We start from the raw sequence: 115,343 nt of genomic DNA, 5'->3' as shown, positions 1-115,343 counted from the left end.
GTTGCCGCCCGGCTCTTCGACGTTTCTGGTGGCGATGTTCGTCGCCGACGGCTATGTCATCTCATACATCTCCTACGTTCAGGTAGGCCGCGATGGCATCGGCGCCAACTCGTGAGACAGTCTGGCCACGCTCGCCGGCGGCCGTGAACAGTTGTGCCGCAACCGAAAAAGGCAGTCGCAGTTCGACTCTCACACGTTCTGAGGGGTTTCGCGGAAGCCGGCGTCGACCACCGAACTCCGCCTCGGGAACCGTGTCATCGGCCATCTTCGTCTCCCGTCGAATCCCGGGCCATCCCGGTACCCACCGGCACCACTGACCATGGGAGCACAACCGCGCCAACGTTTCACGGACTCTTGACTGGTCTGCTGGCGATACGGGTTCCGTTCTTCAGCGCATTACCCGGGTAATACGGGTATCGCGTGTAGCGCGTGAATTACACGAGCCACGGGCACTGCTGACGACGCCCCTACCTGCAGGAATCTGGGTGCAACTCCATCCGCGCGGCCGACCGATCCCACACCGATGGCGTGTGCGCCTGCAGAGCGACCGCGATCCGGTGCGACGCGAGCGATCGGGTGAGGGCAGTCGAATTCACCTGTCTGGTTGGGCGTGTCATGTCTCGCTGAGACCACTATCCGGCGTACCACCGAGGAACGGGCCAGTCAGGAGCTGCTGACACATCGGCGGCCCACCGCGGGCGCGGAGTTGCCTCCTGCAGCATGTGCTGCAACGCCTGCGCATCCCCGAGGTTGCGGGTCTGCTCGTCGTCCAGCTCGGCCACAACGGGGCGCGGGGGCACCGCAATGTTCAGCGCGATGTCGTCGCCCGGGCGCTCGAATGCCGTCTTGGTCGCTGCTGCAACTATTTCCGTGTTGATACTCAAAGTGTCGACAGCGTCAAGCTTGTACGGACCCCGGTGGTGTAGCCCAGGCCGGAGCATGACCAGGAGGCAGTGCGGTCCGACGGGATACATCACCGCGGCGCTGTTCTTCGCCCCAATCGAGGCCGACCGGGGCAGGGGTGGTCCGGCGAGGAAGACCACCGGATCGTCACAAGTGACGAGCGGAGACGCGGTCCGGTAGACCGCCCATTCTCGCTCGTCCATAGGGCCAGCGAGTGCGTTACGCACATCCGCGATCATCAGATCGAGCGCCTCATGCTTCGGATGGTCCTGCCGCCGATTCATCGACTCCTCGATCTGCGCAGGAGTCCAGTGCGGGTTCGCCTTCCTCAGGAACAGACGCTTGGCAGAGTCAGGTCCCTTGACCAGCGCAAGTGCCCGCTGTCGATTGCTGACCGTCCGACTGACCTGCAATCCCAGGAACACCGACAGATCTCGCTTCAACGCAGCATCAGATACAACGCCTGCTCCCCACGCGGTGAGTGCGTCCAGATGACTGGCACATTCGGATTCGATTCGCCCCAAATGGGTTTCGATCCACTTCAGCGGCAGGTCCACCGTGCCATCGACAGCGGGGAGACTGTAGAACTCATTTTGGCATGCAATGTTTTTCGTCGCCTGAGCCGGCCGAGCCTGCCGAGAGTCGACTTCGATTGGCTGGACTCTTCCATCAATAGCCCACCGCTTGAGGTACATCTGCGGGACGTGGTGGTGCTTCTTCCCCTGCTCTGCGTGACCAATGCGGCGTGACTCCTCGACGAAATCCTCCTCGAGCCAGGGGTGCTCGAACCGCATGGTCGCGATCAGGGTCGTGATGTCGGGCAGCATGCGCCGCAGTGTAGAAACTGGGTCTGACAGCCGCCTCCGAGGAATTGCCGTCCTATCCGTCCACGCGGTCGCCGTGAGGAGGAGCCGGATGAACTCCGCTCCGACAACCGGACACTGGTGACCTGCAGTCACATCACAAATCGTCCGGTCCCGGTCACGCGTTTCCGGCGAAGTGACGCGCCGCGGACAGGACCCGGGGGCCGACATCCGAAACATCGCCTTCCCGCAGCAACAACGCCGGCGGCCGATCGTCGAGGATCGGGTTGAGCCCCTGGAACCAGGTTTGCGCGACCTGCGGTTCGTCACTCGCAGTGATCAGCCGCGCTGCACGGTAGGCGATGCGGAATCGCTCGACGTCGCTCTCGTCATCGATAGGCCGAGTTCCCTCGGCCCATTCCCGGACGATCCGGGTCGACCGAACCTTGCCGAGGTAGGCCACCAGTGTGGCGCCGAGCAGTTCGCGCAACGCCGCGACGAGCTCGGGCGTGGTCATTCGCGCCGTAACCGACGATGCAGCGAGATCGGGTCGCGGATGGGACGTCGGCATTCCGGTCCTCCCGTGGTCACGCTCGGCGAGGACCCCACTGTATCGGGGGTGCACCTCCTCCGCCCGTGGGAATTGTTCCCATGCCGACGTCGACGATCCACCGGACACCGACTGGGACGACGCTTCAGACCCGCCGCTGTGGGCAGGCACTCCTGTCCATAGGGTCTTCACCCCCCAAGCTCTGAGGCATCTCCCTGTCGAACCCCGGCCTGCGCGGGAGACCGGGGCCGGCCAAAGCGGGCACGAGTCCTGAACAGCCCTACGCCTCCATCGGATGACGTCAAGATGTCAGCCAGACCGGAGGAAGTCCCTCCGAGCATCACGAAGAACTGGGAGACCTGATGGGGCGTTCGCCCGACCATCTGACCGTGGCGCAATACGACCTGCTGAAATGGGTCGCCGACGGATGCCCCGATGGCGTGCACGACGGGACCTCACATCGTGTCTCGGCACGCAGCCTGCACAACCGAGGATTGATACAGGTGGCGGGAAAGAGCAAGACCTGGACCGCGAAGATCACCCCGCAGGGCACGCAAGTCCTTCAGGAGCAGACCACACGCGTCGAGTCCGTGCGTCAGCGTGAACGACAGGAATCGCAAGCCCGGGCCGAGCGAGAACGTGAACAGCAGCTACTCCGGGCACGCGCCATCGAGGTACTGGATGCCGTCGTCGCCGCGGGCGGACGACTCGAACTCGGGGCTGACATCAACGACCGTGACATCGAGCAGATCGAGAGATTCCTGGCCCGCGAAGGACTGCTTCCCGTAGGCCAACGACTGACCCATGAGCCCACCCGAATGGATCCAACCCTCGGCGTCACCGCCTACCTCGAGCCGGATTTCACGGCGCTGACACCTCTGCGGGTCTTCACGGTTCCCCGACAACTGCGTGACCCCCATCCAGCTGTGATCGCTTTCCAGGACAAGCGCGCGTACGTGTCCAGAAGGCAAATTCCGCGCACAGCCAGGCTCCTGCAGGCAATCGTGTCCGCGGCAACCGAGATGGGATGGAAGGCCTCCCAGGCCCGCAACGCCTACACGGGCCTCAGAGAGACAATCCCCGATCTCGCACTCAAGCTGCCCTCGTCCGAGGTGGTCGTCACCCTCCGTGAACTCGACCAACGCAGCAGGACCGGTTTCGCCTTCACCACAGGCACCGACTACTACACCCGAGTCCAGACCACGACCGCGAACAGGGACTTCCAGGCCTCCGGCAGACTGGACCTCACTCTGACCAAGCCATGGGAACAACACCCGATCCTGAACCTGTATGACACCGACGAAGCCACTCTCGAAGAGCAACTCCCCGCCTTCATCCAGCACCTCGAGGTATCCGAAGCCAAAGCTCATTGGGCACGAGAAGAGGACGCACGCCGCGCGGAGATCCGCAAGGTCCGCTGGCACGAGGTCAGAAAGGAAGCGTTTGCCGCGCTCACCCAGCAACGCAATGCCGAGAAGCTGCGCGACGAACTGGCGCGGCGTGACGCTGCCGCAGCCATGCGGGAGTATGCCAACGAGATCGATGCCGCCGCAGCTCAATCCACAGACCTCGACTCCGAAGACGCACACGACTGGGCCAACTGGATCCGCCAACACGCCGAAGCGACAGATCCGCTCAACGGGCCGCTTTGCATCGTGCAGGTATCTTCCTGCAGCCACGACGAACTTCAACCGCACATGAAGGGTTGGAGCACGTACGGACCCCATCGGCCGTAGGCAACCACGGTGATGGCTGGACATCCGGAAGGCCCCGCGTTCAACGGTTTACACCACGCAAAAGGAGTCGGTCGACGAGACAGCACCGGCCCCACGAGTTCGGCGTACCGTTGACCTTCACATCAGGTCAGGAGGCCGCCGCACGACGCACGACAACGCGAACGCCTCACTTCTCCGGGCCACCGCTCGCCGATGTCTCGCCTAAATCGACTTCAACCGCGCGACCGTCCGCGCGTTCCACGACGGCATGACGGTATCCCAGATCGACGCGCTCGTCGGCACCCATTCCGAGGCGACTACCCACCAGATCCCGCGCTGGTACTCCGAGGATCCGTCCCTCCTCAACGAATCACCCACCGAGGTGATCGACCAGCGGGCTGCCGGCTTCATCGGGGACACGGCGATGATGAACAGACTCCTGAGCTGGTCCTACTCATTCGGTCACTCGCTCATCATCGACGGCGTCGCCACCGATGCGTACACCAGCGGCGACTGGGATGAGATCGAGAGGGCCTACTACTGCCGCCGCATCTCTGACGACGAGCTCGCCAAGCTCTTCGTACAGAACGAGTCCCATCTCCGACGGTCTGCCCAGATGCGGTGAGGGCAACAGCCAAGCTCGGCGCGCAGCCGATGTCGGCGACACCGCTGGATCCTCGCAATTGCCAAAGCCGCGTCGTAACGTTACGACACCATCATCACGACAGGTAGGGACAATGCTCGGATTCGCAATCGTTGACCGACAGCACGATGCCGGCGCAACGGCCGTCTGGCTCACCTCCAAGGAGGGTGCCCGAGTCAGGAATACCAACGCCGTGGTCATCCAGCACGATGACGAGACCTACAACTCCAAGATCCAGGCACTCGTCGCCTACCGTGCCGTCGTGCTAACCGAGGGGACAGCTGCGCCTGTCGAATTCGCCCACTCGCTCAACGTCAGCGACTTCACCAAGCTGATCGACGAAACGACAGCCCACCAGGAGAGAATCCTCCAGGCCATCGCTGAACATAGGGCACGAACGCGCAACCGGAATCTCGTCATGCCAGAGTTCCCGTCGGCACCCACCCTTGGCGAGGCCAAGCACGACGAGCCCGCCCAACGGGCCCTCAGCGTCGCCAACTATGTCGGGAACGTGTGGGCAGCATGGTTGTCTACCGAGGAACAACGCGTCCGGCGTACCGGCGATCCTCGTGGCGGGGCCAACGGCGGCATCATGACGGACGAGCTGGCGAGTCCAACAATTGCTGACTTTCCCCCGGAGTTCGAAGCGCTGGTGAAGCCCGAGCAGGTTCCGTAATGCTCGACTACACCGCCCTCGACTTCGAGACCGCGAATTCGTACCGGGGCTCGCCTTGCTCGGTCGGCCTTGTCCGCGTCCGTGACGGGGTTCCGGTCGAGGAACGCCACTGGCTTATGCGTCCCCCTGCCAGTGTCGACCACTTCGACGGCTTCAACACTGCACTTCATGGCATCACGCCCGAGATGGTGGCGGATCAGCCCCGCTGGAGCGAGTTGCTACCCGCTGCCGTTGACTTTATCGGCGACGATGTGGTCGTTGCACACAACGCCGGGTTCGACATTGGTGTCATCCGATACGCCTGCGCGGTCGACAACATCGAGTGGCCCGAGCTGCGGTTCCTCTGCACAATGGTGCTCGCACGCCGCGCCCTATCGCTCCCGACCTACCGCCTGCCCTACGTGGTCGAAGCGCTCGGCGAGGCCGCCATTGAACACCACAATGCCCTGTCCGATGCCCACGGTGTCGTCCGTGTAATTCGTGGACTCGCCACCGCCAAGGGTGCGGTAAACCTCGACGAACTCGCAGGATCGGTCGGCGTAAGCATCGGCCGCATGACCTCAGGTAGGTACACCGGCAGCGTTGCAGTTTCGAAAGGCGGTGGCGCCAACCTCGTTCAACCCGACCTCAACCCGAATGCGGATCCCGACGGGTACCTCTACGGACGTGTTGTGGTGTTCACCGGGACTCTCATGTCGATGACTCGCCAAATCGCGTGGGATGAGTGTGCCCGCGTTGGCGCAGTTGCCGGCAAGTCAACAACAAAGCAGACCAACGTCCTAGTAGTCGGCGACATCAACCCCGCAGTCCTACAACCCGGCTCGAACGTAACCGGTAAAGCCCGCAAAGCGTTCGAACTTCAAGAGAAGGGTCAGGACATCGAGGTCATGACGGAGGACGACTTCCTTCGGTGCCTCGAAGGGAAGGCCATCGACAGCCCTGATGCACTCTTGTCGAACGACGATCGAGGCCGCGGTGTAACTGCCACTCCGCCCGGCCGTCTTCGAAAGGTCCCGCTCGCTGAGCGCCCAAAACCCAAACAGCAGAAGCCCCCGCGCCCTTTGCGGAGAGACCCGATCACCACCACACAGGCATGCTCAGCTGACGGCTGCACCAACACAGCGGCGTTCAAAACACGCACCAAACCGACTTGGTGCGAGCAGCACATCATCGAGCAACAACACCTTGGTGGGCTCACACCACTCGAGCCGTTTACCCGCCCCGACGATTGGCAACTGACCGAATGCCTGACATGCACGGTGCAGGCGCACTACAGATTCGTGTACACGCTCGACAAGAACAAGTACGGAGAAGCGACCTGCCGCGCTTGTTACTGGCGACAGTGGGCAGCTGAGTCCGGGCGGGCACAGGGTCCATGGGCAAGAGAGGAGCCAGTCCCATACGAGAAGGCCAAAGCACACGCAGAAGAGCACGGGTTCGAATACCTCGGTCCTCTGACTGCGCCGTCACTACCCGACGACCCACACCGCACTCGCTGCCGTAGATGCGGAAGGATCAGCGCCGAACGCCTTGGCGATATCTCATTTGGCTGCTCAACCTGCAAGCCCACTGCCTAGCTATTGGCAGCCATACCACCTCGGGACGGGGCGGCCAACGCCACGCCGTGGGACCTTCAGAGGTGCGTGACCATGCCTCAACCTTGGTATTGCGCCCTGCATTTCTGACCTGAGTGGACCACCGTAGACTCTGCCTTGATACTCCTGCGGAACATGATCGGAGACCTATGGCTCGGGCTGACTTGCTCCTCGCATTAGTGCAGTCCGGAGCGGGAGGCGACGATCTTGCTTTCCGTCGTGCTGCCGAAGCCCTCATCGCGGAGGAAGAGAACAAGAAGCACGGTGTTCTCGCGTCCCAGCTTACGGACGCGTTACGGCGTAAGCGACCTAACGCTGGCTCCAACGTCACCACGCTTAGCCGAAATGAGGAGACGCGGGGACTATTTCATGAACAAGAACCCGATCGGCGCGTCGCCGAGCTCGTATTACCTACCCAAGTTCGCGAATCAATCAATCAACTTGTCGAGGAACACCTCCGGCGAGACCTTCTTCGCAGCCACGGGGTGGAACCCCGCCACCGACTGTTACTCGTAGGGCCCCCGGGAGGGGGTAAAACGTCCCTCGCAGAGGCAATCGCGACCGAACTCGCCGTACCTCTCCTGAGAGTTCGTTACGAGGGTCTGATCGGTAGCTACCTCGGTGAGACCGCATCACGACTCGAATCGCTGTTCGATGCCGTTCGGGTTCGTCCGAGCGTGCTGTTCTTTGACGAGTTCGATGTCGTCGCGAAAGAGCGCGGAGACACCCACGAGACTGGTGAAATCAAACGAGTGGTCAGCTCACTCCTTCTCCAAGTCGACCGGCTACCGAGTCACGTCGTCGTCATCGCGGCGACCAACCACCCGGAACTTCTCGACAGAGCGGTATGGCGCCGGATGCAACTGCGGTTGACGCTGCCCCCGCCCACGAGGGCAGGCAAGATCGAGTGGCTACAGGCATGGTCGGCAAGGACCCGAATCGATTTCGGGCTCACGGCGCGGACCGTCGCCGATCGCCTAGGCCAAGTCAGTTTCGCTGAGTTGGAGGAGTTCGCGCTCGACGTCCAACGCCGGGTGATTCTCTCCGGCCCCGAACCCGAACCAGCAGCAGTGACCCAACAGCTCCTCAAGCAATGGGCAGCACGCGCGAGTTCCAGCGAGCGATGACCACGCCAAACGGGAAGGCCTCGACATCGAGGCCTGTGATCTTGGGTGCACTTGCGGCGCCGCGGAGTATTCCCGCCAGGCGGGGCGGCGGCAGACGGGCGCGCTTCACTGACCCCGACGAACGCGCACGACGAATTGATGAGCGCTTCCAGGAGGCTGTCGCAGCTCTCGGTGAACAGATCCAGCTGTCTGAATCCATCCAAGCTGCCGATCCCCAGCTCGTTCTAGTACTTGAGGCATTAGACGAACAGATCGACCTTACCTCCGTCGCTGACAAGATTGGCCTGGAGCTTCTAGTCGAAGCCGAGGGCGTGGTCGAGCCTAACGCCGAGTACGAATTAACGAGCGAAAAGCCTCAAAACCCATACATAACCTCATGCCTCCACGCAACCTGCATGAACCAGGCTGCGTTCAACCGCCTGCTTTCGCTTTGGAACCAATGGAAGGATAATCGAGCACTACCTTATGGTTATTCCAAGCTTCGGGACCTTTTCGAACACCTAAAAGACGTCCGTCCATGGGGCCCCCAGGACCGATTGAAGATGATCGACTGGGATGAATATTTCGAAGGACAAATCACCGATCAACCGCTCGCTGTGGAGATCGAGCTTTGGTACCGCAGGAGCGCCGTCGCACGGACGCAAAGTCAGCGGGACGTGACAACTCTCGTCGAGCAAGCCGGTGGTCAGGTACATACCGTGGCGGTTGTCGAGCAAATCGGCTATCACGGGCTGAAATGCACCGTTCCTACGGGCGTCGTCCGAGAACTTGCGTCCGGAAACTACGAAGCAGTCCGCATGGTCAGCTCCGCCGACGTTATGTACCTGAAGGTCACGGGTCAAGCCATTCCACCTGGCGGGGAGCCCGCCGAAGCGTCCGGGTCCCCAGATAGCCCACTGCCTGCTGGGAGTCCGGTCGCCTGCCTACTTGACGGAGTGCCCGCCCCCAACCACCCGTTGCTCCAGGACCGAGTGACCGTTCACGATCCCGACGATCTCCTTGGGACAGTCGGGGATATCGACGAGCTAAAACACGGAACCTGGATGGCATCTGCGGCCGTTTGGGGGGACCTTAATGCTGGAGAGCCCGCCCTCACACGGCCGATTATGGTTCGACCAATTCTCGCCCCATCGACCGAGACCGTGAATCGCAGCGAAGAGGTCCCCGGATCCGAACTAACTCCCGACCTGATGCGGCGTGTGTTCAGGGAACTCTTCGATGGTGAGAACGGCCAACCACCTGCCGGCGAGCAAATCGCGATCATCAATCTCTCCGTCGGCGATCCCGCATCACCGTTCGACTCCATTCTGTCGTCCTGGGCACGCATGCTTGACTGGCTCAGCTATGAATACGGCGTTCTCGTCGTAATCTCCGCTGGAAACCACTCGGGCCTACCACTTACCACGACCGACTCCCGCGAGATCGCCGGGCTAACCGGAGAGGGACGAAGAAAGGCAATCCTCGATGCACAACACCGGCAACAGAACAACCGCCGGCTCCTTGCACCAGCCGAATCCATCAATGCCTTGACCGTCGGGGCAGCGCACACTGATGCCTCCAACGCTTCCCCTGCGGGCTACGTGGTCGACCCAACGGATGGGTTACTCAGCATCAGTCCCATCTCCCCCACGGGAAGCGGGTACCGAAGGAGCGTCAAACCGGATCTGACTGCACCGGGAGGTCGTGTCGTCTTTCGCGATACACCGATTGCGTCATCCAGCCTCAGTTTCATTGGCGTTTCTCCTGTAGGACCCGGAGTCCGAGTTGCAACGCCGAAACAGTCCAAGGAAACCCATATCGTGGGAACCAGCCCCGCGGCAGCGTTGGTAACCCGGCAGGCAGTCCGACTTTACGATGTAGTAGAAGAGATCACATCGGACCAAACGGTCACACGACGACAGCGCGCGTGCGCCATCAAAGCGCTTCTCGTTCACGGAACAGAGTTGCCTGCCCAGTCCACCTACCAACCTCTAGAACCTGAAACTGCGTTCGGCAATGGCATCATCGCTCGCAACTATGCGGACGGATGCGCTACCAATGAAGCAGTCCTGGTTTTCATCGGATCAATCAGCGCCACACAGGAAGTCGAAATATCTGTTCCCCTGCCCGATGGGCTTGGCGTCGTCGGCACCAAGCGTATCGAAGCCACTTTGGCGTGGCTGAGCCCCGTGAACTGGCGTCACCGTCAATACCGCAAAGCGGCACTATCCTTTGTAAAGCCAGCTGGTGCAATCCCTAAACTTGATTCGCCGTCCGGGCTTCCTTCCCTCGCCACGACGCGCGGTGCCACAACTGTCCAACGGCAGTGCTTTGAGCTTGAGAAAGCCATCGGCTCCGGTCAAGGATCCGACTTGACTCTCCGAGTCAAGTGCTACGAACAAGCAGGTGGACTCGCAGGGGAGAAGATCGATTTCGCTGTAGCCATCTCACTATGGACTGCACCGACCCTGGGGGTTGACGTGTACAGCCAGGTAAGGGCCCAAGTCCAGGCACGCGTGCCGATTCGGCCATAGCGGCCCAACCGGCAGAACATTTGGTAAAACGCGAGTCAAGTCACCGAACTGCAATTACTTACCCAGAAGCGAGCCGAATCAGGGGCGATCTCTCACTCGGCTAGATTTCTGTTCGCACGAGGCTGTAAATCAACACTAAGAAACACTGTCCAGTGGCCACCAGGGCACCGAACCAGAAGATCTTCCAGACCCCAAGTGCCCCTTTGTAATTACACTGAAAAACTTCAGTACAGCTTGAGTCCGACGTGGTCAACGATGAGCCTACGATTCTGGTGGTCGAGCGCGAAATGAATCCGACCCACATGAGAGGGTGGCGCGTAATCACGGACCTTGACGTGCGGGGTTCGATTATAGGTTTCGCCGTCGTAGTCGAAATCCCTTATTCTTGAGTTCTTTTCGATGGTGTCATCCTGAAGAGCCACCTTGAGATCAAACTCATCCCTCATCCAGGTATCAAGATGTGGATAGGTTCGGTCGCTGCCGTCATAGAGTTTGACCGCGACGCGAGCGAGCTTGGTCAGGCTCTCGGCAATCTCCTCCGGGAAGGGATACCTGCTCCTTTTCCATGAAAGTGCCGCTCGATTGGTGAACACAATGTGACCTGAACCAGCGTCTTCAAGGTGAAGGAAGAGGTTCTCTGCACTTGAGGCATCACCTGTATGAAGTCCAGGAAGGGTTGCCCAAGGGTCCTTTTCGGCGGCCACGACGTCATTCGGGACGATGCTTGCATGTAACGCAACTTTGAGTTGTTCAATCTCGGCCTTGAGGACGGGAACCATCTCGGCTGCGGATTGGAAGCCCTCCGCACGCTCCTCCTCGTCGGTCGCGAGTTGCTGCCATTCGTTGGCGCTCGCGCGTGCAGAAGCGAGCTCGTCTTGCAGCGCTTCGATCTGAGCACTGGAGTCACCTTCGGCCAGCGCGTAAACGGTCCGTGCTCGCGCGTCCCGATCTTGTAGAGCAACCTCTGCCCGACGTGCTTCCCGATAGGCACGATCTAATCCACGCGCTAGAACCGACGTCGGCGCAAGCAGACGCATCAGGTGTGCCCGCAGCATGTCTGAGTTCTCGGAGTTCACAACAAGCTCGTCGAAGGGAACGGTCGACGCTGATGGATCACTCCATACCAATCGTGCGCCGGCAAACGGAGGCGCGTACCCAGGCAGTTCAGCATTAAGAACCCGCGAGGCTCGGTAGTCGAGGGTTACCACACGAACGAGGCCAACCAACTTGGCCGCGGCTTGCCGAGCTCCTGCTAGTGCGGAAAGGGTCCGCGTATGGACGAGAAGGATTGGAAGACGGGAAGGTTTTCGTATGGCCTCAGCCAGTGTGCTTACCTCGGCATCAGTTCGGACCTGCAAGTAGCGGCCGTCCTGAACTTGGCCGCTGATTGCCAACACAATCCGGCTCTCGTCAAGAAGCGAACGAATGACGCCTGGCTGCCGAAGATCCACAGGCGGCGTTGGTGAAAGCCAGGTAGGAGAACTCTCCCGTGCCATCGACACGCGAACCGTTGTCACAGTGTCCACCCGCCCTAGTGTTAGGCGGGTAACGAACACGGAACCCGATTCCTGGTTCTCGTCCCGGATCTCAACTCGGATCGCCGTCGCATCTTCCGTACCAATGACATCCCAGATTGCTGTGCGCGGCGTCCCGGACTTGTTGGGCTTCAGGTCGAGACAACCGCTTGCTTCCAGCAAAGGCTGATGGACGTCATGGCCTGCGGCGAAGGCAAGCCATGACGCGACGCTACCCAACGCCGTCGAGTACAGATCGACTGCGGAATCCCGCGGTCGGACCGCGAATTCTACAACGTATAGAACCTGCATCGTTCCCCCTTGCCCTGCGTCCGATGCTGAGCACCGTACTGCCTCACAGACGTCGCCTCGATCGGAGTGGACCTTCTGTGGGCGACACTGCCAAACACCTGGCCTAAAGGCACCGTTTGTCGGCGCAGAATTGCCGTCTCAACCTCGACACACTCGATGAGGTTGAAGGACCCTCATTCCGCGACCGCGATTCGGGGAACCGTCTCGGGCCTGTCTCGGTCGAACCCCACGCGCCTTAACGAAGAAGAACCTGCTGTTCAGCCCAACAAAAAAGAACGAGGTCACGACCTCTCTCGAGTTCGTGACCTCGTTCGTCGCAGTTCGTGGAACTGCTCTCTGTGGGCGAAGGGGGACTTGAACCCCCACGTCCCGAAGGACACTGGCACCTGAAGCCAGCGCGTCTGCCATTCCGCCACTCGCCCGAGCGACGCTGGAAACACTAGCACGGGTACCCAGGAAACGACGATTCGCCCCCCTGACCTGCGATGATGATCACCCCCGGGGCCTATGTTCGCCGTCGCAGATATCATGCAGGTGCGGTCGAGACTGACCGCGACACGCGGAGAGGGTCGAGAGGAGGCGGCGTGGGTATCGTCCAGCGCTTCGAAAGAAGACTTCAGGGCGCCGTCGGCGACGGGCTGGCCCGGGTGTTCGGCGGAGGTGTCGTTCCCCAGGAGGTCGAGTCCGCACTACAGCGCGAGGCCGTCGACGGTCTGCAGCGACTGGACGGCGGGCACACGTTGGCCCCCAACTCCTACGTGATCACGATCAACGAGTCCGATCACGAAGAACTTTCATCCGACAGGGACTTGACAGTCAAGGCGTTCTCCCGACACCTTGAGGACTTCATCCGTGATCAGGGGTGGCAGACCTACGGCCCGATCTCCGTTCGGTTCGAGGCGTCGCCCACACTCCACACCGGTCAGTTCCGGACCAGCGGTGCAGTGGATCCGGATGTGGGTGCAACACCGCCCCCGCAACCGAATCGGCAAGTACCCTTACCGCCCGCGAACGCACGACCCTCCGCACCCATGAACTCAGGAGCTGGCCAGATGACCCAGAACTCAGGTTTCGATCCCTCGCGCGAACCCGCCGACGAGGGTCGGTACCCGCAGGACCGCCCGGTCAGCGCCCAGAACGGCAACGCCTACCCGAGCTACTCGGCGGCCGGCGGCGGCTACGACCAGCCCCGCAACGGCTACGCGCAGGGCGGTGCCCGTCAGAACGGCTCCGAGTACCCGGCCAACCCGTACCCGCAGACGGACTACGCCAACCCCTACCCGCCGAGCAGCGACTACGCCGCGCAGTCGGACTACCCGGCCAACCCGTACCCGCCGAACCCGGACTACCCGGCGTACGGCCAGCAGCAGACGGACTACGCCCAGGCCGACTACGCGCAGGCGGACTATGCCAATCCGTACCCGCCGAACCCGGACTACCCCGCGTACGGCCAGCAGCAGCCCGACTACGCCCAGGCCGACTACGCGCAGGCGGACTACGCCAACCCCTACCCGCCCAGCACCGAATACCCGGCGTACGGCCAGCAGCAGGGCTACGGCCAGCAGCAGCCGCAGTACGGCGGCCAGGCCTACGGTGCCGAGTACCCGAGCTACGACCAGAACCGCACCTTCACCGCCACCCTGCAGCTCGAGGACGGCAGCGGACGCAACTTCCAGCTGCGCGAGGGCCGCAACGTGATCGGCCGCGGCCAGGAGGCCCAGTTCCGGCTGCCGGACACCGGCGTGTCCCGCAGGCACATCGAGATCCGCTGGGACGGCCAGGTCGCGATGCTGTCCGATCTCGGCTCCACCAACGGCACCACCGTCAACGGCGCCCCCGTGCAGGACTGGCAGCTCGCCGACGGCGACGTCATCCGCGCCGGCCACTCCGAGATCCTGGTACGCATCGTCTAGTTACCAGAGAGTTACCCAAACCGACAGGCCAGCCACTAACCGACGGAAGTCCGACGGAGTTCCGTATTGTGGTGTGGGCGTTCCCCGGTGCGAGCGACGATCGCCGCATCGCAATACGACGCTGTCGGCACGATGCCGCGAACGAGGAGGAGGTGGACCGCTGTGCAGGGACTCATCCTGCAGTTGACCAGGGCCGGTTTCCTGCTGCTCCTGTGGCTGTTCGTGTGGGCGGTGCTCCGCACCCTGCGCAGTGACGTCTACGCCGCCGCCGGCGTCCGGGTTCCGCCCCGATACAACCGCAGCTCCTCGGTGCTGCCCTCGTTCGGCAAACCGAAGGTCGCCAAGAACCTCATCGTGACGCAGGGAGCGCTCGCCGGCACCCGGATCACCCTGGGCACCCAGCCGGTCCTCATCGGCCGCGCCGACGACTCCACCCTGGTCCTCACCGATGACTACGCCTCGACCCGGCACGCACGCCTGTCGCCCCGCGGAACAGATTGGTACGTGGAGGATCTCGGCTCAACGAACGGCACCTACCTCGACCGGGCGCGCGTCACCACCGCCGTTCGGGTGCCGTTGGGCACCCCGGTCCGGGTCGGTAAGACCGTGATCGAGCTCCGCCCGTGACCCTCGTCCTGCGCTACGCAGCGCGCAGCGACCGCGGCCTCGTGCGGTCCAACAACGAGGATTCCGTCTACGCCGGTGCGCGGCTGCTCGCGCTCGCCGACGGGATGGGCGGCCACGCCGCCGGTGAAGTCGCGTCGCAGTTGATGATTGCCGCCCTGGCGCACCTCGACGACGACGAGCCCGGCGACGACCTGCTCGGCAAGCTCGAAGCCGCGACCCGGCACGGCAACGCCGCCATCGCCGAACAGGTCGAGGACGAGCCGGAACTCGACGGCATGGGCACCACCCTGACCGCGATCCTGTTCGCGGGCAGCAAGCTCGGCCTGGTGCACATCGGCGACTCCCGCGCCTACCTGCTCCGCGACGACGTGCTCACACAGATCACCCGGGACGACACCTTCGTGCAGTCCCTCGTCGACGAGGGCCGGATCACCGCCGAACAGGCGCACACCCATCCGCAGCGGTCGCTGATCATGCGGGCGTTGACCGGCAACGAGATCGAACCGACGCTGACCGTGCGCGAGGCCCGCGCCGGGGACCGCTACCTGCTGTGCTCCGACGGACTGTCCGACGTCGTCAGCGACGAGACCATCGCCGACGTCCTGCGCGGCGGCACCCCGGCCGAATCCGCGGACCGGCTCATCGAACTTGCCCTGCGCAGCGGCGGACCCGACAACGTGACCGTCGTCGTCGCCGACGTCATCGACCTCGACTACGGCCCGAGCCGGCCCATCGTCGGCGGTGCCGCCTCCGACGAGGAGGAGGACACCCCGCCGCCGGACACCGCCGCGGGCCGGGCCGCCGCGATGCGTCCGCCACGGGCCACGCCCCGCCGGGTGGCCGTCGCCGAACCCGAACCGAAGAAACGTCACCGGCTGCGCTGGATCCTGCTGGCCCTCGGCCTCGTCGTGGTCCTCGCAGTGGGGGTGGTCGTCGGCCGGATGCTGATCCGGCACAACTACTACGTCGGCGCCGACGACGGCCGCGTCGCCGTGCTGCGGGGTGTGCCCGGCTCGGTGCTCGGCTACTCACTGCAGGACGTCAACCTCCTCGGCTGCGTCACCGACACGGGCGACCTGACGCTGGTCGCGCCCGAGATCACGCCCACCTCGTGCACGATCCTCACCGTCGACGACCTGCAGCCGTCCGCGCGGGAGCAGGTCCGGGCCGGGTTGCCGTCCGGGTCGCTCGACGACGCGAAGGACCAGATGCACCGGCTCACCGACGGCGACCTGCTGCCGGTGTGCACACCCGAGCCCACCACCACCGCGCAGCCGACGCCGACCCCCGCCCCGGCCCCCACACCGGTCCCGGAACCCGGGGCCCCGCCGGCCGCGCCCCCGGCACCGGCACCGGCTCCCACGGCCGAACCGACCCCGCCTGCCGCGACCACCGAGACGACGCTGCCCCAGGTTCCGGGACAGAATTGCAGGACCGGTAGCTGATGTCCGTGTCCTCGGCACCCTCGGGCGCCTCCTTCCCGAGTCCTCCGGGAGGGTTCGCCCCCGCCCCCCAGCAGTCCAACCGCCGCGGCGCGGAACTGCTGCTGATCTGTGCCGCCATCGCCATCACCACGCTCTCGCTGGTGCTGGTGGAGGCGAGCCAGGAACAGGCCATCACCTGGGACCTGGCGAAGTACGCGCTCGCGTACGCGGCGCTGTTCCTGATCGCGCACGCGGCCGTGCGCCGGTTCGCGCCGCACGCCGACCCGCTGCTGCTGCCGATCGTCGCGCTGCTCAACGGTCTCGGCCTGGTGCTCATTCACCGCCTCGACCTGGCGGACGCCTCGACCGCCGCCTACTTCGGCCGGGAGCCACCCTCCCCCGACGCCACCCAGCAGGTGCTGTGGACGGCGCTGGCCATCGCCGGGTTCATCGCCGTACTGGTGCTCCTGCGCGACTACCGACTGCTCGCGCGGTACAGCTACACCCTCGGCCTGGCCGGTCTGGTGCTGCTGGCGATCCCCGCGCTGCTGCCGTCGTCGATGTCCGAGGTGAACGGCGCGAAGATCTGGATCAAGCTGCCGTTCTTCAGCATTCAGCCCGGCGAGTTCGCGAAGATCCTGCTGATCATCTTCTTCGCGTCGGTGCTGGTGTCCAAGCGCGAACTGTTCACCACCGCGGGCAAGCACGTGTTCGGCCTGGACCTGCCGCGCGCCCGCGACCTCGGCCCGATCCTGGTCGCGTGGGTCGTCTCGATCGGCGTGCTGGTGCTCGAGAAGGACCTGGGCACCTCGCTGCTGCTGTTCAGCACGGTGCTGGTGATGCTGTACGTCGCCACCGAACGGGCCGGCTGGCTCGTCATCGGCGGCGGCCTGCTTGCACTCGGGTTCGTGCTCGCCTACCAGATGTTCGGGCACGTGCGGGTCCGGGTGAACACCTGGCTCGACCCGCTCGCCGACTACAACAACACCGGCTACCAGATCTCCCAGTCGCTGTTCGGCCTCGCGACCGGTGGGCTCGCCGGCACCGGACTGGGCAGCGGCCGCCCGTCGCAGGTCCCGTTCGCGAAGACCGACTTCATCGTCGCCACCATCGGTGAGGAACTCGGTCTGATCGGGCTCGCCGCTGTGCTGATGCTGTTCCTGATCTTCGTCATCCGCGGTCTGCGCACCGCGCTGGCGGTCCGGGACAGCTTCGGCAAACTGCTCGCCGCGGGCCTGTCCTTCACGATCGCGATCCAGCTGTTCGTGGTCGTCGGCGGCGTCACCAAACTCATCCCGCTGACCGGCCTGACCACCCCGTTCATGTCGTACGGCGGCTCCTCGCTGCTGGCGAACTACCTGCTGCTGGCGTTGCTGATGAAGATCTCCGACGCCGCCCGCACCCCACCCGAGCCGAAGAAGAAGGGACCCGCACCCATCGCGGACGCACCGACGGAAATGTTGAGGCGCACATGAACACTCCGCTGCGCCGCGTCGCGATGGCCGTGATGGTGATGGTCGTCGCCCTGCTCGCCAACGCCACCTACGTCCAGGTCATCAAGGCCGACGACCTGCGCACCGACCCGCGGAACTCGCGGGTGCTGCTCGACGAGTACTCCCGCCAGCGCGGGCAGATCTCCGCCGGGGGTCAGGTGCTGGCCGCGTCGGTCCCCACCGACGATCGATACAAGTACCTGCGCACCTACCCGCCGAACCCGACGGCCCCGTCGAGCCCGTTCGCGAACGCCCCCGTCACCGGCTTCTACTCGATGCTCTACGGCAACACCGGCCTCGAGCGCTCCGAGGACGCGGTGCTCAACGGCTCCGACAACCGGCTGTTCGGACGCCGCTTCTTCGACCTCGTCTCCGGGCGGGATCCGCGCGGCGGCAACGTCGTGTCCACCATCGACCCCGTCGTCCAGCAGGTCGCGTACGACCAGCTGACCGCGAAGGGCTACACGGGATCCGTCGTCGCGATCCGCCCGAGCACCGGCGAGATCCTCTCGATGGTCAGCACCCCCAGCTACGACCCGAACCTGCTGGCCAGCCACGACGGCAAGGTCAGCACCCAGGCGTGGGAGGAGCTCAACGCCGACCCCGACAAGCCGCTGCTCAACCGCGCGATCTCGCAGACCTACCCGCCCGGCTCGACGTTCAAGGTGGTGGTCACCGCGGCCGCGCTGACGAACGGCGCGAACCCGGACGAGCAGCTGACCGCCGCCCCGACCATCACCCTGCCGGGGACGACGACCACCCTGGAGAACTACAACGGCACCACCTGCGGGTCCGGCCCGACCGCGTCGCTGCGGGAGGCGTTCGCCCGCTCCTGCAACACCGCGTTCGTCGAACTCGGCATCCGGAACGGCGCCGACGCCCTCAAGGAACGGGCCACCGCGTTCGGGATCAGCCCGGACTCGCCCGGCATCCCGCTCCCCGTCGCGGACGGCACCATCGGCACCATCCCGGACGACGCCGCGCTCGGCCAGTCCAGCATCGGCCAGCGGGACGTGGCGCTGACGCCGCTGGAGAACGCCGTCATCGCCGCAACCGTCGCGAACGGCGGGGTCCGGATGCAGCCGCACCTGGTCGCGCAGCTGCAGAGCCCCGACCTGTCGAACCTGGCCACCACCGCCCCCGAATCCAAGGGGCAGGCGGTGTCCCCGCAGGTCGCGGCCACCCTCACCGACCTGATGATCGGCTCGGAGAACAACACCGGCGGCGGGAACAAGATCCCGGGCGTGCAGATCGCGTCCAAGACGGGCACCGCCGAACACGGCAGCGACCCGCGGAACACCCCGCCCCACGCCTGGTACATCGCGTTCGCGCCGGCCCAGAACCCGCAGGTCGCGATCGCCGTGATCGTCGAGGACGGCGGCGACCGGGGTGCGGCCGCGACCGGTGGCTCCGTGGCCGCCCCGATCGGCCGCGCCGTCATCGGTGCCGCCCTGCAGCGGGAGGGGGAACGATGAGCCTGCAGAACGGCGGTGTCATCGCCAACCGCTACCGGCTGCTGCGCCTGATCGCCACCGGCGGCATGGGTCAGGTGTGGGAGGCCACCGACAACCGGCTGCACCGCCGCGTCGCCGTCAAGGTCCTCAAGTCGGAGTTCTCCTCCGACCCGGAGTTCCTGGAACGGTTCCGCATCGAGGCCCGCACCACCGCCCAGCTGAACCATCCGGGGATCGCCGGCATCTACGACTACGGCGAGACCCGCGACACCGCCGGCGCCGCAACCGCCTACCTGGTGATGGAACTGGTCAACGGGGAACCGCTCAACGCGGTGCTCGCCCGGGTCGGACGGCTGTCGCTGCCGCACGCCCTCGACATGCTCGAACAGACCGGTCGGGCGTTGCAGGCCGCACACGCCACCGGAGTGGTGCACCGCGACGTCAAGCCCGGCAACATCCTGATCACCCCGACCGGGCAGGTGAAGATCACCGACTTCGGCATCGCGAAGGCGGTCGAGGCGTCACCGGTCACCCGCACCGGCATGGTGATGGGCACCGCCCAGTACATCGCCCCCGAGCAGGCCCTCGGCCAGGACGCGTCGCCGGCCAGCGACGTCTACTCGCTCGGCGTCGTCGGCTACGAGGCGCTGTCCGGGCATCGCCCGTTCAGTGGCGACGGCGCGCTGACCGTGGCGATGAAACACGTGCAGGAGATCCCGGCCCCGCTGCCGGCGGACCTGCCGCCGAATGTGCGTGAACTGATCGAGATCACGATGGCGAAGGACCCGGCGGCGCGCTACCACAGCGGCGGCGAGTTCGCGGACGCCGTCGCGGTCGTCCGGTCCGGTGGCCGACCACCGATGCCGGGGTCCGGTGCGCCGACAGTGGCGGTGGCGCCGCCCACCGCGGCCACCCAGGTGCTGGCCCCGTCGACGGGTGCCTATGCTGGGCCCGATCCGGCGGCGGAACCGCCGCCGTCCGGGCTGACCAGCGGACAGAAGGCCCTTGCGTGGGCCGGCGGCGCGTTGGTACTGCTGGCCCTGCTCATCGGTGGAGGAATGTTGCTGTTCGGTGGAGGCGGTGAACCGTCGAGTCCGGCGACACCGACGACCACCCGCATCCCGGTGACCACCACTCACGCCCCGACCACGACCCGACCGCCGACCACGGAATGGACCGCCGAGCCGACCACGGAACGCACGACGGAACGGACCACGGAACGCACGACGGAACGGCCCACGACGACAACCGAGCCGCCGACCACCACGACGGAACGGACCACCACGACGACCACCGAGCCGCCGACCACCACCACGACCACGACCACCACGACGACCGAGACGACGACCTCGGCTTCCCAAGGACAGCCATGACGACACCGCGCAAACTCTCCTCCCGCTACGAGCTGGGTGAGATTCTCGGCTTCGGTGGCATGTCCGAGGTCCACCTCGCCCGCGACCTGCGGCTCAGCCGGGACGTTGCCATCAAGGTCCTGCGTGCCGACCTGGCCCGCGACCCCACGTTCTACCTGCGCTTCCGCCGGGAGGCGCAGAACGCGGCGGCGCTGAACCATCCGGCGATCGTCGCCGTCTACGACACCGGCGAGGCCGAGACCGACGGCGGCCCGCTGCCGTACATCGTGATGGAGTACGTCGACGGAGTCACCCTGCGCGACATCGTCCGCAGCGAGGGCCCGATGGCGCCGCGCCGCGCGATGGAGGTCATCGCCGACGTGTGCGCGGCGCTGGACTTCAGCCACCGCAACGGCATCGTGCACCGCGACATCAAGCCCGCGAACATCATGATCAACCGCTCCGGCGCGGTGAAGGTCATGGACTTCGGCATCGCCCGCGCGATCTCGGACAGTTCCAGCCCGATGACGCAGACCGCGGCCGTGATCGGCACCGCGCAGTACCTCTCGCCCGAGCAGGCGCGCGGTGAACAGGTCGACGCCCGCTCCGACGTGTACTCGCTCGGCTGCGTGCTGTTCGAGGTGCTGACCGGCGAGCCTCCGTTCAAGGGCGACTCCCCGGTCGCGGTCGCCTACCAGCACGTCCGCGAGGATCCGGCGCTCCCGTCGTCGGTGAACCCCGACATCCCGCGCGAGCTGGACTCGGTGATCCTCAAGGCGATGAGCAAGAACCCGGCGAACCGTTACCAGAGCGCCGCCGAGATGCGCGGCGACCTGGTGCGAGTGCTCGGCGGGCAGCGTCCGTCCGCACCCATGGTGATGAACGACGAGGACCGCACCACCATCCTCGGCGCCGTCGACAACAACTCCGGCCGGTACGCGGCCACCGCGCCCGCCAACCCGGCGCCGGCGGCCACCGCCGCTGCCGCGGCGGCGCAGCCCCAGCAGGGGTCCCGCAAGGCCCTGAAGATGACGCTCGCGGCGATCGCGGCCCTCGCCGTGATCGGCATCGTCGGCGCGTTCCTGTGGTCGCTCGGCCCCGGGTCGAAGGCCGCGCAGGTCACCGTCCCCGACGTGACCAACCAGTCGTCGCAGGCCGCACAGACCGAACTGCAGAACCTCGGCTTCCGGGTGCAGACACAGCCGAAGCCGAGCGACGTCGTAGCCAACGGCAACGTCATCGCCACCATTCCCGTCGCCGGCTCCCGGGCCGACGAGGGCACCGTCGTGACCCTCGACGTCTCGTCCGGGCCGCAGCAGGTGGAGGTGCCGAAGCTGACCGGCATGACGCAGTCGCAGGCCGCGCAGGCGCTGAACGCGATCGGGTTGTCGCTCGACCCGACCGTGGACCGGGCGCCGTCCTCGACCGACCAGCTCGACAAGGTCACCGCGCAGGAGCCGACCTCCGGCACGAAGGTCGATCTCAACGGCACCGTCCAGGTGACCCTCGGCAGCGGACCCGAACAGGTCCGGGTGCCGAACGTCGTCGGGCAGACCCTCGAGGTGGCCCAGCCGAACATCGAGGGCGCCGGCTTCAAGGTCCAGGTCGAGAACATCGACTCCGGCCGCCCCAAGGGCCAGGTGGTGTCCACCGAACCGACCGGCGGCGACACCGCCTCCCGCGGCAGCACGGTCACGATCAAGGTGTCGAACGGCAACATGATCCAGATGCCGGACCTGAGCAACCTGACCGTCTCACAGGTCCTCGACTCGCTGCGCAAGGCCGGCTGGACCGGCTCGTCGAGCCAGCTGGTGCAGCGTCCGGAGCCCACCCTGGAAACGGATCAGGTCGGCAAGGTGGTCTCGCAGACCCAGCCTCCGGGTTCCGAGGTGTCGAAGACCGCGTCGATCACCGTCGGCATCGGTCAGCTCGGCATCCCGAGCGGCGGCCGCTGACCCCACCCCGGTTTTCCGAACGGCCCACCGGTTCAGTTGACCTGAACCGGTGGGCCGTTCGGGAGTTTTGGGAGCGCAGGCGGGTTCCCTAATGTCACATTGGCTCGCCTGAAGTGACTCGATGTGACCTTACGGAACCCCGGGCGCAGGTCAGGAGTGGGTGAGGGCGTCGCCGAGGGCGCGAGCCATCTCGGCTTCGAGGGTCTCGATCAGCGCCTCGGCAGGCCGCTCACCACACACCTCGAGCCAGTTCGCGAGCATCCGGTGCCCGCCCTGCGTGAGCACCGACTCCGGATGGAACTGGACGCCGTGAATCGGCAGGTCCCGATGCCGCAGCGCCATCACGATGCCGGTGTCGGTGTGAGCCGTCGGGATCAGTTCCTCGGGCATCGTCTCGGGCAGCACGGTCAGCGAGTGGTACCGGGTCGCGGTGAACGGGCTCGGCAGCCCGGCGAGCACGCCGGTGCCGTCGTGCGTGACCTGGCTGGTCTTGCCGTGCAGCAGCTCCGGTGCCCGGTCGACGGTGGCGCCGAACGCGGCCCCGATCGACTGGTGGCCCAGGCACACACCCAGCAGCGGCGTGCCCGTCTCCGCGCAGGCCGCAACCAGGTCCATGCTGGCGCCGGCCCGCTGCGGGGTGCCGGGACCGGGGCTCAGGAGGATGCCGTCGAACTCCGCCGCGACGGCCGCGCGGTCGTCGAGGCGCGGGTCGTCGTTGCGCCACACGGTCGCCGTCGTGCCCAGCTGACCCAGGTACTGGACCAGGTTGAAGACGAAGCTGTCGTAGTTGTCGACGACGAGGATGCGCATGGCGTCAGGATAAGGGGACGCCGGGTCACCGGGCGAACTTGGTGCGCATCTGCCCGTCGTAGGCGGGGACGGTCAGCGAATCCGAAGTGGTCTGGCTGAACCCGAGCCCGTACCGGACCGCGTACTGCTTGAACAGCCGCACGCCCGGTTCGGCGTCCAGGGCTGCGGTGAGCCGGGCGGGGTCGCCCAGCGCGGTCATCACATACGGCGGGCTGTAGGTACGACCGTGCAGCAGCAGCGTGTTGCCGATGCAACGGGGTGCCGTGGTGGCGACGACCCGCTGGTCCTGCATGCCGACGGCGGTCGCGCCGCCCGCCCACAGCGCGTTGAGCACCGACTGCACGTCCTGCTGGTGCACGACCAGATCGTCGGGCCGGGCTCCGGCGGGATAGTTGCCGTCGGAGTCGCGGGGGGCGTCGGTGAGGGTGACGGTGACGCCGGCACCTGTGGCCTCGGACAACCCCGCCGCGCCCTCGAGGCTGCGCACCCGGTCCAGGACCTGCGCGACCCCGGTGTCGGAGCCGGCGGCGCTGGCCTGCAGCGCGTCGACCTGCGCGACGAGTCCGTCCCGGTCGGCGGTGACCCGGTCGAGGTCGCCCTGCGCGGCCCGCACCAGGTCGGACAGTCGGGTGGTGTCTCCGCGCCGCAACTCGTCGCCCGCGGAAACCTCGCGGGCGGTGGCGAACAGCAACCCCGCGACCAGGCAGACGATCGGCACGCCCACCAGCCAGAGCCGCGACCGGCGGACGCCTTCGGTCATCTCTGTGCCTTCCCCGCGCAGTCGGAGTGTCATCGGTGATCTGGTCCGCCGCCGGCGGAGTGGTCGAGGTCCGCCCCGGGCGGTTCGGTGCTGGGCTAGCGTGTATCCCGCTACCGTAGGCTCGAATCTACCTGGGAGGTGTCGGAGACGACGCCGACCGCGGTCGCACACCGTTCATCCACAGGGCCGGCTGCCCTGGTCACAATCACCCGAGGACGTCATGCCGAAGTCGAAGGTCCGGAAGAAGACGGACTACACCGTTGGCCCTGCGAACCGCACGCCCGTGAAGGTCAAGGCCGGACCGTCGAGCACCTTGTACGTGTCGGTGATGCTCGGCCTGATGCTGATCGGTCTGGCGTGGCTGATCGTGTACTACCTGGCCGGGGACCAGATCGAGTTCATCAACAACCTGGGTGCATACAACTTCCTGATCGGGTTCGGATTCATGGTCGCTGGCCTGATCATGACGATGCGGTGGCGATGACCTGCAGTTTCACCCGTCCACTCCCCGCCAATTACACACATGTCATTCATCCCCATTGTGGATAACCGCTGTGGATAACTTCGGGAGTACGAGTGCACAACCCACCTCGGGGCCGAGAATGACGCCCCCACGGTCCTGGTCCACCCCGACGGCGGCGCTGGCCGCCACGGGGATCGGCGGGGTGGCGATGGCGGCGGCCGCCCTCGCGCTGCCCGCGGATCCCGCCGGACGGTTCCTGATCGGCCTGGCCGCGCTCGGCCTGCTCGTGGTGACCGCGTTGGGCCTGCGGCAGCGGCCGCGGCTCGCGATCCAGGAGGGCAACCGCGGCCTGACCATGCAGCGCCTGCGCGGGCGCCTCGACGTCGACCGCTCCGAGCTGAGCCGGGTCCGCATCGTCCGCTACCCGCGTCTCGGCCGCCGCGTCCCGATGCTCGAGATCGACGTGCGACCGCCCGGGTCCGATGACGACCGGCTGATCATCTTCGGTCGCTGGGATCTCGGCGCCGATCCGACCGTCGTCTTCGAGGAGCTGAACTCCCGCGGCCTGGTCCCGCCGGACCGTCGCACCACTCCCTGACGACGGGGAACCCCGCCGGTCCGACCGGAGGCCGGGGCCCTCCACCGCGGCCGCCGCGGCGTCAGAGACCCAGTTCGCTCCGCAGTTGCACGATCCGCATCGCGACGACACCGACGGTGACGACGACGACCGCGGCGAACCCGACCCAGCCGAGGGTGCGGGCCTGCTTGCGCTGCTGCGGATCACCGGCCAGGCCGGGTGCGTACATGAACACCGCGGTGGCCGCGGCGCCCGCGACCAGTCCGCCGAGATGTCCCCACAGCGAGATGCCGGGGATCGTGACACTGATGATGACGTTCAGCGCGATGACCGCGAGGACGGGTCCGGGACTGCGGCGCATCCGCAACAGGATCACCGCCTGCGCGCCCATCAGGCCGAACACCGCGCCCGATGCGCCCGCGGTGACCGCGTCGATCTGGAATGCCATCACCGCGGCCGAACCGCCGAGGATGGACACCAGATACACCGCCAGGTACCGGGCCCGACCCAGAACCAGTTCGGTGTCCCGGCCGATCACCCACAGGGCGAACATGTTGACGGCCAGGTGCAGCAACCCGAAGTGCAGGAAACCGCTGCCCAGGACGCGGACCAGGTCCCCGTTGGCGACGGCAGGCGGCCACAGCGCCCAGTCGTTGAACAGCACCGACCCGCGGTGGTTGTCGCTGATGTTCCCGGACTGCGCGACGGTGACCGCGAAGGCGAGGGCGTTGAGCGCGATCAGGACGTACGTGACGATCGGTGTCGGCAGCCCGGCACGGACCGGGGCACCGGCGGCGGTGCGGACGGTCGCGGTCTGGCGGTTCGCCGCGGCGACGCAGTCGACGCAGTGCTGACCGACCGAGGCCATGTGCAGGCATTCGGGGCAGGCGGGGCGTCCGCAGCGCGTGCAGGACAGTCCCGTGGGACGGTCCGGGTGCCGCACGCACCGCGGTTGGGGCGGGATGCCCTCGCCGGGCCCACCGCCCCAACCGGGGTTCGTCATCTGGTTCCTCGGTCGATCAGGAGATGGTGATGCTGTTGATCACGACCGGCTCGACGGGGCGGTCGGAACGGTCGACCGGGGTCGCCGAGATGGCGTCGACGACCTTCTTCGACTCCTCGTCGACGACCTCACCGAAGATGGTGTGGCGACGGTTCAGGTGCGGGGTCTGGCCGGTGGTGATGAAGAACTGCGAGCCGTTCGTGCCCGGGCCGGCGTTCGCCATCGCCAGCAGGTAGGCGCGGTCGAACTGCAGCTCGGGGTGGAACTCGTCGGCGAACTTGTAGCCCGGGCCGCCGCGGCCGGTGCCGGTCGGGTCGCCGCCCTGGATCATGAAGCCGTCGATGACGCGGTGGAAGATCGCCCCGTCGTAGAACGGGCCGGACTTCTCACCCTTGGCGTTCTCGGTGGTGTAGTCGGCGGATCCGTCGGCGAGGCCGACGAAGTTGGCGACCGTCTTCGGCGCGTGGTTGCCGAACAGGGCGATCTTGATGTCGCCACGGTTGGTGTGCAGCGTTGCGGTTGCGGTCTGATTCGGTGTGCTCACCCCTCCATGGTGCCATTCACACGCACCTCTGGTGCCATTCACACGCACCTCTGGTGCCATTCACACGCACCTCTGGTGCCACTCACACAGCACGGACATGTGGGACAGTGGAGCAATGACTCGCGCTACCAAGCAGTCCCCCGCCCCGGCACCGGTCGAGCTCGAAGACGAATTCGACACCCACGCACCGGTTCTGACGACGTCCGGAACCGATTCCACCGACCCCGGCATGGCGCTGCGGCTGGCGAAGGCCTCCGCGCTCGGCGTGCTGAAGGGTGCCGGCGGTCTGGTCAAGGGCGGTGGCACGGTGAGCGCCTACCTTCTCGGCCTCGGGTACTCGATGGCGAAGTCGGCGTTGTCCCGGCCCAGGCATGCCGCCGCGGCCCCGCTGACCGACGAGAACGTCGTCGCTGCTGCGGTCGCCCCCGACCACCGCGGCGGCCGGTTCCGTCGGATCGCGGTGGTCGGCGCGCTCGGCGTCGCCGTCGCCGCGGGTGTCGCGGTGTGGCGACTGCGACGCGCGGAGCCGGCACCGGTCGCGGACCAGCCGCCGAGCCTGCGCGACCTCGAGGCCGTCGAGCAGTAGCGGTTTCACGTGGAACGGGCCCGGCACCTTCACAAGGTGCCGGGCCCGTTCGCTGTGGCGTGGAGGACCGGTCAGCAGTTGCCGGCCGTGGGCACGCCGTTGAACCTGTCGAGCATGAACTGGGAGCCCTCGGGCAGGCCGAGGACGATCGGCGCGGCATGGTTGACGCCGAGACCCGTCCCGAGCGCGGGCAGCGGGTTCTCGGAGAACTGGATGGTCGCCCCGCGGGCACACCAGTCGCGGGCGAGCTGGGCGGCCTGTCCGTACGGCACAACGTCGTCGTGGACGCCGGACTGCACCAGGACCGGGGCGGACGGTGTCAGCCTGCCGATCCTCTGCCGGTCGAGCAGGTCCTTCGCGACCGGCATCCGATCCAGCACCACCGACAGCGACTCGCCGGTGCGGGTGTAGTCGCTGGTCCGCTGGAATCCGAACGCCGCCGCGGATTCGGCGATGCACTGGTCGGCGACGCGCGTGAGCATGTCCCGGCCACGGTCGTTGACCTCGGCCTCCAGCGAGTCCCGCAACTCCGGGTACGCCTGCACGAGGCTGTTGATCGCGTAGCCGATGGCCCCGGTCAGGGAGGATCCGTCGATCTCCCGCAGCGTGGCGACGAGGTCTGCCGGCGGCGCACCCGCATAGGTGCCCCTGACGTCGAGTTCGGGCGCGTATTGCGGGGCGAGCTCGGCGGCCGCGGCAGCCGCGCCGCCGCCCTGGGAGTAACCCCAGAAGCCGACCGGGCCGTCCGGGGTGATGGCGGTGTCCGGCAGCGCCTGCGCGGCACGGACGGCGTCGAGGACGGCGTGCGCTTCGGCGGCGCGGTTGACGTAGGTGTGCACGCCATCGGTCCCGAGGCCCTCGTAGTCGGTGACGACGACGGCGATGCCGCGCAGGAGGAGGTTGTTGACGGCGAGGATCTCGTACTCGACCATCGGGGCCAGGTGCTCGTCGACGTTGATCGGCTGCCCGAAGAGCTTCGACGGCGCGCACTGGTCGCCCTGACCATGGGTGCCGACCGCCAGGCTGACGAGCGGCCGCTCCCCCGCCCCGGTCCACGGGGTCTGCGGATCGAAGTAGGTGCCGGTGACGGCGATCGGCGCGCCGTTGGCATCGGCCGTGCGGTACATGATCCGGGTCGCGTCGGCCGGGAAGCCACCTGTGGTGTTCGGGACGCGCAGTGCGAGAGCGGCCGGCTCGGTCCGGACCAGGTCGCCCGGGGCGGCGGGCAGCGCGGACGGTGTGCCGTAGAAGTCCGCCGGTGCGGCTGCGGCGTTCGTGGCCGTTGCCGTCACCGCTCCGACCATCAGCGCCGCCGCGAGAACGACGCGCACTCCCCTGCTGTTCACCACTCCCAGACCCCCAATTTATGTTACTTGCAGTAACAGATTGATCGGGACGGTAACACAGCGCAAGCAGCTTGGTAAGAGGCCGAACCGCGACCTCCCGGATCACGAGCCGATGTCAGCCCGAACAACAGCGTGACCAGGACGTGAACCGACGGTGACCGAAGATCATCGCTACACAGACTTGTTCACATTTCCACAGGACAACCTGGGTAAATCGGTCATTCGCCGGGGCATCCCCATCCCGGACCGCCTGCGGAGGAAACAGAACACCCCGCACCGACGAGGTGCGGGGTGTTCGTCGAAGCTGTGAAATTTGTGGAGCCTAGGAGATTCGAACTCCTGACATCTGCCTTGCAAAGGCAGCGCTCTACCAACTGAGCTAAGGCCCCGTCCCGCGTCAGCGGTTGGTTACCTCGTGCCAGACGTCCTCGCTGCGCTGCTGCGAGCGCAGCTTGGTGAGGCCGAAGATCACTGCCGCAGCTGTCGCGATGACCAGCAGAATCTTCATGCTCGAACCCTTCGTCGGCACGGGGAGTGGGCCTAGGAGGACTTGAACCTCCGACCTCTTCCTTATCAGGGAAGCGCTCTAACCGCCTGAGCTATAGGCCCGTGACCGGCCCGATTGATCGTGTCTCTCGAACCGAGGCATGACACTACCCCACCGACCCGCAGCCACCAAAATCGGGCCGGTGGGGACGCAAAAGACCAGGTCAGTCACGGTTCGCGAGCGACCAATCGGTCACGGTTCGCGAGGAGCGACCAGTCAGTCACGGTCTGCCAGAGTCACCTCGACACCGCCGACGAGGTCGGTGCAGAGGTTGTAGATGAACGCGCCGACGGTCGCGAGCGCTGTGAACAGCACGATGTTGATGCCGCCGATCAGCGCCGAGTAGCCGAACACCTGGCCGGCCGTCACCAATCCGGAGTCGGAGGACTCGGACACGATGTCGGTGAACGCGTTGTTCAGCCGGTCCCACACGCCCATGCCGTCGAGCACGATGTAGAGGAACCCGACCGCGAACATCCACACGAAGAACATCGCCACCGACAGCACCAACGCCACCTTGAGCGTGGACCACGGGTCGACCTTGCGGATCTGCACGGAGGCCCGCAGCGGATCCCCGACCGGGGTGGTCGCGGCGACCATCACGGACGGCTTCTTGCCCGGCGCCTTCTCCGCTGCGACCGGCGTCGGATGCTTGACCTCCGACAGGTCCGGCAGATCCTTCGCGAGATCCTCGCGGTCGATGTGCCGGGTCGGGCCGTCGATCACCGCGGCCTTCGCCTGCGCGGCCTGCTTCTGTGCCGCCCGCGCCGGATCGGCGGCCGAACGCTGCCCGTTCGGACGTGCGGCAGCCTGCTGAGCTGCGGACTGCGCAGCGGCGGGCTTGCCGGCAGCAGCGGGCTTACCGGCCACCGGCTGGGCAGCGGTCGGATTACCGGCCACCGGCTGGGTCGGATTACCGGCCGCAGGCTGGGCAGCGGTCGGGCCGGCGGGCTTTCCCGCCGCCGGCTGGGCACCCGCCTGGGTGCCGCGCTGCCACGGCGGGGTCTGGGCACCGGGGCGCGCCGCCCCGGCCGCGGGTCGGCCCGCAGCCGGCTGCTGCGGGGCCTTCCCGGCCTGCTCCGGGCGCTGCGGCACCTGACCGGTCGGTGCGGGCGGGACGGCCCGACCGTTGGTCTGCGTCTCCGGCCCGGACTTGGCCTGGGCCGCGGCCTGTGCACCCGACGCGGGCTGGGCCGACGGTCCACCCGGGGCGCCCGCCGCGGGTGCCCCGGTCTTGGCCGCGGGCGCCTTCGTGGTGGGCGCGTCGGCACCCGCCGCCCGCGGTGCGGCCGGCGCCGAAGTCGGCTGCCCCGCGGGAACGTCCTTCGCCGCGGGCTGCGCAGGTTGCGACGTCACCGGGGCGGCCTTCGCCTCGGGCGCCTTCGGATCCCCGGATCCGGGAACCGCAGGCCCGGACGGTGTTCCCTTCCCGGACGCGGCGGCGGGCGCCACCGGTTCGGGACCCGGCCGACCCGACGCGGAACCGTTCGCGGCCGGGGCCGCGGACGCCGCCCCGTTCGCGGCCCCGGTGGGCCCGGTCTTCGCGGCGGGAGGCTGCTGCCCCTGCGCGGCGGGACCCGCCGGGTTCGGCCGGTCACTGCCGGGCTGGTGGGGAGTGCTCACTTACGACTCCTTCGCTGCATCGGTCGCGGCGGCGTCGGACTCCTCCGGTTCGTCGGCGTTGCGCGCGATCGCGAGCAAGTTGTCGCCGTCCCCGAGGTTCATCAACCGCACGCCCTTGGTCTGACGGCCGGCCTTGCGCACCTGCTTGGCCGCCGTACGGATCACGCCCCCACCGGAGGTGATGGCGTACAGCTCGTCGTCGTCTTCGACGATGAGCGCTCCGACCAGGGTGCCACGCTTGGGGTCGTACTGGATCGTGAGTACGCCCTTGCCGCCGCGACCCTGGACCGGGTAGTCGTCCATCGGGGTGCGCTTGGAGTAACCGCCGGACGTCGCGACCAGCAGGTACGTGCCCTCCTTGACGACGTTCAGCGACAGCAGCGCGTCGTCCCCGTTGAACCGCATGCCCTGCACACCGGACGTGGCACGACCCATCGGGCGCAGCGCCTCGTCCGTCGCGGAGAACCGGATCGACTGTCCCTGCTCGGAAACGAGCAGCAGGTCGTCGTCCGCGGAGCACAGCACCGCACCGACCAGCTCGTCCTCACCGCGCAGGTTGATCGCGACGATGCCGCCGGACCGGTTCGAGTCGAAGTCCGACAGCTTGGACTTCTTGACCAGGCCGTTGCGGGTCGCGAGCACCAGGTACGGGGCATCCTCGTACGACTTGATGTGGATGATGCCCTGGATCCGCTCGTCCGGCTGGAACGCCAGCAGGTTCGCGACGTGCTGGCCGCGGGCGGTGCGGGAGGTCTCCGGCAGCTCGTACGCCTTGGCGCGGTAGACCCGGCCCTTGGTGGTGAAGAACAGCAGCCAGTCGTGGGTCGAGCAGACGAAGAAGTTCTTGACGATGTCGTCCTGCTTGAGCTCCGCGCCCTTGACGCCCTTTCCACCACGCTTCTGCGAGCGGTACAGGTCGGTCTTGGTGCGCTTGGCGTACCCGGTCTCGGTGATCGTGACGACCACGTCCTCGCGGGCGATCAGGTCCTCGTCGGAGACGTCGCCGTCGGCGGCGATGATGCGGGTGCGGCGGTCGTCGCCGTACTTGTCGACGATCTCCTTGAGCTCGTCGCGGACGATCGCGCGCTGACGCTCCGGCTTGGCGAGGATGTCCTGGTAGTCGGCGATCTCACGCTCGATCTCGGCGAGCTCGTCGACGATCTTCTGTCGTTCGAGGGCGGCGAGGCGGCGCAGCTGCATCGCCAGGATGGCGTCGGCCTGGATCTCGTCGACGTCGAGCAGGTTCATCAGGCCCGCGCGGGCGATGTCGACGGTCTGCGACGCCCGGATCAGGGCGATGACCTCGTCGAGCGCGTCCAGCGCCTTGACCAGACCGCGCAGGATGTGGGCCCGCTCCTCGGCCTTGCGCAGCAGGTACCGGGTGCGGCGGATGATGACTTCGAGCTGGTGGGCCGTGTACAGCCGGATCATCTGGTCGAGGCGCAGCGTGCGCGGCACCCCGTCGACGATCGAGAGCATGTTGCAGCCGAACGTGGTCTGCAGCTGGGTGTGCTTGTAGAGGTTGTTGAGCACCACCTTCGCGACCGCGTCCCGCTTGACGGTGACCACGATGCGCAGGCCGGCCCGGTCCGAGGACTCGTCGTGGATGTCGGAGATACCGGCGATCTTCGCGTCCTTGACCTGCTCGGCGATCGCGTTGACGAAGTTGTCCGTGTTGACCTGGTACGGCAGTTCGGTGATGACGATCGTGGCCTGGCCCTTGGCGTTCTCCTCGATCTCCACGACGCCGCGCATGCGGACCGAGCCCCGGCCCGTGCGGTACGCGTCCTGGATGCCCTGGCCGCCGACGATCAGGCCCGCGGTCGGGAAGTCCGGCCCCTTCACCCGCTCCATCACGGCTTCGAGGGTGGTTTCCTCGTCCGCGTCCGGGTTGTCGAGCGCCCAGTAGATCGCCTCGGCGACCTCACGCAGGTTGTGCGGCGGGATGTTCGTGGCCATACCGACGGCGATGCCGTTGGAGCCGTTGATCAGCAGGTTCGGGATGCGGCTCGGCAGAACCGTCGGTTCCTGCGTCTTACCGTCGTAGTTGGGGGCGAAGTCGACCGTCTCGTGGTCGATCTCGCGCAGCATCTCCATCGCGAGCGGCGTCAGACGGCACTCGGTGTAGCGCATGGCTGCGGCGCCGTCGTTGCCTCGGGATCCGAAGTTGCCCTGGCCGTCGACCAGCGGATAACGCAGCGACCACGGCTGCGCCATACGCACGAGGGTGTCGTAGATGGAGGAGTCGCCGTGCGGGTGGTAGTTACCCATGGTGTCGGCGACAGGTCGCGCGGACTTCACGTAACCGCGGTCCGGCCGGTAGCCGTTGTCGTACATCGCGTAGAGCACGCGCCGATGCACGGGCTTGAGACCGTCACGCACGTCCGGAAGGGCGCGGCCCACGATCACGCTCATCGCGTAGTCGATATAGCTGGACTGCATCTCCTGCTGGATGTCCACCGGCTCGACGCGATCGTGCCCCGGTTCGTCCGGCGGCATCGTGGTGTCAGTCATCGGCTCCTCTTCTTCTCAGCTTCTGTGGTGCCGGGTGCGACGGCCGCGGGCAGAGCCCGCGAACCCGGGGCGACGGTCGACATCGAAAGCGCATGCTCCCTTCCGTCCCGCGTCGCACAACTACACAAGTCTATAGGTGCTGGTCAGCCGGAAGCGGCAGCCGTGGCTGGTTGTCGCCGAACACCCCGTCACGGGGAGACCGGTCAGGGCTGCCGCTGGTCCGCGTCCTGCTGGATCCACAGGCGGGCCTGCGCCTCCAGTTCCGCGGTCGCCCGGTCGGAGGCCATCAGCAGCGCGACGGTCGGAACCGTCAGGATCAGCATCCCGACCACGAACGCAGGGAACAGGATCCCGAACACCTCGACCCCGGGCGGGGTCGGCGAAATGCCGTCGAGCCGGACCCGCAGCGCCGCCATCATCGCCCCGTGCATCACCACCGGGGCCACCGCGACCGCGATCGACCCACCGGCGAGGACCACCCGTGGCACGTCCGCGGCCGCCATCCACAGCACGCCGATCGACGCGATGACGGCGACCACTCCCGCGACGGAGATCAGGGCGGCATCCATGTAGGTCCGACCCTGCACCTCGATGGCCTTCATCGCGACGTAGTAGCCGGCCGTCAGACCGAGTCCCATGACCACCGCACCCGACATCACCTTGACGATGCGGGTGTCGCTGTCGGACTCGACTTCATCCGCGGAGCGCGGGCTGCTGATCAGCAATCCGGCCACCGTGGCGAGCAGGCACAGGACCAGCGATCCCACGACCCGGACCGGGTCGTAGCGCACCGCGCTGCCGTCGACCGCGAATCCGGCCGTCGTCACGACGTTCGCGAGCCAGAACGACACTCCCCCGATCGACAGCGCGGCGACCAGCATCCAGAGCCGACGCCGGTTGGCGGCGTAGGCGGCGCGCCGCGCGCATGCGATCCCCACGTACGTGCCGACGGCCGCGGTCCCGACGGCGAGGAAAACGACCCAGAGTCCCATCGACAGGTGGTGCACAGCTTGGTCCGACATGCTTGCGGCTCGCCGCCTTTCGGTGTGGTCGGGCCCATCGGTGTGGGATGTCGCGCAGTCAGGCGACAGGCTGACCGAGCCGCCGCAGCGCGTACTCGGTGACGGCGACCAGCGCGCCCTTCGCGGATTCCCGGTTGCGGGCGTCGATGGACATGATCGGCACCTCGGCGGAGACCGCCAACGCCTGCCGGATCTCCTCGTGCGGGTACCTCGGCGAGTCGTCGAATTCGTTGATCGCCACCAGGAACGGCAGGCTGCGGGCCTCGAAGAAGTCGACGGCCGCGAACGACTCGTCGAGTCGTCGGGTGTCGATCAGGACGACCGCGCCGATCGCTCCCCGGATCAGGTCGTCCCACATGAACCAGAAACGGTTCTGACCGGGCGTCCCGAACAGGTACAGCACCAGATCCTCGGCCAGGCTGATCCGGCCGAAGTCCATGGCCACCGTGGTGGTGGCCTTGTTCGGGGTGGCGCTGAGGTTGTCGACGCCGTCCGAGGCGTTGGTGACCAGCGCTTCCGTTCTCAGTGGCACGATCTCGGAGACCGACCCGACCAGGGTTGTCTTGCCGACACCGAAACCACCGGCAACGACGATCTTGGTCGAGGTCACCCGGCTGGGCCGAGGATCAGAGCTTGCGAAGTCCACCGAGGACCCTTTCGATCAGTTCACGACGATCGTTGTCGCTCGAATCGTCCTGAAGGGTTGCCTGGATCCGGACGTGGCCGGCCTCGACGAGATCGGCCACCAGCACCCGGGCCACGCCGATCGGAACGCCCACGCGGGCGGCGATCTCGGCCACCGACGGCGATTGGACACACAGTGCCACGATCGCCGCATCGACGTCGCCGAGTTCGAGAGTCCGGTTCTCGGGGTCCGGCAACGACTGGATCAACGCTTCGATGGCCAGCTCCACCTTGGGCTTCGTGCGTCCCGAGGTGAGCGAGTAGGGCCGGACCAGGCTCGGTCCGGACCCACCGTGGGCGTTCATGTACGGCTCGTCCATCGTGTCTCCCGGCTCAGGTGCCGATCGACGAACGCGGCACCGCCTGGACGGACGCGCCGACCCGGTCGACGAGCAGTGCCATCTCGTAGCCGACTTGGCCGATGTCGCAGTTGGTGGAGGTCAGTGCCGCGAGGTGCGAACCGTCGCCGACGCTCATCAGCAGCAGGTAGCCGTGCTGCATCTCGACGACGGATTGCAGCACTCCGCCACCGTCGAACAGGTTCGAGACACCGGCGGACAGGCTGGCCAGCCCGGACGTGACGGCGGCGAGCTGCTCGGCCCGGTCGGTCGGCAGGTGTGCGCTGCCGGCCATCAGGAGACCGTCCGCGGAGACGAGGACCGCATGCGAGACGCCCGGCACGTCGCGGGCGAAGTTCGACACGAGCCAGTCCAGCGGATGGCCGTCGGACACCAGGTCGCTGCTCATCAGTCTCCTCCGTTGCTGTTGCGTTCGACGGTGCCGGCGGCACGGCCCGCGCGAATTCCCATTTGATGACGGCTGAGGTTCTCACGGACGGCCTCCGGGTCTCGCACCCGACTCCGCGCCGCCGCCGACTCCGCGCTGCCCGGCACGAGACGCCGTCCCGGGGTCCGCTGCGGCAGACCCGACTCGGTCCGGCCGTCGATCGGGGCTTCGGCGGCACGACCCGCCGCCTGCCAGCCCTCGTCGGACGCGGAATTCCAGGACCGTCCCTGGCTGCGCTCTTCGGTCGGGTCCGTCAGCCAGTCGGACACCATGCCCGAGAAGATGGGCGTTCCGGTGGCCGTGACATCTTGCGTCGCACCGGGATTCGGCCGGTTCTGGAAGAACGACGCGGTCTTGACCGGGTTGCTCCGGTAGCGGTGCCGGGTACCCGGCGCGGACTCGTCCGACGGGAACTCCGGGCTCGGGGCCACGGGGGGCGCCACGACCGGCGGTGCCTGGACCGCGGGGGCGGCCGTCTCCGGACGCGGCGCGCCGCTGGCGCCGGGTGTGCGTTGCGGGAGTCCTGCGGTCGCACCCGGCACCCGCTGCGGCAGGCCGCCGGCCGGAGCGCTCACGGGGTTCGCCGGAGGCACGGGCGACTCGACCGGCCGTGCCGACGCGGCGGGAGCGGGGGCCGGAGCCGGTGCGGAACGGGTCGGCACGGCCGGCGTCGGCCCCGTGACGAGCTGCGGCATCGCGCCCGACTGGACGACGGTCACCTGCGGCAGAGCGCTGGTCTCGATTCGCTGCTGCGGACCGGTCAACTCCATCTCCACCGGCGACATCAGCAGCGTCGCCGGGATGTGCACGCTCGCGGTGATGCCCTGTTCGCGGCCCTCTCGCATCGAGTGCCGCAGCCGGACGGTCAGGCCGTGCCGTGCCGCGAGCCGACTGACCACGAACAGGCCCATGTGACGCGCCGTCTCGGGTCCGATCTGGCCGCCGGAGGCGAGGCGTTCGTTGATCACCGCGAGATCCGCGGCCGGGATGCCGATGCCCTGGTCGGTGACCTCGAGCAGGACCCCGCCGTCCGCCGCCCGGGCGAAGGCGATCCGCACCTTGGTGTCCGGCGGAGACGCTCGCAGCGAGTTGTCGAGCAGCTCGGCGAGCAGGTGCATGATGTCGGTCGCGACGCCACCACCGAGGGCACCGTGCGGGGTCGGCCCGACCTGGACGCGCTGGTACTCCTCGACCTCGGACATCGCGGCACGCACCACGTCGCCGAGCTGAACGGGCGCCGACTGGGTGCGCCGGGTCTGGGTGCCGGAGAGGATGAGCAGGTTGTCGCCGTTTCGGCGCATGCGTGCGGCCAGGTGGTCGAGCCGGAACAGGCTCTCCAGACGCTTCGGGTCCTTCTCCTCGAACTCGAGGGTCTCGATCAGACCGAGCTGCTGGTCGACGAGGGACTTCGAGCGGCGAGCCAGGGTCTCGAACATGTCGCCGATCTGAAGTCGCAAGCTGGCCTGCTCACCGGCGAGTTTGAGGGCCTGGGCGTGGATGTCGTCGACGGCGCGGGCCAGCTGCCCGATCTCTTCGGTGGTCTGGACGGGGACCGGTTCGAAGTGCTTGACCGCCTCCGCGTCACCGGTCATGACCCGGTCGATCGCCTCGGGCAGGTCCTTGCGGGCCACCTGCAATGCACCGAAGCGGAGCCGGCGGACCGGGCCGACCAGTGACCGGGAGACGAGCAGGGCCAGCACCAATGCCGCGAGCAGCGTGGCGAGAACGATGGCCGCGTCACGCAGGGCGGCCGAGCGGGTCTCGTCGGCTCGCGTGTTGACGGTGGTGGAGATGGCGTCGGCGGCCTCGTTCACCAGCGAGCTGTAGATCGCCACGCTCTTGACCAGCGAGTCACGCAGTTCGAGCTGCGGCATGGTTCCACCGAGGGACGAGTCGATCAGCTGCAGTCGCGTGTGCACACCGTTCCGCAGGTCGTCGAGCTTGTCCTCCGCGCCGGGGAAGGAGCGGCCCAGCGAGTCGATCATCGCGATCTCGGCACCGGAGGCGGTGATCAGGTCGGTGAGCGACCCGTTGGAATTCTTGATCAGCACCAGTGCCGCGGTGACCTGGTCGGCGAGACGACGCTGCGCGGACCAGGCGTCCACCAGGTGGGTGTGCGCCGTGATGACCTCGCGGTCGTCGATCGGCGCGACGATGGAGTCGATGACGCTGGTGAGATCCTGGCGGATGACCGTCGTGCGGGCCGGCAGATCGGCGGGCATCGGCGCACCGGACTTCATGCCGGCCAGGATCTCTTCGATGGCACGGATGTTGGCCTGGAGCTGATCGGTGACCGCAGCAGGCATCTCGGGGTTGGCCGCGTCCGCCTTGGCCCTCTCGAGCGACTTCTCCGCGTCCGCGATGTCCTCGGGCTGGAGCGTGCTGGAGTTGTAGGCGGCAGAGAGAAGGCCGAAATCGGTGCCGAGCCGGACGATGTTCGGGACGGCCGCGACCTGGTCCGCCGCCGAGCTGTAGTTCACGGCGCGGCTCAGCTCGTCCTGGACCCGCAGGCCACCGAGCACCATGGCGACGGTGAGGGGGATCGCGAGCACTGCGGTGACCTTCCACCGCAGTCCCCAACCCTCGAGGTTCCAGAGCCTGCGTGCAGGCGGTGCTTGTTCGTTCATCTCTCCAACGGCTCACTTTCCACCCAGGTCCGGTACCGGTCCGCCGACCTGCACCGTCCTCCCCTACCACCGAGTGCTCTCACGGGCGCCGAATCAGACTGCTGGGCGATACCGGAGTGTAGATGCTGGGAACCGGTCGCAGAAGTGCGAATGTACCCATTTGGTTATCGTGTCGTTATCAAATCGGGCGCGGCCTCAATCACATGATGCCTCGTGAGCATCATCCGTCACTCCCGATTCACGTTTACCCCCACGGGGGCCATTTGCCACCAACAAGGCCGCACATCGGTGTGACATGTATCACCTCGATGTGCGGCCTCGTTAGTAACGCTCAGACGTCCAGGAAACGGACATCCTTCGCGTTACGGGTGATGAAGCTGCGCCGGGCCTCGACGTCCTCGCCCATCAGGACGCTGAACAGTTCGTCGGCCGCAGCGGCGTCGTCGAGGGTGACCTGCCGCAGGACGCGTACCGACGGGTCCATCGTGGTCTCCCAGAGTTCCTTGGCGTTCATCTCGCCCAGACCCTTGTAGCGCTGGATACCGTCGTCCTTGTTGATCTTCTTGCCCGCCGCGAGACCGGCCTCGAGCAGCCCGTCCCGTTCGCGATCCGAGTAGGCGAACTCCGGCTCGGTCCGCTGCCACTTGAGCTTGTACAGCGGCGGCATCGCCAGGTAGACGTGGCCGTGCTCGATCAGCGGACGCATGAAGCGGAAGAGCAGCGTCATCAGCAGGGTCGAGATGTGCTGGCCGTCGACGTCGGCGTCGGCCATCAGCACGATCTTGTGATACCGCAGCTTGCTGATGTCGAACTCGTCGTGGATGCCGGTACCGAACGCGGTGATGATCGACTGGACCTCGGCGTTCTTGAGGACGCGGTCGATGCGGGCCTTCTCGACGTTGATGATCTTGCCGCGCAGCGGCAGGATCGCCTGGTACATCGAGTCGCGGCCGGACTTGGCCGAGCCGCCGGCCGAGTCGCCCTCGACGATGTAGATCTCGCACTTGCTCGGGTCGTTGGAGCGGCAGTCGGCCAGCTTGCCGGGCAGGCCGCCGATGTCGGTGGCGCTCTTCCGGCGAACCAGTTCGCGTGCCTTGCGGGCGGCGGTGCGCGCCTGCGCCGAGGACACCGCCTTGTTCACGATCGTCTTCGCATCGGCCGGGTTCGACTCGAACCAGTGCGCGAGGTGCTCGTTGCACGCCTTCTGCACGAACGACTTGACCTCGGTGTTGCCGAGCTTGGTCTTGGTCTGGCCCTCGAACTGCGGCTCGCCGACCTTGACCGAGATGATCGCGGCCAGTCCCTCGCGGATGTCGTCACCGCTGAGCTCGGGATCCTTGTCCTTGACCAGCTTCTTGTCCTTGGCGTACTTCTTCACCACCGACGTCAGGGCCGCACGGAAGCCCTCCTCGTGCGTTCCGCCCTCGTGGGTGTTGATGGTGTTCGCGAAGGTGTGCACCGACTCGGAGTAACCGGAGTTCCACTGCATCGCGATCTCGAGCTCGTGCCCGGTGCCCTTGGCGGTGAACCCGACAACGGAGTTGTGGATGGGCTGCTTCGCGCGGTTGATGAACCGGACGTAGTCCTCGAGGCCACCCGGGTAGTGGTAGACGCGGGACTTGACCTTGTGAACGGGGGCCGCCGATTCGGCCTCGCTCTCCGTCGCGGTCTTCGGCGCGTCCGCAGTCGTGCTGACGACGTCGTCGGTGATCTCCTCCTCCGCGACGCGCTCGTCGGTGAGGGTGATGGTCAGGCCCTTGTTGAGGAACGCCATCTCCTGCAGGCGACGCGCAACCGTCTCGAAGTTGTAGTTCGTGGTTTCGAAGATCTCCGGGTCCGCCCAGAACCGGACGGTGGTGCCGGTCCGTTTCGTCGGCTCCCCCTGGATCAGCTCGCCCGGCACCGCCTTGGTGTAGGTCTGGAACCAGTGGTGTCCGTCGGTGTCGATCTCGACCTCGAGCTTCGTCGACAGCGCGTTCACGACGGAGATGCCGACGCCGTGCAGACCACCGGACACCGCATAGGCGTCGGAGTCGAACTTGCCGCCTGCGTGCAGCTGGGTGAGCACGACCTCAACGGTCGGGGCGCCCGAGGCGTGCATGCCGACCGGGATGCCACGGCCGTCGTCGACCACCTCGATGCCGCCGTCCGCGAGCATCGTGACCTCGACCTTGGTGGCATGACCGGCCATCGCCTCGTCGACCGAGTTGTCGACGACCTCCCAGATCAGGTGGTGCAGACCGCGCTCCCCCGTGGAGCCGATGTACATGCCGGGACGTTTACGGACCGCCTCGAGACCCTCGAGGACGGTGATCGAGGAAGCGCCGTACTCCTTGTTACCAGTGCTCTTGTCTGACTTCTGGGCAGCCACGGGAGGTGTGCTCTCCTTCTCGTTCACACGACGGTCCCCCGCACGACGGTCGATCGCGCGAACGGTTTCGCCGGCATGGCGATCGCGGCCGGCGACGCGGCCGCGAGGTACCGAACCATCCTACTGGTTGACCCGGACAGCAGGGCACCTGCGACACCCCTGAGCTGCCCGTAGACGCAGTTTCGGCGACTCGGCCACCCCGGGAAGACCGTCAGGCGGTGACCGCGGAGCCGTTCGTTTGCGGACGTGCGATCACGTCCTCCACGAAGCTCGCGGTCAGCCGCGCGATGTCCGGCGCGTGTGAGAGCGGAGCCCAGTGCCCGGCCGGGATCTCGACGCGCCGCAGGTCAGAGGCCCAGCGGGCGGTTTCCTCGAAGGCGAACGGCAGCACCGCCTTGTCCCTGGTGTTCACGATCAACTGCACCGGCACGTCCGTGCTGCGCTCACGAGGCCGCAGGAGCCGGTGCCGGGTGTTCGCGCGATAACGTTTGAGTCCGTTCGCGGCGTCCCGGCCGATCGTCACCGCCGGCCGCGCGAGTGTCGGCTCCATCCTGTCGAACAGGGACAGGAACAGCGGCCAGCGCGGAGCCAGCAGGCGGCCCGTGACCAGTTCCGGCACCACGGGTACGTGGAAGAGCAGCGCGTAGAACGATGCCGCCGCCTGCGCCAGCACCTGCCCGACACCCCGGGGGGTGGGATTGCGCAGGTTCCGCCGCATCCAGTGGCCGAGGTGGTCGAAGCACCATCCCGAGGTCGAGGTCAGCGACGCGATCCGCTCCCCCGCCCCGAGCGCGCACACCGCCTCCCACGACTCGAGCGACCCCCAGTCGTGCGCGAGCACGTGCACGGGCTCGCCGCGGCCGACCGCATCGATGACCGCGAACAGGTCGCTCGCGAGGCACTCGAGGTCGTAGTCGGCGACGGACCCCGGCGAGGTGGACCGACCGGCGCCGCGGGTGTCGTAGGTGACGACCCGGAACCGGTCCGTGAGCAGTCCGGCTACGTGATCCCACAGCAGGTGGGTGTCCGGCCAACCGTGTACGAGCACCAGTGTCGGGCCGTCGGGGTTCCCCTGCTCGAACACCGCGAGTTCGATGTCGCCGTTGCGGACCGTGGTCGCGACGGGGAGTGACGAGGGAATGTCGTTGGTGCCGTTTCTCATTCGTCGTTCCTTCGGGTTGTGGGTCTCAGAGATCGAGCACGAGGCGATCCCCGGCGGACCGGGACACGCAGATCAGCATCTCGTCGCGCTGCTGTTCGGGGGTGAGCCGCGATTCCCGGTGTTCGGGCGCGCCGGAGATGACCCGCACCCGGCAGGTTCCACAGAACCCCTGCTGACAGGAATAGCCGACCCCGGGCTGCCTCCGCCGCACCACCTCGAGCACCGACTCGTCGGCGGGCACCGTGAGAACCTCCCCACTGCGGGCCAGTTCGATCTCGAACGGAGCTCCGTCGAGAACCGTTGGAGCTCCAAATCTTTCGAGGTGCAGCGCGGCGGCAGGGGTGGACGCGAACGAGGTGCGCACGAGGTCGAGCATGGGAGCCGGGCCGCAGCAGTAGACCGCGCCGCCCGACACCGCCCGCCCGAGCAGGTCGGCCGCGGTCGGCAGTCCGTGTTCGTCGTCGGTTCGGACGAAAACCCTTTCCTGTTCCCATTTTTCGATCTCGTCGAGGAACGGCATCGTCGCCCGCGACCGGCCGGAGTACACGAGTTGCCAGTCCATCCCCAGGATGCGCGCCCGGCGGACCATCGCGATGACGGGGGTGATCCCGATACCGCCCGCAACGAACAACGCGCTGCCGTGCCCGACGAACGGGAAGCCGTTGCGGGGGCCGCGCACGGTGACGGTGGATTCCGGTTCGAGGGCGTGCATCTCCAACGAGCCGCCCCCGCCGTCCGGCACGGCCCGCACCGCGACCGTGTAGTGCGCGCGGTCGGCCGGGTCGCCGCACAGCGAGTACTGCCTGCGCCGACCCGACGGCAGGTGGAAGTCCAGGTGACATCCCGGCTGCCAGGCGGGCAGGTCGGTGCCGTCGACGGCGCCGAACGTGAGGGCGACGACGTTCCGGTCCCGGGCCACGATCCGCCGGTCCGTGACCACAAGGGTCATCGCGGAGTCGGGGCCCGGCCCGGCGTGCGTGGGGTCGTAGTCGCGGCGGCCGACCACCCCGACGTAGCGCTCGACGACCGCCTCGAGCGCACCCATCACCCGGTCGGGGCGGCCGCGACCGCGCAGATCCCGGGGAATCGTGGGCCTGGGTCGGTGAATCATCTTCGGCAACATCACTTCTCGTGCTCCGGACTCTTCAGCGGACAGCAGTCCGCGCGGCGGGCGAGGACGCGAGGTAGGCGACGGCCTGCGCGGTGGACCCCTCGTGGGACGGGTGGTATTCGCGCCGGAAGTACCGACTCATCCGCTTGACCAGGTCGGTCGCGGTCGGCAGCACCCCCCTCTTGCCGGCGGACCGGAAGTCCGACCAGTGCGGCCGCCGCCGGTGCGGCGCCCAGTTCGCGAGGTCGGGATCGTTGGCCATCAGGAACCGGGTACCGCGGATCCACAGGTAAACCAGCGCCGGCGTGGCCACCAGCTGCGTGCGCAGCCGCCGGGACTCACGTGTGTCGAAGTAGCGCATCACGTCGTACGCGACGGACCGGTGCTCGACCTCCTCCGCACCGTGCCACCGGAGCAGGTCGAGCATCGTCGGGTGCACACCGGCGCCGTCGAGGGCTCTCGCATTGAGAACCCAGTCCCCCAGGAACGCGGTGACGTGCTCGATCGCCGCGATCAGCGCGAGCCGCTCGACGAGGTAGTTCTCCCGGCGCCCGGCGGTGAGCGGCCGGGGGCCGAGGAGCGTGGTGAAGACCCAGTTCATCTGGTCCGTGTAGGCGGTGGTGTCCAACCCCTTCGCCCGCAGATGCTCGAGAACGCCGGAGTGGGCGTTCGAGTGCATCGCCTCCTGGCCGATGAAACCGGCGACGTCGTCGCGCAGCTTCTCGTCCTCGATCAGCGGGAGCGCTTCCTTGAACGTCTCGACGAACCAGTCCTCGCCGGCGGGCAGCAGGATGTGCATCACGTTGAACACGTGGGTGGTGAACGGATCCCCGTCGACCCAGTGCATCGGCAGATCCGACCAGTCGAACCGGACGTTGCGCGCGTGCAGCAGGAGATGATCGGGTTCGACGGCTTCGGCGGTCATGGTCGTTCCCCTTCCGGCGACGTGCGGCGTCGCCAGTGACACAGTTCACGAATTCAGGTAACTGTAACACTGGGTAATAGACAATCCCACCCCTCGAGGGGCCCGGATTCGGCTATCCGTAGGTGTCCCGCGGGCCGCGACCGCGAATGTGCCGCTCGCCCTTCCGCCAGCTGGGGGCCGTCGGCCCGGTTATCCGCAGGCTGGTGACCACACCGTCCCCGACCGCGGCCGCGATCTTCGCGAGGATCTGGGTCTGCATCAACCGCAGCTGCGTCGCCCACGCGGTGGATTCGGCGGCGACGCTGAGCACACCGTCCCGCAACGCCACGGGTTCCGCGTGTGCGGAGATGTCCTCCCCGACCACCTGCGGCCACCGTCCGAGCACCGTGCCCTCGGACACCCTCGGCGACCAGCCCCGGCTCTTCGCGACGGAACTGGCGAGGGCGCCGAACGGTTGCGGATCGCGGGCATCGGGACGCGCACCGGACCAGCCACGTCGGCCCGTCGTCCGAGCCCGGGGTTTCGGCGACGACCGGCCCTGGCCGACGGACTTCCCGCTGGCCTTCGCCGCGGCCCGGGCCTCCTCCAGCGCGCGCCGGGCCAGGTCGATGCCGCGCAGTTCCGGCTCTCCTCCACCGGCGCTCTCGCCCGCCGGTTTCGACTCAGCACTCATCGGCACTCCCTTCTCCTCTCGATCATCCCAGGCAGCCCGCCCGCGAGGGCTCCCCGACATCCGAGTGAACGGAAGCCGTCACTCGACGAGATCGACCGAACGCTTCCGTTCACTCCGCCGGCGGCAGTCAGCGGAGGGTCGAGGTGCGGCCGTCGGGCCGCTCGACGGCTTCGACCGCGAACCGGGTGGCGTCCAGTTCCTCCGGCACGTCCTCGGCAACGGCGGCCGTGATCAACACCTGCTCGGCGTCGGCCGCCACCTCGGCAAGAGCCCGCCGCCGCTTGCGGTCGAGTTCCGCGAAGACGTCGTCGAGCATCAGCACCGGGTCGGTACCGTCGGATCGCAGCAGGGAGAACGCCGCCAGCCGCAGCGACAGCGCGAACGACCACGACTCGCCGTGGCTGGCGAACCCCTTCGCCGGCTGGTCCCCCAGCCGGAGGTCGAGGTCGTCGCGGTGCGGCCCGACGAGGCAGACGCCGCGGTCGATCTCCCTGGGCCGCGCCTGGGCCAGTTCGTTCAGAAAGCATGCCTCGAGCAGTTCGACGTCGTCTCGGGTCCACTGCCGCTGCGGATCGGTCAGCTCCGGCGGCATCGACGCACCCAGACTCGACCGGTAGCCGATCGCCGCCGGCCGCGATTCCGGCGCGATGCGGGCATAGGACGCGGCCACGTGCGGGCCCAGTTCGGCGACCAGACGCATCCGGGCCGCCAACAACTCTGCGCCGTGCGCAGCGAGGTGGCCGTCCCAAACATCAAGGGTGGCAAGGGCACTCGTGCCATCACTCGCCCGGGTGCCACGCCGCAACGCCCCGCCGGCGGTCTTGAGCAACGCCGACCGCTGCCGCAGCACCTTGTCGTAATCCGCACGGACCGCGGCCATCCGGGGAATTCGGCTGCTGAGCAGTTCGTCGAGGAACCGGCGCCGCTCTCCCGGGTCGCCCCGGACCAGCGACAGGTCCTCCGGCGCGAACAGGACGCCGCGAAGCACTCCGAGGATCTCGCGAGGCCGGCGCAACGGTGAGCCGTTCATCCGAGCCCGATTGGCCTTGCCGTCGTTGATCTCGAGGTCGATCGCGAGCTCACGACCGTCGTTGACGACCACGGCCCCGATCTGCGCGGACGACGCCCCGGCCCGGATCAGGGGCGCATCCGTGGACACCCGGTGCGAGGACAACGTCGCCAGGTAGCCGAGTGACTCGAGCAGGTTGGTCTTGCCGTGACCGTTCGGGCCGAGGAACAGCGTGATCCCCGGCCCCGGCTCCAGGGTGACCGCATCCCACGATCGGAAGTCGCGGAGCGTGAACTTACGGACGAACACCCTATGGCTGCCCGGATTCCGAAATCCGTTGCACGGCATGGCCTCCGAACTGATTTCGCAGTGCGGAGACGGCCTTCATCGCCGGGGAGTCGGCCTGCCGCGACGCGAACCGTGCGAACAGCGCGGCCGAGATCACCGGGGCGGGCACGGCGTGCCGGATCGCCTCCTCCACGGTCCAGCGGCCCTCTCCGGAGTCCTGGGTGTATCCGGAGATCTCCGCGAACTCGGGATCCTCCGCGAGCGCCTTGACCAGCAGGTCCAGCAGCCACGACCGGACGACGGTGCCCTTCGTCCAGGCCCGCAGCACCCCGGGAACGTCGGTGACGAGGCCCTCCGCGTCGAGGAGTTCGTAGCCCTCGGCATAGGCGTGCATCAACCCGTACTCGATGCCGTTGTGGACCATCTTCGCGTAGTGCCCGGCTCCGACCGGTCCGGCGTGCACGAAGCCGTCGGCCCGCTCGCCCTCGGGCCGCAGTGCGTCGAAGATCGGCATCGCGCGAGCCACATCGGACTCCGCGCCGCCGACCATCAGCCCGTACCCGTTCTCGAGGCCCCACACCCCTCCGGAGACGCCGCAGTCGAGGAAGCCGATTCCGTTGCGCGCCAACAATTCCGCGTGTGGACCGTCCTCGGTGAACCGTGAATTTCCGCCGTCGACGACCAGGTCGCCGCCTTCGAGGATCTCGGTGAGCTCGGTCACGGTTTCGTGGGTGATCTGCCCGGACGGCACCATTACCCACACCACCCGAGGTGCCTCGAGGGCGGCCGCCAGCTCCGACAGCGAGGGAACGTCCGACACTTCGGGCCGCGGGTCGTACCCGACCACGTCGTGCCCGGCCCGACGCAACCGTTCGCGCATGTTGAAGCCCATTTTCCCGAGGCCGACCAGTCCCAGTTGCATCGGGCGGTTCCCTTCGGTCGAGGACGGAGAATGCGGTGACGGTTGCCGTTCGGCGATCAGCCCGGGAGCCGGACCGGCATCAGCAGGTAGGTGTAGTCACTGTCGGGCGCGGCGAACGTCCCGCTCTCCCCCGGCTGCGGCTCCTCTTCCGCGGCCGGACGCAGCACGGCCGGACGGCTCGGGGTGGTGAACCCGAAGGTGACCCGGTCGCTGTGCAGCGAGGTCAGACCCTCCGTCAGGTAGGTCGGGTTGAAGGCGATGGTCAGCGCCTCGCCCTGGAACTGGGCCTCGAGGGCCTCCTCGGCACGGCCGGCATCCTCCCCACCGGCGGCGAGCAGCAGTCCGTCCTCGGAGAACTGCATCCGGACCTGGGCGCCCCGTTCGGCGACGAGTGCGACGCGCTTGATCGCGTCCACCAGCGGCGCAACCTCGACGGTCGCCACCGCGGTGTGCTCGGGCGGCAGCAGCTGCCGGAACTTCGGGAACTCGGCGTCGAGCAGACGGGTGGTGGTGCGACGCCCCTCACCGACGATGCCGAGCAGGCCCTCCGAGCCCACCGACGAGCCCGCGCCGAAGGCGAGTTCGACCGGCGAATTCGATCCGCCACCAAGGGTTTTCGCTGCCTCGGACAACGTCTTCGCCGGGATCAGGACGGCGGCACTGGTGTCGGGGTTGGCGGGCATCCACTCGATCTGTCGGACCGCGAGCCGGAACCTGTCGGTCGCCGCGAGCACCACATTGGTGCCCTCGATCTCGACCCGGATTCCGGTGAGCATCGGCAGGGTGTCGTCCTTGCCTGCCGCGACCGCGACCTGACCGATCGCCTCGGAGAACACATCGACGGGCAGCGAGCCGGTCTGCTGCGGAAGTTCGGGAAGCTGGGGATAGTCCTCGACCGGCATGGTGGGCAGGGAGAACTTCGCGCTGCCGCAGGTGATCAGCACGCGGGCGCCGTCGACGACCAGGTCGACGGGCTTGGCCGGCAGGGACCGGGTGATGTCGGCGAGGAGTTTGCCGGAGACGAGGGCCTGCCCGGGCTCGGAGACCTCGGCGGAGATCCGGACCTGAGCGGAGACCTCGTAGTCGAACCCGGAGATCGTCAGACCCTGCTCGTCGGCGGAGATGAGCACACCACCGAGAACGGGTACCGGAGGCCTCGACGGGAGACTGCGGGCCACCCATGCGACGGAATCTGCAAAGTCTTCCCGGGCGACCCGAAATTTCATGCTCCCGAGCTCCATCGCTGGGCTGATCCTCTCCGTAGGCACATCGCGTCGCCGCTGCGTTGGTGCGAACAGCGGACAGAAGCCCACCGTAAGCCCTCCGGCGAGAAGTTGAAAGCCGGAGGCGGTTCATGTCCGAGCGTGGCGCGAGTGCCCACGGATGGACTGTGAATGGCTTCTCTCCACACAACCTGTTTTCAGAAGAAGATCTTCGAAGAGAATCAAGCAGTAGTAGTAGGTCCTGTGAATTCTGTGCACAAGGGCCTGTCCGCGCAGGTCTCCGCGCATACCGGCGTGGGGAATCCGTGTGGACGGGCCGGGGATCAATTGTGGGTGGCTGTGGATGTCCACGGAGTTGTGCATGTTCATCCACCGTCTGTCCACAATTGATCCCCCGTTGTACCCCCTGTTGTTCACATCCCTGTGGGGTGGAGGCGCCGATTGCTCCCCAATATCGTTCACATCCCTGTGGAGACCTGGGGATGATGCGCCGGACACGGCGATGTGCTGGGAATACGGAAACGGCGGACCGTCATGAGGACGACGGTCCGCCGGAAACAGCAGTGGGAACGGGTCAGCGGGCGCGCTGCTTGATGCGCGCGGTGAGTTCCTGCACCTGGTCGTAGACCTTGCGCTGTTCCGTCATCTGCTTGCGGATCTTCTTGTCCGCATACATGACGGTGGTGTGGTCGCGGCCGAACGTGTTGCCGATCTTCGGCAGCGAGAGGTCGGTCAGCTCGCGGCACAGGTACATCGCGATCTGCCGGGCCTGGGCCAGCGGACGCGTCTTTCCGGGCCCGCACAGATCCTCGATGGCCATCCCGAAGTAGTCCGAGGTGGCCGCGATGATGGTGGAAGCGTCGATCTCGAGTGGGGTCGCGTCGGGCATCAGGTCCCGCAGCACCACCTCGGCCAGGCTGAGGTCCAGCGCCTGTCGGTTCAGCGAGGCGAACGCTGTCACCCTGATCAGCGCGCCCTCGAGCTCGCGGATGTTGCGGTCGAGTCGGCTCGCGATCAACTCCAGGACGTCGTGGGGGACGTCCAGCCGGTCCATCCGCGCCTTCTTGCTGAGAATCGCGATCCGGGTCTCGAGTTCCGGCGGCTGGACATCGGTGATCAGCCCCCACTCGAACCGCGTCCGCAGCCGCTCCTCGAGCGTCGCGAGCTGCTTGGGCGGCCGGTCCGAGGTGATGACGATCTGCTTGTTCGCGTTGTGGAGTGCCTCGAAGGTGTAGAAGAACTCCTCCTGGATGCCTTCCTTGCCCTCGATGAACTGGATGTCGTCGACGAGGAGCACATCCGTCTCGCGGTATCGGCGTTTGAACGCGACCTTCCGGTCGTCGCGGAGGCTGTTGATGAAGTCGTTCGTGAACTCCTCCGTGGAGACGTATCGGACCCGGATACCGGGGAACAGTCGCCTGGAGTAGTGGCCTGCGGCGTGGAGCAGGTGGGTCTTGCCGAGCCCGGAGGAGCCCCACACGAACAGCGGGTTGTACGCGCGGGCGGGTGCCTCGGCGCACGCGACCGCCGCCGCGTGCGCGAACCGGTTGGACGCACCGATGACGAAGGTGTCGAACGTGTACTTGGCGTTCAGGCTGTTCCCGTCCGCGACGGTCCTCGGCGTCACGGCTGGTTTGGTGAAGTACGACGGCCACGACTCGTTGACGCTGGCGATGGCCTCACCGTCCTCGTCCACCTCGTCGTGCTCACCGGGGTCGGGCTCGAAGAGGTCGGCGTCGCCGATGCCGGGTCGGCGGCGGCGGAATGCCTCGACACTGACGGTGCCGGCATTCGCTGCGTCCGATTCGCTCTGCCGCAGGGGCGTCGGCTCCGGTGCCGCGGGCACCGCAGGGAGTGCGGGAGCCAGGGGTACTGCCGGGGCGGGCTCCGCTTCGGTGGGGGCCGCCACCCGGACCCCGAGGCCCTCGACGCCCTCGCCGACGTGGCGGTTCAGCGCTCCCAGGATGGGTTCGCGCAGGTCACGCTCGATCGCTTCCTGAACGAAGGACGATGGAACCGACAGCAGGGCGAACCCCTGAGCGAGGGTGAGCGGACGAACCAGCGCGAGCATGGCTTTCTGCGCCTTGGTGAGCGGGTGACCGGATTCGTCAGCCGTCAGCTCGGCGAGGACCTCCACCCACACTCGTGCCAGTGTGTTCGCTTCCTCGTTCAACTTCGGCCCTCCCGAATCCGTGCCTGGGGAGTCGCGTCCGCCCGATTCGGTCGGCGTTCGCGGGCTGTTGGCCCCTGGGGATAACTTCCCCGCACAAGGGTACGAATATGCCACCTGATCTGTATTTCCACACAATTATCCACAAGTGTGGATAACCCTTTTCTGCGCTGCCGAACGACCCCGGCGGGGTGCCGGCGCCGCCGCGTGCCGCTCTCACCTGGGCAGATGTCGATGGGCTCAGGCGCTGACACTCGGGACCGGGGTGCCGAGGACCACACTACGCACCACCCCTGTGCACAGGGGTGGTCGCTTCGCAAGCACCCCGGGGAGCGTGGCGTGTCGGTCCACGTCGCCGGTTTGACCTGACCGCTGGGGCTGCGTAGTCTCGTACAGTCACCCGAATTCGAGGTGGCGGTTTCGTGCTGACCACGTGGTGTCCTCTGCGGACGCGAGATTGGCCGGTGCACCGCTGTCGTCGGGGGACCACCGGATTTCAGTTACAGACGGTGCCGACCGGCGCCGCCGATTTACAAGGAGTGTCGACCGTGGCCAAGGGCAAGCGGACGTTCCAGCCGAACAATCGCCGCCGCGCGCGCGTTCACGGCTTCCGTCTCCGGATGCGGACCCGTGCGGGCCGCTCCATCATCTCTGCGCGTCGCCAAAAGGGCCGCGCTTCCCTCTCCGCCTGACCCGTTTGAGCGCGGGAGCTCGGGGTGCTGCCTGAGCCGCACCGGTTACGTCGTCGGGCGGACTTCGCGTCCACCGTTCGTCGTGGCCGACGTGCGGCCCGTCAGGACGTGGTTGTTCACGTTCTGACGGAAGTCCGGGCAGATTCGCTGGTCAGCGACCCGGGTCCGCGTTTCGGTTTGGTTGTGAGCAAGGCTGTCGGGCCGGCGGTGATTCGACATCGAGTCGCACGCCGGCTTCGTCATATCTGCGCCGGCCTGGTCGACGAGGTGTCCGAGGGCACGTACGTGGTGATCCGCGCGCTCCCCGGCGCCGCGACGGCCTCGTCGACCGACCTCGACCGGCAGCTCCGGTCGGGGTTGCGCAAGTTGAACCTCATCGGTGGGTAAGTCGCATGACAAGCAACCGCTCGGCGATCACGGGTTGGCTCGGAGCCATCCGGCGGGCCCCGGCGCAGGTGTTGATCTTCTGCATCGAGCTGTATCGGACCTACGTCTCCCCGACCCGGATGCCGACCTGCCGATTCACCCCCACCTGCAGCGAATACGCGGTCGATGCCCTGCGTGAACGCGGAGCCGTGGTGGGATCGGTCCTGACCGTGGTGCGGCTGCTCAAGTGCGGACCGTGGCATCCCGGCGGCTGGGACCCGGTGCCGCTGCGCGGATCCGACCGTCGCGGCGAGCGTGCCGACGCGGCCCTGGACACTGGCAAGAACTCCCACGATCTGGTGAACGTGGGCGAACAGAGGAGTACCTAGAGCCGTGCTCGACTTCATCTACTACCCGGTGTCCTGGATCCTGTGGGTCTGGCACAAGGTCTTTGGCTCCTTCCTTGGCGCGGACAACGGCTTCGCCTGGGCGCTGTCGGTGATGTTCCTCGTGTTCACCCTGCGCGCCATCCTGTACGTGCCGTTCGTCAAGCAGGTGCGCACCACCCGGCAGATGCAGGAGCTGCAGCCGCAGATCAAGGCGCTGCAGAAGAAGTACGCGAACGATCGCCAGCGCATGGCACTGGAGATGCAGAAGCTCCAGAAGGAGCACGGGTTCAACCCGCTGATGGGCTGCCTGCCGGTCCTGCTGCAGGCACCGGTGTTCATCGGTCTGTTCCACGTCCTGCGGTCCTTCAACCGCACCGGCACCGGTTTCGGCCAGCTCGGGATGTCGGTGGAGGAGAACGCGAACACCGCGAACTATGCGTTCTCGGCCGCCGACGTTCAGTCGTTCCTCGACGCGCGTCTTTTCGGTGCGCCGATCGCCGCAGCGATGACCACTCCGACGGCGCAGCTCGAGGCATACGGTGTGCCGATCCCGACGGTGTGGACCATCGCCGCCGTCGCGATCCCGCTGATGATCATCGCGTCGGTCGCCACGCACTTCAACTCCCGTGCGTCGGTGGCCCGCCAGAGTGAGGCCGCTGCCGCGAACCCGCAGGCCGCGATCATGAACAAGCTGTCGCTGTGGGTGTTCCCGCTCGGCGTGCTCGTCGGTGGCCCGTTCCTGATGATCGCGATCCTGCTCTACTGGGTCTCGAACAACATCTGGACCTACGCGCAGCAGCACCTGGTGTTCCGCCGCATCGACGCGGAAGAAGAAGAGAAGAAGGCCAAGGCCCTCGAGCGTCGCGCGGAGAACGCGCCGAAGCCGGGTGCGAAGCCGGCGGCGAAGAAGCGCAAGGGCGCCTCCGCCGCGCAGCAGGCCGCCGCGATCGAACCCGCCGCCGACGCGGAATCATCCGACACCTCGAGTTCGTCGAAGGATTCGCCGACGGCTTCCGGACCGGGATCGAAGCCCAAACCGGGCGCGAAACCGTCGGGCAACCGCGGCAAGAACACCAAACGCAAGCGCTGAGCCGGCGCTCCGACTGCTGAGCGCGGCAGCGCTCCCCCTTCACAGAGAAGAGAACGACGATGGCGAATGATCCGGAAACCGGACGGGACGGAGACGACGAGGTCGTGGCGGACGTGACTGTGGATGCGCCCGTGGACGAGATCGACGAGGAGGACGCGCTCGTCGAGGAGGGCGAGATCGCCGGCGACTACCTCGAACAGCTGCTGGACGTGCTCGACTTCGACGGCGACATCGACCTCGACGTCGAGGGTGACCGGGCCGTGGTCAGCATCGACGGTGGCGACGACCTGACGAAGCTGGTCGGCCGCAGGGGCGAGGTGCTCGATGCCCTGCAGGAGCTCACCCGGCTCGCGGTGCAGCAGGCGACCGGCGAGCGCAGCCGCTTGATGCTGGATGTCGCGGGCTGGCGTGCCGGCCGACGCACGGAGCTCACCGAGATCGGACTGGCCGCTGCGAAGCGGGTGCTCGAGTCCGGCGAGCCCGAGTCCCTCTCCCCCATGACGCCGTTCGAGCGCAAGATCGTGCACGACGCGGTCGCTTCCGTCGACGGTGTGTCGAGCGAGAGCGAGGGTGCCGAGCCCTCGCGTCGTGTGGTGGTCCTGAAGGACTGAGACCGTAGATCCTCGCGAAGGGGCTCCCGACCATCAGGTCGGGAGCCCCTCGTCGTATCACGGGCGCATGTTTCACGTGAATCACCGTGAAACTGGTGGTGTTCCCGAGGGCGTCGAGACAGGTCCCTGGTTCCGGGCCGTCGACGAGCGTGCACCTGCCGTCGCGCGCTCAACGGCGGACGCCGCGAAACGCGCTCTCGGCGAGTTCGTCGCCTGCCGGCCAGTTCATCCCCAGGCCGGCCGGAACCTGTGGAATTCGGTGTCGTCGATGTGGATATTGCGCCTTGACCCCGAAGGATGGCGTCGCCGAGGTTTCCCCAGGGTTGTGGATAACATGTTTGCTGAGCTCACCGACCGAGACGTCACCGCCATGAACACGGCAGGCGCGGCGAGCTGATCCACATCGACTTCAAAGGACTCGGCGGCATCCCGGACGGCGGTGGGCGCACAGGGTTCGGAGCGCCGGCCGCAGGGCATGCTCCGGCGTGGGTTGTGCCCAGCCCTCGCTCGTCTACTCCGAGTGCGCTTCACCGACGGAGAGATCCTCACCGACAGACGCAGGGAGACGGCGGCCCGGTTGTGGACCCGTGCCCACGCGCTCTTCACCGCCCACCGGATCACCGGTGCACGACCGACGAGTGATTCAACCGAACCCTCGCCGTTGAATGGGCGTTGGGCGACTCCCACCGGTTCGAAGCGGCCCGCTCGGCGGCGTACCGGAATCGGCTGCACAACTACGACCGACACCGACCCCACATCGGGATCGCGGGACGGTCGCCGATCTCGACCTCGGCGGCGTTCGCAACGTCCCCGGGAAGTGCGAGCCAGGGCACGTCGCTCCCACTCCCCCGCCTCGGCGCCCTGGCGCTCAATCGCTGACGCGTTTGTCGCCGCGCCGGTGCCACGGCCGGTATCGGCTCTGTCTTCGCGCAGGAGCGGAGTCCGTGGAGCGACTCCGACGTCTGGTCGGACGGCGAGTGTTCCGCCGAGTGCATCCAAGAGGGATCGGGAGACCACCCGAGGCGCCATCGGGGTGTCCCGGCCCCGGAGTGCACGGAGATTCTGACGTGATCGACTGGAGCGCAACAGCTTTCGAGTATGTGACTGCGGCCGAGGCGTGGTGACGGGGAGATGGGATCACGAAACGGGGTGGATGCGGCGATTGGATGACCGCGCAGACCGGACCGTTTCGTCACTGTGACACTGGTGGGGCCACCCGGTCGCGGTCGAAGGGAATCGAGGCGCCGCTCGAGTTGGATCGAGCGACGCTCCATGGTTCAGGCTCCCGGTGTCGGCCGGCCCGCAGCGGGGTGACGAGCACTTGCCGTGGCTGCCTCGGTTGTTGCCTGTCCTGCCGGTGGGGAGCACGGAGCCGCGTATCGGCTTCGCCCTCCGATCCGCCAGGACCGCGGGGAGTTCTGGAGTGGTGTGCGTTGCCGGTGGGGCCGACGATGACCACGCCGTGCGCGGAGGCAGCCGGACGGCAGAATGCGAGCCGCGGCGGTCTCGTGCATTGCGGTTGTTCTTCGTGAGTCCCTGTTGCCGGAGCGAGGGCCCGGTCGCCTACTGGAAGCCCAGACGAGTGGATCGGTTCGGGTTCGGCGGTCGCGCCTCCGGCGGGTGCCGCCGAGTTCTCGGGTTCGAACGATCCTCTCCGCGTCTCCGCGTCTCCGCGTCTCCGCGTCTCCGGCGAGAGGCGCACGGCGCGGCGTTGTCGACTGACCTCTTGCCGCCTCGGGGGCATGGGGCGAGGGTTCCTCGGTGTCCTCGGTGTCCTCGGTGTCCTCGGTGTCCTCGGACCGTGGAGACATGGTCGGGTTTTGAATGTTTCACGTGAATCGGTGCCGGAGGCCACCTGGGTCTTGCTGCTCGGTGGGAAGCGGTCTGACACGGCAGCTGCGGGATCCGGGACTCTTGTTGCGGCGTCACGCGGGACTGCGAGGGCCGGGCCCCGCGAACCCGGTGCGGCATTCGGAATCAGCAGGTTTCCGCACCTTTGGGGGCACGTTTCTCGGTCGCCGTTTCGACGCCCCGGTGTCCAACCGCCGCCCAGCTGCGTTGTCGTCGGCGCCGATACAACAGCGGTATCGGCTTCGCGCAGGAGCTGGCCGGGGCATCGAGACGACCTGCTCGGCGGCAACGTGCTTCGGGGCCCGTGGACGTTCCGAGGAGTTCGACGACGGCTACTGGATGACCTCCCGGCGGTGGGATGCCGCCGCCCGGGGGTACGTACTCGACGGACTCAGACACGTGAACGAGGCCGAGATGAACGAACCCGCGGTGCGACTCCCAGGTCTTGCCGGACGACGAGTGTTTCGCCAGGTACATCCGAGAGGGATGGGGAAGGCGCCGCACCGAGGCAGGGCGCTTCGCGCCGAGCTTCGCGATGTCGGCTGGAGGCCATGCGGCCGGCCGGAGGCCACCGTGTCCGTCGTGTCCGCAGGGCGATGTGGTGTGGGTACTTGCCGCTCGGTGGGAAGTGGTCCCACTCGGCAGGTGCCGCAACCGGGACTCGGGTGCGATGTCACGCGGGCCGGCGAGGATCGTGCCGCGCGACCCCGGTGCGGCATTCGGCGGATCGGCAGGATTTCGCACCGCTTGGGGCGTTGCTCCCAACCCGGGCGTTGCAGGGCTGATCGATGGACCCGGGCTCCAGTCGGTGCCGGTGACGCCGTGAGCGTGCTCGACCGTCGGTCCGGTGTTTCACGTGAACCAGGCGCCTCGCCGGCGGCGTGGTCGCGGCGAGGTTCGGCGAGGCGACCGCGCGGTCGACGGCGGGACTGCTGCCGTCGGCGATCGAGGGCGCCTTCGTGCAGAGCCGCGCGCTCAAGTCGACCCGCTTCGACGACTACTGCACGGGTTCTTCGCGGTGCGTCGGCCTCCGCGGACCCTCGGAATCCTCGGCGCCGCCCGGGGTCGGAGTTCGGCCTCGCCACCGGCACCGCTGTCCGCGCCCCTCCCCTCCCCCATCGGGTGATGGCCATGTTTCACGTGAATCGGTCCAAGCGCCGGACCGAAGGTAGGGCACTTCGTGCCAAGCCGCGCGATGTCGGCTGGAGGCCGAGCCGCCAGCGCGCGGAGCATCGGGTCTGCCAAACCTCCGATCCTGGCGTCCGCGCGCTCGGGTTCACGTGAAACATCGGTTGCACGTCATCGCGGCGGATCGACAGGGGGTAGGTAACGCGCCTGCCCGCAGAGTCGGTGTGCACGCGAACCGGGCCGGTTGGTCGAAGGGGCTTGTGTTGTCGGCACCGCGTCTGGGCAGCGTCGTGCGTCCGCGCGACGAATGGCACACGCTCGATCCCCGATGTGCTCTTCTGGACCATCAACAGCGTGCGTGTCGCTGCTCGCGTGAGTTCCGGACTCGGGAGCCGGGAGGCCACCCTGCAACGGCGTCGGATGCCTCGCCGCCGCCCTGCCTCCGGTGCGGGCAACCCGGCCGTGCGGCGCGACGACTCGGGCCGCGAACTCACCCTGACGTAGTCCTACCGATATCCGCTCGATCCGAACGTGGGACAGTTGTCTCGGCACTCGGTGTGTGCCCCTGTCGGGTCGAGGCGCGGACGTTCCCGCGCATGCGGCGCGGGCGTCCGGTCGTTGCCGGTAGCCATCCATGTCATCCCGTGTCGCTGCGGGTGTGGCCCGGCCGGCGCCCGATCCGGCCGCGGATCGCTCGAGCCCGAGGCGATCGCGGTCGCCCTTCCTGAGGCGGAGCGAACGTGGCTGCCGTCGCAGTCGTTCCGGGAGCCCACGCCTCAGGTGGGTCGACCGTCCGGGCGCAGCGGGGCCGGACGGATTGGCGGGCACCTTCGTCGGCTACGCCGGGCGCCTCCCGATCCGGTTTCCGGTTCGCGGTCATCGCAGGGGGTTCTCCCGACTCCGTCGTCGCCACTGTTTCACGTGAATCGGCCGGGGTGTCGTGGCGTCCGCATGAGGAGGCGTTCGCCGCGTTCGTTCGAGGGTGCACCCCTCCCCTCCCCCACCGGTTCCGAGTCTCATGCGAATCGGCCCGGCGGCGGACGGCAGGACCGGATGCCTCACGGTCCGCCGGCAAGGTCCGGTCACGTGAATCTCCGGCGGATCCGGGTGCGATGGTCCTTGTCGTACCCGACCGCTCGGGCGGTCGGGTACGCGTGATCCGACGGCCGCGGAGGGGGTGACCGTGGTGGGGACGGTGCCGCCGGGCGCCCGGGCCCGATCGACATCGCTCGGTGCGCACCGTCCAGTCACTTCGTCGTCGTGGGCCCGGGGATTGTCGAGCGGGTGGGACGCGGGGAACGTGGCGGTCTCGGCTCCGTGGATCCGTCCGGGGAACGACGAACCCGTCACCGCCGACCTTGCCCACCGGACGATATGCCCGGGCGCCCATCCCCCACGAATCTGGAAATGGCGGGGATCCGAACGGTTCGGTGCCGGGGCGGACCGCGCGGAAGGGCACCCGGCGTGGGGGCGTTCGCACCGGTCCGGATGTCTCCGCCGTAGGCGGGACCGGAGGACCGGGCGCAGGTGGTGAGTCGGCGCCGTCGGCGACCGGGTCGGGGTACCGAGGTGGTTCCGTCGACGAGGGCGCGGGCGGTGCCGGCCGCGGGACCGTCCCGCCACCGGAACCCGATCGGGCGGGCGATCTCGATCGGCGCGGGCCCCGCCGGTCGACGCAGGGACCGCGGCTGTGAACTTCTCATGTCGGACACCGCGATACGGCCTGTTGGTTTGTGGAATACCGAACTCTCGCGGGAAGATGTTTCACGTGGAACCCACCGAACCCGTCGCCATCCCAGAAGCTGCCCACCGTGTTTTCGGGGACCGCATCGAGATCGCCGAGAAGTACCACGATTCCCTCGCGACGGATGGTGTGGAGCGCGGCCTGATCGGCCCGCGGGAGGTTCCCCGACTCTGGGAGCGTCACCTGCTCAACTGTGCGGTGCTCGGTGAACTGATCGGCGAGGGCGAGTCCGTGGTCGACGTCGGCAGCGGCGCGGGCCTGCCGGGAATCCCCCTTGCGATCGCCCGACCGGACCTGCGGATCACCCTCGTCGAACCCCTGCTGCGTCGCTCGGTCTACCTGGCGGAGTTCATCGAGTCGGTGGGGCTGGACGTGCGGGTGGTGCGTGGTCGCGCCGAACAGGCCGGGGTGGTGCAGGAGGTCGGTGGCGCAGACGTCGTCACCTCACGGGCCGTCGCACCCCTGGAGAAGCTGGCTCGGTGGTCGATGCCGCTGGTCCACGAACACGGTCGGATGCTGGCGATGAAGGGGTCCAGCGCCGCCGAGGAGATCGAACGCGATCGTGCTTCCCTCACCCGCCTGGGGGCTGGCAAGCTGGAGATCGTCGAGTGCGGTGTCGGGATTCTCCCGACACCGACGATTGTGGTTCGGGCGGAACGCATTCCGAAGCGGTCGCATCGCCGATGATGGTCGGCGTCGGGTCGTGCCGGTGATCGAGTCACTTCAGTGAAGGAGCAATACATGTCGGGTGGACCCGAATCCACTGTTTCACATGAAACGGACCACAATTCCTCGCGATCCACCGGCATCACGTCCCCGAACGGGCAGGGTGCGCACGCCCCCGGCCCCTACGACGGCATCTCCCTGGAGGAGACGCCGATCGGGGCGGCGGCCCAGCGTGCCAGTCAGGTTCTGCACCCGGGCAGCGTGACCATCCCGAAGCCGGACCACCGCCGGATGCTCACCGTGGCGAACCAGAAGGGTGGGGTGGGCAAGACCACCACAGCCGTCAACCTGGCGTCCGCGTTGGCGGTGCAGGGCCTGACGGTGCTCGTGGTCGATCTGGACCCGCAGGGCAACGCCAGCACCGCGCTCGGAGTCCCCCACCACTCCGGGGTGCCCTCTACCTATGAGCTGCTCATCGGCCAGACCACGGCGAAGGAAGCGGTCCAGCAGAGCCCGCACAGCGAGCGCCTGTTCTGCATCCCCGCCACCATCGACCTCGCCGGCGCCGAGATCGAGCTGGTCTCGATGGTGGCCCGCGAGAACCGGCTCAAGAACGCGCTGTCCGAGGCCTTCCTCTCCGAGCTCGACGTGGACTACGTCCTCATCGACTGCCCGCCGTCGCTCGGGCTGCTCACCGTCAACGCGCTGGTCGCCGTGAACGAGGTGCTCATCCCGATCCAGTGCGAGTACTACGCACTGGAGGGCGTCGGGCAGCTGCTGCGCAACATCGACATGGTCAAGTCGCACCTGAACCCCGAATTGCACGTCTCGACGGTGCTGCTGACCATGTACGACGGCCGCACCAAGCTGGCCGATCAGGTCGCCGAGGAGGTCCGGACCCACTTCGGGGACGCGGTCCTGCGGGCCGTGATTCCCCGGAGCGTCAAGGTTTCCGAGGCCCCCGGGTACGGGATGACCGTCCTCGACTACGATCCCGGATCACGCGGCGCCATGAGTTATCTCGACGCCGGCCGCGAGCTCGCCGCCCGTACCGCAACGACCAACGCGCAGGAGAACTAGTGGCACAGAGAAGCAAGGGCGGTCTCGGTCGCGGGCTTGCCGCGCTCATCCCGACCGGCCCCGACGCCGGACCCCGCCTCGGGTCCGCGGCCGCCGACGTCATCATCGGCAACGTCACGGCCCCGGTGCCGCCGAAGACGGAGGAACCCGCCCCGGAGCCGGTCCCCTCCCCCACCGCCGCGCCCACCCCGGCCAGCGCACCCGCGCCCGCTCGCAAGGCCGCCAGGACCAAGGCCTCCCCGAAGGCGGCGAAGGTGGAAACGGCCGCCGACGAGGACGTCGATCTGGCTCCGGTCGGCGCGAGCTACCGGGAGATCCCGGCGGCGCAGATCCAGCCGAACCCGATGCAGCCGCGGTCGGTGTTCGACGAGGAGGCCCTCGCCGAACTGGTGCACTCGATCCGCGAGTTCGGGCTCATGCAGCCGATCGTCGTGCGCACGACCGGCCCCGACAGCTATCAGCTGGTGATGGGCGAACGCCGGTGGCGGGCCAGCCAGGCCGCCGGCCTCGAGAAGATCCCCGCCATCGTGCGAGAGACCGGTGACGGCGACATGCTTCGCGACGCCCTGCTCGAGAACATTCATCGGGTGCAGCTCAACCCCCTCGAAGAGGCGGCGGCCTACCAGCAGCTGCTCGAGGAGTTCAACGTCACCCACGAGGAGTTGGCGTCGCGGATCGGTCGGTCGCGGCCGGTCGTGACGAACATGATCCGCCTTCTCAAGCTTCCGATTCCGGTGCAGCGCAGGGTCGCTGCCGGGGTTCTCTCCGCCGGGCACGCCCGGGCGCTGCTCTCCCTCGAGGCCGGTGCCGATGCGCAGGAACTGCTCGCCGCCCGGATCGTCGCGGAGGGCATGTCCGTCCGCGCCACGGAGGAGGCGGTCACCCTCGCGAACCGGGACGGCGGCGAACTCCCCGCTCCCCCGGTCAAGCGCAAGCCGATCCAGATGCCTGGTCTGCAGGATGTCGCGGATCGGTTGTCCGGGGCGTTCGACACCCGGGTCACCGTCAGCCTCGGCAAGCGGAAGGGCAAGATCGTCGTCGAGTTCGGGTCGGTGGACGATCTGCAGCGGATCGTCGAGATGATGGAGACGAACGGGGCGAACTAGTCCCGGTCCGTCGGGGTCGAACCACCCGCGGCCGTTACGTCACCGTGACGTTTTGGTGGGCGCGGGCCCCGGTTCGACCCCGACGTGGAACGAAAACTCTTGATGTGCAAGGTGATTGGTAGCCGGTGCGGCCGTGGAGGGTCGGCACCGACCCGATCGCCTATTCTTGACGGTGAGAAGCCGGTAATTCGGGGATCGTGGTCCCCGCGTGCGAGGTCGTGGAGGCGAGAGACAGGGTGTCGATGCGCATCAGTCCGCTCACCCTCGACGGCTTCGACCAACTCCCCCGGCATTCCCGCCGCTGCGTCTTCTGGGAGATGGACCCCGACGCGTTGCGGGACTCTCGGATCTACGCGGACCCCGAGTTCGAGAAGGAAGCGTGGCTGTCGATGGTCATGCTCGAGTGGGGTTCGTGCGGGCAGGTCGCGACCCTCGAAGGGAAGCCGGCCGGCTGCGCGCTCTACTCGCCACCCGGCAACGTGCCCCGGTCCAAGCTGTTCCCCACCTCGCCGGTGAGCCCGGACGCGGTCCTCCTGACCACGATGCGGCTCGAACCGGCGGCGGAGCTGGACGGAGTGGGGCCGAGCCTCATTCAGGCCGTTGTGAGCGATCTGGTGCGCCGTGGCGTGCGTGCGCTGGAGGCGTTCGGCATCGTGCGCGGACCTGACGACGAGCGCACGCCCGGCAGTACGCACGAGTGCGGTCCCACCGAGTGCATGATCGACGCCGGCTTCCTCGAGGACATGGGCTTCGAAGTTGTTGCGGCGCACCACCGCTACCCGCGCCTGCGACTGGAGCTCGACCGCGACCACGGCTGGAAGGCCGACGTCGAATCGGCGCTCGAGCGGCTCCTGATGGCGGCGGCGGTGACCGCGGCCGACAGCGGCCAGCGGGCGGCCGTGGGCGTGCTGTGACCGGCGCGCCGTAACCCCTCGGGGCGAAGGCCGCCCGCTCAGGCCCGGTCGGCCTTCGCGAGCTCTTCGGCGAGCAGTTCCTTGAACGTGTACGTGCCGGTCGGCTGGTCGTCCTGCCCGAGCAGGTACAGACGCTTGACGGCGACCAGGATCGCCTCGGCGATGATGTCCCGGTTGCGCGGGTTGATGAGGGTCTTCACGTCGGAATCGTTTGTGAGATAACCGATGTCAATCTGGACCGTTGGCATCGTGGTGAGCCGCAACAGATCCCACGAACGACCATGAGTGCGGCAGTCCTGAAGTGGTGCGCGAGCGACGATTTCACGCTGGATGAAGCTGGCAAGCACCTGTCCGATCCGGGAGGACGCGCCGTGCGAGTTGCCGAAGTGGAAGCTGGCGACACCGTTCGCGTGCGGGCTCGGGCTGGTGGCGCAGCGCAGCGAGATCATCAGGTCCGCGTCGAACGAGTTGGACGTCTCGGCCCGTTCCGCCGTCGACGGGTTGCTGTTGGCCGGATGCGAGAGGAAGGTCTCCATGCCGGTCGCGGCCATCCGGCCCTCGAGCCGACTGGCGATGTCCCAGAGGATCTGGGCCTCGGTGATCGGACCGTGCGGCGTCGGCAGCACGAGACCGCTGGTGTCGCCGCCGAGATCGGGGTCGATGACGATCCGCTTGCCGCTCAGCTGCGGGCCCGACCGCCGGACCGACTCCTCCTCGGTGATCGCGTGCGGGGAGCCCCCGGTGACGCGGGTGCCGAGCAGGTCAAGGGACCGCAGCGTCTGCGGACCGCAGATCCCGTCGGACGCGATGCCGATCTCCCGCTGGAACGACGACAGGCCCTCGTGTGTCTTCGGCCCGAAGTAGCCGTCGACCCGGCTCGAGTAGAAGCCCAGGTCCTGCAATCGGGTCTGCAGCGCGGCGACGTCGTCACCGTACTGCGGCGCCGAGAGCTGGTAGGCGAGGGTGCGGGCGCCGAGCCGGTAGGACGCCTCTCGCAGCGCTCGATACGTCGCGGCTCCGACCACTCCGTCGACCAGCAGCCCACGCTGCTGCTGGAAGGCGCGCACCGCGCTGTCGAGGTGATGGTCGAACACCGCGTCCGGGGCCACCCACTGGGAACCGTTCACCGCCTCCCGGGGGGAGGTGGAGACGCCACCGCGGAGGTAACCCAGGGCGGAGAGAGTGCCTCGAACCTCGGCAACGGCGGGACCGTGGTCGCCGTGACAGAGTCGATGCATGCGTATGAAACCTTTCTCGTCCTGACGGCAACACCCAGGGGTGATTCTCGCAGAAACCCCCGGGGAATCGGCAATCCCGGGGGCCGTGGCGACCGTTACAGAACTTCGGAAAGGTCCTTGAGCAGTGCTGCCTTGCCCTTGGCGCCGACGATCTGCTTCACCGGCTTGCCGCCCTGGAACAGGATCATCGTCGGGATGGACATCACCTGGAAGTCCCGGGCCGCGGACGGGTTGGCGTCGATGTCGAGCTTGGCGATGGTCAGCTTGTCGGCATGCTCACCGGCGATCTCCTCGAGCACCGGCGCGACCATCTTGCACGGACCGCACCAGGTGGCCCAGAAGTCGACGAGCACGGGCTTCTCGGAGTCGAGCACGTCCTGCTTGAACGAGTCGTCGGTGATGGTGATGGTGTTCGCCATGGGTGTCTCCTCGGGGACGGGGTGGATCGAATGGGTGCGGGGACGGGGTCAGGCGTCGACGGACACCGTGTTGCCGGCCGCCTCGACGGTGTTGGCGGTGATGTCGCCGCGCTCGGCGAGCCAGCGCTCGGCGTCGATCGCCGCGGACGCACCGGTGCCTGCGGCAGTGATCGCCTGGCGGTAGGTGTGGTCGACGAGGTCACCCGCGGCGAACACGCCCTCCACCGAGGTGTACGTGGTCGGCGCCTGCACGCGCACGTAGCCCTCGTCGTCGATGTCGACCTGGCCCTTGACCAGCTCGCTGCGCGGATCGTGACCGATCGCGACGAACATGCCGGTGACCGGCAGCGTCGACTTCTCACCGGTGACGGTGTCGCGGATCACCAGACCGGTGACACTGTTCTCGCCCACCACCTCGACCGGCTCGGCGTTGGTGACGATGCGGATCTTCTCGTTCGCCTTCGCGCGCTCGAGCATGATCCGGGACGCGCGGAACTCCTCGCGACGGTGCACCAGCGTGACCGAACGCGCGAAGCGGGTCAGGAACGTGGCCTCCTCCATCGCCGAGTCGCCGCCGCCGATGACGGCGATGTCCTGGTCCTTGAAGAAGAAGCCGTCACAGGTGGCGCAGGCGGACACTCCGCGGCCGAGCAGGGTCTCCTCGCCGGGGATGCCGAGGTAGCGGGCTGCGGCGCCCATCGCGAGGATCACGGCGTGCGCGTAGTACGTCTCACCGTTCGCGACGACCTTCTTCACGGGGCCGGTCACGTCCAGCTCGTCGACGTCCTCGGTGCGGATGTCCGCGCCGAAGCGCTTGGCCTGCTCGCGCATCTCGTCCATCAGGTCCGGGCCCATGATGCCCTCGCGGAAGCCGGGGAAGTTCTCCACCTCGGTGGTGGTCATCAGGGCCCCGCCGAACTGGGTGCCCTCGAACAGGAGCGGCTGCAGTTCCGCACGCGAGGCGTAGACCGCGGCGGTGTATCCGGCGGGTCCGGAACCGACGATGATCAGGTCACGAACCGAGGTCGGAGTAGTCATGCGGGCCTTCCGGGAGATGGGGATGTTGACTGGCTCAACACCAGACTAGGGGGTGATGTTCCCCGGCAGGCCCCGTGCAGCGAGGAACGTCACGTACGGCTCGATCAGCTCGATGGCCCGGGATCGCGCCGCCGCCACGTCCGCGCCGGCCTCGATCTGCCGGGACGCGGCGTGCACGACGGCGCTCACCAGGTCGGCCGTCTCGGCCGGATCGGTCACCCCGAGCTCGTCGAGCGCGGTCACCAACGGGGCCTTGAGCTGGTGGTGCAGTTCCGCGCTTGCCTCGTTCAGCTTCTCGCTCGGCGCGGCGGCCGCGATCGCGGACGCGATGGCGTGCTCGCCCTCGGCGACCAGGTCGAGGTTGGCGCGCACGTACGCCAGGACCCGGCGGTCGGCGGGACCCGCCGCGGCCATCGCCTCCTCCACGCGCGCCGACCAGCGCGGGAACGCGTCCTCGATCAGCGCCTCGAGCAGGTGCTGCCGTGACCGGAAGTACTGGTACATGCTGGACCGGGCCAGGCCGGCCCGGGCCGCGACCTCGGCGAAACCGAGGACCTCGGGGTTGCCCTCGGCGAGCACCTCGCGGGCGGCGTCGAGCAGGGCGCGTTGCTGCGCGGCCCGGTGCTCGGCGACCGTCGGTGCGGTGATCCGTGGCAAACGCCGTCCCCTTCCCCGGTTCGGCCGATCCGGGCGGGGCTCAGACGGCGGTGAGGCGACCGTCGGTCATCGTCACCACCCGGTCGCAGTGGTCGAGGACATCGTAGTCGTGGGTGACCATGACGGTGGCGGTGCCCGATTGCCGGGTCTCCTGCGCCAGCAGCCGCACGATGTCCTGGCTGCGGGCCCGGTCCAGGGCCGCGGTCGGCTCGTCCACCAGCAGCACCGACGGGCGGGCCACCAGGGCTCGCGCGATGCCGACCCGCTGGCGTTCGCCGCCGGAGAGCTGGTCGGGGCGACGATCCAGTTTGTCCCCGAGCCCGACCGCCTCGAGCAGTTCGCGCGGGTCGCGGAACCGGGACCGCTCCGACCGGGGCGCCATGCGGGCGAGGAGCTGCAGCTGCTCGGTGGCGGTGAGCGCGGCGAGCAGGTTGCCGGACTGGAAGACGAACCCGATGTGGGTTGCCCGGAACCGGGCCAGTTCCCGGCGGGACAGCGCGGTCAGGTCGTGGCCGTCGACGAGGACGGTGCCGGAATCGACGCGACCGAGGCCACCCGCGACGGCCAGCAGGCTCGACTTGCCCGAGCCGGAGGGTCCGACGACCGCGACGAACTCACCGGGTGCGACGGTCAGGTCCACGGCGTCGAGCGCGACGACCGTGCCGGCCCCGTCCCCCAGGGTCAGGTTCGCCCCGCGCAGCGACAGACCGGCGTCCGTGGTCTCTTCGGTGGAATCGGTTGCGGTGGAATCATTCCGGGTGGTCATCGGGCACCTCCGAGTGCGGTCAGGGGGTCGACGGATGCGATGCGGGCGATGGCGGCGGCGGAGCCGAGCAGACCGAGCACGATCAGCAGTGCCGAGGCGGTCACGACGGCGGCCGGATCGAGGGCGAACGGCACTCCCCCGCCGATCAGCGCCCCGAGGCCGGAGCCGATGGCCGCCCCGACCGCGGTCGCGGCGAGCAGCAGGAGAAGAGCCTGGGCGAGCCCGTCCCGCAACAGGTATCGGGTCGGCGCACCGAGTGCGCGCAGCACCGCGATCTCGTGCTTGCGCTGGATCGTCCAGACGGTGAAGAACGCCCCGACCACCAGAGCTGAGATCGCGTACAGGAACACCTGGATCAGGGACAGCGTGCTGGTCTCCGCGGAGAAACCGGGCGAGGAGGCGAAGGAGTCCTCGAGCTTCACGGAGGACGTGTTCGCGGCCGCGTCACCCGCCGCGAGATCCAGCTTGGAACCCGGAAGCGACTGCAGCGCAACGGCGGTCGCTTCGGTGTATGCCTGCGCGGGTGCGGTGTCGTCGGGGCGGGTGCCCGCGTGGATCTCCTGCCAGGTGCGCAGCGGCACGAACGCGACGTCGACATGGCCGAAGGTGTGCTGCTCGGCGGTCGCGCCGACCACCCGCAGTGTGGTTCCGAGCCGGTCGATGGTGATCGTGTCGCCGATCTTCAGGCCGGCGTCGAGGGCGGTGCTGCTGACCACCAGGCCGTCCGGGTCGGCCAGCCCGCTGCCCGCCGCGGCGGCCGGGGCCAGGAAGGAGTCCGGCTCGACCCCGAACAGGGCCAGGTCCACCGGCACCCCGCTGTCGCTGTGGGCGTTGACGAGGAAGTTGCCGAACGGGGCGGCGTCCGCGACACCGGGTTGCTGCCGCCAGGCCTGCACCTGCTCTTCGTCGACGACCGACCGGGAGAAGGCGCTGTCCGTCTTGGTGCCTGCCCCGAAGGCGAATGCGGTCACCGGCAGTCGTTTGAGCCCGGAGACGCCGTCCTCGACCAGTCCGGACGAGAGTCCGGACAGGAGAACGGTGAGGACTGCGATGAGGGCGACGACGCCGCCCATCAGTCCGAAGCGGGCGCGGGCGAACCGCAACTCCCGTAGTGCGAGGAACATGGCATCTCCTGAGCCCTGGGGGCATTTTCACGACAGTGTGTCGGCAAAGATACCAACACCGAGTCGTCAAGATTGGCGTGGGGCCCGAACCGGTGGCCCCGACCGGTTCCAGGGGCGACAATCAGGAGCGATGAACACCACCACATCGGGTCGGCCCCGTGACCCCCGCATCGACACCGAGGTCTTGACCGCAACGCGAGAGTTGTTGCTGGAGGTCGGATTCGACCAGCTGAGCGTTCGCGCCATCGCGAATCGTGCCGGGGTGAGCCGGGCCGCGATCGGGCGCCGGTGGGACTCGAAGGCGCAACTCGTCCTCGACGCCGTCCTCGGCGTGACCCCGGATCTGGCTCCCTTCGACGGCGCCGACCGGGAGGGCTGGATCCGATGGGTGGTCACCGGCAGCTCCGAACTGTTCCGGCAACCGGCGGTGCGGGCGGCGGTGCCGGGGCTGCTGGCCACCCTCCGCGATCACGACGACCTGCGCACCGCGCTGTGGCGCAACTTCGCCGGGCCGGCCGCCGCGCTGTTCCCCGGACGCACCGCGCACGACGGCACCGACCCGGACACCGCCCGGGCCCTGCTCGCACTGGGGGCAGGCGCGGCGATGTTCCTGTCCCTGATCGCGCCGAGCGAGGACACCGACGAGGTGCGCGAGGCCATCCTGGCCGTCCTGTTGCCCGGTGCCGGGGTCGAGCCGTCCGGGTAGATCAGCTCAGGGGCCCTGCGTCAGCCGATGTCGGCGCGCGCCAGGGTCGCGGGATCCTCTGCACTGCAACTGGATCGGACGACCAGCGCGGTGATCTGAGGCGGTCGCGGTCCCGCGAAGAGCAGCAGCACACCGGCGGCGCCCCGCAACCGGACCGGCCCGGATCCGAGTAGCGCCGTCGTTGGGTCGATTCCGTTGGCACGCAGGCATTCCGCACGCTGACCCGGATCGGAGAGGCTGCCCAGCGCGGTGTGGCCGAGCATGGCGAGCGCGGTGTCGGGCCGCAGGTCGTCGCCCAGCTGGACGGTCCCCGGCGGATCGGCGAGCGCGGTGGTGCCGGGTGCGGTGTCGGGGTCGTCGGCCACGATTCGGGAGAAGCCGATCGCACCGGCCGCGAACACCACCAGCGCGGCGGCGGCCGCTGCAGCGACCCGAACAGGGTCGAAACGGCGGGTCCGCGGTGCGACGGTCGACGCCAGGTCGCCGGCGGCCGTGGCGTCGTCGAGCGCGGCGTGCAGCCGGGCGATCACATCGTCGGGAGCAGGCGGCGCGGGTGCGGGGTCGGTGCGCAGGGCGCCGAGTTCGGCACGGACCCGGTCGAGAGCGGTCAGGGTCGCGCGGGCCTCCGGGTCGTGCGCGACGGCGGTCCGCATCCGGTCCGACACGTCGGCGGGCAGTACGTCACCGTGCAGATCGGCGAGTTGTTCGGGAGTGAACGGGGGGCGAAGCGTGTCGTCACCCTCGGCGACCATGGCACCTCCCCTGCGATCGTTGACTGTGGACCCTCCCCGATGGCGCCGGTTCACACCGTGCGTCACAAGGATTAGACCCCGCGCGGGCCGATTTGGTTCCGCTCTGCTCGAATGTATTTCAACTGTTGCGCGAGTTTGTTACGCGCCCGCGAGCACCGGCTCTTCACGGTGCCCTCCGGAACCCCCAGCAGCGCGGCCGCTTCCGCCACCGAGTAGCCCTCGAGGTCGACGACCACGATCGCGGCGCGCTGATCGGGTGGCAGCGTCGACAGCGCGTCCTCGATCGTCAGCGCCGTCTCCCGCTCCGCCATCGCGTCGCGGGTTTCCGCGGGCTCCGCACCCTCCCCCTCGGCCAGCGGCACCGTCGGTCGGGCGCGGTTGCGCCGGATCCGGTCCAGACACGCGTTGACGACGATCTTGTGCAGCCAGCTCCGGACCGCGGCGTCCTCCCGGAATGTCGCGGCAGTGCGGTGCGCCGACAGCAGCGCCTCCTGCAGCGCGTCCTCGGCATCCTGGATCGTGTAGCTGGTGCGGCGCGCCGTCTGCCACAAGTGGTCCTGATGTCGGCCCAGCAACTCCGCAAATGCACGTGGCTCCCCCGCCGCGTGCGCCGCCAGCAGCTGGGCATCGGACAACCCAGCCACGGCGATCCCCCTGTTGATTCGCACGCGCGATGCTAACCGACCGGGGGGTCTCCAGTCACTCCCTCGGGAGCGAAGTGTCTAACGAGTGGACTCGAGTCCGATCTCCGCGATCGTGGTCTGGTTCTTGCCGCCGTCGGTGCCGAGCTTGGTGATCCACACCAGCACGCGGCCGGTGCTGCTGTCCATGGTCACCGGGATGGTCGTGACGCCGTTCTCGAGGGTCGCGCGGCCGATCACCTGGGTCTGGTCGAGTGTGGGCCGGTCGCTGGGCGCGGTCCGGATCTCGACCTGCGTGCCGACGCTCGGCGAGGTGATGGTGACCTCGCTCAGCCGCGCCGGCTGCGCCAGACCGACCAGCAGCCCGACACCGTTCTTGAAGCTCGGGAACTGGTCGAAGTACGCGTCGGTGCTCCACTTCGTGGCCGGGTCGCCGTCGACCGCCAGCGCAGCCGTGGTCGGATTGTCGGCCGATCCCTGGGGCGAGAACACCGTCGCACCCGCAGGCGTCACCGGGGTGGGTGCCACCGGTGCCGGGGCGGCGCTGGTCGCGGCCGAGGGTGCCTCCTGACCGGTGGTCAGGCCGATGTTCTGCTCGTTGAGCGGCTCGTCGGAGCTGCTACCGGCCAACAGGTTGGTGAGCCACCAGCCGGCCAGCGCGAGCACGATCACGGTGAGCACGCCGAGCGTCGACAGCGCGATCAGCATCCGGTTGCTGCGGGTCTTCGCGACCTCCGCGCTCTCCTCCTCGGACAGCGCGTGCCCGGTCGAACCGGCCGGCCGCTGACCGAGCCGCAACGCGGGCATCATGTCGGTCTTCTGGTCGACGACCGATGCCTGGTCCAGGACGTGCTGGACCGTCGCGGCGGTGCGGATGCCGCCGTCGCTCTCCAGGGCCCGGACCGCGACCGCGGAGATCTCGAACGGCACTTCCGGTCGCACGACCCGAGGTTCGACCGGACCGGTGCCGTCCCGGTCGGCGAGCTTCATGCCACCGACCGTGTTGACGGGCCGGGTGTCGGCGGGAGCTCCGGACTCGGGCGCCGGGGCCGGCTCCCCGAGCGGCCACCGCGCGGTGATCAGTGCGTAGAGCATCGCGCCCAGCCCGCGGACGTCGGACGGTGCGTCGGCGTCGGACAGCGTCGCGGGGAACGCGAGGACCGCGTTGCCGTCGACGGAGATCCGCACCCGGTCGGGGTGGTCGATGGACAGGGCGCTGCCGCTGCGGTGTGCCGACTCCGCCGCGGACGCCAGTGCCCGGATCGCCCGGGCGGCGCCGACGGGGGACGGCGTGGTGTCGGCCATCTCGCGCAGCGACCGGCCCGGCGTCCACTCGGCGACGACGATGCCGCCGGAGCTGCCGCGGACCACGTCCAGGACCCGGGCCAGGCCGGGCGAGTTGATCCGGCCGAGCCGCAGGGTGCGCGAGAGCACCGCCTGCGGACCGGTGGCGTCGGAGGTGTCGTTGCCGGCGCGCTGCTCCGCGTCGACGAAGGTCAGTGCCACCTCGCGGTCCAGCTTGGTGTCGTGGGCCTGCCAGAACTTCAGGCCCCGGGCGCCACCGTGCGGGGCCAGCAGCCGGTACCGGCCACCGGCGACGGAGGCTCCGGCGATCAGCTTGGGGCCGCGGGGAGCGCTGCGGCGTGCCGTCCCGCTGCCGTCGCCGACCCGCATCGGGGGCAGCTGCGGCGAGCCGATCGGGATGACGCCGGTGTCGACGGTGAGGTCGCGCTCGGGGCGGACCCGGCTGTCGGCGGCACGCTTGTCCGCCGGACGCTTGTCGGCGTCGTTCGCCGGTGTGGCCGGACGCTTGTCGGCGGGGCGAGTGGACTCGGATTCGGATGCGCGTGGTGCCGGCGCGGACGCCTCCACCGTGGAACTGCCGGTCTGGCCGCCGGCAACGTTTTCGTCGCTCACCCTCGCTCCTTCGTGCAGCTCGTTTGAATCTCCCGTGGTCGGCGCCCCGGTACGTCGGGCACCAGGGTACGGGAGTTGTTCGCCGCCGCCGCGTTCTACCAGAGGACGCCCGATGACGGGTAGCAGTTCGGTGTCTGCCTCGTAGATCGACACGGCGTCGAGGCGTGCCATCGACCCCGTGTCGGACCGTGCGGCGGGTGCCGTCGCGGCGACCGCTCCGGCCTCGGCCGGTGCCACGACCGGCTGTGCCGGCGTCCGGCCCAGCACCCGGTTGACCAGGCGGGTCACCGCGACCGTCCCGGCGACGACCTCGGGGACGCCGGCGATCCGGAGCAGCGTGAACGTCACCGCGAGCATGAGCACGGCGCACAGCCCGACCTGGACGAAGGCGCCGGGCCCGCCGAACCGGTCCCCGAGCCGGTCCAGGCCGAGGAGTTCCTCGGCGGCCAGCATCGCGATGCCACCGGCCACCGAGGCGATGACCACCAGCACGACCGTCTTGCCGACGTTCGCCATGCGCAGCGACCCGAGGCTGCGGCGCAGCAGCACCGCACCGATCACCGCACCGGCGGTGAACCCGAGACCGTTCGCGACACCGAGCAGGCTGACCACCTGCTCGTCGTCGGTCGCCACCACCGGCGCCAGGACCGACAGCACGACCTTCACCGTGGTGATGCCGAGGATGATCCAGGTCGGCGTCCACGCCTGCTCGCGGGCGTAGAAGACGCGCAGGTGGATGAGGACCAGGGCGTACGGGATCAGGGTGAACGCGGACCAGCTCACCGCGTGGCCGAGGCGTTCGGCGTCGTGCTCGCCGAAGTTGCCGTAGCCGAACAGCGCGTGCCCGACCTGGGGTCCGGCGAAGGTCAGGAACACCACGATCGGCAGCAGCGACACCATCGTCAGGCGGGTCGCGACAGAGAGATCGTCGACGACGGCGGGGGTGTTCTCGTCGGCGGCGTTGCGGCTGAGCCGCGGCATGATCGCGGTCAGCACGGTGACGCCGAGGATGCCGTACGGCAGCTGCAGCAACAGCCACGCCTGCTGGTAGATGACCGGTCCCGCGGCGTCCGCGTCCGCCGCGATGCGGGTGCCGATCGCGAAACCGATCTGGCTGATCAGCACGTACAGCACGATGGCGACGCCCATGCCGGCGAACATCTTGAGCCGGGTGTCGAGACCCCACAGCGGGCGCAGGTTGATGCCCTGCCGCCGGATCGCGGGCAGCAGCGTCACCACCTGCACCACCACGCCGAGGGTGAAGCCGAGGCCGAGCACCAGCAGCCGCGTGGTGGTGACCTCGTCACCGCCGGGCAGCAGCCAGTACACGGCCAGCACGGCGAGGACCGTCAGGTTGTTCAGCACCGGCGCCCAGGCACCCGGTTTGAACACCTGCCGGGTGTTGAGGATCGCCGTGAGCAGCGCGGACAGGCCGTAGAACAGGATGGCAGGCAGCAGCAGATAGGCGAAGTTGGTCGACAGGTGCGCATCGACCTTGCCGTCGTTCGGCAGGAACAGGCGGGTCAGCAGCGGCGCGGCGAGCACCGCGGCGGTCGCGGCCAGTCCGAGGGTGACCACCGACAGGGTGAACAGTCTTCGGACGAAGGTGGCGCCGCCGTCCTCGTCCTCCTTCTCGGCCCGCACCAGCACCGGAACGACGATCGCGGTGAGTACCGCTCCGAGCACCAGCTCCGAGATCATGTTCGGCAGCTGGCTTGCGACGGTGAACGAGCTCGCCGCCGCCGAGCCAAGCGCGGTCAGCAGCAGCACCTGCTTGAGGAACCCGGTGATCCGGCTGACGAGTGTCGCGATCGCGATCGACCCGGTCGACGCGATCAGCCGGGAGTTCGAGTTGTCCGGCTCGGTGTCGTCGTCGTACTCGTCGGTGTCGGTCGACGGCACCACCTGCTGAGGTGCGGTCGTCGTCGGCCGCGTCGTTGCCGGTTGGGGCGGCGGGCCGGATTCGGCGACCGGTGGCACGAAACGCTGCGGCATCGCCCGCGTGGCGTCGGAGCCGGGCGCCGCCGCCGGTGCGGGGCGCGGCGGGTACTGCTGCGGTGGATGGGGCGGTGCCGGTTGCGACTGATTCGGGTGGGGCCGGGGCGGGTACGGCCGGGACTGCGGCGGATACGGCTGCTGCGGTGGATACGGCCGCATCGGAGCGGGCGGCTGTCGCCGCGGATCCGGCGGCGGTCCGGCGGGGTTCCGCTCCCAGGGGGCCCGTGAGGGATGAGGCTGCTGGTCGCGACCGGTTTCGACCGGTTGCCGCGCCTGCTCCGGGCCGGTGCCCGGTGGTCGTCGCGTGCTGCCCGTCATCGGCCTTCGTACCCTTCGTCCGCTGGGTCCGGCTGACCCCGGAACCGGTGCCAGAGCCGCCGTCCCGCAAGCAACAACAGTAATGTGCCCGCGCCGCCGGTGATGATCGCCAGCAACTTGCCGTACGAGTTGGAGCGGACCGAGACGGAGGTCGATTCGCCCAATTCGCGGCCGTTCGCGGTGGTCAGTGCCACGTCGACGACCATCTTGCCGGTCTCCGTCACTTTTGCCGGGACCTGGAGCGCGCGGCTGCCGCGCGCAGGCAGCTGCTGGTCGCCGATGTCGGTGATCGTCATGCCCGGCGGTGCCGACAGCCGCAACCGCACGGTGATGCCGACCGGCAGGTCGTTGCGGGCGACGAACAGCAGTGGGCTCTGCTCGGAGGCGAGGGTGTACGCGCCACCTGGGGCGAGCACCGTCACCGAACCGTAGATCCGGCCGAGCGCGGCCTGCACCTGCGTGACCCGCTGTTCCGCGTCGATCGTCGCGACGTTCCGGTCGGCGTCGCGGCGCCCCGCGGTGCTCATCGCGCGAAGCAGGTCTTCCTCGAGCGGTCCGGTGAAATCGGTCGGGGTCAGCGCGGACTGGGGTTCGTACACCAGTGTCTCGGTCAGCGCGTCGATCTCGGGGGCCGCCGCGGTGACGTCCGTGGCGACCGCCGCCGGGGCGCCGTCCGCGGCCGCCTGGTCCGGGTAGTCGAGCTGCAGCGGCGGTGGCGCTGCGGGAAGGTCGAGCAGGTCAGGCACGGAACGGGAGGTCGCCAGCCCGGACCGCAGCATCGTCGACACCGTGGACAGCACCGCGCGGGCCTCGTCGCCGTCGGGTGTCCACTGCTGTGGCGGCACCAGCAGCAGGGAGCGGGGCGCCGCGTCGGCGAGCCGGGAGGCGGTGCTGCGGGCGGTCAACGATTCCCAGGTCATCGCTCCCAGGGCGTCCTGCAGGCGGGCGGTGCGGGAGTCGCCGGCCAGCTCGTAGCGGGCCGACTCCGGGGTGAACGTCGGGGTCTGCGGGCTCGCGCCGACGGCGGCCAACGCGGTGGCGGCGGCGACGTCGAACAGGGTCGCGTACAGCGGCCCGCCGTTGTTGCCACCCTCGAGTGGCACCTTCGCGACCGTGGTCGTGTCGGTGACCGCGTTCGCGGCCAGCAGTGTCGTCGGCCCCAGCCCCGGCAGGCCGGCGGCGGCGGCGGGGTCGAGCACGCCGGAGTCCGGCCACGTCAGACCCCGCACGGAGGTCACGCCGAGCACGCCGTCGACGATGTCGGCGGGCCGCTCGAGCGCGCGGGCGGTCAACGTCGCGTCGCCCACCCGGTGCAGTGCGGTCAGATCCGTCTGGGCGAACGGGACCGCGGTGACGCACATCCGGGACGCCAGGTCCCGGAGCCGGCCCAGCCACTCGCTCGCCGCGGTCTGCCCGGTGCCGTCGTGGGTGGGACCGGTCGGGTCGTCGGGGTCGTCGACGACGAGGTAGCCGCGGGTCATGTTGGCCACCGTGACCAGCAGGTCCGGGTCGACGGCCAGGCACATGCTCCGCCCGAGCTGGCGGTCGCGGTCCAGGTCCTCGCCGGTGGCGAAGTCGGCGGCCGCGACGAGCTGTTCGAGCCGGCCACCCTGTGCCAGCGACGTGGCCAGCTCGTCGTCGACGAGCCGCACCTTCTCGTCGTTGGACCCGGGGATCCCGGCCGCCAGCCGCGGGCGGTCGGCGAGTGGCCACATCAGGGTCACCGCGACGGGATCGGTGGTCGACGGGGGTACCGGCCCGGCATCCGGGTCGGACGGGTCGGCGGCATCCGGGTCGCGGGGCAGACCCAGGACCGGGAGCAGGAAGCGGGCGTCGTCGAGGCGGGCGGCCCCGCCGTACTCGGGGGTGCCGTTGACGTTCACCAGCAGCGGGTACACGCCGGGTTCGTCGATGTCCAGGGACGACGCGTCCGACGACCGGAGCGGCAACGCGACGGTGAAGCGGGCGGACTGGCCGATCTCGAGGCGGTCCCGGATCTCGGCGAACGGTCCGACGATGTCGAACTCGTCCTGGTCGGCGGCGAGCACGGTGCGCAGCCGGTCCGGTGTCGTCACCATCGGTGCCCGCTGCAACCGCACCTGGACGTCGGAGACCGCGCGATCGCCGACGTTGGCGACGGTGCCGGTGACCGTGACGGTCGGCGCGCTGGACGTGGTCACGGTGCTGGGGGTGACGGTGTCGACCGTCAGGGACACGAACTGCTGCGACTGCCCCGGGCGCGTGCCGGGCTGGGAAGTCGTCGGTGTCGTGGTCGTCGGAGCCGCGCCGGCGAGGGCGGGGGATCCGAGTGGGGCGGCGAGAGCCAGTGCAGTCAGGGTCGTCGCGGCAAGCCGACGTAGGGCCGTCCTCATCCGTTCTCTCGGGTCCCGTCGCCGACGTTCGAGGTGTCGTCACCGGTCGGGCCGGTGGCCATCCGTGCGATCAGCTCCCCGGCGACCTCCGCGAGCCGGCGTTCGTCCGCGTATGCGAGCCGGGACTCGAGCTCGGTCAGCGGCACCCACGCGACCTCGGTGACCTCGACGTCCTCGTCGGACAGTTCGCCACCCTGGAACCTCAGCAGGTAGTGATGCACGGTCTTGTGCACGCGCCGCCCCTCGGTGACGAACCAGTAGTCGATGCTGCCGAGCGAGGCGAGGATCGTGCCGCGGATTCCGGTCTCCTCCGCGACCTCACGCATCGCGGTCTGCTCGGCGGTCTCCCCCTGCTCGATGTGGCCCTTCGGCAGCGACCAGAGCAGTCGGCCGCGGCGGTCGGTGCGACCGATCAGTGCCGCGCACTGCAGTTCGCTCGGGCCGTCGAGCCCGTCGACGACGAGTCCGCCGGCGGACGTTTCCCGCACCGTGCGCATTCGCGGGTTCGGGCGGTCGCCGTGCCCACCGCGACGCCGCGGGTTGCGGCGGCTGCGGTTCGCGCGTTCGGCAGGAGACACCCAATCGATACTAGTTGTCGCGTGCGGGTGCTCCCGAATCCCACACCGGTGGACCGTCGGCGGGCTCGGGCCGTGGCTGCTCGGGTCGGTAAGCTGCACAGTCGTGGTTTCCCCAACTCCCGATGCCGAGCGTCGCGCGCGCCTGCTCGACGCAGCGACCGTCACCCTGCGCGGCCTGTCGGACGTGCTGACCCCGCTCGGGGCGCGCTTCGCCGACGCCGGGCACGAGCTGTACCTGGTCGGCGGCAGCGTGCGGGATGCGGTGCTCGGCCGGCTCGGCACCGACCTGGACTTCACCACCGACGCCCGGCCCGAGCAGGTGCAGGCGCTGCTGAAGGGGTGGGCGGACAACCAGTGGGACACCGGCATCGCCTTCGGGACGATCAGCGCGGCGAAGGCCGGTCAGCAGATCGAGATCACCACCTTCCGCACCGACGCCTACGACGGGGTGACCCGCAACCCGGAGGTCGCCTACGGCACCAGCCTCGACGAGGACCTGGTCCGCCGCGACTTCACCGTCAACGCGATGGCCGTGCGCATCGGCCCGGCCGGTGAGCAGGAGTTCGTCGACCCGCTCGGCGGGATGGACGCGCTGCTCGCCGGCGTCCTCGACACGCCGGCCGCCCCGGAGATCTCGTTCAACGACGATCCGCTGCGGATGCTGCGCGCCGCGCGGTTCGTCTCCCAGCTCGGCTTCACCCTGGCGCCCCGGGTGCACGACGCGATCGTCGCGATGGCCGACCAGATCGACCGGATCACCGCGGAACGGGTCCGCGCCGAACTCGACAAGCTGATCCTCGGCGAGTACCCGGGTGAGGGCATCGAGGTGATGTGCACGACGGGGCTCGCGGCCCGGGTGATGCCGGAGATCCCGGCGCTGACCCTCGAGATCGACGAGCACCACCAGCACAAGGACGTGTATCAGCATTCGCTGACGGTGCTGCAGCAGGCGATCGACCTCGAGGAGGGCGACCCGGACCTGGTGCTGCGCTGGGCGGCGATCCTGCACGACATCGGCAAGCCGGACACCAAACGCAACGAACCGGGCGGCGGGGTCAGCTTCCACCACCACGAGGTGGTCGGCGCGAAGATGGTGCGCAAGCGGATGCGGGCGCTCAAGTACTCGAAGCAGATGGTCGAGGACGTCTCCCGGCTGGTGTTCCTGCACCTGCGGTTCCACGGCTACGGCGACGGGCAGTGGACGGACTCGGCGGTGCGCCGCTACGTCACCGACGCCGGCGACCTGCTACCGAAGCTGAACAAGCTGGTGCGGGCGGACTGCACCACCCGGAACAAGCGGCGGGCCGCCAAGCTGCGGGCCAACTACGACGATCTCGAGGTGCGGATCGCGCGGATCGCGGAGCAGGAGGATCTGGCGCGGGTGCGCCCCGACCTCGACGGCAACGCGATCATGCAGTTGCTGGGCATCCCGGCGGGACCGGAGGTCGGCCAGGCGTGGACGTTCCTCAAGGAACTGCGCCTGGACCGTGGGCCCCTGCCCCGCGAGGAGGCCGAGGCCGAGCTGCTGAAGTGGTGGGCCGAGCGCTAACCGATCGGGCGGGCCGGGTCGGAGGTCCATTCCGACCAGGAGCCCGGGAACAGCGCCGCGTCGATCCCGGCGAGCCGCAGCGCGACGATCAGCTGGCTGGCATTGATGCCGGAGCCGCAGTACGCGGCCACGGGCCGGGAGCCGTCGATTCCGGCTCGGGCGAAGCGGGCCCGCAGCTCGTCGGCAGACCGGAACCGGCCGTCGGCGGCGAGGACCTCCGTCGCGGGGACGTTCACCGCACCCGGGATGTGACCCGCGACCGGATCGATCGGCTCGACCTCGCCGCGGTAGCGCTCACCGGCCCTGGCGTCGACCAGCACCCCGTCGCGGGCCCGGTCCGCGGCCCCGTTGGCCGTGGTGGTCGGCAGCGCCGCGGCGGACAGGTCCGTTGCCGTGAAGGCGATGTCGCCGATCTCCGGTTCGTGGGAGCCGGTCTGGACGGCCCCTCCCGCGGACAGCCAGGCCGCCCAGCCGCCGTCGAGGACGGTGACCTCGGGGACGCCTGCGGCGGTGAGCAGCCACCAGGCGCGCGAGGCGGGCACGTTGTTCCAGTCGTCGTAGACCACCACGGGAACGCCCGCGCGGACGCCCCACCGACGCGCGGCCTCCGCGAGCCGGCCGCCGCTCGGCAGCGGATGCCGGCCGCGGCCGGGGACGCCGTGGTCGCTGAGCTCGGACTCCAGGTCCACATATGCCGCACCCGGAATGTGACCGTCGTCGAACTCGGTTCGCCCGTCCGGCCGGTCGATCCGCCATCGGACGTCGAGGATCACGATGTCCTCCCCTCGACCGAGCCGGGTCAGCAGATCGGCGGGGGCGATGATGTCGGCTGTCATCGCACCAGTGTGCCCTCGCCGGTCAGTTCAGCTGCGCGCGCATGAGATAGACGTTGTAGCTGTCCCATTCGGACATCGTGAAGTACAGGTCGTGTTCGGTGGACCAGGGGTGGATGAAGCCGCCGTACATCGCGGGGTAGTCGGCGGACCGGACGACGGGGACGCCCTTGGTCCAGGTGCCCTGCGGACTCGTCGACTGCCGCAGGACGATCGCGCCTGCGACGGTGTCGAGGTAGCTCATCTGCCACAGCCCGCGCGCCTCGTCGTATCGCACCGACAGTTCGGCGGCGGTGTCGTGCAGGATCGGGGTGGGCCACTTCTCCCCCACCGGCGTCCACTCGCCGTTGACCCAGTACTGGTAGGCGGTCTTGTTGAGCACCTGGTCCTTCGCCACCCGGGCCACCGCGACGGTGCCGAGCCGGCCGTTGGGGGTACCGAACAGGTAGACGTGGTCACCGGCCGGAACCATGCTCGCGACCTGGAAGTTGTTGAGCCCGAAGATGTTCTCCCATCGGGCGTACGGATCCTTGGTCCAGGTCCGGCCGTTGTCGTCGGAGTAGGCGATCCCGCCGTAGTTCGTGTACCAGAGTCCGGGGACGACGCTCCAGCGCCGGACGGACATGTAGCTCATGTACTGCCGGTCGCCGAGCGCGAAGCCGGAGGTGGGGATGGTGGTGGTCTCCCAGTTCTTGATCTTGCGGCTGCCGAGTACCTCGGCGGCGTGGCAGCGGCTGTCCTGCACCATCGAGTCGATGGTCAGCCCGTCGGACAGGTCGCGGTCGGTGCTGTGTCCCACCACGTTCGAGCGCCAGTCGGTGCCGTTGGCTCCGGGCGGGGTCCAGTCCTTGCCGAAGGTGTCGCCGAACGCGATCGTCACCTCTCCGGGCTTGGACTCCCAGGTGATGCCCAGGTCCGTGCCGTTGACCTGCCAGCGCTTGTCGGTGCGGTTGATCGAACCATGTCCGGTCAGCTGCGCGACCAGGGAAGTGGATTCGACGCTCGCCGCGGGCGGGGCGGCGGTCACCGGTGCCGGTTCGACGGGCGGCGACTGCGGTGCCGGCGCCGGAGGAAGCGGCTCGGACGGACCGGGACCGGGAACGGGAATCGGGATCGGCTCGGGGTCGGGGGTGATCGAGAACCGCGGCACCGACGACCCGTTCGACCCGAGGGACGACCCGAAGGACGAGCCGGTCGACCCGAGTCCCGACGACTCCGGCCCCGACGATTCCGATCCCGACGACGCCGAACCCGACGAGCCGGGGTCGCCGTCCGGTCCCTCGGGCGCAGGGTCGGTCAGATCCGGGCAGGGGTCGGCGCACGGGTCGGCGGGCAACGGCGCCTGCGGTACGCGGGTCTGGTCCTGCGGCGGGTCGGGCACCGGCACCGGCACGATCTGCGGCCACGGGTACCGGATGTCGATGTTGCCGGGGAGGGCCGGTCCGCCCCCGGCGGCCGCGGATGGGTCGAAACCGGTTTCACCGCAGGCGTTGGTCGGTACACTCGGGGCCGCGGACGCCGACGGTGCGGCCAGCAGTGATCCCGATGTGACGAGCGCGAGCGCACACAGCGGTGCTCCGATCCGGCGGTACATCGAGCCCCCTCTTCGGTCGGGTGGCCGTGACGGCCGGTCGGGCGAACGTGCGAGTCGAATCTAACAGCGCACGCCGAGACTCTCGCGCCGCGTCGACCGTTCGACCGACAGTGCGGCGGAGCGGAACCGGCCGCGGCCGTAGTGCGTCCTACCCGTATGGACCTGGTGGAGTACGTCTTTGGAACGGGCGTCGACGACCCGCACGAGTGGGTGTCGACGGCGGACCTCGACCTGGGCGAGCCCGGCGGGCCGGACGCCGTCGCGCTCGACTTCGACGGGGACGGCCTGTGCGACGATGCGCTGTGGGATCGCGATGGTGACGGGGTGGCCGAGTTCTCCGTCCTCGACGCCGGAGCGGAGTCGGTGCGATTCTTCACCGATCCCGACGGGTCGGGCACGTGGGCGGTCGAGGTCGACTCACCGACACCTCGGGGCAACCCGGTCCCGGCCGAATCCCCTGCCGCGGGGTCGCCGGAAGACACTCCGCTCGACACCGACGGCGACGGCACGGTCGACGCGGTGCTCGCGACCCGGGGCAGCGTCACCGAACTACAGGTCGACACCGATGCAGACGGCGGCATGGATCTGCTGCTGGTGGACTCGGACGGGGACGGACTGCTCGATGTCTCGGGGGCAGGCCGCCCGGTGAGTGAAACATACTGAGAAAGCCCTGTTTTCACGGGCGATGGTGATGGGGGTTCAACCGGTGCGACGCGAGTTCGCGGCCACCGCGACGAGACCGAGCGTGTAGACGCCGACCCCGGCGTACACCAGCGCGGGGGTGCGGCCGTCGGGGGCGATAACCGTCGCCGCCGCGGCGAGCGCGGCGAGGAAAGCGATGTTGAAGACGGTGTCCTGGAGCGCGAAGACCTGACCGCGCCGGGTGTCGTCGATGTCGATCTGCATGGCTGCGTCCCCGGTGAGCTTGACGGTCTGCCCGGCGAGGCCGAGCAGGAACGCCCCGATCAGCAGTGACTGCTGGGTCAGGGCCGCGATGAGGGTCGCCTGGACGACGAGGGCGGTGGTCAGGCCGAGCACCACGGTGCGGGTGCGCCCGATCCGAGGGATCAGCAACGGGGTCGCGACGGCGGCGAGCAGCATTCCCGCCGCGGTTGCGCCGACGGCCACTCCGAAACCGGCCAGCCCGCCGGGCAGTGCGCCCTCGGCCGCCGGTGCCCGCAGCAACAGCACCATGATCAGTGTGTCGATTCCGAACACGATGCGGTGCGCGCCGATTCCGGTCATCGCAGTTGTGACGCCGGGCGCCTGCCACACCGCGGTGGCCCCGACACGGAGCCCCGCGGCCACCGCCCGCGCCGCGGCGGCGGTGCCGCCCACACCTGAGGCGGCGGTGCCGCCCACACCTGAGGCGGCGGTGCCGCCCACACCCCCCGCCGCCGCGGAGCCCGCCACCACGGAGGTGGCGCCGGGCCCGAGGCGGTGCGGGGCGAATCCGGCGGCGGCGACTGCGCCGACCACGGAGCCGAGTGCCGCGACCGCCACCGCGATCCCGGAGCTGCGGTCGCTGCTGCCGAGCAGGCCGATCACGGTCACCGCGGCGCCCGCACCGGCGGCGGAGACGCCGGAGCCGACGGTCGCGAGCACGGAATTGGTGGACACCAGCCAGGATTGGCGCACGACGTGCGGCAGGGACGCGGACACGCCGGCGAGGACGAACCGGCTCACCCCGACGGCGGCGAGGGCGAGGAGCAGGATCGGTGGATTCGGCGCGCCGGCGAGCAGACATCCCGCGGTGGCGAGGATCAGGGTGCCCCGCAAAAGATTTGCCCATTTCAGTACGGCCCGCCGGTCCCAGCGGTCGAGTAGTGCGCCGGCGAAAGGGCCGATCAGTGAGTAGGGCAGCAGCAGGACCGCGAACCCGGCGGCGATGGCAAGGGGGTCGGTGTTCCGTTCGGGGTTGAACAGGATCGCCCCGCCGAGCGCGGCCTGGAACATGCCGTCACCGAACTGGCTGGCGAAGCGCACCGTGACGAGGCGGCCGAGGCCGGGGGTGGCGCGGATCGCCGCGCGCAGCCGGTGGTGCGGGCGTCCGGTTTCATCCGGTACGTCAGTGTTGCCCGCCGGAGTGTTGCCCACGGCCGGACCCTACCGCGACGGGCGCGGAGCCACGGTCCCGCCACCAGGCCACGGTGGTGGCCGCGGCCTCGGGCAGTGGGGTCGGCGTCAGGCCGAGCAGACGTTCGCTGCGGGTCGAGTCCAGAACGAAGGGCCGCTCGAACTGGTAGAGCATCTCGGCGAGTTCGCGGGTCGGTCCGTGCACCCGGCCGACCGCGCGCAGTGCCCAGCCCGGCAGCACGCCGACCTTCGGGTCCTCGACCCCGGCCGCGTCCGCGAACGCCTGCACCATCTGCCGCTGGGTCACCGCCGGTCCGGTCGGGGCGTGCAGCACCGAGTTCCACAGGTCCCGGTTGTCGGCGGCGGCGATCATCGCGGCGGCGAGGTCGGGCACGTAGGTGAACGAGTGCGGCACGTCGAGGGCGCCCATCACCCGGATCCGGCGGCCGGCGAGCAGCGTCGCGACCATCCGTTCGCCGCCGTGGGCCATCAGGGCGTGGGGGCCGAAGAAGTCGGAGGCGGCGACGCTGACGGTCGGGGTCGCGGACCGCTCCCGGGCCCGCAGGAGCTCCGCGCGGATTCCGAGCTTGCCGGTGGTTGCGGTGCGCGGGGTGTGCTCGGTGATCGGGCCGTCGACCGGCCCGTACGAGTACAGGCTCTCCGGGAACACCACGACCGCGCCGGCGCGGCCGGCGGCATCCAGCACCGCGGCCTCGGTGGACGGCAGCTCGCGGCGCCAGGCGGCCGCGGAGTAGGCGGATCCGTGGGTGCAGTGGAACACCGCGGCGGCGCCGTCGAGCGCGTCGTCGAGGGCGCCCGGCACCGAGACGTCGACGCGGCGGCGCTCGATCGCGGGGTGACCGGGGCCGGAACCGGACCGGGTGAGCAGGCGAACCCGGTCGCCGCGATCGGCGAGTCGGGTGGCCACGGCCCAGCCGACCGGTCCGGCCCCGGTCACCACGTGCAGTGTCGACATGACGTTCTCCTCTGGTCGGGATTGCTGTCGGATTTCGACTTAGAGAGCACTGCTCTCGTTTTGAGAATGCACCCCCGCCGCGCCGGAGTCAAGAGCAGTGCTCTCAAAAGTTGACAGTGCTCACGCTCAGCGGTCAGGCTGAACGACGTGACCGCCACCCCCCGCCAGCGCGCCCGCGAACGGACCCTCGCCGACATCACCCGCATCGGCCGGGATCACCTGGCCCGCGACGGGGCGGCGGCGCTGTCGCTGCGCGCGGTCGCCCGCGACCTCGGTGTGGTGTCCTCGGCCGTGTACCGCTACGTCGCCAACCGGGACGACCTGCTGACCCTGCTGGTCGTCGAGTGCTACACCGAACTCGGCGACGCCGTCGACGCCGCGCTCGCCGCCGTCGACACCGAGGATGCGCCGGACCGGCTGCGGGCACTCGGGCACGCGGTCCGCGAATGGGCGCTCGGCGAACCCGCCGGCTACGCCCTGCTGTTCGGCAGCCCGGTGCCCGGCTACCACGCACCCGCGGAGCGGACCACCGGTCCCGGAACCCGGGTGATCACCGCGCTCGTCCGGATCGTCGAGGACGCCCACCGCGCCGGAACCCTGCGCGCGATGCCCTCCCCGCCGGTGGCCGAGTCGCTGCGTCGCGACGCCCGGCGCATCCGCGCGGAGCTGGGCCTCGACCTGCCGGACGAGGCGCTGGCCAGGGCGGTGCTGCTGTGGGTGTCACTGTTCGGCGCCGTGGGGTTCGAGGTGTTCGGGCAGTACGGCACCGACACGTTCTCCGATCCGCGGGCACTGTTCGATCACCACCTGACCGTGCTCGCCGACACGGTCGGCCTGTAGCGGAGGGCCGCCTCGGCCAGGACACGGGTCGGCTCCTGCGGTGCAATGATTGTGCGGTGGATCCCGCAGACGAACCCGACGACCGCACGGCCTCGACGGAACCCGTGGTGCGGCCGGGCAGCCTGCTGGTCTCCGCCACCGACCTGACCGAACCGGCCTTCCGGCGCACGGTCGTCTACGTCATCGAGCACAACGAGGCGGGCAGCCTCGGCGTCGTCCTCAACCGGCCCAGCGAGGCCGCCGTGCACACCGTCCTGCCGCAGTGGGCCGAGTTGTGCACCCGCCCGAAGGCCCTCCACGTCGGCGGCCCGGTCAAGCTCGACTCCGCCCTGTGCCTGGCCACGCTGCGGACCGGCGCGAACATCGACGGCGTTCACGGCCTGCGCCGGGTCCACGGCCGCGTGGTGATGGTGGATCTCGACAGCGACCCCGACCAGGTGGGCAGCCACATCGAGGGACTCCGGGTGTTCGCCGGATACTCCGGGTGGACGATGGGTCAGCTCGACGGTGAACTGCAGCGCGACGACTGGATGGTCGTCTCCGCGTTGCCGTCCGACGTGATCGGACCGCCGCGCGTGGACCTGTGGGCGCAGGTTCTGCGCAGACAACCGCTCCCGCTCTCGCTGCTCGCCACCCACCCGATCGAGGTCGATCGCAACTGATCCGGCAGCGACACCTGTAACCCGTAGAACCCTCCTGAACCGAACCGGTCCCGATACCGTGGTCCGGTCGGGAGGAGACGGATGCCGCAGGATCAGGCGGAACTGATGCGTGTCCTGTACGGGGAGCACGCGGCGGCGCTGTGGCGGTACGCGATGAGACTGACCGGTGATCGGGTCCAGGCGGAGGACATCGTCCAGGAGACGTTGCTCCGCGCCTGGCAGCGGCCCCGGATCCTCGACCAGAGCGAGCGGTCCGCGCGGGCCTGGCTGTTCACCGTCGCCCGGAATCTGGTCGTCGACTCGAGCCGCAGTGCCCGGGCGAAACGGGAGTTCGGCACCGACAGTCCCCCGGAGCAGGCGACACCGGACGCCTCCGAGGCCGCCCTCGACTCCTGGCTGATCGCGGATGCGCTCGCCCAGCTCAGCCCCGACCACCGCGCCGTGCTGGTCCGGTCCTACTACCGCGGCATGTCGACGCGCCAGATCGCCGACGACCTCGACATCCCGGACGGCACCGTCAAGTCGCGGCTGCACTACGCACTGCGCGCCCTTCGGCTGGCGCTGCAGGAGATGGGGGTGACACCGTGACCACCGACCCGGACGTCTACGCGGACTGGGACGCTGCCTACGTGCTCGGCTCCCTCGACGCCGACGACCGCCGTGCCTACGAGGAGCACCTCGGCGGTTGCGACCGGTGTGCGCTGGCCGTCGCCGAGGTCGCCGGGCTGCCTGCGCTGCTCGGGAAGGTGCCCGCCGCCACGGCACTCGGACTCGATGCACCCTCGCCGGCGGGTCCGACGCCGATCCCGCTGCGCGGGGACGCTGCCGGAGACCCGCCGCCCGACCTGCTGCCGAGACTGATGGCGGCGACCCGTCCGCGGCGGCACTGGGGCCGGGCCGCGGCGATCGGGGTGGGTGCGGCGGCCGCGGCGGCCGCGCTGGCGGCGGCCGTGACGTTGCTGCCGACCGAGCCGACCGGTCCGTCGCCGAACATGCCGCAGGGCCCGTCGGCGCCGGTGACGGCGCAGGCCATGGAGCCGGTCGTGCCCAGCTCGGTGACCGCCGAGGTGTCGGTGATCGCGCAGTCGTGGGGCAGCCGAATCGACGTGGTCTGCCGCTACGAGGCCCCGCCCGGCGGCGGATACGGGACCGAACGGTCCGACTACGAGCTGATCCTCACCGACCACAGCGGCACCCGCACCACCCTGGCCACCTGGTCCGCCGCGGCCGGGGAAACGGTGACGCCGTCGGCGACGACGAGCGTGCCGATGCTGTGGATCGAACGTGTCGACATCCGCTCGGTGACAACCGATCAGGTGATCCTGACCAGCACCTTCTGACGGATCCCGGCGCGGTTCACGACAGGTGTGAACCGTTCGACGCCGACGTTCGTGTCCCTCGGTGAAGCACTGGGGCCGGGCACGGGAGGTGTCGATGACGGTGACACGGGTGGTCGACCACCTCGTCGAATCGCTCGCCGACTTCGGGGTCCGGCACGTGTTCGGGGTGGACGGGGCCAACATCGAGGATCTGTACGACGCCCTGTCCCGCTGTGGCGCGCCGATCACCGGTGTGGTCGCCAAGCACGAGTTCGCGGCCGCGACGATGGCCGACGGTGCCGCGCGCAGCACCGGACGGCTCGGCGTGGTCGCCGCCACCTCCGGTGGCGGCGCGCTGAACCTGGTGGCCGGGCTCGGGGAGGCGTTCGCGTCACGGGTGCCGGTCCTCGCCCTGGTCGGTCAGCCGCCGCGAACGCTGGAAGGCGTTGGAGCGTTCCAGGATTCGAGTGGACGCGCCGGATCGCTGGACGCGGTCCGGCTGTTCGCCGAGGTGTCCCGGTACTGCGCGCGGGTCGAGCGGGCCGGAGATCTCGCCGACCAGCTGTCCCGGGCGGTGTCCGCGGCCACGCGCGGCGGCCCGGCGGTGCTGCTGCTCCCGAAAGACGTCCAGCAGTCCGCCGCCGACCCGACGTCCCGGCGGCCGATCGACCCGAGACCCGCACGCGCCCTGGACAAACCGGGAATCGCGCGAGTCGCGCGCGCCGCGGGGCGGGCGCGTCGACGCGGCAAGATCCTGGTTCTCGCCGGCGACGAGGTCGCGCGGGCCGACGCCCGCGGTGAGCTCGCGGATCTGGTCCGCGTGCTCGACGCCGCGGTCGCGGTCACGCCCGACGGAAAGGACACGGTGGATCCGCGCACCCGCGGATTCTGCGGGGTCGCGGGCGTCATGGGACACCCCGAGGTCCTCGACGCCCTGAACTGTGCGCAGCTGTGCCTGCTGGTCGGCACCCGGATGCCGGTTCTCGCCCGGACCGGCCTGGACGAGGGGCTGCGCGGCTCGGTGGTCGCGTCCCTCGGGTCCGTGCCCCCTTACCTGCCGTCCACCCATGCCGTCTCCGTCGACCTGCGGGCGTCGCTCCGCCGCCTCACCGCGCTGCTCGGACCCGTCCCGGGCCCCCCGGTCGACGGCCCGCCGCTGTGCTCGGTCGGGCTGCCCGTACCGGAGGCCACCGGTCCGGGGCTGCGCTACCGGGACGCGATGGCCGCCCTGGACCGGCACCTGCCGGCCGGTGCGGACGTGTTCGTCGATGCCGGGAACACCGGTGCGGCGGCCGTGCACCACCTGCCGGTGCGACGCGGCGGCAGGTTCGTCGTCGCGCTCGGCATGGGCGGCATGGGCTACGCCTTCGGTGCCGGGATCGGGTCGGCGTTCGAGCGGCGGCGCCGCACCGTCGTGATCGCCGGGGACGGCGCCTTCTACATGCACGGCATGGAACTGCACACCGCGGTCCAGCATGCGCTGCCGGTCACGTTCGTCGTCTTCAACAACAACGCCCACGGGATGTGCGTGACACGCGAACGATTGCTGTTCCCGGACCGGTTCAGCCTCAACCGGTTCGCGCCGTCGTTCCTCGCCGCCGGCGTCGCCGCGATGTTCCCGACGGTGCCTGCCCATTCCGCGACCACGGTGGCCGAACTCGACGCCGCGCTGGCCGCCGTCGCCCTCGATACCGGACCGGCGTTCGTGGAGGTGCTCTGCGACCCGGACGAGACACCGCCGTTCCTGCCCTTCCTCCCCCACGAGCCCGGAGCCGCGTCATGACCGAGTCCCCCGCCGCCCTCGCGGACATCCCCGCCGACGCGCTGCCGACCGTGCACCGCATCGAGAACACCCCCGCCGAGGAGGCGCACCCGATGATCGCGGAGATGATGCACGCGGTGTACCCGCACGAGCAGATCTACGGCGACTATTGCAGCCTGCAGGGCTACGTCGACGCACCGCCGGGGCAGGTGTACGACTACCTGGCGCACACCCGCAGCCTGGAGGAGTGGACCTTCAGTCTCCGCGGCTTCGCCCGGATCGGCGGGGACGGACTGTGGCGCGGAAAGGATCTGCTCGGCAGCGGCGACACCGACATCTACACCCGCACCCACGTCTGCCCCGACGCGATGACCGTGGACTACCACTGCGCCTGGGACCAGGGCGAGCACCTGTGGATGATCTACCTGATGCGGGTCGTCGACGCCCAGCTGGTGCTCGACAAGGCGGGGTCCGTGGTGTTGTGGACCAACTGTCATCATCCGTTCTACGACCGGAATCCGTTCCCGGAGAAGGCCCTCGAGGGCCGCACGGCCTGGGTCGGTGACTATTGGGATGTCTTCTATCCCGGGCACCAGCTGGAACTGGACAACCTGACGCGGATCTGCGAGTACCGGCATGCGCACGGCCTGCCGGTCACCCCCGACTGGCTTCGATCGTCCGGGAGTGCGTCGTGAAGACCGTCAGCCTGGTGGACGTGGCGTCCTACCTTCCCGAGAACCGGGTCGGAGCGGACTATTTCGCGCAGTTCTCGAAACCGAGCAGGCTCGCGAACAGTCCCATGTTCCGGCCCCCGGCCTACCGGCACCACGTCGCGGACGGCGAGAGCGCGGTGGACATGGCGTGGCGTGCGGTCACCCCGCTGCGCGAGCGGTCCGGGGACGACGCGATGCGCGCCGTCGACGTGGTCCTCACCCACACCCAGCTGCCGGACCTGCCCGTGCAGGGCTGTGCCGGCGAACTCGCCTACCGGCTCGGCGCGAACCCGGACTGGGTGCTCGACGTGCACAACAGCGGGTGCGCGGCGTTCCCGTACATGATCCGGGTGGCCGAGCAGTTGCTGCAGCGGGACGGGCTGCGGTCGGCGCTGGTCGTCGCGATCCAGAACGCCGCCGGGCAGGTGTTCACCCAGACCACCGTGCGCTCGCAGCCGCAGGCCGCGATCCCCGGGGATGGTTGCGGCGCCGGTCTTCTCGTCGTCGACGACCGGGCCCCGGTCCTCGCGACCGCGTGCCGTTCGCAGGGGGAGTTTGCCCCGTCGCCCGCCGACGCTGACGTCGACCCGCCCCGCAAGTACTGGGAGCCGGGCGAAGGGCAGTTCCGGATCGCGTTCGACCAGAACAAGATCGCCCGCGTCTACGCGCGCGGCAACCGGATGGTTCCCGAGGTCGCGCAGGACGTGTGCCGGCAGCTGGGGGTGGCGCCGGATGCGGTGGACGTGTTCGTCACCAACCAGCCCAACCGGCTGTTCCTGCGGAACTGGCGTGAGGCCATGCAGTTGCCGGTCGAGCGGCATCCCGACACCTTCGACGAGTGCGGAAACCTGTTCGCCGCCGGGATCCCGGTCACCCTCGACACCGAGAACCGCGCCGGCCGGATCCCGAACGGCGCGCTCGTGGTGATGGCGGCGTTCGCGCACGCCGGAGACTTCGCAGGCGCCGCCGCCGTCCGCTGGGGCGCCGCCCCCGCCTGACCGAAACCCGACCGGCACGACCACTCCCCCGAGGGGTGTCAGGATGCGGGAACGGGCTCGCGGTCGGGGTCGATGCGGCGGGCGTAGCGCTGGGCCAGCGCGGCACACACGATCAGCTGGATCTGGTGGAAGATCATCAGCGGCAACACGATCAGCCCGATCGGCTGGCCGGCGAACAGCACCGCCGCCATCGGCAGGCCGGTGGCGAGGCTCTTCTTCGACCCGCAGAACAAGATGACGATCCGGTCGGGCAGCGAGAACCCGAGGGCCTTGCCCGCGTACGCGGTTGCCGTCATCACGGCCGCGAGGATCAGGCAGCACACCGCGACCAGCGCGACGACATTCCACGCGGACAGCCCGTCCCAGGCGTGCTCGACCATGCCGGCGCTGAACGCGGCGTAGACGACGAGCAGGATCGAGCCGCGGTCGACGAGCTTGGTCGGCTCGGCGTACTTCTGCAGGAATCCCGCGACCCGCGGTCGGATCAGTTGTCCGAGGAGGAACGGGATCAGCAGCTGCACGACGATGTCGACGATCGACGACGCGTCGACGTGCGCCTCGCCGGTGGTGTTCATCAACAGGATCACCAGCAGCGGGGTGACGAACACGCCGAGCAGGTTGGACATCGACGCGCTGACGATCGCCCCGGCGACGTTGCCGCGGGCGATGGAGGTGAACGCGATCGACGACTGCACGGTCGACGGCACGAGGCACAGGTACAGCACGCCGGTGTACAGCTCCTCGGTGAGCACCGACGGCACCAGGATCCGCAGCGCCAGGCCGATCAGCGGAAAGAGCACGAACGTCGCGGCGAACACCACCGAGTGCAGTCGCCAGTGCTTCAGGCCCTCGAGTGCTTCCCGGGGGTGCAGTCGGGCGCCGTAGAGCAGGAACAGGAAGGCGATGGCGATCTTCGTGGCCCGTTCGAGCGTGGTCGCGCCGGCGCCGGAGGCCGGGAAGATGCTGGCGAGCACCGCGACCGCGATGATCGACAGGATGAACCCGTCGACGTGGAACCTGCTCAGAAACCTCACCCGACCACGGTAGGGCGAGCACCGGGTATCGGAGAAGTCGATGAGACCGATTATTCGCATCGAGAAACGTGATAAATGTCGGGGATGCTGGATCCGGTGCTGCTCCGTTCCCTCGTCGCCGTCGATCGCGAAGGCGGGTTCACCGCCGCCGCGGCACGGCTCGGCCTGAGTCAGTCCACCGTCAGCGGACACGTGGCGCGCCTCGAGAAGTCGGTCGGCCGGGAACTGCTGCGCCGCGACACCCGCAACGTCGAACTGACCGCCGACGGAGCCGCGATGCTCGGCTTCGCGCGCACCATCCTCGACGCGTCACAGCAGGCAGAGGCGTATTTCGCGGAACCCGCCCTGTTCGGGCTGCTGCGGTTCGGGGTCTCCGACGACCTCGTCGCCGCCGAGCTGCCCGAGGTGCTGCTGGAGTTCCGGCGCAGCCACCCGCGGGTCGACCTGGAGCTGACGGTCGGGCTCAGCGAGACGTTGGGGGCGAAGGTCGCGGCCGGTGAACTCGACCTCGCGTTCGGGATGCGCCGGCCCGGGGAACGGCACGGGGAGCTGGTCTGGCGCGACCGCCTCGTGTGGGCGGGATCTCCCGAGAGCGAGGTCGCCGATCCCGCCGCCGGTCCGGTGCCGCTGGTGACCTATCCCCCGCCGAGCATCACCCGGCGGGCGGCGATGGAGGCGATGGAGCGGGCGGGGCTGGTGTGGCGGACGACGTGCGTGACGGACAGCCTGCTCGGCCTGCGCGCGGCGGTGCTGGCCGGTCTCGGGTACATCGTGCACGCCGAGTCGATGCTGCCGGACGGCCTGGTGCCGCTTCCCGGCCACGCCCTGCCCGACCCCGGCGACGCCGACTTCGTGGTGATGCGCCGCCCCCGGCCCGCGACCGGGCCGGAGGCCGCGCTGACGGCGCTCATCGTGGCCAGCGAACGCCGCCTGCGCCGCAGCTAGGTCCGAATCACTCAAGTGAGTAGGACCCACGGCGGAGGGACCGCCGCGCGGTGGGGGATCCTGGCTCGGGTCGTGTTTAACGCTGTGACCTGCAAAAACTGGAATCCGATTCGGCCGCAGGACTGGCCGATTCGCCCTAGTCTGGCTCGGTCGGGGGGCGCCGTGCCGGGTATGGGCGCCCCGGTCCCACATTCGAACGAAGGAAGTTGCATGTCTCGAAATCTGGCGCGCCGCAGCGCGTCCGTCCTGGTCGCGGCGGCCGTGCTCGGCGGTGGCCTGGCCCTCGGTGGGGGCACGGCGTCGGCCCAGGAGACCGACCCCGTCTTCGGCGGTTCCGTCGCAGAATTCGGCCAATTCGTCGCCGACGTCATTCTTCCCCCATTGGGCAGCTCTGAGCCCGGGTCTGGCAGCGCCGCTGTGGGCAGCAGCGAACCCTGCGAGAGCTGGGTAGAAATGGGGGAAGACAGCCCTGGCTGCATATTCTCCTACCGCTACCTCCCCACCGAGCTTGCTTCCCTGAGTTAGGGCACTTCTCCCAATCCCTGTTGCGGGAGTGGGAGACACACCTCCTCAGGTCCGAATCACCCAAGTGAGCGGGACCGACGGCGGCAGGACCACCGCGCGGTGGGGGTCCTGCCGCCGGTCGTGTTCAACGCTGTGAACTGCGGAAGCTGAATCTGATTCGGCTGCAGGACTGGCTGATTCGCCCTAGTCTGGCTCGGTCGGGGGGCGCCGCGTCGGGTGTGCGCCCCGGTCCTCACACTTTCGAACGAAGGAAGTTGCATGTCTCGAAATCTGGCGCGCCGTGGCGCGTCCGTCCTGGTCGCGGCGGCTGTTCTTGGCGGTGGCCTGGCCCTCGGTGGGGGCACGGCGTCGGCCCAGGAGCCCGAGCCCGGCGGCAGTTTCGTCGAAGTCGTCGTCGGTGCCATTGTCTACCCGCTAACGAACGCGGGAATCATTTATCCGGGCAGCCTTGAAACGAACAGCGCTGCTGTGGGCAGCAGCGGTGAGCCCTGCCACGGGGTCTCCGATAATCCGGAACCGGATGGTCCTGGCTGTTTTGGTGTCATCCGCGTCCTCCCCGACGAGTTCATTGAGTCGTAGTGCGCGACTGGCTGAAGGCCCTTCCCAGCACTTCCAGTTAGGTCATGTAGCGGGATCCCTGTTGCGGGAGTGGGAGCTAGGTCCGAGTCGCTCAAGTGAGCGGGACTCACGGCGGCGGGACCGCCGCGCGGGTGGGGGATCCTGCCGCTGGTCGTGTTTAACGCCGTGAACTGCGGCGACTCGGGTCCGATTCATATGCAGGACTGTCTGATTCGCCCTAGTCTGGCTCGGTCGGGGGGTGCCGTGCCGGGTATGGGCGCCCCGGTCCCACATTCGAACGAAGGAAGTTGCATGTCTCGAAATCTGGCGCGCCGCGGCGCGTCCGTCCTTGTTGCGGCGGCTGTGCTCGGCAGTGGCCTGGCACTCGGTGGGGGCACGGCGTCGGCCCAGGAGACCGACCCCAGTTTCGGCGAATCGTTCGTCTATCTCGCTATCGATCTCGCTACAGTCATTGTTCCCCAACTGACGGGCAGCGCTGCGGGCCCCGTTCAGTCGGGCAGCGCTGCTGTGGGCAGCAGTGAGCCTTGCGACGGGTTCTACGAAGGGGTGCCCCGCCCTGGCTGTCTTGGTCACCTCCGCGTCCTCCCCGCCGAGATCTTTGAGTCGTAGTGCGCGACTGGCTGAAGACCCTTCCCAGCATTTCCCGTTAGGGCACCTCTCGCGATCCCTGTCGTGGGATCGGGAGACACGCCTCAGGTCCGAATCGCCCAAGTGAGTGGGACCCACGGCGGCAGGACCGCAGCGCGGCGGGGGGTCCTGCCGCCGGTCGTGTTTAACGCAGTGAACTGCGGAAACTCGAATTCGATTCGGCTGCAGGACTGGCCGATTCGTCCTAGCCTGGCCCGGTCGGGGGGCGCTGCGTTGGGGTGGTCGCCCCGATCTGTCACATTCGAACGAAGGAAGTTGCATGTCTCGAAATCTGGCGCGCCGAGGCGCGTCCGTCCTGGTCGCGGCGGCTCTGCTCGGCGGTGGCCTGGCCCTCGGTGGGGGCACGGCGTCGGCCGAGGAGTACGACCCCTACGCCGGCGATCTGTTCATGCAGGTCGCCGCAGTCCTTCTTTCCCCACTGGGCAGCGCTGCGGGCCCCATTGAGTCGGGTAGCGCTGCTGTGGGCAACACCGAGCCCTGCCACGGGGTCTTCGCAGAGGAACCGGAACCTGGCTGTTTTCTTGGTGTCTTCCGCGTCCTCCCCGACGAGCTGGCTGCCAGTTAGGCATGTCTCCCGATCCCTGTCGCGGGATTGGGAGACATGCCCCGCGTCGACGCCCGCGCACCGTCGGGCCCTGTTCGGCCCGACGGTGGCGGAGCGTCCGCACGAGCGGGATCAGAAGACGATCACGCCGCGCAGGTTCCGTCCGGCGTGCATGTCGTCGAAGCCCTGCGCCACCTCGTCGAGGGTGTAGGTGGTGGTGACGAGGCCGTCGAGTTCGAGCTTGCCGGCGGTGTACAGGTCCACCAGCCACGGGATGTCCGCGGACGGGGCGGAGGCGCCGAACAGTGAGCCCTGCAGCCGCTTCTGGTAGAGCGTGAGCTCCATCGGGCTGATCGGGATGCCGACATCGGTCATCTTCCCGAGGCCGGTCACCACGCAGACGCCGGCCTTGCGGATGGCGGAGAACGCCTGCGCGATGTGGTCGCCGGTGGTCACGCCGACGGTGACGATGGCCGCGTCGGCGCCCTGGCCGTTGGTCAGCGAACGGGCCACCTCGGTGGCCTCCTCCATCGTCGAAAATGCCTGGGTGGCACCGAACTTCAGGGCACTCTCCCGTTTGAAGGCAACCGGGTCGACGGCCAGGATGTGCGCCGCGCCGGCGTGCGCGGCGCCCTGGACGGCGTTGATGCCGATTCCGCCGACACCCATCACGATCACCGTCTGACCGGGGTAGACCTGCGCGGAGTTCACCGCGGCGCCCCAACCGGTGCCGACGCCGCACCCGAGCAGGCACAGCGTCTCGAGCGGCAGGTCCTTGTCGACCTTGATCGCGGAATCGACGCTGACGGTGGTGTATTCGCTGAACGTCGACAGGCCGCAGGTCTGCGCCACCGGCTGCCCGTCCAGGCTCAGGCGGTAGCTGTTCGGGTCGTCGGGGCGACCGCCGGTCATTATGGCCGCGCCGCGGTCGCACAGGTTCTGCAGGCCCTTCGCACACCAGCGGCAGCGTCCGCAGCCGGAGACGAACGAGAAGATCACGTGGTCGCCCTCGGCGAATCCGGTTGTCTCCGGGCCCACCTCGACGACGACGCCGGCGCCCTCATGGCCGCCGCAGATCGGGTACACGCCGACGGCATGATCGCCCAGTGCGATGTGGTCGTCGGAGTGGCACATGCCCGACGCGACCATCTTGACGGTGATCTCGTCTCGGCGGGGGGCGTCGAGGTCGAGCTCGACGACCTCGTAGCGGCCGGGGGTGCTGCGGATTATGGCACCGCGGGTCTTCACATGTGCTCCTTCACAGTCGAATCGGGGGTTACGGGGTGACCTGGGCTGCGATGCCGGCAGCGAAGCCCTCGTGGTACGGCGGGACCATCCCCCATTCGCGGCGCATGTCGACGGCGGGTGCCTCGAACACCGCCCGCGCGTGGCTGAATTCGAGGAAGCCTTCGCGGCCGTTGTAGTGGCCCATGCCGGACGCGCCGACGCCACCGAACGGGGCGTCCTGCAGTCCGGGGTGCATCATCACGTCGTTCACGGTGACGCCGCCCGAGAGGGTGCGCCCGAGGACGGTCTCCTTCTCCTGCTCGTCGGTGCCGAAGTAATACAGCGCCAACGGGTTCGGACCGGCGTTGATCTCGTCCAGCACGTCGTCGAGGGTGTCGTATCCGACCACCACCATGGCGGGGCCGAAGATCTCCTCGTGGCGGATGACGGCGTCGGCGGGCGGGTCGACGACGACGCGCAGGGGCCGCCGGCGGCCGGTGGCCGGGAGGGGTCCCGCGGGTGCCGACTCGACGCGGGCACCGCGCGCGGCGGCGTCGTCGACGTAGCCGTCGATCCGGGCCAGGTGCCGGTCGTTGACGACCGCGACCGCATCCCGGTTGTCCTCGACGGTGGGGATCAGGCTCGTGTACTCCGCCAGCACACCGGAGACGAACTCGTCCAGCCTCTCCCGTGGGACGTAGGTGGTGTCCGGGTTGACGCACAGCTGACCACCGTTGCTGTTCTTGCCCACGGCGATCCGGAACGCGGCAGCGGGCAGGTCGGCGCTGCGACCGATCACCGTCGGCGACTTGCCGCCGAGCTCGAGCGTCACCGGCACCAGGTTCTGTGCGGCGTTGGCCATCACCAGCTTTCCGACCGCGGAGCTGCCGGTGAAGACGAAGTGGTCGAACGGCAGCGACGTCAGGGCGTCCGCGACGTCGGGTCCACCGAGGACGACGGCGACGACGTCGGGGTCGAGCAGCGTCGACACGGCGTCGGCGATCACGTCCGCGGTACGGGGCGCGATCTCGGACGGCTTGAGCACCGCCCGGTTACCGGCGGCGAGGACCCCGGCGAGCGGGCTCAGCAGGGTGAACACGGGGGCGTTCCAGGTGCCGATGATCCCGACCGAGCCCTTCGGCTGGAACCGGACCTGGGCGGTGGCCCCGAGCTGGTCGTACGGGGCGAACACCGGTCGATCCTCCGGGCGCATCCACGTTTCCAGGTTGTCGCGGGCGTGCTTGAGGGCGGCGAGGGAGCCGAGGACGTCGTTCATCAGCGAGTAGCCCTCGGGGCGTCCGCCGAAGTCGGCGTCCATCGCTTTCGCGAGGTCGTCTGCGCGGGCGACGACGAGGTCGATCACCTGCTGGATACGGGCTCGGCGCTCCTCCGCGCTCGCGGGGCCGGCGGCGACGTGAGCCCGGCGCTGGCGGGTGAGAAGGTCCGAGATGTGTGCGTTCGCGTTGTCCACGTGGCGGACGGTAGGCCGTGATCCAGGTCACGTCGGGTGTCGTCCCGTGGAGTGGGACTGGTCCACGGGGCGGTTCTGCCGCGCGGAGGCCGCGGCAGCAACGACTCAGCAAATTTCCTGTGACCTCGATCCCATCCCGTGTCTGCGCCGCGAGGTTGGGGTCTCGTTCCGCTACCTTCAGGAAACGGCAAATTGCCAGCATCCAATACTGTTCGATGCGAGCGGGTCGAAAGGAACCGAGTTGAGGCTGATCGCGGCAGATCCGGTGGCCACCCTGACGGCGTTGGAGGTCGAATTCGACCGCTCGATCCGGCTGTCCGCACTGCCCGTTCACCTGAGCCGCCGCGCCGGCTGCGACGCCGCGCAGGGTGCCGTCCTCGACGCCCTCGGTGACGAGCAGGTCCGGTACCTCCCCATCGGAGACGCACCGGGTGTCGCCTGCCTCGTGGTCGGCGCCGGGCAGTCGCAGTCCCATCCCGTCAACACCCTGGCCGGGGAGATCGCCTCGCACTACGGGGCGGGTGGTCCGGCGGTCCTGCGCGGCCGGGCGTTGATCGTCGGGGGCAGGCCCGATGCGCCGACCACACTGACCGAGCGCACCGCGCAGGACCTGGCGCACATGGTCATGATCGAGGTCCGGATGAGGACTTCGCGGGTGTGCTCCGTTCCGATGGTGAGGTCGCCCAGGCAGTGAGCCGGGCATCCGGACCGGCGTCCCGCCCAGCGGATTCGGCGATACGGGCCTGATCCCGAAACTGCAAGAGTCACTTCCGACATCCGCGCAAGTGACAGGAGACCGCCGTGCCGCACCATCCCGGACTCGATCCCGCCCACACCCTGCTCGCGATCGAGGAGATCAAGGCGGTGTTCGCCAAGCGGCTGCGGGTGATGGACGCCAAGCAGTGGGACCTGTACCCCACCTGCCACACGGATGACGTCGTCAGTGCGACCTACGGTGGCCTGCCGCAACAGTTCCAGCCGCAGACCGAAGGCGAGTCGAACCGGGTCGTCGGGCCGGAGGCGGTGACGAAGGCGATCTCCGGGTTCCTCGACGGCGGCATCCCGATCACCAGCGTCCACCACGGTCACACCCCGGAGATCGAGCTGACGTCCGCGACCACCGCGCGCGGCGTGTGGGCGATGGAGGACCACCTGTGGTGGCAGGACGGCGACGTCGAGCAGTCGCTGCACGGCTACGGCCACTACCACGAGGAGTACCGCTGCGTGGACGGCCGCTGGCTGATCTCGTACCGCAGCCTGAGCCGGCTTCGGGTCGACGCGACGGACGGCTTCTACGGGTTCCTGTCGACGCGGCTCTGAAAGCTCGCGTCCGCGAGCGCGTTGAGGGCGCCGGCCATCTCGGCGGCACGGGCGGTGGTGACGGTCAGCCGCTGCCCGTTCGCCGCGGTGAACACCAGGGCCGGGCCGGTCTCGGTGACGACGCCGAAGTTGCCGCGACCCTTGGTGCGCACTCCCCAGCCGCCGAAGTCGCGGAACGGCGCGACCTCGGTGACCTTCGCGCCCTCGAGTTCGTCGACGCCGTAGCCGAGCGCGCACATGCCCATGTTGAACACCCGCAACCCGGACTCGTCGACCACCACGCGGTAGCGCAGCAGCCCGATCACGAGCAGGCTGACCGGGAGGAACACCGCCAGCAGCCACCACGAGTCGGCGAGGCGGCACAGCCCGACCGTCACCAGCGCGGCGAGGCCGACCAGGACCGCGGTGGTCCCGGCGCCGAGACCGATCTTCGCGACGATGGGCAGTGCCAGCGGCCCCCGGGGCAGCTTCGCGTCCGGGCGGCCGGCGGCGGGCCGACGTTCCCGGTGGTCGCGCAGCAGCGATGCGCCCCCGACCCCGACGGCGCCGCCGACGAGGATCCCGACCACGATCGCCGTCGTCGACAGCCGGGCGTCGGCGGGGTCGGCGAGATCGAGGTGCGCGGCGACCAGGCCGAACCACAGCGCCAGCATCAGGCCGGTGACGGCGGACCCGACCATCAGCATGGTGCGGCGCGTCATCAGCATCGCCTGGGCGAGGGCCGCGACGGCGCTCGCTCCGCCGCCGATCAGGACGATGACCAGAGCAAACGTCCAGGCCGCCGACCCGGTGGCGGTGAACCCGTCGGCAACCCCGTCGCTCCAGTGGACGGCCAGGGTGGCGGGCAGTCGCGGGCGCCACAGTCGGGCCGTCAGCAGCACCGCGGCCGCCGACAGGACGGGCACCGCGACGCCGAAGACGACACCGGCCGGGTCGAACGCCCTGCTTTCGCTCATGGCCGCCGATTCAACCAGGCCGGCGGTGCGCGCCGCGGCCGTGCGTGATTTTCACCCGCACCGGGGTGAGAATCACGCACAGTACGAAGGGACCTGCGGAGCGAAGGAGCTCGACAGATGGCCGGTCCGGCAGCGGACGTTCCGATCTCGGCGGTGGACACGGCGATTCTCGGCATCAACGTCGCCGGTCAGCCCTACGTGGTGACCCTCGCCGGGCTGTTGGCCCCCGGCGGTTTCGTCGACGCGGCCGGCCACCCGGACGTGGCGCGACTGACGGAGTACCTCGCACCGCGGGTGGCGCGGGAGCCGGACCTGCAGCAACTCCCGCAGTGCCGCGGCGGTCGGTGGTGGTGGGTGCGCGTGCCGGTCGAGCTGCCGGCGCACGTCACCGTCGAGTCCGCGTCCGACGCCGGCGGCTTCGAGGCGCTGTGCGGGCGACTGGTCATGGAGCCGCTGCCACACGATCGTCCGCTGTGGCACATCACCCTCGTGCCCGCGGCCCGGCCGGGGCGGTGCGGTGTCGTCGTGCGGCTCCACCACGCCGTGGTGGACGGCGCACGGGCCAGTGCACTGGTCGAGCGGCTGTTCGGCTTCGACGAGGGGTCCGGGGCGGCGGGAGTGCCCGGGGCCGGGGAGGCGCCGGGCGGGGACGTCCCCTCGCTGGTCGCGCGGGTGCGCCACGGCCTGCGCATGTTCCTGCGGCGGCCGGTTCGCTCCCGGGTGCTGCTCGGGCCGGTCGGCAGCGCACGTGACGTGGCCTCGACGAGCGTGGATCTGGCCCGGTTGGAGGCGGGTGCGGCGGCGCGCGGCGGCACGGTCAACGACGCCTACCTGGTCGCGGTCGGGCAGGGGCTGCGCGCAGTGCTGACGGATGCGGGCGAGCCGGTACCGGACGTGCTCACGGTCTCCGTGCCGGTGCTGGTCGACTCCCGCGGCGGGGCGCACAACGCCGTCGGAGTCATGCTCGTCGCCGTCCCCCTCGGGGACACCGACGCGGCCCTACGAATCGTCGCGCGCCGGACGGCGGAGACGAAACCGCTCGCCCGCGCCGCGGGGACCGCGGTCGGGTCGCCGCGGCTCACCCGCCTGTTCAACGTCTTCACCGCGCACCAGCGCGTCATCGCGACGGTCGCGTCCAACGTCCGCGGCCCACGGCGTCCGCTCGTCGTCGAGGGCGCCCCGCTGGTGGAGATGTGCGCGCTCGGCCCGCTCGCCGGGAACGTCCGCGTCGGCTTCACCGCCGTGTCGTACGCCGGTCGGCTGTGGGTCGGCATCGAGTGCGATGCCGACCATCTGCCTCCGGCCGCCCGCATCGCGGAGGGTGTCGGCAGGGCGCTGCGGTCGATCTCGGACGGGTGACGGACCTCGCCTACGACCGGTCTCAGTGCGGCAGGCAGGCGCCCTTGAGGGAGCAGGCGCCGCAGGAGTCCGTCCCGCAGTCGGCCGCGGCGGCGGCGTCGGCGGGCGACTCGGTGGCGCAGACGGAGGTCGTCGTGGTGGCGGCGGGGGCACTGCCGCACCCGCAGGCGTCCCCGCAGCCGGCGGGCGCGGCCGCGGCGGCGGCGCGGGCACCGGCGGTCCCGCCGTAGCCTGCGGTCACGAGGGCGGCGAGGGCGGCGACCGCGGCCACGGCCAGGCCCCCGATCGTGCCCAGGGCCAGCGCACCGATGCCGCCGATGACCAGCAGCAACGCGGACGCGGCCATGGTCGGTCCGGCGATCCGGTTGGCGAGGCGGAAGGTTTCCTCGGAGGCGAGGGTGTCGGGGGTGCGGACCCCGGCCCAGCGGTTGCGCGGCAGTCGGCCGGTCATCCCGGCGACGGCAACGCCTCCGACGACGAGGGCGACGACGAACAGCACGCTGGCAACGATGAGCACGGCTACCAGGGTACGTCGGGGGCCGTGCGGTGGGGTCCCGAGGGGGACGCTTTAGGCTGGTGTCGGGAAACCCTGCCCGGAATCCGGGTGCGGTGCCCCTGACCGCGGAGCCCGCGGCGACCGTGTACCCGTAGCCGGCGGCGACCCTGAACCGAGTCGACGGGTGGCAGGGACCACGCCTCCAGGCTCTCCAGACCCCAGCGCAGAGAAGACAGCGAATCAGTGACCGAGTCAGTGCAGCAGCCAGGCGGCGACGCGACCCCTCAGCACCGTTACACCGCGGACCTCGCGGGTCGTATCGAGGCACGCTGGCAGGACCGGTGGCGCGAGCGCGGCACCTTCAACGCCCCCAACCCGGTCGGTGACCTCGCCGGCGAGCTGCCCGCGGACAAGCTGTTCGTCCAGGACATGTTCCCGTACCCGTCCGGTGCAGGCCTGCACGTCGGGCACCCGCTCGGCTACATCGCGACCGACGTGTTCGCGCGGTTCCACCGGATGCACGGCCACAACGTGCTGCACACCCTCGGCTACGACGCGTTCGGCCTGCCCGCCGAGCAGTACGCGGTGCAGACGGGCACGCACCCGCGGACCACCACCGAGGCGAACATCGAGAACATGAAGCGGCAGCTGCGCCGGCTCGGTCTCGGGCACGACGAGCGTCGCAGCGTCGCCACCACCGACGTGGACTTCTACCACTGGACGCAGTGGATCTTCCTGCAGATCTACAACGCCTGGTACGACACCGAGCTGAACCGGGCGCGGCCGGTCGCCGAGCTGGAGGCCGAGTTCGCCTCCGGTGCCCGCACTCCGGCCGACGGGCGCGCGTGGGCGGACCTGTCGGACGCCGAGAAGCACGCCGAGATCGACTCGTACCGCCTTGTCTACCAGTCCGATTCGATGGTCAACTGGTGCCCGGGCCTGGGTACGGTGCTGGCCAACGAGGAGGTCACCGCCGACGGCCGCTCCGAGCGCGGCAACTTCCCGGTGTTCCGCAAGCACCTGCGGCAGTGGATGATGCGGATCACCGCGTACTCCGACCGGCTCACCGACGACCTCGAGTACCTGGACTGGCCGGAGAAGGTCAAGTCCATGCAGCGCAACTGGATCGGACGCAGCCACGGTGCCCGCGTCAAGTTCGCCGCGCACCGGGAGCACGGCGGCGGTGGCGATGCCACCCCGGACTACGACATCGAGGTGTTCACCACCCGCGCTGACACCCTGTTCGGCGCCACCTACGTCGCGCTCGCCCCCGAGCACGAGCTGGTCGACCGGCTGGTCGCCGACGTCTACCCGGACGGCACGGATCCGCGCTGGACCGGCGGCGCCGCGACCCCGACCTCGGCCGTCGCCGCCTACCGTGCCGCGATCGCCGCGAAGTCGGACCTCGAGCGGCAGGAGAGCAAGGAGAAGACCGGCGTCTTCCTCGGCTCCTACGCCGTCAATCCCGTGAACGGGCACAAGGTTCCGGTGTTCATCGCCGACTACGTGCTCACCGGCTACGGCACCGGCGCCGTGATGGCGGTACCCGGCCACGACCATCGTGACTGGGAGTTCGCCACCGAGCTCGGGCTGCCGATCCTCGAGGTCATCTCCGGCGGCGACATCACCGAGGGCGCCTACACCGGTGACGGTCCGCTGGTGAACTCGGGCTTCCTCGACGGGCTGCCGGTCGACGAGGCGAAGAAGGCCGTCATCGCGCACCTCGAGGCCGACGGTCGCGGCGTGGGCACCATTCAGTACAAGCTGCGCGACTGGCTCTTCGCGCGGCAGCGGTACTGGGGCGAGCCGTTCCCGGTCGTCTACGACGAGCAGGGTCTCGCGCATGCGCTCCCGGAATCGTCTCTGCCGGTTGAACTTCCGGAGGTCGAGGACTACGCGCCGGTGTCGTTCGACCCCGACGACGCGAACTCCGAGCCGTCGCCGCCGCTGGCGAAGGCGTCGGACTGGGTCAACGTCGAGCTCGATCTCGGTGACGGGATGAAGAACTACCACCGCGACACCAACGTGATGCCGCAGTGGGCGGGCAGCTCCTGGTACCAGCTGCGCTACATCGACCCGACCAACCGGGACACGTTCTGCGCCAAGGAGAACGAGCAGTACTGGATGGGTCCGCGGCCCGAGCTGCACGGCCCGAACGATCCGGGCGGCCTGGACCTGTACGTCGGCGGCGTCGAGCACGCGGTGCTGCACCTGCTGTACTCGCGGTTCTGGCACAAGGTGCTCTTCGACCTCGGGCACGTCAGCTCGTCGGAGCCGTACCGGCGCCTGTACAACCAGGGCTACATCCAGGCGTACGCGTACACCGACAGCCGCGGCGTCTACGTGCCCGCCGCGGACGTCGTCGAGAAGGATGGGAAGTTCTTCTACGAGGGCGCCGAGGTCAACCGCGAGTACGGCAAGATGGGCAAGTCCCTGAAGAACGCCGTCGCGCCGGACGAGATCTGCGAGGAGTACGGCGCCGACACGCTGCGCGTGTACGAGATGTCGATGGGTCCGCTGGACACCTCGCGGCCGTGGGCGACCAAGGACGTCATCGGTGCGCAGCGGTTCCTGCAGCGCGCGTGGCGCGTCGTCGTCGACGAGGAGACCGGCGCGGTGCGGGTCACCGACGCCGAGCCCTCGGAGGACACCCTGCGGGCGCTGAACAAGGCGATCGACGGCGTCAACGCCGACTACACCGCGCTGCGCGACAACACGGCGGTCGCGAAGCTGATCGAGCTGACCAACCACCTGACCAAGGCGTACCCGGACGGTGCCCCGCGGGCGGCGGTCGAGCCGCTGGTGCTCATGCTCGCGCCCGTTGCGCCGCACGTCGCCGAGGAACTGTGGTCGCGGCTCGGGCACGAGACCTCGCTCGCGCACGGCCCGTTCCCGACCGCGGACGAGAAGTGGCTGGTCGAGGACTCGGTCGAGTACCCGATCCAGGTCAACGGCAAGGTCCGCAGCCGCATCACCGTCGCGGCGGACGCGGACCCGAAGACCATCGAGGCCGCCGCCCTCGCGGACGAGAAGATCGTCGCCTTCCTCGACGGCGCCGATCCGCGGAAGGTCATCGTCGTCCCCGGCAAGATGGTGAACATCGTCAAGTAGGCAGGTGCCCGCGGCACTTCGCTCGGGGCCACCACTGCGCACACCCGCGCGGCATCGACTGCCGCGCGGGTGTGGCCGTTCTCGGGCCGGTCAGAGCACGTCGTGCACGAACGCGAGGAGGTCGTCGACCACCTCGTCGCGGTTGGTCTCGTTGAGGATCTCGTGCCGCGCCCCGGGATAGGTCACGTACCGGGAGTCCTTCCCCGCGAGTCGCTCCCAGCCCTCCGCCGTCCCCTCACGCGGGACCAGACCGTCGTCGGTGCCGTGCATCCACAGCACCGGGACGGTGTCCACGGCACCGGCCTCGTTGATGGTGTCGAGGCCGCGCCGCAGCGCCTCGAGCGTGGGCCGTCGGAAGGGGCCGTGCCAGACCAGCGGATCGGCCAGGTACGCCTCACCCACGCGCGGATCGCGGGAGAGAGTGGCCGGGTCGATCGGGGTGTTGGGGATCTCGTCGGCCGCGAGCAGTGTGTCCACGACGTCCCAGCGGCCGAGCACCGGCGCGGAGAGCACCACCGCGGCCAGTCCGTCCCCGAACCGCTGCGCGAACCTGGCCGCGATCATCCCGCCCATCGAGTGCCCGATCAGCACCACCGGCAGGTCCGGGTGCTCCCAGCGGGCGACGTCCTCGAGCAGCCGGAAGTCCTCGACGATGCGCTCGACGTCGTCGATGAGCACCCGCTCGCCCGCGCTGAGGCCGTGCCCGGCGTGGTCGAGGGCGTAGACGGCGGCGCCGTCGGCGACCAGGCGCTCGGCGAGGTGACCGTAGCGTCCGCAGTGTTCGCCGTAGCCGTGACACACGAGGGCCAGGTAGCGGGGGTTCGCCCCGGAGGTGCGCCCAGCGGCCAGGACGCCGGCGTGCCCGTCGAGGGTGAAGGCGGTGGGCTCGTTCATCCGCGAAGCCTATGCCCGGCGGGGGTCCGTTGTTTATCCTCGGCGCTAGAACATGTTCCAGAAATTCGAATGGGAGACAGACATGGCGCCGTCGCGCGAGAGCATTGTGGCCACCATTGAGGCGTACGTGAAGGCGGTCGCATCCGGCACCGTCGACGATGTCCTCGCGCTGTACGCGCCGGGTGCCACCGTCGAGGACCCGGTCGGCACCGAGGTGCGCACCACCGAGGAGCAGTTGCGCGAGTTCTACGGCATCATCGAGCCGCTCGAACAGGTCGTGGAGCTCGGCCTGGTGCAGGTCGCCGGCGCCAACGCCGCCTTCGGCTTCGAGCTCACCACCATCCACGGCGAGAGCCGGCTGGGCCTGACCGTCATCGACGTGATGACCTTCGACGACGACGCGAAGATCACCTCGATGCGCGCGTACTGGGGACCGGAGAACATGATCACCAACTGACACCCGTCCGGTCGGGTAGGGCCGGGACCGTCCGTCGGCCGGGCGCGCACGGGGTGCCCGCGGATCTAGCGTCGACGCATGATGGATCCGTTGGCGACCTGCCCTCCCGGCCGATGGCGGCACGGCGACGTCGAGGTGATGAGAAGTCTTGTCCCGCGGCAGGAATCGACACTCACCGCGCTCCGTTCGGGCCGTGGTCTGACGGTCACGCACCGGCTGCGGCCATCCGACCTGTCCGACCGGCTGGCCACCCGCGTCGCCGACGAGTTGGAGCTCCGCACGCCCGCGGACTTCGAGGCCGTGATCGTCGGACTGGTCCGCTCCACCGTCAGCGACCCGCGCGCCGCCTGGGCCCTCTACTACGACAACTCGCTGCGCGAACTCCTCGCAGGCACGGCACCTTTCGCGCGGGTTCACGAGTACGGCGCGGCACTCGTCGAGGGGGACACCGTCGTCGACCTCGGCTCCTGCTTCGGGTTCTTCGCGCTGCGCCTGGCGCTGGCCGGGCATCGGGTCACGGCCACCGACATCTGTGACGGCACCATGCGGCTGCTGTCCACCGTCGCTACCGACCTGGGAATCCCGGTCGACACGCTCGCCTGCGACGCCGCGGACGTGCCGCTGCCCGACGACTCCGCGGACACCGTCACCGCGATCCATCTGCTCGAGCACGTCGACTCCGAGGTGGGGGCGCGGATCGTGGCGGAGGCGCTTCGGGTCGCGCGGCGGCGGGTGGTGATCGCGGTGCCGTTCGAGGACGAGCCGACCGTGTGCCACGGCCACGTCCGCACGTTCGACGAGGAATCACTGCACGCGCTCGGCGCCGCGACCGGGTACCGCTACCGGGTCACCGAGCACCACGGCGGCTGGCTGGTCATCGACCTCTAGGTCGCGCGAGTGTGCACCTGTCGGCGGGTCACTCGGCCGAGGCGCCGCCAACTGCACCGTCGCTCCGTACAACCCTCTGTCCCGAGGAGAAGTCATGCGTGTCCCACTCTGGATCGGCTTGCCTGCCGTGATCGTCCTGTCGACCGCCGATGTGGTCCTCGCGCTCCAGACCCGTGCGGTGGGGGCCGCGGCGCGTGCGGTGATCCGGCGGATGCCGACTCCGGCATCCGGTACCGGCGTCAGATGAGTCCGCGCTTGCTGGCCTCGTAGACGGCCTCGGCGCGCCGGGTGACGCCGAGCTTGCGCATCAGGTTGCTCACGTGGAACTTGACGGTGGTCGCCGAGATGAACAGCTTCTCCCCGATCCCGCTGTTGGACAGTCCTTTCGCGAGCAGCGCGAGAACCTCGATCTCGCGATCGGTGAGCTTCTCGGACTGCACGCCGGTGCGCCCGAGGGACTGGACGACGGTGGCCGCGGTGCGTGAGTCGAAAGCGCTCTCCCCCTGCGACACCGCGCGGATCGCGCGGACGAGTTCGGTGGTGTCGACGTCCTTGACGACGTAGCCGCGCGCCCCGGCCTGCACGGCCTCCAGGACCAGGCGTTCGTCGAGGAAGGTGGTCAGCACCAGCAACCCCATCCGCGGGTGCGCGGCCGACAGCGCCCGGCACAGCACCAGGCCCTCGTAGTCGGAGCCTGCGCCGAGCTTCAGGTCGATCAGCACGATGTCGGGATCGATCTGGGCGGCAAGGGATTCGGCGCCGGATCGGCTGTCGGACTCCCCCACGACCTGCAGGTCGGGCTCGCGGTCGAGCACTGAACGCAGACCCTGCCGCAGGATCGCGTGATCGTCGACGAGCAGGATCCGCACCGGCCGGGTGGCGGATCCGGGCACTGCGTCGGGGGCGAGGTGCGGGGCGGGCATCACTGGGCCTCCATCGGTAGCGTGACGGCGACGCGGACACCGCCGATCCGGGCGCGGCGGACCGTCAGGTCGCCGCCGAGTTCACGGGCGCGGGTGGCCATGTTCGCCAGACCGCGGTGGTGTCCGTCCACGTCCCCGGCGACCGCCTTGCGCAGTGCGGCGCGGATCCGGATCGGGTCGCCGGTGCCGTCGTCGTCGACGGCCAGGCCCACCTCGGTCGGCCGATATGTCAGCCGCAGCACCGCCCGGCGCGCGTCGGCGTGCACTGCGGTGTTGAACAGCGCCTCGCCGGCGATCCGCAGCAGGGCGTGCTCGACCTCGCCGCTCAGTTCGACGGGAGTGCCCTCGACCCGCAACTCCACAGCCAGGTCGGTGGGGGTCGGGACGACGCTCAGCTGCTGCAGCATGTCCGGCAGCGTGGCCGTCGCGGCGTCGGGGGTGTTGTTGAGGGTGAAGATCGCCGAGCGCAGCTGCTCGACCGCCCGCCGCGTCATCTCCTTCGCGAGGTCCAGCCGTTCGCCGCGCTCGCCGGCCGGAATGTCGCCCAGGCACACCTCGATCTGCATGCCCGCCGACAGGACCGCCTGGGTGACGCTGTCGTGCAGTTCGCGGGCGATGCGGCGGCGCTCGTCGTCGAGGATCTGGTGCCGGTGCGCGGCATCGAGCTGGCGTTGCGCGGACGCGAGTTCCGCGTTGCGCACGGCCAGGTCGGCGGCGGTGCGGCGGGCCTGCGCGGACGCGTGCTCGGCACGTTCGAGTGCGACGGTGCCGCGTTGGTACAGCGCCGAGTTCTGCAGTGCGACAGCCGTTTGACTGGCCAGGATGTTCAGCACCGAGGCGTCGGTGGCGTCCAGGCCGCGGGTGGTCCACGCCGCGATCGCACCGACCACGCCGCCGTCGAGGACGAGCGGCACGTACGCGTGCCGGTGGTCGAGTTCGGGGCGGTCGCCGTGTCCGGTCGCGCCGGTCCGGATGCCGTCGAGGCAGTCGAGAACCATGTCGGGCAGCGGTGGGCCCTCGACGTTGTCGACCAGGAACGGTGTCGCGTCCGGGCCGAGAACCAGGCGCCGCGGTCCCGCGTCGGGCAGGGCCCCGTCGCGGAGGGCGAACACCACCCAGCGGGCGCTCAGGTGTGCCCGCGCGGCCTCCGCGACCGCACAGACCAAGGTCTCCGGGCCCTCGACGGTGCGCACCAGGGCGCGGGAGATCAGGTCCAGCGCGTGCACCATCCGCTCGAGCCGTTCCGCGGCGCCCCGGTACTGCGGGTAGTAGCTGGACTTCCCGGACCGCAGCCCGGTCAGCACCGCGAGATCGGGTGCCGCGGAGTCCGGATCGTGCGTCACCGTCGACCGCCGACGCGAGTCACAGTGCCGCCCGGTACAACTCGACCATCTGGGTGTGCGTGGCGCTGCGCGGGTTCGTGGACATGCACGCGTCGCGGAGGGCGAAGTGCGCCAGCCGGTCGAGATCCTGCTCCCGGACGCCGAGCGCACCCAGCCCGCGCGGCACCCCGACGTCGCCGGCCAGTCGCTGCACCCGGTCCGCCACCGCCAGCGCCGCCTCCTCGGCGGTGCCGCGATGCTCGTCGAGGCCCAGGCTGCGGGCGATCTCCACGTAGGGCGTGGGGTCGGTGGAGGCGTTGAACCGGATGACGTGCGGGAGCAGGATCCCGTTGATCACCCCGTGCGGCAGGTCGAGCAGGCCGCCGACCTGGTGGCTCATCGCGTGCGCGGCACCGAGGATCGCGTTCGTGAACGCCAGTCCCGCCTCGAGGCTCGCCTGCGCCATCGCCGTCCGCGCCGCCATCCCCCGGGGATCGGTGATGGTGTGGGGAAGGTTCTCGGTGACCATCCCGACGGCCCGCAGCGCGTGGTGGTCGGTCAGCGGATTGTGCGCCAGCGAGACGAATGCCTCGATCCCGTGCGTCAGGGCGTCGAGTCCGGTCGCGGCGTTGAGCCATTCGGGCATGGTGGTGAGCAGACGCGGGTCGATGACGGTGACGTCGGGGACCAGGGAGCGTCCGATGATCGTGATCTTGGTGCCCCGCTCGGTGTCGGTGACGATGCAGAACTGGGACACGTCCGCACCGGTGCCCGAGGTGGTCGGGATCATCACCAGCGGCGGGATCGGGACCTCCGCGCGGTCCACGCCCTCGTAGTCGAGGATGTTGCCGCCGTTGGACGCCAACACCGCGACACCCTTCGTCGCGTCGATCACCGAACCGCCGCCGAGCGCGATCAGCACGTCACAGCCGTGCTCGCTGTACCGCTCGTGCCCGGCCGCGATCTCGTGGTCCTTCGGGTTCGGCGTCAGCCCGTGCCAGACCGTCGCGGTCAGGCCACATTCGCGCAGACATCCGAGGAACTCGTCGACCCAACCGGCCGCGATCAGCCCGTCGTCGGTCACCAGCATCGGGCGGGTCGCGCCCAACCGGACGGCCGCGTACGCCGCCTCCTGCAGCGAGCCGAGCCCGAACACGATCTCCGGGGCGTGGAACTTGACGGTCCGCGGAACGTCGCGGGGGGCCTCCGGCGGCACGGTCACGCCGTGAGGGGGATATGCGACAGACACCGGCGACGCTCTTCTCATCCGACCACGAACTGTGACACAGCTTACAGCTGCTGAATCCACAGTACCGACCCACCGGCCGGGCCCCCACACACCTTCGGGCAGGTCCGGACCTACCCGATCGGGTAGGTCCGGACCCGCCCGAAGGACGGGGCTCAGGACAGCGCGTGCGCCAGCTCCCCCGCCTTGGCGACCAGCTGCTCGGCGTCGCGGGCGATCACCACCCGGTCGCACACGTCGGCGTACTCGCTCATCGCGCAGGTCGCCTGGCCCCAGTAGCGGCGCGGCTCGGGCGTCACCCACGCCAGCCGGTGTGCCCGCCGGCGCAGGACTGCGAGCTGGTCGGCCTTCGCGGGCAGCCCGTTGCAGCGGGCGTCGCCGACGACCAGGACCGCGGTCCGCGAGTCCACCAGGTCGGTGCCGCCGCTCAGCACGCGGTCCAGCACCCGCCCGTAGTCGCTGCTCGCCTCGAGGTCGATGCGAGGGTCGGCCAGCACCGCCGCGAGGGCGTCGTCGCCGCCGCTGCGCAGCAGCACGTCCGTCACGTCGACCGGGTCGTCGACGAACGCGAGCACCCGGCAGCGGTCCGCCCGCCGGTGCATGGCCTGCGCCAGCCGCAGCGTGAACGCGGTGACCGGCCGCACCGAGAGCGAGACGTCCGCGAGGATCAGCAGGCGCACCCGGTCCGGGACCGGTGTCCGCGTGACCAGCCGGAAGGGGACGCCGTCGGTCCGCAGGCTCGCGCGCGTGGTGCGGGGCATGTCGAGGCCGCCGCGACCGTGGAGACGCGGCCGGGGCCGCGGGGCGCCGCGCATCCGGCGCAGCACCTCGTGGCAGGCCAGGTCCACGTCGGCGTGCGGGTCCCGTTCCTCGTCGAGTGCGCCTGCCGACGGGATCGCGCCCGGGGCGAGGCCGGCCTGCGCGGCCAGCGCGGCGACGAAGGACTCCACGGCCTCGGTCAGCCGGGTCAGCTGATCCTCGGTCAGGGCGTCCTCGTCGCCGGTGCCGTCGCCGTAGGTGCGGGACGGGTCGTACGCGTCGAGCCAGGCGAGGATCGCGGCCGGGTCGTCCCAGCTCAGCGTCCCCGACGCCACCGCACCGGACGCGTCCGCCAGCTGCCCGACCGTCGCCGCCCCGGCCCGCTCCACCTCGACGGTGTAGGTGACGCCGCGCCGGCCGGCGTCGGTCTCGGTGGAGACGGTCAGTTCGGTGTTCGGCGCGGAGACCGTGACGTCGTCGTCGTCGGTGTGCGGGTTGAATCCCATCGGCGACTCGGTGGAGTCGAAGTACTCCCCCGCCTCGGCGACCCGCTCGTTGTACTCGGCGTACCGGCCGATGTCGGAGTCCTCGGCGATCTCCATCTCCTCGGGCAGTCCGGTCGCCGACTCCTGGTGCGCCTGACCGAGGGGGGAATCCGTTGTCGGTGAGTAGGTTCCGCGGAACAGCGCGTCGAACGCGGCGTCGAAGCCGGCCTGTTCGTGCGCGTACTTCGCGCAGGTGGCGCGCAAGGCGGCCCGCAGCGCGTCGCGGTCACGCGCGCCGAGCAGGCCCAGCACCCGTCGCACCTCGATCACCTCGGCGGGAGACGCCGACACCCCGGCCCGCCGTAGCAGGCCGCCGAACAGCGCCGCCACCACGTCCAGCAGTTGCCGAGTGCCCACGTGCTGCGCCCTCCGCTCGGCCGGTGCCCCGGTGACTGCGCACTCGGCGGTCACGGTCACCGCCCCCGCAGTCCGGTGCCGCGCACGCTCGCCCCGCCGCGCTCGGCACCGCCGGTGCCGCGGAAGGCCGCGGTGGTGGTGTTGGCGGGCGCCTCCGCGATCGTCACGGGGCGCGTCGGTCGATCGGAGCGCGTTGCGGGGGAATCCGTTTCGCCGTGCAGGCGACCCAGAGCGAGGTTGCGGTCGCTGGTGTACTTGAGCAGGGTGGCGTACAGCGTCCGCCGGGTCTCGTCGGAGACCGGCTCCCCGGCCGCGGTCAGCAGGGTCGCGGCCCGGCTCGCGTCGATGACCTCGGAGATCGACGGGCTCTTTCGCAGTGGCAGGTCCCGCAGTGTCCGGGCCAGTTCGACGACGTCGGCGGCGACCGCGGGTTCGACCTCGGGAGCGCGGGCGGTGACCACCTCCCGTTCCCGGTCGGGGGTCGGGAAGCCGAGGTGGAAGTGCAGGCAGCGGCGCTTGAGCGCCGGGGAGAGCTCCCTGGTGTCGTTGGAGGTCAACACCACCCACGGGGTCGAACGGGCGGTGACGGTGCCGATCTCCGGGATCGTGACCTGCTTCTCGGCCAGCACCTCCAGCAGCAGCGCCTCCAGCGACTCCTCGGTGCGGTCCACCTCGTCGACGAGCAGCACCACAGGCTGCTCGGAGAGCACCGACTCGAGCAGCGGCCGCACCGACAGGAACGCCTCCGAGTACAGACCGAAGTCACGGCCGGCGAGGTGGCGGGATGCGGAGTCGAGGTCGGGCAGGCCGGCGGTGTCGGCGGTGATCCGGTCCCGCAACATCTGCACGTGCAGAAGTTGTTTCGCGTAGTCCCACTCGTAGAGCGCCCGGCTCGAGTCGAGGCCCTCGTAGCACTGCAGCCGCACCAGCCTGCGGCCGCTCGCCGCGGCCAGCGCCTTCGCCAGCTCGGTCTTGCCGACGCCCGCGGGGCCCTCGAGCAGCAGCGGCCGGTCCAGTGCGGTGGCCAGGTGGGTGACCGTCGCGAGGTCGGTGTCGGCGATGTAGTGCTGCTCGCGCAACGCGTCCACCAGCTCGGCGGCCGACGCGAAGGTGCGTGGATCGGTCATGGGCCCGATGACACGAGGTTCTGGGTGGATGTCCTCGTGCGGGAGGGTGGCCGAAGTCATTGCAGCGCTCCGTCTCTCGTGGATGGGTGGAACCCGCGGCCGGGGCGGGCAGGGGCAGGGGGTCTCGCCCCGGCCGCGGAAGGGGGTGCGGTCAGTAGGTGCCGTTGATGCAGTGCCCGACGACCGGGATCATCGACTCCACCGTCACCTCGCGCGGGTTTCCGGGGGTGCACCAGTCGCCCTGGATGTGCTCGGAGATCGCCCGCACCGTCTTGTCGTCACCGGAGATCGACTCGCCCCGGCCCGTGTACTTGCCGGTGTTCATCTGGTTCTTCTCGTAGGTGTCGGTGCGCACCGACGCGAAGTTCTCCGGGATACCGACGTCGCGGGAGAGCCGGATCGCCGCCTCGACCGCGGCGTCCGCGGCCTGCACCGTGGTCATGTTGCGAGTGTCGACGCCCATCGCGGTCGCAAGCCGGGCGAAGTGTTCGTAACGAGAGGGCAGGTTGTACTCCCACACCCTGGGCAGTGCGATCGCATTGTTGAGGCCGTGGTGGCTGTCGAAGAATGCGCTCATCGCGTGCGAGATGGAGTGGATGATGCCCAGGCCGCCCGAGTTGAACGCCTGCGCCGCAATGTATTGCGCGTTCATCATGCCCTCACGCGCCTTGAGGTTGCGCGGGTCGAAGACCGCCTCGCGCAGGTTCTGCGCGACCAGCTCCGTCGCGTAGAGGGCGTTGCCGAGGGACGGGGCGAAGTCGAGCCGGGAGACGTACGGCTCGCTCGAGTGCGCCAGCACGTCGAAGCCGCAGTAGGCCGTGAAGTGCTGCGGGAGGCTGTAGTACAGCAGCGGGTCGTCGATCGCGAGGGTGACGATCGTGGCCTCGTCGAAGCCGACCCACTTGTGCGGATGGTCCATGTCGGAGGTGTCGGTGATGACGTACGCCCACGACGTCTCGGAGCCGGTGCCCGCGGTGGTGGAGACCGCGATGTGCGGTGGATTCTGCTTGTTGGTGGACTTGGCGAAGCCCTCGAACTCGTTGATGTTGCGGCCGTCGTGCGCGATCACCACGCGGGCACCCTTCGCGGCGTCGTGGCTGGAGCCGCCACCGATGGAGATGATGCTGTCGCACTTCTCCGTCTGGTAGAGCGCCGCCGCCTCCATGACGTTGTAGTCCTTGGGGTTCGACTCCACCTTGTCGTACAGGACGACGTCGAGGCCCTGGTACTCGAGCTTGCCGATGATCTCCTCGATGATCCCCGACCCGCGCAGGCCGGTGGTCATCAACAGCACCCGCTGGAACCCGAGGTTCTTCGCCTCGACGCCGATGATGTCGTGGGCGCCGACGCCAAGGAGGGCGCGCGGGAAGGGATGGAACTCCTTGATGGGGAAGTCCCAGATCTGGTTGAGCTCGATGGCCATCGGAGGTCTCCTCGTGTCCGGTGCGCGTATGTGACGCGCGTCTCACGAGGGAACTCTGGTGGGCCGGATCACCCGGACGGAAGGTCTCGGCGGCCGAACCGTCCGGTTGCCGGCGCCGAACCGTCCGATCGGGTAGGTGCCGCCGGGCCCGGGTGGTCAGCCTCCCCGCCACGGGCGGGGAACGCAGGGGCCGCGGATCAGGCGGCGCGGGCGAAGGTGGCCCAGGCGCGGGCCGCGACGCGTCCACCCTCGCCGACGGCGGTGAGCACGACGTCCACGCGCGGCTCCCCGTCGGCGGTGTACTCCTGCACCACCTCGCCCGAGCACGACAGCGGCTCGCCGGCCGGGGCCGCGGAGACGAGACGGGTGCGGAACCGGCGCACCGACTCCGCCCCGAGCCAGTCGGTGGCGTAGTTCGCCAGCATCCCCACCGTCGTGGTGTCGCCACCGGCGCCCTGCGTCCAGGCGTCGGCGATCAGGCGGCCGTCGGCGTCCCGGTACTCGGTGAGCCGGTCGTGCTCGCCGTCGCGGACGGTGACGGTCAGCAGGTCGCCCGCCCGCGGCGGCGTCCCGAAGAACCGGCAGTCGCGCTCGGCCGGGACGTCGTGCTCGCCGGCGATCGGGTCGGTGCCGCACAGGTAGGTGGGCGGAACCACGGCCCGGTCCTCCCGGTAGGCCCGGTGCGTGCACCCGGTCGCGTCCGCGAACGCGCGGATCCGGTCGGGGTCGACGGTGAACCGTCCGTCCGCCTGCAGGGTCGTCTCCATGTGCGCTACCTCCGATCGGTGCCGATGGCGTCACGCTAGGCGCCGCGAAGCGGCGGGGGCAGCGGAATTCCCGCTGATCGGGAGCACTGCGGAGGCGCCCGATCGCGGGCCCGTTCTCCCGCAGGATGGGACGTTCGGGTCCGATGTCGCGGGAACCCGGGTAGACGAGAGGGGCAACTCCGCGAGGCGGATCACCGCCGACCGTTGCCCGGCCCATGACGGGCGGGGCAGCGAGCCGTCGGCGGCGGCGAGGGCACCCTCCACTCGCGGGCGGGTACCGATGTCCGGCCGCCCGCGTGGCGTATCCTGGATCACTGAAAGGCATTGTCATGGCGAGTAATTCGGACGACCTCCGGCCGAGGTCGGCCGCCGAGGTCGAGCAGTGGGACTACGAAGCGGACGTCGTCGTCGCGGGTTTCGGTGTCGCCGGGGCGGCCGCCGCGGTCGGTGCCGCGCAGGACGGTGCCGAGGTGCTGGTGCTCGAGCGCACCGGAGGCTGGGGCGGCGCGGCCGCGATGGCCGGCGGCTTCATCTACATGGGCGGCGGCACCCCGCTGCAGAAGGCGTGCGGGTTCGAGGACACCGTCGACAACATGAAGGCCTTCATGAAGGCGGCGCTCGG

101 protein-coding genes and 3 tRNA genes are annotated in these 115,343 nt (G+C 69.1%); 48 read left to right on the top strand and 56 right to left on the bottom strand.

The window, feature by feature from the left end:
* Nucleotides 1-632 precede the first annotated feature (632 nt).
* Both ACWDU4_RS10850 and ACWDU4_RS10845 read right to left on the bottom strand, forming a co-directional pair.
* A complete protein-coding gene (locus tag ACWDU4_RS10850) occupies nt 633-1,730 on the bottom strand; it encodes a DUF4238 domain-containing protein (RefSeq protein ID WP_450113902.1) in 1,098 nt (365 codons plus the stop codon).
* A 154-nt stretch (nt 1,731-1,884) separates the two neighbouring features.
* On the bottom strand, nt 1,885-2,277 hold the full coding sequence (locus ACWDU4_RS10845; RefSeq protein WP_450113901.1) for a hypothetical protein: 393 nt from the start codon (nt 2,275-2,277) through the stop codon (nt 1,885-1,887).
* Nucleotides 2,278-2,645: 368 nt separating this feature from the next.
* On the opposite strand from ACWDU4_RS10845, the gene ACWDU4_RS10840 reads away from it, so the two are divergent.
* The 6 genes from ACWDU4_RS10840 to ACWDU4_RS10815 all read left to right on the top strand — a co-directional run bounded on the left by ACWDU4_RS10840 (nt 2,646) and on the right by ACWDU4_RS10815 (nt 10,525).
* The gene (locus ACWDU4_RS10840; RefSeq protein ID WP_450113900.1) at nt 2,646-3,992 is read left to right on the top strand and encodes a hypothetical protein; all 1,347 of its coding nucleotides are present in this window, start codon (nt 2,646-2,648) and stop codon (nt 3,990-3,992) included.
* Nucleotides 3,993-4,239: 247 nt separating this feature from the next.
* Complete coding sequence (locus tag ACWDU4_RS10835; RefSeq protein WP_450113899.1) at nt 4,240-4,596, top strand: winged helix-turn-helix domain-containing protein; 357 nt, start codon at nt 4,240-4,242, stop codon at nt 4,594-4,596.
* A 112-nt stretch (nt 4,597-4,708) separates the two neighbouring features.
* The gene (locus ACWDU4_RS10830; RefSeq protein WP_450113898.1) at nt 4,709-5,290 is read left to right on the top strand and encodes a hypothetical protein; all 582 of its coding nucleotides are present in this window, start codon (nt 4,709-4,711) and stop codon (nt 5,288-5,290) included.
* Complete coding sequence (locus tag ACWDU4_RS10825) at nt 5,290-6,867, top strand: exonuclease domain-containing protein (protein ID WP_450113897.1); 1,578 nt, start codon at nt 5,290-5,292, stop codon at nt 6,865-6,867. Before ACWDU4_RS10830 ends, ACWDU4_RS10825 begins: the two co-directional genes overlap by 1 nt.
* Before the next feature lie 167 nt (nt 6,868-7,034).
* Complete coding sequence (locus ACWDU4_RS10820) at nt 7,035-8,012, top strand: AAA family ATPase (protein ID WP_450113896.1); 978 nt, start codon at nt 7,035-7,037, stop codon at nt 8,010-8,012.
* Nucleotides 7,979-10,525, top strand: coding sequence for a S8 family peptidase (locus ACWDU4_RS10815; RefSeq protein WP_450113895.1), 2,547 nt, complete (start codon nt 7,979-7,981; stop codon nt 10,523-10,525). The genes ACWDU4_RS10820 and ACWDU4_RS10815 overlap by 34 nt, the downstream gene beginning before the upstream one ends.
* A 224-nt stretch (nt 10,526-10,749) precedes the next feature.
* Here ACWDU4_RS10815 and ACWDU4_RS10810 read toward each other — a convergent pair whose 3' ends face one another.
* A complete protein-coding gene (locus tag ACWDU4_RS10810) occupies nt 10,750-12,351 on the bottom strand; it encodes a hypothetical protein (RefSeq protein ID WP_450113894.1) in 1,602 nt (533 codons plus the stop codon).
* A gap of 339 nt (nt 12,352-12,690) precedes the next feature.
* Nucleotides 12,691-12,773: transfer RNA gene (locus tag ACWDU4_RS10805), tRNA-Leu, on the bottom strand.
* Between the two features lie 162 nt (nt 12,774-12,935).
* Between ACWDU4_RS10805 and ACWDU4_RS10800 the strand changes: the two genes are divergently transcribed.
* The 7 genes from ACWDU4_RS10800 (at nt 12,936) to pknB (ending at nt 22,569) form a co-directional block, all read left to right on the top strand.
* Entirely contained in the window at nt 12,936-14,264 is a 1,329-nt protein-coding gene (locus ACWDU4_RS10800; RefSeq protein WP_450113893.1) for an FhaA domain-containing protein, read from the top strand.
* Between the two features lie 162 nt (nt 14,265-14,426).
* Nucleotides 14,427-14,891, top strand: a complete 465-nt coding sequence (locus ACWDU4_RS10795) for an FHA domain-containing protein FhaB/FipA (RefSeq protein WP_450113892.1) — start codon at nt 14,427-14,429, stop codon at nt 14,889-14,891.
* Nucleotides 14,888-16,336 carry a PP2C family protein-serine/threonine phosphatase gene (locus ACWDU4_RS10790; protein WP_450113891.1) on the top strand — a complete coding sequence of 483 codons (1,449 nt, stop codon included), beginning with the start codon at nt 14,888-14,890 and terminating at the stop codon, nt 16,334-16,336. The genes ACWDU4_RS10795 and ACWDU4_RS10790 overlap by 4 nt, the downstream gene beginning before the upstream one ends.
* The gene (locus tag ACWDU4_RS10785; RefSeq protein WP_450113890.1) at nt 16,336-17,790 is read left to right on the top strand and encodes an FtsW/RodA/SpoVE family cell cycle protein; all 1,455 of its coding nucleotides are present in this window, start codon (nt 16,336-16,338) and stop codon (nt 17,788-17,790) included. The genes ACWDU4_RS10790 and ACWDU4_RS10785 overlap by 1 nt, the downstream gene beginning before the upstream one ends.
* The gene (locus ACWDU4_RS10780) at nt 17,787-19,283 is read left to right on the top strand and encodes a peptidoglycan D,D-transpeptidase FtsI family protein (RefSeq protein WP_450113889.1); all 1,497 of its coding nucleotides are present in this window, start codon (nt 17,787-17,789) and stop codon (nt 19,281-19,283) included. Before ACWDU4_RS10785 ends, ACWDU4_RS10780 begins: the two co-directional genes overlap by 4 nt.
* On the top strand, nt 19,280-20,635 hold the full coding sequence (locus tag ACWDU4_RS10775) for a serine/threonine-protein kinase (protein WP_450113888.1): 1,356 nt from the start codon (nt 19,280-19,282) through the stop codon (nt 20,633-20,635). Before ACWDU4_RS10780 ends, ACWDU4_RS10775 begins: the two co-directional genes overlap by 4 nt.
* Nucleotides 20,632-22,569, top strand: coding sequence for a Stk1 family PASTA domain-containing Ser/Thr kinase (pknB, locus tag ACWDU4_RS10770; RefSeq protein ID WP_450113887.1), 1,938 nt, complete (start codon nt 20,632-20,634; stop codon nt 22,567-22,569). Before ACWDU4_RS10775 ends, pknB begins: the two co-directional genes overlap by 4 nt.
* 150 nt (nt 22,570-22,719) lie before the next feature.
* Here pknB and ACWDU4_RS10765 read toward each other — a convergent pair whose 3' ends face one another.
* Complete coding sequence (locus ACWDU4_RS10765; RefSeq protein ID WP_450113886.1) at nt 22,720-23,379, bottom strand: aminodeoxychorismate/anthranilate synthase component II; 660 nt, start codon at nt 23,377-23,379, stop codon at nt 22,720-22,722.
* 25 nt (nt 23,380-23,404) lie between these two features.
* On the bottom strand, nt 23,405-24,139 hold the full coding sequence (locus ACWDU4_RS10760; protein ID WP_450113885.1) for a DUF881 domain-containing protein: 735 nt from the start codon (nt 24,137-24,139) through the stop codon (nt 23,405-23,407).
* A gap of 220 nt (nt 24,140-24,359) precedes the next feature.
* On the opposite strand from ACWDU4_RS10760, the gene crgA reads away from it, so the two are divergent.
* Nucleotides 24,360-24,623, top strand: coding sequence for a cell division protein CrgA (crgA, locus tag ACWDU4_RS10755; RefSeq protein ID WP_450113884.1), 264 nt, complete (start codon nt 24,360-24,362; stop codon nt 24,621-24,623).
* 118 nt (nt 24,624-24,741) lie between these two features.
* Nucleotides 24,742-25,200: a PH domain-containing protein gene (locus ACWDU4_RS10750; RefSeq protein ID WP_450113883.1), complete on the top strand. Its 459-nt coding sequence runs from the start codon at nt 24,742-24,744 to the stop codon at nt 25,198-25,200.
* A 61-nt stretch (nt 25,201-25,261) separates the two neighbouring features.
* Here the strand turns inward: ACWDU4_RS10750 and ACWDU4_RS10745 are convergent, their stop codons facing one another.
* Both ACWDU4_RS10745 and ACWDU4_RS10740 read right to left on the bottom strand, forming a co-directional pair.
* Nucleotides 25,262-26,182, bottom strand: coding sequence for a rhomboid family intramembrane serine protease (locus ACWDU4_RS10745; RefSeq protein ID WP_450113882.1), 921 nt, complete (start codon nt 26,180-26,182; stop codon nt 25,262-25,264).
* A 16-nt stretch (nt 26,183-26,198) separates the two neighbouring features.
* Nucleotides 26,199-26,726 (bottom strand): peptidylprolyl isomerase, encoded by a 528-nt coding sequence (locus ACWDU4_RS10740; RefSeq protein WP_450113881.1) that lies wholly within the window; start codon nt 26,724-26,726, stop codon nt 26,199-26,201.
* A gap of 115 nt (nt 26,727-26,841) precedes the next feature.
* Between ACWDU4_RS10740 and ACWDU4_RS10735 the strand changes: the two genes are divergently transcribed.
* Entirely contained in the window at nt 26,842-27,312 is a 471-nt protein-coding gene (locus ACWDU4_RS10735) for a hypothetical protein (RefSeq protein ID WP_450113880.1), read from the top strand.
* A gap of 71 nt (nt 27,313-27,383) precedes the next feature.
* Here the strand turns inward: ACWDU4_RS10735 and ACWDU4_RS10730 are convergent, their stop codons facing one another.
* The 20 genes from ACWDU4_RS10730 to dnaA form a co-directional block, all read right to left on the bottom strand.
* Entirely contained in the window at nt 27,384-28,616 is a 1,233-nt protein-coding gene (locus ACWDU4_RS10730) for a lipase family protein (RefSeq protein ID WP_450113927.1), read from the bottom strand.
* Between the two features lie 358 nt (nt 28,617-28,974).
* Nucleotides 28,975-29,047, bottom strand: a tRNA-Ala gene (locus ACWDU4_RS10725).
* Between the two features lie 8 nt (nt 29,048-29,055).
* The gene (locus ACWDU4_RS10720) at nt 29,056-29,166 is read right to left on the bottom strand and encodes a DLW-39 family protein (protein WP_450113879.1); all 111 of its coding nucleotides are present in this window, start codon (nt 29,164-29,166) and stop codon (nt 29,056-29,058) included.
* A 27-nt stretch (nt 29,167-29,193) separates the two neighbouring features.
* Nucleotides 29,194-29,267: transfer RNA gene (locus ACWDU4_RS10715), tRNA-Ile, on the bottom strand.
* Between the two features lie 154 nt (nt 29,268-29,421).
* Complete coding sequence (locus ACWDU4_RS10710) at nt 29,422-30,828, bottom strand: DUF3566 domain-containing protein (protein WP_450113878.1); 1,407 nt, start codon at nt 30,826-30,828, stop codon at nt 29,422-29,424.
* Nucleotides 30,829-33,342: a DNA gyrase subunit A gene (gene gyrA, locus ACWDU4_RS10705; RefSeq protein WP_450113877.1), complete on the bottom strand. Its 2,514-nt coding sequence runs from the start codon at nt 33,340-33,342 to the stop codon at nt 30,829-30,831. It abuts the gene before it with no gap.
* 203 nt (nt 33,343-33,545) lie between these two features.
* Entirely contained in the window at nt 33,546-34,364 is an 819-nt protein-coding gene (locus ACWDU4_RS10700) for an MHYT domain-containing protein (protein WP_450113876.1), read from the bottom strand.
* A gap of 58 nt (nt 34,365-34,422) precedes the next feature.
* The gene (locus ACWDU4_RS10695; protein ID WP_450113875.1) at nt 34,423-34,974 is read right to left on the bottom strand and encodes a GTP-binding protein; all 552 of its coding nucleotides are present in this window, start codon (nt 34,972-34,974) and stop codon (nt 34,423-34,425) included.
* 16 nt (nt 34,975-34,990) lie between these two features.
* On the bottom strand, nt 34,991-35,368 hold the full coding sequence (locus ACWDU4_RS10690) for a DUF742 domain-containing protein (RefSeq protein ID WP_450113874.1): 378 nt from the start codon (nt 35,366-35,368) through the stop codon (nt 34,991-34,993).
* Between the two features lie 13 nt (nt 35,369-35,381).
* Nucleotides 35,382-35,795 (bottom strand): roadblock/LC7 domain-containing protein, encoded by a 414-nt coding sequence (locus ACWDU4_RS10685; RefSeq protein WP_450113873.1) that lies wholly within the window; start codon nt 35,793-35,795, stop codon nt 35,382-35,384.
* Complete coding sequence (locus tag ACWDU4_RS10680; RefSeq protein WP_450113872.1) at nt 35,795-38,461, bottom strand: sensor histidine kinase; 2,667 nt, start codon at nt 38,459-38,461, stop codon at nt 35,795-35,797. The genes ACWDU4_RS10685 and ACWDU4_RS10680 overlap by 1 nt, the downstream gene beginning before the upstream one ends.
* A 331-nt stretch (nt 38,462-38,792) precedes the next feature.
* On the bottom strand, nt 38,793-40,832 hold the full coding sequence (gene gyrB, locus ACWDU4_RS10675) for a DNA topoisomerase (ATP-hydrolyzing) subunit B (protein WP_450113871.1): 2,040 nt from the start codon (nt 40,830-40,832) through the stop codon (nt 38,793-38,795).
* 211 nt (nt 40,833-41,043) lie between these two features.
* Entirely contained in the window at nt 41,044-41,994 is a 951-nt protein-coding gene (locus tag ACWDU4_RS10670; RefSeq protein WP_450113870.1) for an alpha/beta fold hydrolase, read from the bottom strand.
* Nucleotides 41,995-42,019: 25 nt separating this feature from the next.
* A complete protein-coding gene (locus tag ACWDU4_RS10665) occupies nt 42,020-43,105 on the bottom strand; it encodes a PDR/VanB family oxidoreductase (RefSeq protein ID WP_450113869.1) in 1,086 nt (361 codons plus the stop codon).
* 34 nt (nt 43,106-43,139) lie between these two features.
* A complete protein-coding gene (locus ACWDU4_RS10660; RefSeq protein WP_450113868.1) occupies nt 43,140-44,030 on the bottom strand; it encodes a metal-dependent hydrolase in 891 nt (296 codons plus the stop codon).
* Nucleotides 44,031-44,142: 112 nt separating this feature from the next.
* Entirely contained in the window at nt 44,143-44,703 is a 561-nt protein-coding gene (locus ACWDU4_RS10655; RefSeq protein ID WP_450113867.1) for a DUF721 family protein, read from the bottom strand.
* 127 nt (nt 44,704-44,830) lie between these two features.
* Nucleotides 44,831-46,021 carry a DNA replication/repair protein RecF gene (gene recF, locus ACWDU4_RS10650; RefSeq protein WP_450113866.1) on the bottom strand — a complete coding sequence of 397 codons (1,191 nt, stop codon included), beginning with the start codon at nt 46,019-46,021 and terminating at the stop codon, nt 44,831-44,833.
* Between the two features lies 1 nt (nt 46,022).
* On the bottom strand, nt 46,023-46,922 hold the full coding sequence (gene gnd / locus ACWDU4_RS10645) for a phosphogluconate dehydrogenase (NAD(+)-dependent, decarboxylating) (protein ID WP_450113865.1): 900 nt from the start codon (nt 46,920-46,922) through the stop codon (nt 46,023-46,025).
* Between the two features lie 56 nt (nt 46,923-46,978).
* Nucleotides 46,979-48,163 carry a DNA polymerase III subunit beta gene (gene dnaN / locus ACWDU4_RS10640; RefSeq protein ID WP_450113864.1) on the bottom strand — a complete coding sequence of 395 codons (1,185 nt, stop codon included), beginning with the start codon at nt 48,161-48,163 and terminating at the stop codon, nt 46,979-46,981.
* 556 nt (nt 48,164-48,719) lie between these two features.
* The gene (dnaA, locus tag ACWDU4_RS10635) at nt 48,720-50,318 is read right to left on the bottom strand and encodes a chromosomal replication initiator protein DnaA (protein WP_450113863.1); all 1,599 of its coding nucleotides are present in this window, start codon (nt 50,316-50,318) and stop codon (nt 48,720-48,722) included.
* A gap of 545 nt (nt 50,319-50,863) precedes the next feature.
* Between dnaA and rpmH the strand changes: the two genes are divergently transcribed.
* The 10 genes from rpmH to ACWDU4_RS10585 all read left to right on the top strand — a co-directional run bounded on the left by rpmH (nt 50,864) and on the right by ACWDU4_RS10585 (nt 61,952).
* Nucleotides 50,864-51,007, top strand: coding sequence for a 50S ribosomal protein L34 (gene rpmH, locus ACWDU4_RS10630; protein WP_084734434.1), 144 nt, complete (start codon nt 50,864-50,866; stop codon nt 51,005-51,007).
* A 24-nt stretch (nt 51,008-51,031) separates the two neighbouring features.
* On the top strand, nt 51,032-51,394 hold the full coding sequence (rnpA, locus tag ACWDU4_RS10625; protein WP_450113862.1) for a ribonuclease P protein component: 363 nt from the start codon (nt 51,032-51,034) through the stop codon (nt 51,392-51,394).
* Between the two features lie 5 nt (nt 51,395-51,399).
* On the top strand, nt 51,400-51,762 hold the full coding sequence (yidD, locus tag ACWDU4_RS10620) for a membrane protein insertion efficiency factor YidD (protein WP_450113861.1): 363 nt from the start codon (nt 51,400-51,402) through the stop codon (nt 51,760-51,762).
* A gap of 4 nt (nt 51,763-51,766) precedes the next feature.
* Nucleotides 51,767-52,852, top strand: a complete 1,086-nt coding sequence (yidC, locus tag ACWDU4_RS10615) for a membrane protein insertase YidC (protein WP_450113860.1) — start codon at nt 51,767-51,769, stop codon at nt 52,850-52,852.
* 59 nt (nt 52,853-52,911) lie between these two features.
* The gene (locus tag ACWDU4_RS10610) at nt 52,912-53,463 is read left to right on the top strand and encodes a Jag family protein (protein WP_450113859.1); all 552 of its coding nucleotides are present in this window, start codon (nt 52,912-52,914) and stop codon (nt 53,461-53,463) included.
* A gap of 67 nt (nt 53,464-53,530) precedes the next feature.
* Nucleotides 53,531-53,860, top strand: a complete 330-nt coding sequence (locus tag ACWDU4_RS10605) for a hypothetical protein (protein ID WP_450113858.1) — start codon at nt 53,531-53,533, stop codon at nt 53,858-53,860.
* 4,341 nt (nt 53,861-58,201) lie between these two features.
* Nucleotides 58,202-58,873 (top strand): 16S rRNA (guanine(527)-N(7))-methyltransferase RsmG, encoded by a 672-nt coding sequence (gene rsmG / locus ACWDU4_RS10600; RefSeq protein ID WP_450113857.1) that lies wholly within the window; start codon nt 58,202-58,204, stop codon nt 58,871-58,873.
* Nucleotides 58,874-58,927: 54 nt separating this feature from the next.
* Entirely contained in the window at nt 58,928-59,932 is a 1,005-nt protein-coding gene (locus ACWDU4_RS10595; RefSeq protein WP_450113856.1) for a ParA family protein, read from the top strand.
* Nucleotides 59,932-61,038: a ParB/RepB/Spo0J family partition protein gene (locus tag ACWDU4_RS10590; protein ID WP_450113855.1), complete on the top strand. Its 1,107-nt coding sequence runs from the start codon at nt 59,932-59,934 to the stop codon at nt 61,036-61,038. The genes ACWDU4_RS10595 and ACWDU4_RS10590 overlap by 1 nt, the downstream gene beginning before the upstream one ends.
* Nucleotides 61,039-61,274: 236 nt before the next feature.
* Nucleotides 61,275-61,952: a GNAT family N-acetyltransferase gene (locus tag ACWDU4_RS10585; RefSeq protein WP_450113854.1), complete on the top strand. Its 678-nt coding sequence runs from the start codon at nt 61,275-61,277 to the stop codon at nt 61,950-61,952.
* A gap of 38 nt (nt 61,953-61,990) precedes the next feature.
* Here ACWDU4_RS10585 and ACWDU4_RS10580 read toward each other — a convergent pair whose 3' ends face one another.
* From ACWDU4_RS10580 to ACWDU4_RS10555, 6 genes are all read right to left on the bottom strand, one after another.
* On the bottom strand, nt 61,991-63,190 hold the full coding sequence (locus ACWDU4_RS10580) for an N-acetylmuramoyl-L-alanine amidase (protein ID WP_450113853.1): 1,200 nt from the start codon (nt 63,188-63,190) through the stop codon (nt 61,991-61,993).
* Nucleotides 63,191-63,285: 95 nt separating this feature from the next.
* On the bottom strand, nt 63,286-63,609 hold the full coding sequence (trxA, locus tag ACWDU4_RS10575) for a thioredoxin (protein WP_450113852.1): 324 nt from the start codon (nt 63,607-63,609) through the stop codon (nt 63,286-63,288).
* 48 nt (nt 63,610-63,657) lie between these two features.
* Complete coding sequence (trxB, locus tag ACWDU4_RS10570) at nt 63,658-64,647, bottom strand: thioredoxin-disulfide reductase (RefSeq protein WP_450113851.1); 990 nt, start codon at nt 64,645-64,647, stop codon at nt 63,658-63,660.
* 45 nt (nt 64,648-64,692) lie between these two features.
* Nucleotides 64,693-65,304 (bottom strand): TetR/AcrR family transcriptional regulator, encoded by a 612-nt coding sequence (locus ACWDU4_RS10565; protein WP_450113850.1) that lies wholly within the window; start codon nt 65,302-65,304, stop codon nt 64,693-64,695.
* A gap of 40 nt (nt 65,305-65,344) precedes the next feature.
* Nucleotides 65,345-66,070 carry an ABC transporter ATP-binding protein gene (locus ACWDU4_RS10560; protein WP_450113849.1) on the bottom strand — a complete coding sequence of 242 codons (726 nt, stop codon included), beginning with the start codon at nt 66,068-66,070 and terminating at the stop codon, nt 65,345-65,347.
* Nucleotides 66,067-67,194, bottom strand: coding sequence for an ABC transporter permease (locus ACWDU4_RS10555; RefSeq protein ID WP_450113848.1), 1,128 nt, complete (start codon nt 67,192-67,194; stop codon nt 66,067-66,069). The genes ACWDU4_RS10560 and ACWDU4_RS10555 overlap by 4 nt, the downstream gene beginning before the upstream one ends.
* A gap of 130 nt (nt 67,195-67,324) precedes the next feature.
* Between ACWDU4_RS10555 and ACWDU4_RS10550 the strand changes: the two genes are divergently transcribed.
* A complete protein-coding gene (locus ACWDU4_RS10550; RefSeq protein WP_450113847.1) occupies nt 67,325-67,900 on the top strand; it encodes a helix-turn-helix domain-containing protein in 576 nt (191 codons plus the stop codon).
* 20 nt (nt 67,901-67,920) lie between these two features.
* Here ACWDU4_RS10550 and ACWDU4_RS10545 read toward each other — a convergent pair whose 3' ends face one another.
* From ACWDU4_RS10545 to ACWDU4_RS10525, 5 genes are all read right to left on the bottom strand, one after another.
* Nucleotides 67,921-68,652: a hypothetical protein gene (locus tag ACWDU4_RS10545; RefSeq protein WP_450113846.1), complete on the bottom strand. Its 732-nt coding sequence runs from the start codon at nt 68,650-68,652 to the stop codon at nt 67,921-67,923.
* Between the two features lie 71 nt (nt 68,653-68,723).
* Nucleotides 68,724-69,320 carry an RNA polymerase sigma factor SigM gene (gene sigM / locus ACWDU4_RS10540; protein WP_450113845.1) on the bottom strand — a complete coding sequence of 199 codons (597 nt, stop codon included), beginning with the start codon at nt 69,318-69,320 and terminating at the stop codon, nt 68,724-68,726.
* 54 nt (nt 69,321-69,374) lie between these two features.
* Entirely contained in the window at nt 69,375-73,205 is a 3,831-nt protein-coding gene (gene murJ / locus ACWDU4_RS10535; RefSeq protein ID WP_450113844.1) for a murein biosynthesis integral membrane protein MurJ, read from the bottom strand.
* A 317-nt stretch (nt 73,206-73,522) separates the two neighbouring features.
* The gene (locus ACWDU4_RS10530) at nt 73,523-75,898 is read right to left on the bottom strand and encodes a DUF6049 family protein (protein ID WP_450113843.1); all 2,376 of its coding nucleotides are present in this window, start codon (nt 75,896-75,898) and stop codon (nt 73,523-73,525) included.
* Complete coding sequence (locus ACWDU4_RS10525) at nt 75,895-76,476, bottom strand: NUDIX hydrolase (RefSeq protein WP_450113842.1); 582 nt, start codon at nt 76,474-76,476, stop codon at nt 75,895-75,897. Before ACWDU4_RS10525 ends, ACWDU4_RS10530 begins: the two co-directional genes overlap by 4 nt.
* A gap of 103 nt (nt 76,477-76,579) precedes the next feature.
* Here ACWDU4_RS10525 and ACWDU4_RS10520 point away from each other — a divergent pair, with 103 nt between their 5' ends.
* Entirely contained in the window at nt 76,580-78,025 is a 1,446-nt protein-coding gene (locus ACWDU4_RS10520; RefSeq protein WP_450113841.1) for a CCA tRNA nucleotidyltransferase, read from the top strand.
* Here the strand turns inward: ACWDU4_RS10520 and ACWDU4_RS10515 are convergent.
* Together ACWDU4_RS10515 and ACWDU4_RS10510 are read right to left on the bottom strand one after the other, a co-directional pair.
* Nucleotides 78,022-78,861 carry a sulfurtransferase gene (locus ACWDU4_RS10515; protein ID WP_450113840.1) on the bottom strand — a complete coding sequence of 280 codons (840 nt, stop codon included), beginning with the start codon at nt 78,859-78,861 and terminating at the stop codon, nt 78,022-78,024. The two genes, ACWDU4_RS10520 and ACWDU4_RS10515, sit on opposite strands and share 4 nt — an antisense overlap.
* Before the next feature lie 22 nt (nt 78,862-78,883).
* Complete coding sequence (locus ACWDU4_RS10510; RefSeq protein WP_450113839.1) at nt 78,884-80,452, bottom strand: DUF4185 domain-containing protein; 1,569 nt, start codon at nt 80,450-80,452, stop codon at nt 78,884-78,886.
* A 156-nt stretch (nt 80,453-80,608) separates the two neighbouring features.
* Here ACWDU4_RS10510 and ACWDU4_RS10505 point away from each other — a divergent pair, with 156 nt between their 5' ends.
* Nucleotides 80,609-81,115 (top strand): hypothetical protein, encoded by a 507-nt coding sequence (locus tag ACWDU4_RS10505; RefSeq protein ID WP_450113838.1) that lies wholly within the window; start codon nt 80,609-80,611, stop codon nt 81,113-81,115.
* Nucleotides 81,116-81,151: 36 nt separating this feature from the next.
* Here ACWDU4_RS10505 and ACWDU4_RS10500 read toward each other — a convergent pair whose 3' ends face one another.
* Nucleotides 81,152-82,486, bottom strand: a complete 1,335-nt coding sequence (locus tag ACWDU4_RS10500) for a hypothetical protein (protein ID WP_450113926.1) — start codon at nt 82,484-82,486, stop codon at nt 81,152-81,154.
* A gap of 34 nt (nt 82,487-82,520) precedes the next feature.
* Complete coding sequence (locus tag ACWDU4_RS10495; RefSeq protein ID WP_450113837.1) at nt 82,521-83,504, bottom strand: NAD-dependent epimerase/dehydratase family protein; 984 nt, start codon at nt 83,502-83,504, stop codon at nt 82,521-82,523.
* Nucleotides 83,505-83,651: 147 nt separating this feature from the next.
* On the opposite strand from ACWDU4_RS10495, the gene ACWDU4_RS10490 reads away from it, so the two are divergent.
* From ACWDU4_RS10490 to ACWDU4_RS10460, 7 genes are all read left to right on the top strand, one after another.
* Nucleotides 83,652-84,344 (top strand): TetR/AcrR family transcriptional regulator, encoded by a 693-nt coding sequence (locus ACWDU4_RS10490; RefSeq protein ID WP_450113836.1) that lies wholly within the window; start codon nt 83,652-83,654, stop codon nt 84,342-84,344.
* A gap of 56 nt (nt 84,345-84,400) precedes the next feature.
* Nucleotides 84,401-85,006, top strand: coding sequence for a YqgE/AlgH family protein (locus ACWDU4_RS10485; protein ID WP_450113835.1), 606 nt, complete (start codon nt 84,401-84,403; stop codon nt 85,004-85,006).
* An 81-nt stretch (nt 85,007-85,087) separates the two neighbouring features.
* Entirely contained in the window at nt 85,088-85,594 is a 507-nt protein-coding gene (locus ACWDU4_RS10480) for a sigma-70 family RNA polymerase sigma factor (RefSeq protein WP_450113834.1), read from the top strand.
* Nucleotides 85,591-86,346: an anti-sigma factor family protein gene (locus tag ACWDU4_RS10475; protein ID WP_450113833.1), complete on the top strand. Its 756-nt coding sequence runs from the start codon at nt 85,591-85,593 to the stop codon at nt 86,344-86,346. The genes ACWDU4_RS10480 and ACWDU4_RS10475 overlap by 4 nt, the downstream gene beginning before the upstream one ends.
* A gap of 94 nt (nt 86,347-86,440) precedes the next feature.
* On the top strand, nt 86,441-88,108 hold the full coding sequence (locus tag ACWDU4_RS10470; protein ID WP_450113832.1) for a thiamine pyrophosphate-binding protein: 1,668 nt from the start codon (nt 86,441-86,443) through the stop codon (nt 88,106-88,108).
* Nucleotides 88,105-88,782, top strand: a complete 678-nt coding sequence (locus ACWDU4_RS10465) for an SRPBCC family protein (protein ID WP_450113831.1) — start codon at nt 88,105-88,107, stop codon at nt 88,780-88,782. Before ACWDU4_RS10470 ends, ACWDU4_RS10465 begins: the two co-directional genes overlap by 4 nt.
* Nucleotides 88,779-89,798 (top strand): 3-oxoacyl-ACP synthase III family protein, encoded by a 1,020-nt coding sequence (locus ACWDU4_RS10460; RefSeq protein ID WP_450113830.1) that lies wholly within the window; start codon nt 88,779-88,781, stop codon nt 89,796-89,798. Before ACWDU4_RS10465 ends, ACWDU4_RS10460 begins: the two co-directional genes overlap by 4 nt.
* Before the next feature lie 38 nt (nt 89,799-89,836).
* On the opposite strand, the gene ACWDU4_RS10455 is transcribed toward ACWDU4_RS10460, so the two are convergent.
* Nucleotides 89,837-90,832, bottom strand: a complete 996-nt coding sequence (locus ACWDU4_RS10455; protein ID WP_450113829.1) for a bile acid:sodium symporter family protein — start codon at nt 90,830-90,832, stop codon at nt 89,837-89,839.
* 75 nt (nt 90,833-90,907) lie between these two features.
* On the opposite strand from ACWDU4_RS10455, the gene ACWDU4_RS10450 reads away from it, so the two are divergent.
* The 4 genes from ACWDU4_RS10450 (at nt 90,908) to ACWDU4_RS10435 (ending at nt 94,094) form a co-directional block, all read left to right on the top strand.
* Entirely contained in the window at nt 90,908-91,777 is an 870-nt protein-coding gene (locus tag ACWDU4_RS10450) for a LysR family transcriptional regulator (RefSeq protein WP_450113828.1), read from the top strand.
* A gap of 210 nt (nt 91,778-91,987) precedes the next feature.
* Nucleotides 91,988-92,302, top strand: coding sequence for a hypothetical protein (locus tag ACWDU4_RS10445; protein WP_450113827.1), 315 nt, complete (start codon nt 91,988-91,990; stop codon nt 92,300-92,302).
* 258 nt (nt 92,303-92,560) lie between these two features.
* Nucleotides 92,561-92,881: a hypothetical protein gene (locus tag ACWDU4_RS10440; RefSeq protein ID WP_450113826.1), complete on the top strand. Its 321-nt coding sequence runs from the start codon at nt 92,561-92,563 to the stop codon at nt 92,879-92,881.
* A gap of 907 nt (nt 92,882-93,788) precedes the next feature.
* Nucleotides 93,789-94,094, top strand: coding sequence for a hypothetical protein (locus ACWDU4_RS10435; RefSeq protein ID WP_450113825.1), 306 nt, complete (start codon nt 93,789-93,791; stop codon nt 94,092-94,094).
* A gap of 111 nt (nt 94,095-94,205) precedes the next feature.
* Here the strand turns inward: ACWDU4_RS10435 and ACWDU4_RS10430 are convergent, their stop codons facing one another.
* A complete protein-coding gene (locus ACWDU4_RS10430) occupies nt 94,206-95,321 on the bottom strand; it encodes an NDMA-dependent alcohol dehydrogenase (RefSeq protein WP_450113824.1) in 1,116 nt (371 codons plus the stop codon).
* Between the two features lie 28 nt (nt 95,322-95,349).
* On the bottom strand, nt 95,350-96,771 hold the full coding sequence (locus ACWDU4_RS10425) for a coniferyl aldehyde dehydrogenase (RefSeq protein WP_450113823.1): 1,422 nt from the start codon (nt 96,769-96,771) through the stop codon (nt 95,350-95,352).
* A gap of 241 nt (nt 96,772-97,012) precedes the next feature.
* Between ACWDU4_RS10425 and ACWDU4_RS10420 the strand changes: the two genes are divergently transcribed.
* Nucleotides 97,013-97,465, top strand: coding sequence for a hypothetical protein (locus ACWDU4_RS10420; protein ID WP_450113822.1), 453 nt, complete (start codon nt 97,013-97,015; stop codon nt 97,463-97,465).
* A gap of 107 nt (nt 97,466-97,572) precedes the next feature.
* On the top strand, nt 97,573-98,091 hold the full coding sequence (locus tag ACWDU4_RS10415) for a nuclear transport factor 2 family protein (RefSeq protein ID WP_450113821.1): 519 nt from the start codon (nt 97,573-97,575) through the stop codon (nt 98,089-98,091).
* Here ACWDU4_RS10415 and ACWDU4_RS10410 read toward each other — a convergent pair.
* Nucleotides 98,064-99,047, bottom strand: a complete 984-nt coding sequence (locus ACWDU4_RS10410; RefSeq protein ID WP_450113820.1) for a DUF1648 domain-containing protein — start codon at nt 99,045-99,047, stop codon at nt 98,064-98,066. The genes ACWDU4_RS10415 and ACWDU4_RS10410 overlap by 28 nt on opposite strands.
* Before the next feature lie 117 nt (nt 99,048-99,164).
* On the opposite strand from ACWDU4_RS10410, the gene ACWDU4_RS10405 reads away from it, so the two are divergent.
* On the top strand, nt 99,165-100,406 hold the full coding sequence (locus ACWDU4_RS10405) for a wax ester/triacylglycerol synthase domain-containing protein (RefSeq protein ID WP_450113819.1): 1,242 nt from the start codon (nt 99,165-99,167) through the stop codon (nt 100,404-100,406).
* Between the two features lie 22 nt (nt 100,407-100,428).
* On the opposite strand, the gene ACWDU4_RS10400 is transcribed toward ACWDU4_RS10405, so the two are convergent.
* Nucleotides 100,429-100,923 carry an SdpI family protein gene (locus ACWDU4_RS10400; RefSeq protein ID WP_450113818.1) on the bottom strand — a complete coding sequence of 165 codons (495 nt, stop codon included), beginning with the start codon at nt 100,921-100,923 and terminating at the stop codon, nt 100,429-100,431.
* Nucleotides 100,924-101,145: 222 nt separating this feature from the next.
* Here ACWDU4_RS10400 and leuS point away from each other — a divergent pair, with 222 nt between their 5' ends.
* Nucleotides 101,146-104,013 carry a leucine--tRNA ligase gene (leuS, locus tag ACWDU4_RS10395; RefSeq protein WP_450113817.1) on the top strand — a complete coding sequence of 956 codons (2,868 nt, stop codon included), beginning with the start codon at nt 101,146-101,148 and terminating at the stop codon, nt 104,011-104,013.
* 90 nt (nt 104,014-104,103) lie between these two features.
* Here the strand turns inward: leuS and ACWDU4_RS10390 are convergent, their stop codons facing one another.
* On the bottom strand, nt 104,104-104,907 hold the full coding sequence (locus tag ACWDU4_RS10390; protein ID WP_450113816.1) for an alpha/beta hydrolase: 804 nt from the start codon (nt 104,905-104,907) through the stop codon (nt 104,104-104,106).
* A gap of 82 nt (nt 104,908-104,989) precedes the next feature.
* On the opposite strand from ACWDU4_RS10390, the gene ACWDU4_RS10385 reads away from it, so the two are divergent.
* The 3 genes from ACWDU4_RS10385 (at nt 104,990) to ACWDU4_RS10375 (ending at nt 106,499) form a co-directional block, all read left to right on the top strand.
* Nucleotides 104,990-105,364 (top strand): nuclear transport factor 2 family protein, encoded by a 375-nt coding sequence (locus ACWDU4_RS10385; protein ID WP_450113815.1) that lies wholly within the window; start codon nt 104,990-104,992, stop codon nt 105,362-105,364.
* Nucleotides 105,365-105,442: 78 nt separating this feature from the next.
* Nucleotides 105,443-106,252 carry a mycofactocin oligosaccharide methyltransferase MftM gene (gene mftM / locus ACWDU4_RS10380; RefSeq protein WP_450113814.1) on the top strand — a complete coding sequence of 270 codons (810 nt, stop codon included), beginning with the start codon at nt 105,443-105,445 and terminating at the stop codon, nt 106,250-106,252.
* Nucleotides 106,253-106,346: 94 nt separating this feature from the next.
* On the top strand, nt 106,347-106,499 hold the full coding sequence (locus tag ACWDU4_RS10375; protein ID WP_450113813.1) for a hypothetical protein: 153 nt from the start codon (nt 106,347-106,349) through the stop codon (nt 106,497-106,499).
* On the opposite strand, the gene ACWDU4_RS10370 is transcribed toward ACWDU4_RS10375, so the two are convergent.
* The 7 genes from ACWDU4_RS10370 to ACWDU4_RS10340 form a co-directional block, all read right to left on the bottom strand.
* Nucleotides 106,492-107,175: a MadR family response regulator transcription factor gene (locus ACWDU4_RS10370; protein ID WP_450113812.1), complete on the bottom strand. Its 684-nt coding sequence runs from the start codon at nt 107,173-107,175 to the stop codon at nt 106,492-106,494. The genes ACWDU4_RS10375 and ACWDU4_RS10370 overlap by 8 nt on opposite strands.
* Complete coding sequence (locus tag ACWDU4_RS10365; RefSeq protein ID WP_450113811.1) at nt 107,175-108,518, bottom strand: MadS family sensor histidine kinase; 1,344 nt, start codon at nt 108,516-108,518, stop codon at nt 107,175-107,177. Before ACWDU4_RS10365 ends, ACWDU4_RS10370 begins: the two co-directional genes overlap by 1 nt.
* Before the next feature lie 19 nt (nt 108,519-108,537).
* Nucleotides 108,538-109,746, bottom strand: a complete 1,209-nt coding sequence (locus ACWDU4_RS10360) for an iron-containing alcohol dehydrogenase (RefSeq protein WP_450113810.1) — start codon at nt 109,744-109,746, stop codon at nt 108,538-108,540.
* A 152-nt stretch (nt 109,747-109,898) separates the two neighbouring features.
* The gene (gene madC, locus ACWDU4_RS10355; protein ID WP_450113809.1) at nt 109,899-111,404 is read right to left on the bottom strand and encodes a MadC family VWA domain-containing protein; all 1,506 of its coding nucleotides are present in this window, start codon (nt 111,402-111,404) and stop codon (nt 109,899-109,901) included.
* A gap of 56 nt (nt 111,405-111,460) precedes the next feature.
* Nucleotides 111,461-112,531: a MadB family AAA-type ATPase gene (locus tag ACWDU4_RS10350; RefSeq protein WP_450113808.1), complete on the bottom strand. Its 1,071-nt coding sequence runs from the start codon at nt 112,529-112,531 to the stop codon at nt 111,461-111,463.
* A gap of 151 nt (nt 112,532-112,682) precedes the next feature.
* Nucleotides 112,683-113,954: an NDMA-dependent methanol dehydrogenase gene (mdo, locus tag ACWDU4_RS10345; protein ID WP_450113807.1), complete on the bottom strand. Its 1,272-nt coding sequence runs from the start codon at nt 113,952-113,954 to the stop codon at nt 112,683-112,685.
* A gap of 197 nt (nt 113,955-114,151) precedes the next feature.
* Nucleotides 114,152-114,721, bottom strand: a complete 570-nt coding sequence (locus ACWDU4_RS10340; RefSeq protein WP_450113806.1) for a hypothetical protein — start codon at nt 114,719-114,721, stop codon at nt 114,152-114,154.
* A gap of 329 nt (nt 114,722-115,050) precedes the next feature.
* Between ACWDU4_RS10340 and ACWDU4_RS10335 the strand changes: the two genes are divergently transcribed.
* Nucleotides 115,051-115,343, top strand: a 293-nt coding sequence (locus ACWDU4_RS10335) for an FAD-dependent oxidoreductase (RefSeq protein ID WP_450113805.1), incomplete at its 3' end; no start/stop codon positions are given.

Source organism: Rhodococcus sp. NPDC003348 (assembly GCF_053589375.1).
Note: the sequence above shows the minus strand (reverse complement) of the source record. Positions and strands in the feature narration are given on the sequence as shown.

Bases quoted from the DNA above. Each gene is read 5' to 3' on its own strand.
- ACWDU4_RS10850 (WP_450113902.1), bottom strand. From the start codon at position 1,730: ATGCTGCCCGACATCACGACCCTGATCGCGACCATGCGGTTCGAGCAC.
- ACWDU4_RS10845 (WP_450113901.1), bottom strand. From the start codon at position 2,277: ATGCCGACGTCCCATCCGCGACCCGATCTCGCTGCATCGTCGGTTACG.
- ACWDU4_RS10835 (WP_450113899.1), top strand. From the start codon at position 4,240: ATGACGGTATCCCAGATCGACGCGCTCGTCGGCACCCATTCCGAGGCG.
- ACWDU4_RS10830 (WP_450113898.1), top strand. From the start codon at position 4,709: ATGCTCGGATTCGCAATCGTTGACCGACAGCACGATGCCGGCGCAACG.
- ACWDU4_RS10825 (WP_450113897.1), top strand. From the start codon at position 5,290: ATGCTCGACTACACCGCCCTCGACTTCGAGACCGCGAATTCGTACCGG.
- ACWDU4_RS10820 (WP_450113896.1), top strand. From the start codon at position 7,035: ATGGCTCGGGCTGACTTGCTCCTCGCATTAGTGCAGTCCGGAGCGGGA.
- ACWDU4_RS10815 (WP_450113895.1), top strand. From the start codon at position 7,979: ATGGGCAGCACGCGCGAGTTCCAGCGAGCGATGACCACGCCAAACGGG.
- ACWDU4_RS10810 (WP_450113894.1), bottom strand. From the start codon at position 12,351: ATGCAGGTTCTATACGTTGTAGAATTCGCGGTCCGACCGCGGGATTCC.
- ACWDU4_RS10785 (WP_450113890.1), top strand. From the start codon at position 16,336: ATGTCCGTGTCCTCGGCACCCTCGGGCGCCTCCTTCCCGAGTCCTCCG.
- ACWDU4_RS10780 (WP_450113889.1), top strand. From the start codon at position 17,787: ATGAACACTCCGCTGCGCCGCGTCGCGATGGCCGTGATGGTGATGGTC.
- ACWDU4_RS10775 (WP_450113888.1), top strand. From the start codon at position 19,280: ATGAGCCTGCAGAACGGCGGTGTCATCGCCAACCGCTACCGGCTGCTG.
- pknB (WP_450113887.1), top strand. From the start codon at position 20,632: ATGACGACACCGCGCAAACTCTCCTCCCGCTACGAGCTGGGTGAGATT.
- ACWDU4_RS10765 (WP_450113886.1), bottom strand. From the start codon at position 23,379: ATGCGCATCCTCGTCGTCGACAACTACGACAGCTTCGTCTTCAACCTG.
- ACWDU4_RS10760 (WP_450113885.1), bottom strand. From the start codon at position 24,139: ATGACCGAAGGCGTCCGCCGGTCGCGGCTCTGGCTGGTGGGCGTGCCG.
- crgA (WP_450113884.1), top strand. From the start codon at position 24,360: ATGCCGAAGTCGAAGGTCCGGAAGAAGACGGACTACACCGTTGGCCCT.
- ACWDU4_RS10750 (WP_450113883.1), top strand. From the start codon at position 24,742: ATGACGCCCCCACGGTCCTGGTCCACCCCGACGGCGGCGCTGGCCGCC.
- ACWDU4_RS10745 (WP_450113882.1), bottom strand. From the start codon at position 26,182: ATGACGAACCCCGGTTGGGGCGGTGGGCCCGGCGAGGGCATCCCGCCC.
- ACWDU4_RS10735 (WP_450113880.1), top strand. From the start codon at position 26,842: ATGACTCGCGCTACCAAGCAGTCCCCCGCCCCGGCACCGGTCGAGCTC.
- ACWDU4_RS10730 (WP_450113927.1), bottom strand. From the start codon at position 28,616: ATGGTCGGAGCGGTGACGGCAACGGCCACGAACGCCGCAGCCGCACCG.
- ACWDU4_RS10720 (WP_450113879.1), bottom strand. From the start codon at position 29,166: ATGAAGATTCTGCTGGTCATCGCGACAGCTGCGGCAGTGATCTTCGGC.
- gyrA (WP_450113877.1), bottom strand. From the start codon at position 33,342: ATGACTGACACCACGATGCCGCCGGACGAACCGGGGCACGATCGCGTC.
- ACWDU4_RS10700 (WP_450113876.1), bottom strand. From the start codon at position 34,364: ATGTCGGACCAAGCTGTGCACCACCTGTCGATGGGACTCTGGGTCGTT.
- ACWDU4_RS10690 (WP_450113874.1), bottom strand. From the start codon at position 35,368: ATGGACGAGCCGTACATGAACGCCCACGGTGGGTCCGGACCGAGCCTG.
- ACWDU4_RS10685 (WP_450113873.1), bottom strand. From the start codon at position 35,795: ATGAGCAGCGACCTGGTGTCCGACGGCCATCCGCTGGACTGGCTCGTG.
- ACWDU4_RS10680 (WP_450113872.1), bottom strand. From the start codon at position 38,461: ATGAACGAACAAGCACCGCCTGCACGCAGGCTCTGGAACCTCGAGGGT.
- ACWDU4_RS10670 (WP_450113870.1), bottom strand. From the start codon at position 41,994: ATGAGAAACGGCACCAACGACATTCCCTCGTCACTCCCCGTCGCGACC.
- ACWDU4_RS10665 (WP_450113869.1), bottom strand. From the start codon at position 43,105: ATGATTCACCGACCCAGGCCCACGATTCCCCGGGATCTGCGCGGTCGC.
- ACWDU4_RS10660 (WP_450113868.1), bottom strand. From the start codon at position 44,030: ATGACCGCCGAAGCCGTCGAACCCGATCATCTCCTGCTGCACGCGCGC.
- ACWDU4_RS10655 (WP_450113867.1), bottom strand. From the start codon at position 44,703: ATGAGTGCTGAGTCGAAACCGGCGGGCGAGAGCGCCGGTGGAGGAGAG.
- gnd (WP_450113865.1), bottom strand. From the start codon at position 46,922: ATGCAACTGGGACTGGTCGGCCTCGGGAAAATGGGCTTCAACATGCGC.
- dnaN (WP_450113864.1), bottom strand. From the start codon at position 48,163: ATGGAGCTCGGGAGCATGAAATTTCGGGTCGCCCGGGAAGACTTTGCA.
- yidD (WP_450113861.1), top strand. From the start codon at position 51,400: ATGACAAGCAACCGCTCGGCGATCACGGGTTGGCTCGGAGCCATCCGG.
- ACWDU4_RS10610 (WP_450113859.1), top strand. From the start codon at position 52,912: ATGGCGAATGATCCGGAAACCGGACGGGACGGAGACGACGAGGTCGTG.
- ACWDU4_RS10605 (WP_450113858.1), top strand. From the start codon at position 53,531: ATGTTTCACGTGAATCACCGTGAAACTGGTGGTGTTCCCGAGGGCGTC.
- rsmG (WP_450113857.1), top strand. From the start codon at position 58,202: ATGTTTCACGTGGAACCCACCGAACCCGTCGCCATCCCAGAAGCTGCC.
- ACWDU4_RS10595 (WP_450113856.1), top strand. From the start codon at position 58,928: ATGTCGGGTGGACCCGAATCCACTGTTTCACATGAAACGGACCACAAT.
- ACWDU4_RS10580 (WP_450113853.1), bottom strand. From the start codon at position 63,190: ATGCATCGACTCTGTCACGGCGACCACGGTCCCGCCGTTGCCGAGGTT.
- trxA (WP_450113852.1), bottom strand. From the start codon at position 63,609: ATGGCGAACACCATCACCATCACCGACGACTCGTTCAAGCAGGACGTG.
- trxB (WP_450113851.1), bottom strand. From the start codon at position 64,647: ATGACTACTCCGACCTCGGTTCGTGACCTGATCATCGTCGGTTCCGGA.
- ACWDU4_RS10560 (WP_450113849.1), bottom strand. From the start codon at position 66,070: ATGACCACCCGGAATGATTCCACCGCAACCGATTCCACCGAAGAGACC.
- ACWDU4_RS10555 (WP_450113848.1), bottom strand. From the start codon at position 67,194: ATGTTCCTCGCACTACGGGAGTTGCGGTTCGCCCGCGCCCGCTTCGGA.
- ACWDU4_RS10550 (WP_450113847.1), top strand. From the start codon at position 67,325: ATGAACACCACCACATCGGGTCGGCCCCGTGACCCCCGCATCGACACC.
- ACWDU4_RS10545 (WP_450113846.1), bottom strand. From the start codon at position 68,652: ATGGTCGCCGAGGGTGACGACACGCTTCGCCCCCCGTTCACTCCCGAA.
- murJ (WP_450113844.1), bottom strand. From the start codon at position 73,205: ATGCCGCAGCGTTTCGTGCCACCGGTCGCCGAATCCGGCCCGCCGCCC.
- ACWDU4_RS10530 (WP_450113843.1), bottom strand. From the start codon at position 75,898: ATGAGGACGGCCCTACGTCGGCTTGCCGCGACGACCCTGACTGCACTG.
- ACWDU4_RS10515 (WP_450113840.1), bottom strand. From the start codon at position 78,861: ATGACAGCCGACATCATCGCCCCCGCCGATCTGCTGACCCGGCTCGGT.
- ACWDU4_RS10510 (WP_450113839.1), bottom strand. From the start codon at position 80,452: ATGTACCGCCGGATCGGAGCACCGCTGTGTGCGCTCGCGCTCGTCACA.
- ACWDU4_RS10505 (WP_450113838.1), top strand. From the start codon at position 80,609: ATGGACCTGGTGGAGTACGTCTTTGGAACGGGCGTCGACGACCCGCAC.
- ACWDU4_RS10495 (WP_450113837.1), bottom strand. From the start codon at position 83,504: ATGTCGACACTGCACGTGGTGACCGGGGCCGGACCGGTCGGCTGGGCC.
- ACWDU4_RS10480 (WP_450113834.1), top strand. From the start codon at position 85,088: ATGCCGCAGGATCAGGCGGAACTGATGCGTGTCCTGTACGGGGAGCAC.
- ACWDU4_RS10470 (WP_450113832.1), top strand. From the start codon at position 86,441: ATGACGGTGACACGGGTGGTCGACCACCTCGTCGAATCGCTCGCCGAC.
- ACWDU4_RS10465 (WP_450113831.1), top strand. From the start codon at position 88,105: ATGACCGAGTCCCCCGCCGCCCTCGCGGACATCCCCGCCGACGCGCTG.
- ACWDU4_RS10450 (WP_450113828.1), top strand. From the start codon at position 90,908: ATGTCGGGGATGCTGGATCCGGTGCTGCTCCGTTCCCTCGTCGCCGTC.
- ACWDU4_RS10445 (WP_450113827.1), top strand. From the start codon at position 91,988: ATGTCTCGAAATCTGGCGCGCCGCAGCGCGTCCGTCCTGGTCGCGGCG.
- ACWDU4_RS10440 (WP_450113826.1), top strand. From the start codon at position 92,561: ATGTCTCGAAATCTGGCGCGCCGTGGCGCGTCCGTCCTGGTCGCGGCG.
- ACWDU4_RS10435 (WP_450113825.1), top strand. From the start codon at position 93,789: ATGTCTCGAAATCTGGCGCGCCGAGGCGCGTCCGTCCTGGTCGCGGCG.
- ACWDU4_RS10410 (WP_450113820.1), bottom strand. From the start codon at position 99,047: ATGAGCGAAAGCAGGGCGTTCGACCCGGCCGGTGTCGTCTTCGGCGTC.
- ACWDU4_RS10405 (WP_450113819.1), top strand. From the start codon at position 99,165: ATGGCCGGTCCGGCAGCGGACGTTCCGATCTCGGCGGTGGACACGGCG.
- ACWDU4_RS10390 (WP_450113816.1), bottom strand. From the start codon at position 104,907: ATGAACGAGCCCACCGCCTTCACCCTCGACGGGCACGCCGGCGTCCTG.
- ACWDU4_RS10385 (WP_450113815.1), top strand. From the start codon at position 104,990: ATGGCGCCGTCGCGCGAGAGCATTGTGGCCACCATTGAGGCGTACGTG.
- mftM (WP_450113814.1), top strand. From the start codon at position 105,443: ATGATGGATCCGTTGGCGACCTGCCCTCCCGGCCGATGGCGGCACGGC.
- ACWDU4_RS10375 (WP_450113813.1), top strand. From the start codon at position 106,347: ATGCGTGTCCCACTCTGGATCGGCTTGCCTGCCGTGATCGTCCTGTCG.
- ACWDU4_RS10370 (WP_450113812.1), bottom strand. From the start codon at position 107,175: ATGCCCGCCCCGCACCTCGCCCCCGACGCAGTGCCCGGATCCGCCACC.
- ACWDU4_RS10350 (WP_450113808.1), bottom strand. From the start codon at position 112,531: ATGACCGATCCACGCACCTTCGCGTCGGCCGCCGAGCTGGTGGACGCG.
- mdo (WP_450113807.1), bottom strand. From the start codon at position 113,954: ATGGCCATCGAGCTCAACCAGATCTGGGACTTCCCCATCAAGGAGTTC.
- ACWDU4_RS10340 (WP_450113806.1), bottom strand. From the start codon at position 114,721: ATGGAGACGACCCTGCAGGCGGACGGACGGTTCACCGTCGACCCCGAC.